This is a genomic window from Stutzerimonas sp. R40042, from assembly GCF_026642215.1.
Lineage (GTDB): Bacteria > Pseudomonadota > Gammaproteobacteria > Pseudomonadales > Pseudomonadaceae > Stutzerimonas > Stutzerimonas frequens.
This window is the reverse complement of sequence record NZ_CP113258.1, coordinates 3,655,001-3,770,343: the sequence shown is the minus strand read 5'-3', so window position 1 is coordinate 3,770,343 and position 115,343 is coordinate 3,655,001. Positions and strand designations below refer to the sequence as shown.

The following is a 115,343-nucleotide window of genomic DNA, read 5'->3' as shown; positions in this document are numbered from 1 at the left end:
GACAACCTGGGGCTGCAGTTCGGTCGCTACCTGACCCAGGCGCTGGACCGCCAGCTGGACGCCGGCTGTCCGCTGGCAGTGGCGCTGGCCGAGCAGGGCCGGGTGTCACTGGATGCGTTGTTCACTCAGCTGCTGGCCGAGCTGCCGGACGAGCATGAGGCCATCCTGATCGTGCTCGACGAGTTCGAGGTGCTGCACGACGCCGAGTTGATCGCCGGCCTGCGCTTCTTCCTGCGCCATATGCCGAGCTGGATGACCCTGCTGGTGTGCAGTCGTCGCCTGCCCGAACTGGGTGTCGCCGAGCTGCGGGTCAAGCATCAGCTGCTGCTGCTCGACGCGCGCCAGCTGGCCTTCGAGGATGACGAGGTACAGGCGCTGCTGGAGCTGGGCGTGCCGGTCAGCATCAATCGCGAGCAGGTCGAGCGTCTCAACCGCCGCATCGGTGGCTGGCCCTGCGCGCTGCAGCTGGCCTTGCAGGAAGTGCAGACCAGCCGTGGCATGGACCTGTTCCTGGAGAACCTGCAGCTCGGCCACCCGGACATCCGCGACTACATGCGCGAACAGGTGATCGAGGGGCTGCCCGAGGACCTGCGCGGTTTTCTCGAGGCGACCTGCCTGCTCGACCGCTTCGACGCCGCCCTGGCCGATCGCCTGACCGAAGCCTGTCACGGCCGCGAGATGCTCGAACGGCTCGAGCGTGGTGGCCTGTTCATCCAGCCGCTGGACAGCCTGCGCCGCTGGTACAGCTATCACCCGTTGTTCGCCGTGTTCCTCCAGGGCGAGCTGCGCACCCACCAGCCGCAGCGGGTCAACCAGTTGCACCTGCGTGCGGCCTCCGCGCTGCTGGCCGAGAACATGCCCGAGGAAGCGGCGCGCCATGCCGTGCAGGCCGGCGACCCGCAGCAGGTCGACGAGATACTGCAGCGCCACGGCCGGGCGTTCTATCGCCAGGGTCGTCTCGGGTTGCTGCAACAGTGCCTGGAAACCCTGCCGGAAGCGGTGATCGCCGGCTCGCCACTGCTCACCCTGCTGCAGGCGTGGGTGTCACAGAACTCCTATCAGTTCGATCACGTCGAGCGCTGGTTCAAGGCCGGCGAGCTGGCGCTGCAGCGCAGCTGCTCCGAGCAGGACTGGGCGCGCATCGTCTGCGAGTTCAATGCAGTCCGCGCCCAGGTCGCGATGAACCAGGGCGACGAGCAGCGCGCCGTCGCCCTGGCCCAGGAGGCGCTGACCCGCGAGCCGCTGATCATGCGCACCTCACGGGTAGCGGCGATGTCGGGCCTGGCCGAGGCGCATTTCGTCCAGGGCGAACTGCCGCAGGCGCAGAAGCAGTACGAGGAAGCCGAGCGCCGCGCGCGGGAGATCAACGCCTCGCACCTGGTGGTCTGGAGCCTCGGCCAGCTGTCGGAAATCGCCATCGCCCAAGGGCATCTGCAGAAGGCCTATACCCTGCAGGAGCGCGCCATCCAGTACATCGAGCAGCAGAACCTGCAAGCCACGCCCATCGTCGAGTTCATCTACCGGGTGCGCGGCCAGGTGCTGCTGGAATGGCACCAGCTGGACGCCGCCGAGCAGTGCGCGCTGCAGGGTATCCAGATACTCGACGAACTGGACGACCCACGCTGGCGCCTGCAGAGCTACGCGCTGCTGGCCGGCGTCGCCTACGCCCGCGGCCAGCAACACGCCTGCGCCGACTACATCGCTCAGCTGCAGACGATGCTCGCCGACGACCGCTACCACATCGACTGGCTGGCCAATGCCCACGCGATCATGCTCGCCTACTGGGACTCCAGCCAGGATCGCGAGGCGATCCGCCAGTGGCTGCTCAGTGCCCCGCCGGTGGGCGGCGGCGCCAACCACTTCGCCCAGCTCAATGCGCGCAACCACGCCCGTGCCCACCTGGCGCTGGGGCAGCTGGAGCGTGCCCTGCCGATCCTGCGCCAGCTGCTGACCGACGCCGAGCGCCACGGTCTGGAGATGGATCGCAACCGCAACCACATCCTCCTGGCGCAGCTGCACTGGTTGCGCGAGGAGCGCCAGCAGGCGCTGGATCACCTGCAGCGGGCCATGACCCTGGCCAGCGGCAGCGGCGCCATCGGCAGCTTCCTGCGCGTCGGCAAGCCGATCATCGGCATGCTCAAGTGCCTGCTGCACGAGCGCACCCTCGATGAAGCCGAGGCCCAGCGCGCCGCGCGCTTGATCCAGCTGGCGCAGCAGCAGCGCGATTTCAGCCGCGCCATTCGCATCACGCTGGACGAGGCGGTGATTCAGGACATCATTAACCGCCCCGATGTGCCCGAGCTGATCCGCCGTTCGCCGCTGACCCGGCGCGAATGGCAGGTGCTGAGCCTGATCCACGCCGGGCAGTCCAACGAGCAGATCGCCGATCACCTGAATGTCGCGCCGACCACCATCAAGACGCACATCCGCAGCCTCTACCAGAAGCTCAACATCACCCACCGCAGTGAGGCGGTACAGCTGGCGCGCGACCTGCTGAGCAAGATTCAGGGGGACTAGCGCTCAGCCCTTCCACTGCGTCTGAGCGAAGGCGGGCAGGGTGTTGGCGCGCTGAGACGCTGAGGCCAGGTGGGGGAATGCGCCGTCCGGCGCCAGCGTGTCGGGCAGGGTGAGGCGGGCGAAGTCATAGGCGACCACCGCGCTGATATCCACCTGGCTCATGCGTTCGCCCAGCAAGGGCCGCTCGCCGCGCTCGGCCTGGCGTGCGTCCAGCAAGGTCAGCGCGCCACGCGCCTGGTCTTCGCAGTGGCGGTACCAATCGTCCCACACCAGTCCTTCCGGCCGACGATCGCGTTCGTAGTACGCCGCCACGGTTTTCTCGCAGGCACCGACGGCGAAGGCCAGCAGGTTCATCGCCTCGCTGCGCTCGGCGCCGGACAGCGGCAGCAGCGCTCGCTTGGCGCCCGCCTGCTGATCGAAATGGTCGAGGATGGCGTTGCTGTCGATCAGCACCCGGCCATCGTCCAGCACCAAGGCGGGCACTTGACCCAGCGGCGAGTATTCGCGGATCTTCAGACTATCCGTCAGAACGCTGAGGGGCTCGTTGGTGAACGGTATGTCCAACAGGTGCAGGCTGACGCCGACGCGGCGGACGAAAGGCGACATGTAGCGACCGATCAGTTTCACAGGCAGTGCTCCGGACGGGGGAGAGGTGCAACAACCCTAGTCGAGCCGGTCGGTTAATGCGAAGGCGCGGCCGCCGATCGTCTCGTCCGCTCGCGGCCGTCAGGGAGGAGGAAGGTGCGGCGGGCGCTATGGCACCCTCGGGCTTTCAGCGAAGGAGGCGTTGCCATGGCGATGAGCGAGAAACAAAAGATGCTGGCCGGCGAGCTGTACCACCCTGCCGACCCGGAAATCCTCGCCGACCAGGCCGCGGCCAAGGCCTGGATGGTGCGCTACAACGCGGCGCTGGCAGCCTCGCCGGACGAGCGCCGGGCGCTGCTGGACGAGCGGCTGGCCTCGGTCGGTGCTGGCGCGGTGATCCGTCCGCCGTTCCACTGCGACTACGGCTACAACATCCACCTGGGCGAAGGCGCCTTTCTCAATTTCAACTGCGTGATTCTCGATGTGGTCGAGGTGCACATCGGTGCCGGTGCGCAGATCGGGCCGGCGGTGCAGCTCTATACCGCCGACCATCCGCGTGACCCCGAGGCGCGTCGTTCGGGCGTGGAGTTCGGTCGGCCGATCCATATCGGTCGCAACGTATGGGTCGGTGGCGGGGCGATCATCCTCCCGGGTGTGGCGGTGGGCGACGATGCGGTGATCGGTGCCGGCAGCGTGGTCACCCGCGACGTGCCGGCCGGCGCCACGGTGCTAGGCAACCCGGCGCGGGTGCGCTGACCGGCTCGCTGGGCCGCTCTACGCCCTCGCTCGGCAGGCCAGCTACGCCCGCCTGTTACGCCTGCGCGCGCCCGCCGCCGGAGGATGTTGCGACCGCTTGCCGCACCTAGAGTGGCCCCGTCTTCACGCTCACTCAAGGTACGTGGTATGTCCGAGCAACTTCAGAACTGGTGGCGCGGCGGGGTGATCTATCAGGTCTACCCGCGCAGCTTCTTCGACAGCAACGGCGATGGCGTGGGCGACCTGCCCGGCGTGCTGCACAAGCTGGACTACATCGCCAGCCTCAACGTCGACGCCATCTGGCTGTCGCCCTTCTTCACCTCGCCGATGAAGGATTTCGGCTACGACGTGGCCGACTACCGCGGCGTCGACCCGCTGTTCGGCACCCTGGACGACTTCGTCCGCCTGGTCGGGGCCTGCCACGAGCGCGGCATGCGCGTGCTGATCGACCAGGTGCTCAACCATTCCTCGGACCAGCACCCCTGGTTCACGGAGAGCCGCTCCAGCCGCGACAACGACAAGGCCGACTGGTACGTCTGGGCCGATCCCAAGCCCGACGGCAGCGTACCGAACAACTGGCTCTCGGTATTCGGTGGCCCGGCCTGGAGCTGGGACAGCCGGCGTCGGCAGTACTACCTGCACAACTTCCTATCCAGCCAGCCGGACCTGAATTTCCATTGCCCGGCCGTACAGGAACAGCTGCTCGACGACATGGAGTTCTGGCTCAAACTCGGGGTGGACGGTTTCCGCCTGGACGCGGCGAACTTCTACTTCCACGACGCCGAACTGCGCGACAACCCGCCGAACACGGAGATCCGCGAGGGCAGCATCGGCGTACGCATCGACAACCCCTACGCCTACCAGCGGCATATCTACGACAAGACGCGGCCGGAAAATCTGGAATTCCTCCGCCGTCTGCGTGCCTTGCTGCAGCGCTATCCCGGTGCCTCCTCGGTGGCCGAGATCGGCTGCGACGAATCGCTGCGCACCATGGCCGCCTACACCAGCGGCGGTGACACCCTGCACATGGCCTATTCGTTCGACCTGCTTACCGAGCAGTGCAGCCCGGCCTACATCCGCCGCACGGTGGAGGGCATCGAGCGCGAGCTGGCCGATGGCTGGTCCTGCTGGTCCATGGGCAACCACGACGTGGTGCGGGTGATGACTCGCTGGGCGCTCGACGGCCGTCCCGATCCGGAGCGCGGCCGCCTGCTGATGGCGCTGCTGCTGTCCCTGCGTGGCAGCGTCTGCCTCTACCAGGGCGAGGAGCTGGGTCTGCCAGAGGCGGAACTGCGCTATGAAGATCTGGTCGATCCGTACGGCATCACCTTCTGGCCGGAGTTCAAGGGCCGCGACGGCTGCCGCACGCCGATGCCCTGGGAGAGCGAGGCGCATCACGCCGGCTTTACCGGCAGCCAGCCGTGGTTGCCGGTGGATGATTCGCACCGCTCGCTGTCGGTGGCCGCGCAGGATGCCGACCCGCATTCGATGCTCAACTGCTACCGGCGCTTCCTCGGCTGGCGACGCGAACAGCCCCTGCTGATCGAGGGCGACATCCGCATGGTCTACCATGACGACGCCCTGCTGGTGTTCGAGCGCCGGCTGGGCGGGGAAGCCTGGCTCTGCCTGTTCAACCTCGGCGACCTGCCGCGCAGCTACGAGTTGCCGGCGCAGGCGGTGCCGCTGGTGGACGTGCCGGCGAGCTTCGCCGAGTACGACGGTCATTGGGCGCGGCTGCCGGCGCATGGCTTCGGCTATGTGCGGCTCGCGGATTGACGGCGTGCCGGCAGCGGTGGGCATGACCCGCCGCTGCCATCGAAACGAGTGCATCGCAGCAACGGAGAACAACAACGATGGCCAGTGTCACGCTGCGCGACATCTGCAAGAGTTATGACGGTACGCCGATCACCCGGCATATCGACCTGGATATCGAAGACGGTGAGTTCGTCGTCTTCGTCGGCCCGTCCGGCTGCGGCAAGTCCACGCTGCTGCGATTGATCGCCGGGCTGGAGGACATCACTTCGGGCGATCTGCTGATCGGCGACCAGCGCGTCAACGACCTGCCACCGAAGGATCGTTCGGTGGGCATGGTGTTCCAGTCCTATGCGCTCTACCCGCACATGACGGTGGCGGAGAACATGGCCTTCGGCCTCAAGCTCGCCAGCGTCGACAAGCGCGAGATCGCGCGCCGCGTCGAGGCGGCCGCGGCGATCCTGCAGCTGGACAAGCTGCTCGAACGCAAGCCCAAGGACCTCTCCGGTGGGCAGCGCCAGCGCGTCGCCATCGGCCGCACCATGGTCCGCGAGCCGAAGGTTTTCCTGTTCGACGAACCGTTGTCGAACCTCGATGCCTTCCTCCGCGTGCAGATGCGCATCGAGATCGCCCGCCTGCACCAGCGCATCCGCTCCACCATGATCTACGTGACCCACGACCAGGTCGAAGCGATGACCCTGGCCGACAAGATCGTCGTGCTCAACGCCGGCGAGATCGCCCAGGTCGGCCAGCCGCTGCTCCTTTATCACTACCCGAAGAACCGCTTCGTCGCCGGCTTCCTCGGCTCGCCGCAGATGAACTTCGTCGAGGTGCGCGCCATTTCCGCCAGTCCCGAGGCGGTCACCATCGAACTGCCCAGCGGCTACCCTCTGACCCTGCCGGTGGACGGCAGCGCCGTCAGCCCCGGCGACCCGCTCACCCTCGGCATCCGCCCCGAGCACTTCGTCATGCCGGAAGAAGCCGACTTCACCTTCCACGGCCAGATCGCCGTCGCCGAGCGGCTGGGCCAGTACAACCTGCTCTACCTCACCCTCGAGCGTCTGCAGGACGTCATCACCCTCTGCGTCGACGGCAACCTGCGCGTCACCGAGGGCGAGACCTTTGCCGCCGGCCTCAAGGCCGACAAGTGCCACCTGTTCCGCGAGAACGGCGAGGCGTGCACTCGGCACTATCGGGAGCCGGCGATCTACGGGTGAGTGCGTCCGAGTGATTCCGACGGTAAGCAAAGGAACCGTCGGGATCACAGCACCTTGGGCGGGCGCTTATGGCTCGGGCGTGTTCGAGTCGAGGATTTGCGCCAGCGTCTCGGCGAGGGCCTGGTGGCTGAACGGTTTCGCCAGCACGCGAAACGCTGACGCAGCCGCGAGCCGCGTGGTGTAGCCGGTCGCCAGCACGACTGGAATCGTTGGGTACAGCCGCTGCACTTCTTCGGCGAGGCCGATACCGTCCAGCCGGCCAGGCATGACCACGTCCGACAGCAGGATGTCGATGGCCGGCTGACGCCGGTCGGCCAGCCTCGCCAGCGCGTCATCCGCCGAGGGCGCTTCGTCGACCTGGTAGCCCAGCTCGTCGAGCATCGCGACCATCGCCTCGCGCACCTCGGCGTCATCATCGACCACCAGCACCCGCGCCGGGCGCCCGGCGCGCACGGATACTTGCTGATCCTCTAGCGCGGCGGCGGCGTCGTGTTCCCTGCGCGGCAGCAGCAGGGAGACACGGGTTCCCTTGCCGACCTCACTCTGGAGCGACACCGTCCCGCCGGACTGGCGGACGAAACCATAGACCTGGGCCAGACCCAGCCCCGTCCCTTCGCCGACCGGCTTGGTGGTGAAGAACGGTTCGAACACGTGTGCCTGGACGTCCGGGCTCATGCCGCAGCCGGAATCCTCCACATCCACGCACAGATAGGCCCCCGGCACCAGGCCGAACGGATTGTCCTGCACCAGGGTGAGCTTATGCAGGGCAATGACCAGCGGGCCACCTTCCGGCATCGCATCACGGGCGTTGATCGCAAGGTTGAGGATGGCCAGCTCGCATTGCACCGGATCGAGTACCGCCGGCCACGCCCCTTCTGGCAGCTCCAGCGTCAGCGTCACGCGATTGGGAAGGGCACCGGTGAGCAGCTCGTGCATGCCCAGGATCAACAGGCGCAGGTCGACCTGCTCGGCGTCGGCGGTGCGGCTTCTGCTGAAGGTCATCAGATGTCGTGTCAGCCGCGTAGCGCGGTTCGCGGAGCGCTGGCAGCCCTCGATGGCACGCTTGGCGCGCGGGTGCGAGGTCAGCATTTCGGCCAGCTGCAGGCCCATGGTCATGCTTTGCAGCAGGTTGTTGAACTCGTGGGAGATGCCCGCCGTCAGGTTGCCCAGTGCTTCGAGCTTCTGTCCCTGCAGCAGCGCCTGATGCGAGCGCTCGGCCTGTGCAACCGCATCCTTGACCCTGCGGGCCATCTCCTGGCTGGAGCGGTGGATCGTCACGCTGGCCTGGGCCATCACCTGCGCGGTTCGGTCGGTTTCATTCATTCCGGTGTTGGGCGGATCGAACACCTCGCCTCGCGCCAGGGCGCTGGCGGCGTCATCGAGCTGCGCCAGCGGTCGCGTGATGGTTCGACCGACGGCAATCGCCAGTATGATCGCCAACGCCAGAACGACCAGAATGCCCGGCACGACAGTGCCCAGCGGCGCGAGCGCGCTGGCCAGCAAATCATCGCGCGGAATGGCGATCAACGCCGTCCAACCGGACGCTGGTGCCTGGCTGAAGAAGGTCGTCACCGGCACGTCGTCGCGAGTGACGGACTGCACTTTCCCATCGACGCCTGACGAGGCGTGCAGCTGACTGACGAAATCGGCACTGGCATGCCGGCCTACGTGCTTGTCGGGTTCACGTGTGCGTGCCACGACGGTGTGGTCCTGATCCAGGATGACCCCGAGCCACTTCTCCGGCAGCGCTTGTTGCGCCAACAGCGCGCCGATGTTGGCGACCGGAAACTCCATGGCCAGGTAATACACCACCTCGCCGTCACGCATCACCGGGCGGCGGATCGCGATGCTCTGCACGCCTGTCACCGGGTCGCGGAACGACGGGCTGACCTCGACCTGAGCCGCGGACTTGCATCTGCGAAAATCAGGCAGGCGCGGCAACGGTGTGCCAAAAGCATAGTCCGTATCAGCCAGGGGCGTGCCTTGCGGATCGAAGATCGTCACGCTGCTGCCCACCGCATGTTTGGTCTGCTGCAGGCGCTCGTGGAAGGTGCGCAGGTCGCCCCTGATGATGGTCGGGGACGCGGCGAGCGTCGAAACGATCGTGGCATACCGATTCAGCTCGCGATCGACGGCTAGCGCGACGGCACGCGAGACCTCTTTCATGCCCTGGTCGACCTGGGCCGATTGCGCACGATAGACCGCATAGGTGCCATACAGCGCAAACGCCAGTGCCGGGGCGATGACGGCAATGACCAGCCAAACCAGACGGGAGCGAATCGACACGACGCAAGGGTTCCTGATGGAAGCTCAGCGCTTGAGCGCCGGGCGTGCGGCAGCATAACTCAGGTCACGTGCAAGAAGCGTGGGCCGGCGTCATCGAGCTGTTGCCGTAGCCTTTGGGCTGTTTCTGCTCATCTGGCCTCGATCGCCTGGTCGTCTATCGGTCGGCCAACGCCAGATTGGCACCGAGGCCGGCAAAGGACGCGGCGAACCCACGACGCAGCCAGGCCTGGACCCGCTGCGACTCGATGACCGCCTTGCGAAAGGCATGCGCCAGCAGGCTGTAGATGGCGAAGATGACAAAGGTCAGCAGCATGAAGGTCGCGCTGAGCCCGAGCAGCTGCGCAAGCTCGTCACCGGCGCCCGGCCGGACGAACTGCGGCAGGAAGGCGAGGAAGAAGATGGTCAGCTTCGGGTTCAGCAGGTTGACCAGCAGCGCCTTGGCAACCAGCGATCGAATGTCGAGTGTCGCGCCACCGCCGCCCACCGCCAGCGCGGAACGATCGCGCCAAGTCGCGTAAGCGAGATAGAGCAGGTACGCAGCACCGGCGTAGCGCAGCGTCTCGAAAACCAGCGCACTGGAATGCAGGATCGCGGCGACACCGAGAATAGTCGCCAACAGATGCGGCAGAATCCCGAGCGTACAGGCCAGCGCGGCCAGGATACCGGCGCGACGCCCATGCACCAGCGCCGTCGATACCGTGTAGATCACTCCCGCGCCAGGTATCAGCACGACGACCAGGCAGGTAATCAGGTATTCGAGGCTGGGCATGGGGACTCCTTGCTACGGGGCGGCTGGAATGAACCAGCATAGAGCATTCATCGAAGCTGCCCAGGCCGGGCGTTGATTGAACTACATATGGACGGGGTGGAGAAGCATTGAAACAGCATTCCCCGAGAGGCTGGCTGCTGTGGCGGTCGCCCTATCGTGCAGCCCGATGCCGGCCTGCATCGCCCTCACCTTGTGACGCCCGTCGGGGTAAAGTAACGGCTTTTGCCGATCCCCCTTGGAGCTGTTGCGTGAACACGGAAAACCATTCCCAGACGGCCGCTTTTCTCTGGTCGATTGCCGACCTGCTGCGCGGTGACTTCAAGCAGTCCCAGTACGGCCGCATCATCCTGCCGTTCACTCTGCTGCGGCGCATGGAGTGCGTGCTGGAGCCGACCAAGGAAGCGGTGATTCGTGAATCTTACGCCCAGGAAGGTCGGCCTGATCTGGTGCGCGAGCGGCTGTTGCTGCGCGCCGCCGGGCAGCAGTTCTTCAATGCTTCCAAGTTGACCCTGGGCACGCTGTCCGACACCCAGACCGCTGCCGACCTGATGAGCTACGTGCAGGCCTTCAGCAAGGATGCCCGCGAGATCTTCGAGCACTTCCACTTCGAGGATTTCGTTCAGCAGCTGGCCAGCGCCAACCTGCTGTACCAGGTGGTGCAGCGCTTCGCCGCCACCGACCTCAGCCCCGAGCGCATCAGCAACTTCGGCATGGGCATTATCTTCGAAGAGCTGATCCGTAAGTTCGCCGAAAGCTCCAACGAAACCGCCGGGGAACACTTCACCCCGCGCGACATCGTGCACCTGACCACCTCGCTGGTGATCACCGGGCAGGACGGCAAGCTCGCGCCCAACAGCATCGTCACCATCTATGACCCGACTGCCGGCACCGGCGGCTTTCTCTCCGAGGGCGACGAGTACATTCAGTCCATCAGCGAGAAGGTCACCGTGTCGCTGCACGGCCAGGAGCTCAACCCCGAGTCCTACGCCATCTGCAAGGCGGATATGCTGATCAAGGGTCAGGATGTCGCCAGCATCAAGCTCGGCAACACCCTGTCCAATGACCAACTCGCCGACAAACGCTTTGACTTCATGCTCAGCAATCCGCCGTTCGGCGTGGAGTGGAAGAAGGTGCAGAAGCAGATCACCGACGAGCACAGCGACAAGGGCTTCAACGGCCGCTTCGGCCCTGGCCTGCCGCGCGTGTCCGACGGCTCGCTGCTGTTCCTCCTGCACTTGGTCAGCAAGATGCGTGACCCGCGTGAAGGTGGCTCGCGCATCGGCATCATCCTCAACGGCTCGCCACTGTTCACCGGCGGCGCCGGTTCCGGCGAGTCGGAGATTCGCCGCTACCTGCTGCAGAACGATCTGGTCGAAGCCATCATCGCCCTGCCCACCGACATGTTCTACAACACCGGCATCGCCACCTATGTGTGGGTGCTGAGCAACCACAAGGCCGCCGTGCGCCAGGGCAAGGTGCAGTTGATCGACGGCAGCCAGCACTTTGCCAAGATGCGCAAATCCCTCGGCAGCAAGCGCCAGTACCTCACCGAAGAGCAGATCGACGAACTGGTGCGCCTGTATGGCCGCTTCGAGGAAACCGCGCAGAGCAAGATCTTCCCCGTCGAGGCTTTCGGCTACCGGCGCATCACCGTCGAGCGCCCGCTGCGCCTGAACTTCCAGGCCAACCCAGAGCGCATCGCCAAGGTGCTGGAAGAAAAAGCCATCGAGAAGCTGGAAGCCCCGGCCCGCCAGCGCCTGATCGAAGCCCTGCAGGCCATGGACGCCAGCGTGCTGCATCGCAACCGCGAGCAGTTCAGCAAGCTGCTGAAGAAGGCGCTCAGCGCTCACGATGTATCGCCCAGCACACCCGAGCTGAAGGCCATCCTCAACGCCCTGAGCGAGCGCGACCCCGAAGCGGATATTTGCATGGTCAAAGGCCAGCCGGAAGCCGATGCCGGGCTGCGCGACCACGAGAACGTGCCGCTGGGTGAGTCGGTGTACGACTACTTCGAGCGCGAAGTGAAACCCCATGTGCCGGATGCCTGGATCGACGAAAGCAAGACGGATGCGCAGGACGGCGAAGTCGGTGTGGTCGGCTTCGAGATCCCCTTTAACCGCCACTTCTACGTGTTCCAGCCACCGCGTCCGCTGGCCGAGATCGACCGCGACCTGAAAGCCTGCACCGACCGTATCAAGCAGATGATTGAGGGGCTGTCGGCATGAGCTTTCCGACATATCCGGCATACAAGGATTCTGGGGTCGAGTGGCTGGGAGCAGTGCCCAAAGATTGGGAGCCAATACCATTTAAATATGTGGCTGAGTTCATAAATGGAATGGCATTTAAACCCGAGCAATGGAGCGAATCAGGCATCCCCATCATACGAATCGAGAATCTGAACAACGGAGAGAGCTTCAACTACTTTGAAGGACCTGTTGAGGGAAGGTATCACGTCAAAACTGGCGATCTTTTGTTTGGCTGGTCTGGGAATCGTGGTACATCTTTCGGTCCTTTCCTATGGCATGGAATAGGTCTTCATTATCTCAATCAGCATATTTTCCGAATGTCAGGTTTGCGGTGCGATAAAAAATGGCTGTATTGGACACTAAAGGCTGTTACTAAAACGATTGAGGATCAGGCTCACGGCATTATTGGAATGGTGCATGTGACAAAAGGAAAGCTAGGCGGGATCAAAATTCCACTGATTTCCCCTCCTGAGCAATTCCAAATTGCTCGCTTTCTCGACCACGAAACCGCCCGCATCGACGATCTGATCGAAGAGCAGCAGCGCCTGATCGAACTGCTCAAGGAAAAGCGCCAGGCGGTGATCTCCCACGCCGTCACCAAAGGCCTCGATCCGACGGTGCCGATGAAAGACTCCGGCGTGGAGTGGCTGGGCGAGGTGCCGGCACATTGGGCGCTCGTCCCATTTGGACTTGCTTTTGAGTATCAGGAAGGGCCCGGCATCATGGCGGTAGATTTCAGGGATGAGGGCGTGCCTCTTGTCAGAATCTCAGGTGTCCAAGGGCGATGGGTGACCCTAGAAGGCTGCAACTATTTAGAACCATCGAAAGTAAAGGAAAAGTGGGCTCACTTCCGCTTGGATAAAGGTGATCTAATCATCAGTGGAAGTGCCAGCATGGGGTTGGTTAGCGAAGTGGGAGAGGATGCCGCCGGGGCTGTAGCCTATACGGGGCTAATAAGGCTCAAGCCCAGAGCGAATGTATCGATCCGAGACTTCATTCGCTCGGTTGTCGGCTCGTATCAATTCCATGCTCAAATCGATTTGTTAAAGGCAGGGTCAACAATCCAGCACTTTGGCCCGACACACCTCAGCCAAATGAAGGTTGTGTTGCCGCCAGTTAATGAGCAGGCTCAGATCGCAGCTTACGTGGATACCATAAGTGTTCAGTTCGATGAGCTGCTAGGCGAGGCTGAGAATACTAACGCTCTGCTTCAAGAACGCCGCTCCGCCCTAATCTCCGCCGCCGTCACCGGCAAAATCGACGTGCGCGACTGGCAGCCAACGGCCAGCACCCAAGCCCCCGAATTAGCAGTAGCAGAGGCCGTATAAATGGCGGACAGCAAGGAAGCCCAGTTCCAGCAGGACATCATCACCGCCATGGTCGCCCAGGGTTGGCTCACTGGCCCTGCCAGCGGCTATGACCGGCGCACGGCGCTGTATACCGAGGACTTTCTCGGTTACTTCAAGGAGGCCTGGCCGGAGCGTTGGGACAAGTTCGCCAAGGCCAACCCGAACAACCCGGACGAGGTGCTAGTACAGAAGCTGGTGCGCGAGCTGGAGCAGAGCGGCACGCTGGACGTGCTGCGCCACGGCTTCAAGCTGCCGGCGGTGAAGGTCGAGCTGTGCAGCTTCAAGCCCGACCACGGCATGAACCCGGACACCCTCAAGCGCTACGGGTGCAACCGCCTGCGCGTGGTGCCGGAGGTGTCCTACTCGCCGCATTACCGTGAAGGTGAGTACAACCCACGGCTGGACCTGGTGCTGTTCGTCAACGGCATTCCTACCGCCACGCTGGAGCTGAAAAGCGAGTTCAAGCAGTCGGTGGAAAACGCCAAGCGCCAGTATCGCTACGACCGCCCGGTGAAAGATCCGCTGACACGCAAGCCCGAGCCGCTGCTGTCCTTCAAACGCGGCGCGCTGGTGCATTTCGCGGTCGGCCAGAACGAGGTGGCGATGACCACCAAACTGGACGGCAAGGACACCTTCTTCCTGCCGTTCAACCTCGGCAGCCTAGACGGCGGCGCCGGCAACCCGCCTGCGCCGGATGACAGCCAGTACGCCACCGGCTATCTGTGGCAGCAATTGTTCCAGCCGGATGCCTGGCTCAAGGTGCTCGGGCGCTTCCTGCATCTGGACAAAAAGACCAGCGAGGGCTTCGACGGCACGTTGACCACCAGGGAAACGATGATCTTCCCGCGCTACCACCAATGGGATGTTGTCAACCAGCTGATCCAGACCACTCACGCTGAAGGGCCGGGCAAGCGTTACCTGATCCAGCACAGCGCTGGCTCGGGCAAGTCCAACTCCATCGCCTGGACTGCCCACCAGCTCGCCTCGATGTACAGCGACGACGGCCAGCGGCTGTTCAGCTCGGTGATCGTGGTCACCGACCGCACGGTGCTGGATAGCCAGCTGCAGAACACCATCTACCAGTTCGAGCACGCTCAAGGCGTGGTGCGGCCGGTCACCCGCGACGTGGGCAACCAGAGCAAGTCCGAGCAACTGGCCGAGGCGCTGGCCGAGCAGACGCGCATCATCATCGTCACCATCCAGACCTTCCCAGCGCTGTTCGACGCGCTGGAGAAATACCCCAAGCTCGCCTCGGGGCGCTATGCGGTGATTGCTGACGAAGCGCATTCCTCGCAGACCGGCTCCTCGGCCAGCAAGCTGAAACAGATTCTCGGCAGCGATGCGCTCGGCTCCAATGGACAAGAGCCAGAAGAGATCAGCGCCGAAGATCTGCTGGACGCCGCCGTGCAGGCGCGTCAACCGAACGAGCGCATCAGCTATTACGCCTTCACCGCCACGCCCAAGGCCAAGACCCTGGAACTGTTCGGCCGCGTGCCCGACCCGACCCAGCCACCAAGCGCCAGCAACAAGCCCGAGGCGTTCCATCTGTATTCCATGCGCCAGGCCATCGAGGAAGGCTTCATCCTCGATGTGCTGCAGAACTACACCACGTACAGCACCGCCTGGAAGATCGCCCACCCGGATGGCGACGACGACGAGGTGGACTCGAAGAAGGCGCGCATGAAGCTGGCGCGCTGGGTGCGGCTGCATCCGTACAACATCGACAAGAAGGTCGAGATCATCGTCGAGCACTTCCGCGCCAACATCCGCCACCTGCTCGGTGGCCAGGCCAAGGCGATGGTGGTGACCAGCAGCCGTCAGGAGGCGGTGCGTTACCAGTTGGCGGTCAAGGCCTATGTGCAGCAGATGGGCTACGCCGACGTGCATCCGCTGGTGGCGTTTTCCGGCAGCGTGTTGCCGGATGAGGTGATCCCCGAGGAAGTGACGGAAAGCAGCAGCCTGCTCAACGCCGGCCTGAACGGGCGTGATCTGGCCGAGGCGTTCGACACCCAGGACTTCAATGTGATGATCGCCGCCAATAAGTACCAGACCGGCTTCGACCAGCCCAAGCTGTGCGCCATGTACGTCGACAAGAAGCTGCAGGGCGTGGACTGTGTGCAGACGCTGTCGCGCCTGAACCGCACCTTCCCGGCCAAGCAGACGTTCATCCTCGACTTCTTCAATGAGCCGCAGGATATCCTTGATGCCTTCCTGCCTTATTACACCAAGGCAGAGCTGAGCGACGTCACCGACCCGCAGATCATCTACGACTTGCAGAAAAAGCTCGATGCCGAAGGGATCTATCACTGGCAGGAGGTCGAGGCGTTCGCCCTGGCCTTCTTCGACCCGAAAGCGGCGGCCAGCAAGCTCAGCTACTACTGCCAGCCGGCCAAGGAACGCTTCGCCAAGCGTTACGCCTTCAGCGTCGAATCGCGCCAGCAGGCGCTGGATTACAAGCGCACCGCCGAAGCCAACGGCGACAGTGCGGGGCTGAAGAAAGCCGAGCACGCGCTGAAGGAGGCCGGAGAGCAGGTTGATCAGCTCGACCTGTTCCGCAAGAACCTGCAGAGCTTTGTGCGCCTGTATGAATTCCTTTCGCAGATCGTGCCTTATGAGGATCGCGAGCTGGAACAGCTCTGCGTGTTCGCCAAGCACCTGCACCCGTTGCTGCGGGTCGACCGCCTGCAACAGGACGACGTGGATGTCGGCGAGCTGCAGCTGACCCATTACCGTCTCAGCAAGCGCGCCGAGCACCAATTGCGTCTAAGCGAGGAGGGCGGCGAGTACACCCTCAAGCCTGGCAGTGACGTGGGCAGTGGAAAGCCACACGATCCGGAGAAGAAGCGGCTGTCGGAAATCATCGATGCGCTGAACGATATCTTCGGTGCCGAAGTCAGCGATGAAGATCAGCTGCACTTTCTCACCGGCATCGCCGAGCGCATCAGCCGCCAGGAAGATGTGATGGCGCAGGTGAACAACCACTCGGTAGATCAAGTGATGCACGGGCTGCTGCCAAAACGGGTAATCGATACCGTGCTGGACGCCATGACTGATCACGAGAAGCTCTCGCTCGAAGTGTTGGATAACGAGACCAAGAGTCGGGCGTTCGCGCTGGTGATCTACAAAATGCTGAAGGCGCTGGCTGGCGGGGATCGTCCGTCGGCCGGTTTGTGAGTTCCTTTCAACTGCACTGCGCTTAGGAGAAATGCACAGGATGGCAATTCCGGATTTTCAAAGTGTCATGCGACCGGTGCTACAGGCGGTTGGCGACGGCGTTCCGTTGCCGCTTAGCGCCCTGCGCGTGCGCATCGCCGATGTATTCCAGCTGACGGAAGAAGAACGCAAGGAACGGCTGCCTTCGGGGAATCAGACCGTGATCAACAACCGGGTGGGCTGGGCTAGAACGTACCTGAACAAGGCTGGCCTGCTGAAGATACCGAACAAAGGAATGGTGCAGATAACCGACCGGGGGCGGGAGGTGCTTGCAACTGGACCGGAGCGAATCACCGTGAGCTGGCTGAAGCAGTTTCCGGAATTCGCCGACTTCCATACGGCTAAACCTCAGGTGACAGATGCCGCTGCCGTTGTCGACGGTGATCTAGCCGAAACCACACCGGATGAGCAGTTGGCCGAAGCCTATCAGGCGTTGCAGCAATCCCTGGCCGACGAACTGCTGGCGCAGGTGCGGGCTGCTACGCCGAGCTTCTTCGAGCAGGTAGTCGTCGATCTGATGATCGCCATGGGCTACGGTGGTTCGCGAAAGGAGGCCGGCAAAGCGACTCAGCTCACCAACGACGACGGTATCGACGGCATCATCAAGGAAGACAAGCTCGGGCTGGATGTGATCTACCTGCAAGCCAAGCGCTGGGCCAACACCGTGCACCGCCCGGAGATCGACAAGTTCATCGGCGCACTGACGCGAAAGCGAGCGCGCAAGGGCGTATTCATCACTACCTCGGACTTTTCTACTGGCGCGAAGGATGCGGCGCGCGGTCTGGATATCAAGGTCGTATTGATCGACGGCATCGAGCTCGCCCGCCTGATGGTCGAACACAACCTCGGCGTGAGCGTCAAGCAGGTGTATGAGGTCAAGCAGATCGACAGCGACTACTTTTCCGAGGAGTGACCACGCCTGCGCTGTGAGGGCCGGCGCGAACGTGGTTACTGTCACCCAGCCTACCCGCAAGATTGCCGGTGGAGATTCAGGCGCGTGTCGAGGCGCAGGGCTGCTTGCTGAGACCTTCGACCATCTTTCGACACCGCAAAGAAAAGCCCCGAGAATCGCAAGATTCTCGGGGCTTCGTGTTTGGTGGAGCCGGGGGGATTTGAACCCCCGTCCGCCAGCTCTCCGCTATTGGTTCTACATGCTTAGCCAGATCTACTGAGTTAACTCCGCGCCGCCCGATTGGCAGGGTGCTTGGAGCGAGCTGTATGAGATTTAGCCGTTACGTCTACAGCGAACTTGGCGGCGATCCTGTTCTATCTGACGGTCATTTCGGGTTTACAGGCATCCCCTAGTGACCGCTGGAGCCGAAGCTACCAGATGAAGGTTAGGCGGCTAGCGCGTACCCTTCGTAGTTGTCGTCGTTGGCAACTATAAGTTTGCAACAGTTTATTTACGAGTTCTGTTACCAACTCGGCATGCCCCTCAAGTTTCGTTACCGGCGTCGAATCCTAATCGGCCCCTGGTGCAGCTTGTGGTGCTGGGCGCGAGTGTACGGCGATCTTTACGATGTGTCGATCACTTTTTAATCATGCTGATCAGGAAATGATCAGCCGCGGCGGCGGGCTCGCGGGATACGATCCCGCCGCCATGGCTCAGTTGCCGGCGCCCGAACCGGAGCCAGCGGTGCCGCCGCTGCCGGAGCTGCCTGGGCCCTTGAGCTCTTGCAGGGCCTTGGTGGAATGGGCGATGCAGGCTTCGGTGTCGCCGGACTGCTGAGCCTGGCGGGCCTGCTTGACGTACTCCTCGACCTTGCTCTTGGCTGGCTCACCCAGGGTGGCGGTGTTGGTGGCCATGTTGTCGTCGATTTCCTGCAGATTGGTCTGGCACAGGTTGTTCTGGGCGAAGACGGCGGGGCTGGCGAGCAGTACCGCGGACGCGAGCAGTGCATGAACTTTCATTGTGGGTCCTCCAGTCTTGTGGACTTCCCGGGCCTGCCTGAGAACTGCTGAAACGGCGGCGCCGAGTCGAATCGAACCCGTCAGGGGCTCTAAAAATCCGACTGCGATTGCGCAAGAGCGTTCATCGAAGCGACACAAACGAAACGGCCCCGCTCCGCTGAGAGGGGCCGCAACGCTAGTGCTAGAGCGGCTGGCTGGCAGTTTTACGGCGCGTTACGCGGTCAACCAGGTAGACCAGTCCGTGGTAGTCGATCTCGCCATGGCGCGACAGGCCGATCTCGCAAGTGCGGCTGGTGGAGATGCCTTCGTCGCAGATTTGCACGGCATTCTTCAGGCTGCGCAGGGCATGCTCGTTCAGCTCCGGCGTGGTGAAACCCTTGTCGCCGGCGAAGCCGCAGCAGTGGATGCCTTCGGGCACCACGACTTCCTTGGCGCAGTGGCGGGCGATGTCGATCAGCGCCTGCGCCTCGCCCAGGTGCTGGGTGCTGCAGGTGACGTGCACGGCGATCGGCTTGTCCTGCGGGACGAAGTCCAGCTTGTCGAGCAGATGCGTGCGGATGAAGCGCACCGGGTCGTACATGTCGAGGCGCTTATCGGTCAGGCCCTGGACCAGGCGCAGGGTGCAGGGGCTGGTGTCGCAGTAGATCGGGTCGAGCCCGCCGCGACTGGCCTTAAGCAGCGCGTCGAGCATTTCCTGGCGCTTGCGTTCGCCCTGTTCGGCATAGCCCTTGGAGGCGAACGGTTGGCCACAGCACAGGTCGTTCAGCTGGTCGGGGAAGATCACCTGGTAGCCGGCCTTTTCCAGCAGGCTGCGGGTCTTGTCGAGTAGCGGCTCCTGTTCCTGATCGCGCGCGGCCGGGCCCATGGCGCGGGAGACGCAGGCGGCCAGATAGACCACGCGCGGGCGCTCGTCGGTGGGCGGCGCCTTGGGCAGGTTCAAACGTTGCAGTGGCTGCGGTGTAGCCGGCGTCCACTGGGGCACGCGGCCCTTGCTTGCGCGGGTCATGGTCGACGACAGCTTGGCCAGGTTGCGCGTGCCCATGATCAGGTGTGCGCCATTGGCCACGTGCAGCATGAAGCGGGTGCCTTGCACGGCGGTGGCGAAATGCTCGGCCAGCCAGTTGGCGGTACCGGTTTTGTTCGCCTCACGGCCGCGCAGCTTGCGCACCAAGTCGCCGGTGTTGATGCCGACCGGGCAGCGCTGGGCGCAGAGGCCGGTGGCCGCGCAGGTGTCGACGCCGTGGTAGTGGTAGAGCCGCTCGATTTCCGTGGTGTCGACGCCGGCGCGCTTGCGCGCCTGGATGTCGCGCCAGATGACGATGCGCTGGCGTGGCGTCAGGGTCAGCCCGTTGGACGGGCAGACCGGCTCGCAGAAGCCGCACTCGATGCACTTGTCGACGATCTCGTCGGCGGCCGGCAGCGGCTTGAGGTTCTTCAGGTGGATGTCCGGGTCTTCGGAGAGCACCACGTCCGGATTGAGGATGCCGGTGGGGTCGAGCAGTCGCTTGATCTTCCACATCAGCGCGTAGGCCTCGCTGCCCCATTCCAGCTCGACGAAGGGCGCCATGTTGCGCCCGGTGCCGTGTTCGGCCTTGAGCGCGCCGCCGAACTCGACGGCCACCAGCTGCGCCACTTCGCCCATGAAGGCTTCGTAGCGGGCGACCTGCGCCGGATCATCGAAGCCCTGGGTGAAGACGAAGTGCAGGTTGCCTTCCAGCGCGTGGCCGAAGAGGATCGCCTCGTCGTAGCGGTGCTTGTCGAGCAACTCGATCAGCCGATTGACGCCGTCGGCCAGGCGCTCGACGGGGAAGGTGACGTCCTCGATGATTACCGTGGTACCGGTCTGGCGCACCGCGCCGACTGCCGGGAAGGTGTCCTTGCGGATCTTCCACAGCTGGTTGTAAACGACCGGGTCCTCGCTGAAATCGACCTGCTTTTCCACCGGGAAGTGCGCGATGGAGGCCATGATCTGGTTGATCTGCTCGTGCAGCAGGGTCTGGGTTGCGGCGCGCGACTCGATCAGGAGCGCGCAGGCGGTCGGCGACAGTTCCTTCACCCACTCGGGCATGCCGGCCTTGTGCTCGACCGAGCGCAGGCTGCGCCGGTCGAGCAGCTCAACCGCCGATACCGGCTGCTGCTTGAGCACCGGCACGGCCAGGCAGCAGTTCTCCACATCGGGGAACACCACCAGCGCGCTGGCCTTGTGCGGATGGTCCGGCACGGTGTCGTAGGTCACCGCGCTGATGAAGCCTAGGGTGCCTTCGGAGCCGACCATCAGGTGGTTGAGGATATCCAGCGGCTCGTCATAGTCGACCAGCGCATTGAGCGAGAAGCCGGTGGTGTTCTTCAGCCGGTACTTGTGGCGGATCTTTGCTGCCAGTTCGGCGTTGGCGCGGGTTTCGCGGCCCAGCTCGGCCAGTTGCTCGAGCAATGCGGCATGGCTCTGGCGGAACGCGGCGACGCTGGCGGCATCCTCGCTGTCCACCACGGTGCCGTCGGCCAGCACCACGCGCAGGCCGGCGAGGGTTTTGTAGGTGTTCTGCGCGGTGCCGCAGCACATGCCGCTGGAGTTGTTGGCGACGATGCCGCCGATCTTCGCGGCATTGATCGAGGCCGGATCAGGGCCGATCTTGCGCTGAAAGGGTGCGAGCACGGCGTTGGCGTTGGCGCCGATGACGCCGGGCTGCAGGCGGATCTGCTCGCCGCCGTTGCGAATCTCGCGGCCGTTCCAGTTGTCGCCGAGCACGATCAGTACCGAGTCGCTGATCGCCTGGCCGGACAGGCTGGTACCGGCGGCGCGGAAGGTCACCGGCACGTTCTCGGCATGCGCCAGCTTGAGCAGCCTGACCACTTCGGCTTCGGTTTCGACGCGTACCACCAGCTTGGGCACCAGCCGGTAGAAGCTGGCGTCGGTGCCGAAGGCGAGGGTGGAAAGCGGGTCGTCGAAGCGCCGCTCGACCGGGATCAGGCGCTCGACTTCACGGAGAAACGCCGCCGGCAAGGGCGCACGTTCGAGCTGGGCGGCCGCGTTCATGCGTCCTCCAGGATCAGCAGGACCAGATCCTTCGGCCCGTGGGCGCCATACGCCAGCACCTGTTCGATGTCGGCGGTTTTCGATGGGCCGGAGACCAGCAGGGCATTGGTCGGCATGCCGGCGGCCCACTGGAACTTCTGCTGGATCTCGTAGAAGTTGTCGTGGATTTCGCTGGCCTTGAGGATGGCGAAGTGCACCGGCGGCACCAGGCTCATCAGGCGTGGTTCCTCACGGGTGGGCCACATGATCAGGCTGCCGGTGGAGGCGATGGCGCCGAGGGTGCCGGTGAGGCTCGCCGGGGTGTCGTTGAACAGCTCGTCCTTCCAGTCCTCGACCGGGCGGTCGTAGGCCTTCAACGTCGGCAGGCCTTCACGGCCGGCGCAATGCGCAGTGAAGCGCTGGCCGTACGGTGTGGTCGGGGCGATCAGCAGGCTCGGCAGCTGGCGGTCGTGCAGCAGCTGTTCGAGCAGCGCGGGCCAACCTGCGTCCGTGGTCAGGTGGATTTCGGTGTGCACCGCTTCCATCAGCTGGCGCAGGCGGGCGATGCGCTGCTCCGGCGCGTAGCTCCAGGGCTGGGTCACCAGCGACTCGTCGTAGTCATCGACGATCGGCGTGGTGCCCTCCAGGCTTTTCTTCAGCTTGGCGAGAATGTTGGCCTTGGCGCTCATCGCTTGCCCTCCAGGTGTTCCTTGGCCAGCTCGTGCAGCGAGCGGGCAGCCGGTTTCGGTGCGCTGTGGTTCTGCGTCCAGGGGCCGATGTTCGATGGCGTCAGGGCGCGCAGGCGTGTGGCGAAGAAGCCGAACAGGCGGTACAGCGTCGGGCTGGTGTTGAGCAGGCGCCAGCCGGCCCAGACCAGCCGTTCCTGCCTGGAGTACTTGCTGCCCTGGCCGCGCATGACCTTGTGCGGATCGTCCGGCGCCTTGACGTTTTCCTCGCGCAGGCGGCGCAGGAGCGTCGGAATCGGGATCTTCACCGGGCAGACTTCGCCGCAGGCGCCGCACAGCGACGAGGCGCTGGGGTGATCCGGCACCTTGTCCAGGCCGACCATGTGCGGGGTGATGATCTTGCCGATCGGCCCGGGATAGACCTCGCCGTAGGTGTGGCCGCCGACGCGGGTGTACACCGGGCAGTGGTTCATGCAGGCGCCGCAGCGGATGCAGTTCAGCGTTTGGCGCAGCTCGCTGTCGGCGAAGGCCTGGCTGCGGCCGTTGTCCAGCAGGATCAGGTGCACTTCCTGCGGGCCGTCGAGCTCGTGCGCCTTGCGCGGGCCGGAGATCATGTTGACGTAGGTGGTGATCGGCTGGCCCAGCGCCGAGCGGGTCAGCAGCGAGAGCAGCGGGACCACGTCACGCAGGTTCTCCACCACCTTTTCGATGCCGGTGACGGCGATATGTACCGGCGGCACGGTGGTGCTCATGCGGCCGTTGCCTTCGTTCTCCACCAGCAGCAGGGTGCCGGTCTCGGCCACCGCGAAGTTCACCCCGGAGACGCCGATATCGGCCTCGAAGAACTTCTGCCGCAGCGTGCGCCGACCGATCTGAATGAGTTGGTCGACGTCCTTGGTGTACTCCACGCCGAGCTTGTCGTGGAACAGGGACGCGACCTGGCCGGCGTTCTTGTGGATTGCCGGCATGATGATATGAGAAGGCTTCTCGTGGTCGAGCTGGACGATGTACTCGCCCATGTCCGATTCCAGGCATTCGATGCCATGCCCGTCGAGGAAATGGTTCATCTCCATCTCTTCGCTGACCATCGATTTGCCCTTGATCACTTGTCGCGCCTCGTGAGCGCGGGCGATCTCGAGGACGATGTTGTTCGCCTCGTCTACCGTCTCCGCCCAGTGCACCTTCACACCGTTGCGGGTCAGGTTGGCTTCCAGCCGCTCGAGCAGTTCGGGCAGTTTGGACAGTGCGCGGGCGCGGATATGGTTGCCCATCTCGCGCAGCCGCTCGCGTTCGTCGGCATCGCTGAACGCCGCGGCGCGCTTGGTCATCAGCGAGTCCATGGCGGTGCGGAAGTTGCGCCGCAGCTGCTCATCCTTCAGTGACTTGCGGGCACGGGCGCGGAAATCCGGATCGCCGGCGTTCTCGATCTGAATCGCGGGAATACGCTGTTCGGCGTTCATCGGGCACCTCCGGTGCGTTGCCAGAGGAAGCTCGCCAGGTGCTGGCCGCGCAGGGCTTCACGCTGCTTTTCCAGCGAGCCGTTGATGTTCATCAGGCAGCCGCAGTCGGCGCTGACCACCTGATGCGCGCCGGACTCCTTCAGCGCACGGGTCTTGTCCAGCACCATGGCGCCGGAGATATCGGGCATGCGCACGCTGAAGGTTCCGCCGAAGCCGCAGCATTCGCTCTCGTGGTCATGCTCGACGCGCTCGACCTGGCCCAGCTGGGCGAGCAGGGCGCGGCCGTGCAGATGGGTATTCATCTCGCGGCGGGCCGAGCAGGAGGTGTGCAGGGCAACCTTGGTCGGCGTGCCGGCATCCTTGAACTCGACCTTGCAGACGTTGAGCAGAAACTCGGCCAGCTCGAAGGTGCGCTCGGCCAGCGCCTGGGCCTTCTTCAGCGTCGCCGGCTCGTCCTTGAACAGGTCCAGATAGTGGTGGCGCAGCATGCCGGCGCAGGAACCGGAAGGTACGACCACCGGCCAGTCGTTGGCGAACAGTTCCAGCTGCGCACGGGCGACCTTGCGCGCCTCGTCGGTATAGCCGGTGGTGTAGGCCGGCTGGCCGCAGCAGGTCTGGCCCTGCGGGTAGTGCACGGTCAATCCTTCGCGTTCGAGCAGACGGATGGCATCCAGGCCAGCCTCGGGATAGAACAGATCCACCACGCAGGTACCGAACAGGTAGACCTGAGTCGGCTTGGCCGGGTACTCGCGTGGCTTGGGCAGCGGCGGCGCGACGCGGGTGGCGTTCGGCGCGGCGTTGTAGAAGAGTTCGCTCATCGGCTTGGTCTCCGGGTGGGCCCGGTTATCCGCAAACTGCGGGAGGTTGAAGCGCTCTTGCCCCGCATGAGCGGGGCAAGGTTTCACGGTTGTCTTACTTACCGACCAGCGGGTCGGTCACGCCCATCACGTAGATCGCGATCAGGCCGATCGCCCCCGTGAACAGTACGTAGTACAGCGTAGGCCAAACGGTCTTGCGCAGCGTGGAGCCTTCGCGGCCGAGCAGGCCAACGGTAGCGGATGCGGCGACCACGTTGTGGATCGCAACCATGTTGCCCGCGGCCGCACCGACGGCCTGGGTGGCGACGACCATTGCACCGGAGATGCCCAGCGACTGTGCGACACCAAACTGGAACTGGCTGAACATCATGTTGCTGACGGTGTTGGAGCCAGCCAGGAACGCGCCGAGTGCGCCTACGGCGGGAGCGAGCAGCGGGTAGATGCTGCCGACGCTATCGGCGACGTAGCGCGCCATGACGATCGGCATGCTGGCCAGCTCGGCGCCGTTGACGCCGGAGTTGATCAGGATGCGCACCATCGGCACGGTGAACAGCAGGACGAAGCCGGCGCTGAGCAGCACGCCGCTGGATTCCTTTACGGCAGCCTTCAGCTCGGAAACGCGCATGCCGTGCAGGAAGAAGGTGATCAGCACCACCATGACGAGGATGCCGCCCGGGAGGTACAGCGGCTCGATGCCTGCACTGACCCCGGTCTCGCCGAGGATGTTGGCAAAGGCGATGGAGACGGACTTCAGCGTGGCAGTGACCTGCGGAAATACGCGGCTGACGACCAGGATCGCACCGACCAGCACATAGGGCAGCCAGGCGCGGAAGGCGCTCATCGGGCGCGCCGCGATGTCGTCCAGCTTCATCTCGATGGTACCCAGCCATTCGGTCGGCCACTCTTTGGCGTCGGCGAAATCCCAGGTGCGCTTCGGGGTCAGGAAGTTGAAGCGTGCCGCGGTGGTGACGATAGCGAGACCGACCAGGCCGCCGAGCAGCGACGGGAATTCCGGGCCGAGGAAGATACCGGTGGCGGCGTAGGGCAGGGTGAACGCCAGACCAGCGAAGATCGCGAACGGCAGCACTTCGAAGCCGGCTTTCCAGCTCTTCTCCTTGCCGAAGAAGCGGGTCAGCATCAGCACCATGACCAGCGGCATCACGGTGCCGACGATGGCATGGGTGATCGCCACACTGCTAGTGATCTGCTGCAGGAAGGCTTGCCAGCTGGAACCCTGGGCTGCCAGCTGCGCACCGATGGTGGCGGTATCCAGACCGCTATTGATGCCCACGACGATCGGCGTACCGACCGCGCCGAAAGACACCGGCGTGCTTTGTACCAGCATGCCGAGCAGGACCGCAGCCATCGCCGGGAAGCCAACCGCGACCAGCAGCGGCGCGGCGATGGCGGCAGGGGTGCCGAAGCCGGAGGCGCCTTCGATGAAGCAGCCGAACAGCCAGGCGATGATGATGGCCTGGATGCGGCGGTCAGGGCTGATGGTGGTGAAGCCGGCGCGAATGGCAGTGATGCCGCCAGAATGCTTCAGCGTGTTCAGCAGCAGGATCGCACCGAAGATGATCCACAGCAGGCCGAGGGTAATCACCAGGCCCTGCAGCGTGGAGGCGATGATGCGGGTGAAGCTCATGTCCCAGATGAACAGGCCGATTGCCGCGGTGAACAGGTAGACCAGCGGCATGGCGCGGCTGGCGGGCCAGCGCAGGCCGATCAGCATCACGGCCGCGAGCAGAATGGGAGTGAAGGCGAATAGTGCGAGCAGTCCGTTGGACATGTCAGGCCTCCCCTACGGTTCGATTCATATGGGGCCCTGAGTGGACCGTGGAATGGTAGTCGTGCACAGATCTCATGCTGAGTCCTCTTATTGTTAGTCGCCTCTGTAAATTGGTAATACCAATTACCAAAAGCGAATGGCCAGCGTAAGAGCTGCGCCTGGGAGCGTCAATCAGGTGGACATAGACTTTGGTCGGAGCCGCTGACCTTGTATGGCCGTGAGCCGACGGCTAGCATTCTTCGACTGGTAAGACCATTTCGAGGTGGGTATGGACGTGGGCATGGTGCGTCAGCGGCGGCTGGCCGACGATATCGTCGCGCAGTTGGAAACCATGATTCTGGAAGGCACCCTCAAGGCCGGTGAACGGCTGCCGGCCGAGCGGGTGCTGGCCGAGCGCTTCGGGGTGTCGCGGCCCTCCCTGCGCGAGGCGATCCAGAAGCTCGCGGCCAAGGGCCTGCTGATCAGTCGGCACGGTGGCGGCACCTTCGTCGCCGAGTCGCTGGGCTCCACCTTCAGCGACCCGTTGCTGCACCTGCTGGAAAACAACAGCGATGCCCAGCGCGACCTGCTGGAGTTCCGGCATACCCTGGAGGGCAGCTGTGCGTACTATGCGGCGCTGCGTGCGACCGAGGTGGATCAGAAGCGCCTCACGGAGGCCTTCTCGGCATTGCAGGATTGCTACACCCGTGAGGGCAAGGTGACTCGCGCGGAAGAGGGCGCGGCCGACGCGCAGTTCCACCTGGCGATTGCCGAGGCCAGCCACAATGCGGTGCTGCTGCACACCATTCGCGGCCTATTCGATCTGCTCAAGCGCAACGTGGTGACCAATATCGGCGGCATGTACGCCCTGCGCGACGAGACCCGCGACATGCTGATGAGCCAGCATCGCGAGCTGTACGAGGCGATCATGGCGCGGCGTGCGGTGGAGGCGCGCGACGTCATCCATCGGCACATCAACTATGTGCAGGAAGTGCTTGCCGAAGGTCAGCAGGAAGCCCAGCGGCTGGCGCGCGCGCAGCGTCGGCAGGAGCGGGTAGGGGCATCGCAGAAGGCCGGCTGAGACGTGAGCGAGGCAAGGCTGGCGGGCGAAGCGGTGCTGCCTCGCCCGGGACCGATCAGTCGTCCTTGCCCTTGGTACGCATGGCGCGCTGGATTTCCCGATCGGAATCGCGCTCCTTCTCGGTGTGGCGCTTGTCGAATTCCTTCTTGCCCTTGGCCAGGGCGATCTCGCACTTGATCATGTGCTTCTTCCAGTACAGCGACAGCGCTACGCAGGCGTAGCCCTTCTGCTGCACGGCACCGAACAGCTTGCCCAGCTCACGCTTGTTGAGCAGTAGCTTGCGAGTGCGGGTCGGGTCGGCGATGACGTGAGTGCTGGCGCTGGTCAGCGGCGTGATGTGCGCGCCCATCAGCCAGGCTTCGCCATCTTTGAGCAGCACATAGCTGTCGACCAGCTGCGCCTTGCCGGCGCGCATGCTCTTCACTTCCCAGCCGGCGAGGACGAGACCGGCCTCGAACTTCTGCTCGATGAAGTAATCGTGTAGCGCTTTCTTGTTCAGCGCGATGGTCCCGGGGGACTGTTTCTTCTGTTTAGCCATAGGGGCGGCATTATAGGGAGTCCCGTTGCGGCTGGCGACAGCCTGCAACAGCGCCGGCGGCAGAAACTTGAGGGGCAGCCGCTAATCCCCGACAATGTGCCCGCTTCGCGCTGAGCGGCTTCGGCAAATGGTTGAGCCGCGGGTGCGGGCTGGCTGCGCCGACGTCTGGATGGCGCGCAATGAAACGACGACGTAGAAGGTCCGCATGACGACGCACATTCAACGTTCCGCGCTGCTGCCTTATCCCGCACACGCGCTGTTCGACATGGTCAACGACGTAGCCAGCTATCCGCAGTTCCTGCCCTGGTGCTCTGCGACCGAGGTGCTCTCCAGTAGCGAGACCGAAATGCATGCCAGCATGACCGTGGCCAAGGCTGGGCTCAGTCAGCGCTTCATGACGCGCAACGCGCTGGAGCTTGGCAAGCGCATCGAGATGAAGCTGGAAGAGGGGCCGTTCAGTCACCTGCATGGCATCTGGGAATTCAAGGCGCTGGGTGAGAAGGCCTGCAAGATCAGTCTCGATCTGACCTTCGATTACGCCGGGCCGCTGGTCAAGGCGACGCTTGGTCCGCTGTTCAATCAGGCCGCCAATACCCTGGTGGACGCCTTTTGCGAGCGAGCGAAACAGCTTTATGGATAAGTCATCGATTGCCGTCGAAGTGGTGTATGCGCTGGCCGACAAGCAGAAGCTGCTGCAGATGACCGTGCCTGCCGGCACCACCGTCCGCGAGGCCGCGCTGCGTTCAGGGCTGGATGCACATTTTCCTGGTCTCGACCTCGCCAGCGCGCCGCTGGGAATATTCGGCAAGGCGGTGCCCAAGCCAGAAGAGCGGGTGCTGGCAGAGGGCGAGCGCGTCGAGATCTACCGGCCGCTGATAGCCGATCCGAAGGAGGTCCGTAAGCAGCGTGCGGCTAAGGCGGCGAAGAACAAGGCTGAGGATGCGTAAGTAAAAGCTGGATACAAAAACGCCCGGGCAAGCCGGGCGTTGTCTTATTCGGTTTCCAGTGGCTCGGGAATCGGTACCGGAACGGCTTCCGCTTCGTCCACTTCGCGCTGGATCTGCTCCAGCAGCGATCCGGGCGCGGGGCGCTCTTCCGGCTGGCGGGGCGTGGCTGCGGGCGTGCTCGGGGCCTGAGGCTGGCGGCCGAGAATCTGTTCGTCACGGCTGACACCCGGCATGAAGTCTCCGGCCAGGCCCGCGAGCTGATCGTTGGCATTGAACACCAGGCTCACGCGCTCCTGCTGGCGCTGACTGCCGCCGGGCTGAATGCTGTAGAGGTAATCCCAGCGATTGGGGTGGAAGGTGTCGGTGATCAGCGGGTTGCCCATGATAAACCGCACCTGCTGGCGGGTCATTCCAGGTCGCAACTGGTCTATCATGTCCTGCGTGACGACATTGCCCTGTTGAATGTCGACCTTGTAAACCCCGGGAAATGAACAACCGGCGAGTGCGAACAGACCCACGAAGGTGAGGCTGGCCAGCATGAGCTTGGTGTTTTGCATCGGTGGGTGACTTCCACTATCTTGGCTGGGCAAAGAACCCGGATCATACCCGTATTGAAGGAGGCTGCGAAACAGCAGCAGCGAGAAAGCCAACCATGGTTGAAAATAGCGAACTACGTAAAGCAGGTCTCAAGGTAACGCTGCCGCGGGTCAAGATCCTGCAGATGCTGGATACGACCGATCGCCGTCACATGAGTGCCGAGGACGTCTACAAGGCATTGATGGAAGCGGGCGAAGATGTCGGTCTGGCGACCGTCTACCGTGTGTTGACTCAGTTCGAGGCGGCCGGCCTGGTAGTTCGGCACAACTTCGATGGTGGTCATGCCGTCTTCGAGCTGGCCGATAGCGGGCATCACGACCACATGGTCTGCGTCGATACGGGCGATGTCATCGAGTTCTTCGACCAGGAAATCGAAAAACTGCAGAAAGAAATCGTCAAGCGTCACGGCTACGAGCTGGTGGATCACAACCTGGTGCTCTACGTGCGCAAGAAGGACTGAGCCTCAATAGATGTTGAAAAGGCGGCCATGGGCCGCCTTTTTTATGCCGCTCTGCCGGGCGTCAGGCCTGTGCGGAGGTGACCATCTGCCGGGCATGAGCCAAGGATTGTTCGGTCAGGTCGACGCCGCCGAGCATCCGTGCGATCTCCTCGACGCGTCCGGCCTGGTCCAGCTCGGCCACGGCCGTGCGGGTTTCATCGCTGCCGCGGGCCTTGTGCACGAACAGGTGGTGGTGTCCTTGCGCAGCCACCTGCGGCAGGTGCGTGACGGTCAAGACCTGGCCACGCTCGCCGAGGCGGCGCAGCAGCTGGCCGACGATTTCCGCGGTAGGGCCGCCGATGCCGACATCGACTTCGTCGAACACCAGCGTCGGCACGCGCGACGTTTGTGCCGTGATCACCTGGATCGCCAGGCTGATCCGTGACAGCTCGCCGCCCGACGCGACCTTGGCCAGCGGTCGCAGTGGCTGGCCAGGGTTGGCGCTGACCAGGAACTCCACCTGTTCCAGGCCGTAGGGTGTGTACTCGCCTTCGGCTGCCGGCTTGAGCTGTACGCTGAAGCGCCCGCCGGGCATGCCCAGGCGCTGGATTTCTGTCTCGACCGCGCTCGCCAGCTCTTCGGCGGCTGCCTGGCGGTTGCGGCTCAGTTCGCCGGCTTTCTCCTCGTAGTGGCGAGCGTAGGCCGCCAGCTCTTCGCCGAGGCGCTCGACCGCTTCGTCATCGGCATTCAGCCCTTCCAGTTCTTCCAGCAGCTGCTGGTGCAGGTTGGGCAGTTCGCTCGGCTGTACGCGGTGCTTGCGCGCCAGGGTGTAGATGGTGTCCAGGCGCTCCTCCAGCATCTGCTGGCGTTCCGGATCGGCGTCGAAATGGTCGACGAAGCGATTGAGCTCACCGATCGCCTCTTCGACCTGGATCTGCGCGCTGGCCAGCAGGTTGACCGCTTCGCTCAGCGCCTGCGGCTGATTCTGGAAGGCGGTCAGTCGCTGCAGGCTGCTGGTCAGGGCAGAGAGCACGTTGCCGGCATCGCTTTCGCTGCACAATTCCATGACCTGGCGGCAGGCGCCGAGCAGCTGTTCGGCGTTGGCCAGGTTCTTGTGTTCCTGTTCGAGCTGTTCCAGTTCGTTCTCGCCCAGCGCGAGATTCTCCAGCTCTTCCAGTTGATAGCTGAGCAGCTGGTGACGTGCGCGCTGCTCGTCGCTGCTGTTGCTCAGCCGCTCCAGGGTCTGGCGCGTCTGCCGCCAACGCTGCGCGGCCAATTGCACCTGGCGCGCCAGTTCCTGGCTGCCGCTGTATTCGTCGAGCAGGCGCCGGTGGGTGTCGGCCTTGAGCAGCGACTGGTGCTCGTGCTGGCTGTGGATATCGATCAGCAGTTCGCCCAGCGCCTTGAGGTCACCCTGCGGGCAGGGCGTGCCATTGATGTAGCCGCGCGAGCGGCCCTCGGCGGTGATCACCCGGCGCAGGATGCAAGGACCTTCGCTGTCCATGTCGCGTTCGGCCAGCCAGGCGCGGGCGTCGGGGATGTCGACCAGGTCGAAGCTGGCGAGGATGTCGGCCTTGTCCGCACCGATGCGCACCACGCTGCTGTCGGCCCGGTCGCCGAGGGTCAGGCCGAGGGCATCGAGCATGATCGACTTGCCCGCGCCGGTTTCACCGCTGATCACGCTCATGCCGCGTTTCAGCTCGAGGTCCAGATGTTCGACGATGGCGTAGTTGTGAACCGACAGATGAACCAGCATGGCAAGGCTCCCGATTTGCGTGGCTGGCTATTTATACAGTGGTTTTCCTGCCGCCCACAAGCGCGGGCGGATGAAAGTGCCGTTGCTCGTCATTTCGCCCGCTGCACATCGTCTCATGCCCTTGAAGCCGGTTTTCGCGCCCCCATATAGCGGCACAAGCGCGGGCTTGCTGCCCGCTGATCGTACTGAGAGGAGGACCCATGGCCGACGAGCAGAATCAGGATAACCAGAACCCGGAAACGCCAGAGCAATCGCAAGCGGACGTAGCCGAGGATCTGGCGGCCCGCGTGCAGTCGCTGGAGGAGCAGCTGGCGGCTGCGCAGGATCAGTCGCTGCGCGTGGCGGCAGAGCTGCAGAACATCCGCCGACGTGCCGAACAGGATGTGGAGAAGGCGCACAAGTTCGCGCTGGAAAAGTTCGCCGGTGACCTGCTGGCGGTTGCCGACAGCCTGGAGCGCGGCCTGGAGCTGTCGAATCCGGACGACGAGGCGGTCAAGCCGATGCGCGAAGGCGTCGAGCTGACCCTCAAGCTGCTGCTCGACACCTTGGCGCGCCATCAGCTGGAGCAGCTGGACCCGCATGGCGAGCCGTTCAACCCCGAGCATCACCAAGCCATGGCGATGGAGGAAAGCACCCACGTCGAGCCGGGCAGTGTGCTCAAGGTGTTCCAGAAAGGTTATCTGCTCAACGGCCGCCTGCTGCGTCCGGCGATGGTCGTGGTCAGCAAGGCGCCTGCCGACGCGCCGCCTTCGATCGATGAGAAGGCTTGAAATCGGCGTACCCAACCCCATCTGGTAGCCAAGCGTTTTTGTGTTACCCGCAGCCGGTAGACAGGCGCGGATCAATCGAAATTTGGAGAGCGAATTAAATGGGCAAGATCATCGGTATCGACCTGGGGACCACCAACTCCTGTGTCTCCATCATGGAAAACGGCAACGTCAAAGTCATCGAGAACGCCGAAGGCGGACGCACCACGCCGTCCATCATCGCCTACACCAACGATGGCGAGACGCTGGTCGGCCAGTCGGCCAAGCGCCAGGCAGTCACCAACCCGCAGAACACCCTGTACGCAGTCAAGCGTCTGATCGGTCGTCGCTTCGAAGAGGACGTCGTGCAGAAGGACATCAAGATGGTGCCCTACAGCATCGTCAAGGCCGATAACGGTGATGCCTGGGTGGAAGTGAAGGGTCAGAAGATGGCCCCTCCGCAGATTTCCGCTGAAGTGCTGAAAAAGATGAAGAAAACCGCCGAGGATTACCTGGGCGAGTCGGTCACCGAAGCGGTCATCACTGTGCCGGCCTACTTCAACGACAGCCAGCGTCAGGCCACCAAGGATGCCGGTCGCATCGCCGGTCTGGACGTCAAGCGCATCATCAACGAGCCGACCGCGGCTGCGCTGGCCTATGGCATGGACAAGGCCAAGGGCGACCACACCGTGATCGTCTATGACCTGGGTGGCGGTACCTTCGACGTGTCGGTGATCGAGATCGCCGAAGTCGACGGCGAGCACCAGTTCGAAGTGCTTGCCACCAATGGTGACACCTTCCTCGGTGGTGAAGACTTCGACATTCGCCTGATCGATTACCTCGTCGACGAGTTCAAGAAAGAAACCGGCATGAACCTCAAGGGTGACCCGCTGGCCATGCAGCGCCTGAAGGAAGCTGCCGAGAAGGCCAAGATCGAGCTGTCCTCGAGCCAGCAGACCGATGTCAACCTGCCGTACATCACCGCTGACGCGTCCGGTCCGAAGCACCTGAACGTGAAGATCTCCCGCGCCAAGCTGGAGTCGCTGGTCGAGGATCTGGTCGAGCGCACCATCGAGCCGTGCCGCATCGCGCTGAAGGATGCCGGCATCGATGTGTCGAAGATCAACGACGTGATCCTGGTCGGTGGTCAGACCCGCATGCCGCTGGTGCAGCAGAAAGTCGCCGAGTTCTTCGGCAAGGAAGCGCGCAAGGACGTCAACCCGGACGAAGCCGTCGCCATGGGTGCCGCCATTCAGGGTGCGGTACTGGCTGGTGACGTCAAGGACGTGCTGCTGCTCGACGTTTCCCCGCTGACCCTGGGCATCGAGACGCTGGGCGGCGTGATGACTCCGCTGATCGAGAAGAACACCACCATCCCGACCAAGAAGTCGCAGGTGTTCTCCACTGCCGACGACAACCAGAGCGCCGTGACCATTCACGTGCTGCAGGGTGAGCGCAAGCAGGCCGCGCAGAACAAGTCGCTGGGTCGCTTCGATCTGGCCGAGATTCCGCCGGCTCCGCGCGGCATGCCGCAGATCGAGGTCACCTTCGACATCGACGCCAACGGCATCCTGCACGTGTCCGCCAAGGACAAGGCCACCGGCAAGCAGCAGTCCATCGTGATCAAGGCCAACTCGGGTCTGTCGGAGGAGGAAATCGAGCAGATGGTGCGTGACGCCGAGGCGAATGCCGAGGAAGACCGCAAGTTCGAGGAGCTGGCCACCGCACGTAACCAGGGCGACCAGCTGGTACATGCCACCCGCAAGATGCTCACCGAAGCCGGCGACAAGGCCAGTGACGATGACAAGGCGGCGATCGAGAAGGCGCTTGGCGAGCTGGAAGTTGCCATCAAGGGCGACGACAAGGCCGAGATCGAAGCGAAGATCGCCGCGGTGTCCCAGGCCTCCACTCCGGTGGCGCAGAAGATGTATGCCGAGCAGGGCCAGGCTGGCGAGGGTCAGCCTGCCGGTGAGCAGGCGAAGCCGGGCGACGACGTGGTCGATGCCGAGTTCGAAGAGGTCAAGGACAACAAGTAAGCCCCGGCTTGCTTCCGCTCCAGCCCGCCCCGACGCCAATGGGGTGGGCAAGACCGCCGCGCGGGGGCTTGCTCCCGCGTCGGCGTGTCTGGAAGGCATGAAATTGAGGGTTCAGGATAGTTATGGCCAAACGCGATTTTTACGAGGTGCTGGGCGTCGAGCGCGGCGCCAGCGAGGCGGAGCTGAAAAAGGCTTACCGTCGCCTCGCCATGAAGCATCACCCCGACCGCAACCCGGGCGACAAGGCGGCTGAGGATGCCTTCAAGGAGGCCAATGAGGCCTATGAGGTGCTGTCCGATCCGAGCAAACGCGCTGCCTACGATCAGTACGGACACGCCGGCGTCGATCCGCAGATGGGGGCGGGTGGAGCCGGTTATGGCGGCGCCAACTTCTCCGACATCTTCGGCGACGTGTTCAGCGATTTCTTCAGTGGTGGCCGTGGCGGCTCCCGCGGCGGCGCTCAGCGCGGCAGCGATCTGCGCTACACCCTGGAGCTCGATCTGGAAGAGGCTGTACGCGGCACCACCGTGACCATTCGCGTGCCGACTCTGGTCGAGTGCAAGACCTGCGATGGCTCCGGGGCGAAGAAGGGTACCAGTCCGGTGACCTGTACCACCTGTGGCGGCATCGGCCAGGTGCGCATGCAGCAGGGCTTCTTCTCCGTACAGCAGACCTGCCCGCGCTGTCATGGCAGCGGCAAGATGATTTCCGACCCTTGCGGCAGCTGCCACGGCCAGGGTCGCGTCGAAGAGCAGAAGACGCTCTCGGTCAAGGTGCCGCCGGGCGTCGATACCGGCGACCGCATTCGCCTGTCTGGTGAGGGTGAGGCGGGTACTCAGGGCGGTCCGGCTGGTGATCTGTATGTAGTGGTCAACGTGCGCGAGCACGCGATCTTCCAGCGTGACGGCAAGCACCTGTACTGCGAGGTGCCGATCAGCTTCGCCGATGCGGCGCTGGGTGGCGAGCTCGAGGTGCCGACGCTGGATGGCCGGGTCAAGCTGAAGATCCCGGAAGGCACCCAGACCGGCAAGCAGTTCCGCCTGCGCGGTAAGGGTGTGGCGCCGGTGCGCGGTGGCGCAGCGGGCGATCTGATGTGTCGCGTCGTGGTCGAAACGCCGGTCAACCTGAGCAAGCGCCAGCGCGAGATGCTCGAGGAGTTCCGCGGCACGCTACAGGGCGACACCTCCCATTCACCCAAGGCCAGCGGCTGGTTCGAGGGTGTGAAGCGCTTTTTCGGTGATGTTTGAGTCGAGCTGAGGGCTTGAGGTCCGGTGCCTGGTGCATCGGCCTCGCCGTCGGTTTCCGGCTTGCAGCTTGGAGCTGATGTTATGCGACGTATTGCAGTGACGGGCGCCGCCGGGCGCATGGGCAAGACACTGATCGAGGCGGTGCAGCAGACAGGCGGCGCCGCCGGCCTGACCGCGGCCATCGATCGGCCGGATAGCACCCTGGTCGGCGCCGATGCAGGCGAGCTGGCAGCCATCGGGCGGCTGGGCGTGCCGCTGACCGGTGAGGTCGCCAGGGCGGTCGACGAGTTCGACGTGCTGATCGACTTCACCCACCCTTCCGTGACGCTGAAGAATCTGGACGTCTGCCGGCGCGCCGGCAAGGCCATGGTGATCGGCACCACCGGCTTTTCGCCGGAAGAAAAGGAGCGCCTCGCGGCGGCGGCCAGGGAGATTCCGATCGTCTTCGCGGCCAACTTCAGTGTTGGCGTCAATCTCTGCCTCAAGCTGCTGGATACGGCGGCGCGGGTGCTGGGTGACGATGTGGACATCGAGATCATCGAGGCCCATCACCGGCACAAGGTGGATGCGCCGTCGGGTACCGCTCTGCGCATGGGCGAAGTCGTCGCCGAAGCTTTGGGGCGTGACCTGCAGAAGGTTGCGGTGTACGGGCGCGAGGGGCAGACGGGGGCGCGGCCGCGCGAGACCATCGGCTTCGCCACAGTGCGTGCCGGGGACGTCGTGGGCGACCATACCGTGCTGTTCGCCGCCGATGGCGAGCGCGTCGAGATCACCCACAAGGCCTCCAGTCGCATGACCTTCGCCAAGGGGGCGGTGCGCGCCGCGCTGTGGTTGGACGAGAAGCCGGCAGGGCTCTATGACATGCAGGACGTGCTCGGGCTGAAATGATTCGTTGCGCGCAATGGCTGTGCGGTGCCCCGTTCGGGTGCGCTGGACGGCGATTTCGGCTGGACCGGAAAGGCGGTTTTGTGTAAGCTTCCCGCTTTAGTGTGTCCACTAAAAGTTGCGCAGAAATGAATCAAACAAAAAGCGGGATGACCTTCACACGTCATCCCGCTTTTTTACAATCTGCGTTTGCTCCAGCCTTGATCTACGGGAGGTCTCTTGACTAAGCCAGCCCTTACGCCAGCCATTCTGGCTCTTGCCGATGGCAGCATCTTTCGCGGCGAATCCATCGGCGCCGATGGGCAAACCATTGGTGAGGTGGTGTTCAACACCGCCATGACCGGCTATCAGGAAATCCTCACCGATCCTTCCTACGCCAAGCAGATCGTTACCCTTACCTATCCCCACGTCGGCAATACCGGCACCACGCCCGAGGATGCCGAGTCCTGGAAGGTCTGGGCCGCGGGCCTGGTGATTCGCGACCTGCCGCTGATTTCCAGCAACTGGCGCGACAAGCAGTCGCTGCCCGATTACCTCAAGGCTAACGGCACCGTTGCCATCGCCGGCATCGATACCCGTCGTCTGACCCGTATCCTGCGCGAGAAGGGTGCGCAGAACGGCTGCATCCTGGCTGGAGCTGACGCGACAGAAGAGAAAGCGCTGGAGCTGGCGCGCAGCTTCCCCGGCCTCAAAGGCATGGACCTGGCCAAGGAAGTCAGCGTCAAGGAACGTTACGAGTGGCGTTCCACTGTCTGGTGCCTGAAGGACGACGCGCATGCCGAGATCCCGGCCAGCGAGCTGCCCTACCATGTCGTCGCCTTCGACTACGGCGTTAAGTACAACATCCTGCGCATGCTGGTCGCCCGCGGTTGCCGCGTCACCGTGCTGCCGGCGCAGACGCCTGCCAGCGAAGCCCTGGCGCTGAATCCGGACGGCATCTTCCTGGCCAACGGCCCGGGTGACCCCGAGCCGTGCGACTACGCAATCAAGGCGATTCAGGAAGTCCTCGAAACCGACATTCCGGTATTCGGCATCTGTCTCGGCCACCAGCTGCTGGCGCTGGCCTCCGGCGCCAAGACCGTGAAGATGCCCAACGGTCACCACGGTGCGAACCACCCGGTGCAGGATCTGAAGACTGGCGTGGTGATGATCACCAGTCAGAACCACGGTTTCGCCGTGGACGAAGCCAGCCTGCCGGCCAATGTGCGTGCGACGCACAAGTCGCTGTTCGACGGCACCCTGCAGGGCATCGAGCGTACCGACAAATCGGCCTTCAGCTTCCAGGGCCATCCCGAGGCGAGCCCCGGCCCGCACGACGTCGCGCCGCTGTTCGACCGTTTCATCGAAGCCATGGCCAAGCGACAGTAAACGAGTCGCCTTGAGAGTGTAGCGAGCGCGGTCTGGGCAAGGCGCCCGGAACGCAACGACGAGACAGTACAGGTAGTACGGCGAGGAAGTGAGTACCGCGCAACGCAGCCCAGGCGGCGCGCAGTAACTCTCAAGATGACTCGCCGACTGACCCAAGGATTCGAGTAACGAATATGCCAAAACGTACAGATATCAAAAGCATCCTCATCCTCGGCGCTGGCCCCATCGTCATCGGCCAGGCCTGCGAGTTCGACTATTCCGGTGCCCAGGCGTGCAAGGCGCTAAAGGAAGAAGGCTTCCGCGTCATCCTGGTGAACTCCAACCCGGCCACCATCATGACCGACCCGGCCATGGCCGACGCCACCTACATCGAGCCCATCAAGTGGGCGACCGTGGCCAAGATCATCGAGAAGGAGCGCCCCGACGCGCTGCTGCCGACCATGGGCGGCCAGACTGCGCTGAACTGCGCGCTGGACCTGGAAAAGCACGGTGTGCTGGAGAAGTTCGGGGTCGAGATGATCGGTGCCAACGCCGACACCATCGACAAGGCTGAAGACCGTTCGCGCTTCGACAAGGCGATGAAGAACATCGGCCTGGCCTGCCCGGAATCCGGCATTGCGCACAACATGGAAGAGGCCTACGCGGTTCTCGACAAGGTCGGCTTCCCCTGCATCATCCGTCCGTCGTTTACCATGGGCGGTACCGGTGGCGGCATCGCCTACAACCGTGAAGAGTTTGAAGAGATCTGCGCCCGTGGTCTGGATCTGTCGCCGACCAGCGAGCTGCTGATCGACGAGTCGCTGATCGGCTGGAAGGAATACGAGATGGAGGTAGTCCGCGACAAGAAGGACAACTGCATCATCGTCTGCTCCATCGAGAACTTCGATCCGATGGGCGTCCACACCGGCGACTCGATCACCGTTGCCCCGGCGCAGACCCTGACCGACAAGGAATATCAGATCATGCGCAACGCCTCGCTGGCGGTGCTGCGTGAGATCGGCGTGGAAACCGGCGGCTCCAACGTGCAGTTCGGTATCTGCCCGAACACCGGCCGCATGGTCGTGATCGAGATGAACCCGCGCGTGTCGCGTTCCTCGGCGCTGGCCTCCAAGGCCACCGGCTTCCCGATCGCCAAGATCGCCGCCAAGCTGGCTGTCGGTTACACCCTCGACGAACTGCAGAACGACATCACTGGCGGTCGCACGCCTGCCTCGTTCGAGCCGGCGATCGACTACGTCGTGACTAAGGTGCCGCGCTTCGCCTTCGAGAAATTCCCCAAGGCCGACGCCCGTCTGACCACTCAGATGAAGTCGGTCGGTGAGGTCATGGCCATCGGTCGCACCTTCCAGGAGTCCATGCAGAAAGCCCTGCGCGGTCTGGAAGTCGGCGCCACCGGTTTCGACCCGAAGCTGAACCTGGCCGACGCCGAGGCCGAGAGCACCCTCAAGCGCGAGCTGACCGTGCCGGGCGCCGACCGCATCTGGTTCGTGGCCGACGCGTTCCGCGCCGGCAAGAGCGTCGAAGACGTGTTCGCCCTGACCAAGATCGATCCGTGGTTTCTGGTGCAGATCGAGGACCTGGTCAAGGACGAGGAGCAGGTCAAGACGCTCGGCCTGTCCAGCATCGACCGTGACCTGATGTACAAGCTCAAGCGCAAGGGTTTCTCCGACGCCCGTCTGGCCAAGCTGCTCGGCGTCACCGAAAAGAACCTGCGTAGCCATCGCCACAAGCTCAAGGTGCTGCCGGTGTACAAGCGCGTCGACACCTGCGCCGCCGAGTTCGCCACCGACACCGCCTACATGTACTCGACCTATGAGGAAGAGTGCGAGGCCAACCCGAGTGGCCGCGAGAAGATCATGATTCTTGGCGGCGGTCCCAACCGCATCGGCCAGGGCATCGAATTCGACTACTGCTGCGTGCATGCCGCGCTGGCGATGCGTGAAGACGGCTACGAGACCATCATGGTCAACTGCAACCCGGAGACCGTTTCTACCGATTACGACACTTCCGACCGTCTGTATTTCGAGCCGGTGACCCTGGAAGATGTGCTGGAAATTGTCCGCGTCGAGCAGCCCAAGGGTGTGATCGTGCAGTACGGTGGTCAGACGCCGCTGAAGATCTGTCGCGCCCTGGAAGAAGCCGGCGTGCCGATCATCGGCACCAGCCCGGATGCCATCGACCGTGCCGAAGACCGCGAGCGTTTCCAGCAGATGGTGCAGCGCCTGAACCTGCGCCAGCCGCAGAACGCCACGGCGCGCAGCGAAGAAGAGGCGATCGCGGCTTCCAAGGCCATCGGTTATCCGCTGGTGGTGCGCCCGTCCTACGTACTGGGCGGTCGCGCGATGGAAATCGTCTACGAGGAAGAAGAGCTCAAGCGCTACATGCGCGAAGCGGTGCAGGTGTCCAATGACAGCCCGGTTCTGCTCGACCACTTCCTCAACTGCGCCATCGAAGTGGACGTCGACGCCGTCTGCGACGGCGAGACGGTAGTGATTGGCGGCATCATGCAGCACATCGAACAGGCCGGCGTGCACTCGGGTGACTCGGCCTGCTCGCTGCCAGCCTACTCGCTGCCGCAGCACATTCAGGACGAGATCCGCGAGCAGGTGCGCAAGATGGCCCTGGAGCTCGACGTGGTCGGCCTGATGAACGTGCAGATGGCGGTGCAGGGCGAGGACATCTACGTGCTCGAAGTCAACCCGCGCGCCTCGCGTACGGTGCCGTTCGTATCCAAGTGCATCGGCGAGTCGCTGGCCAAGGTCGCCGCTCGCGTGATGGCTGGTAAGACGCTCGAGGAAGTCGGCTTTACTCGCGAGATCATCCCGACCTATTTCAGCGTCAAGGAAGCGGTGTTCCCGTTCGCCAAGTTCCCGGGTGTCGATACCATTCTCGGCCCGGAAATGAAGTCCACCGGCGAGGTGATGGGTGTCGGCGATAGCTTCGCCGAAGCCTTCGCCAAGGCCCAGCTGGGTGCCAGCGAAATCCTGCCGACGTCTGGCTGCGCCTTCCTCAGCGTGCGCGAAGACGACAAGCCCTACGTCGAACAGGTCGCTCGTGATCTGGTCGGGCTCGGTTTCGAGGTGGTCGCAACGGCCGGTACTGCTCGCATCATTGAGGCGGCCGGCTTGCCGGTACGTCGCGTGAACAAGGTGACCGAAGGCCGTCCGCACGTGGTCGACATGATCAAGAATGACGAAGTCACGCTGGTCATCAACACTACCGAAGGGCGCCAGTCCATCGCCGATTCGTACTCCATTCGTCGCAACGCCCTGCAACACAAGATCTGCATCACCACCACCATTGCCGGTGGTCAGGCGATCTGTGAGGCGCTCAAGTTCGGTCCCGAGAAGACCGTGCGCCGCTTGCAGGATCTCCATGCAGGAATCAACGCATGACAAAATTCCCCATGACCATCCAGGGCGCTCGCGCCCTGGAAGAAGAACTCAAGCATTTGAAAACCGTGCTGCGTCCGCAGATCACCCAGGCCATCGCCGAGGCGCGTGAGCTGGGTGACCTCAAGGAAAACGCCGAGTACCACGCGGCGCGTGAGCAGCAGGGCATGGTCGAGGCGCGCATTCGTGACATCGAGGGTCGTCTGCAGAATGCCCAGGTTATCGACATCGCCAGCATCCCGCCGACCGGCAAGGTGATCTTCGGTACCACCGTGGACATCGCCAACGTCGAGACGGACGAGCAGGTGACCTACCAGATCGTCGGTGACGACGAGGCCGATATCAAACAGGGCAAGCTGTCGGTTAGTTCACCGATCGCGCGGGCGCTGATCGGCAAGGAAGAGGGCGATGTGGTGGCGGTCAAAACACCCAGCGGACTGATCGAGTACGAGATTGTCGAAGTCCGCCATATCTGATCGGCAGCCTGCGCGCGCCGGTTTCATCACCTGGCAGCTGACCCAGACCTTCTGGGTCGGCGGTCTGTGGTTGCTGCAGTTCCTGGTGCTGCCTGCGCTCGGCCGGATCGGCCTGGCGCCAATGCTGGTGGAGGAGATTGCCGGAAGCCTGCGCCCTCTGATGGTCGGCTTCGCCGCATTCTGTGCCGCGCTGCAGGCGCTAGTGCTGGTCCAGGCAGTCGGCCTTAGCGGTTTGTGGCGTGACGTGCGTGGGCAGGTGCTGTTGGCAGTGATGGCCCTGGCCGGCACTCATCTTTTGATGAATGCTGGCTGGTTCGAGTCCATTTACTGGGGCAGTTTCAGCGTTCTGGCGATGGCCCTGGGCGGCCTGATGCTGGTATTGCAGCCTACGCCAGGGCGAGCGCAATGAATTGCCGCGGCAGGTTGCTGCCGCAGCGGTTTCACGCCTGGAAGCGATGGATGTTCGACAGCTGCTTGTTCGGCTTCGGATTTTTGCGATAGACCAGTGCCATCTTGCCGATGGTTTGTACCAGCTCGCACTTTCCGATCGCGCACAGTTCTTCCATCAAGGCACGACGATCTTCGCGCTCGGTAAGACGAAACTGGATCTTGATAAGCTCATGATCGTTCAGGGCTCGCTCCAGTTCGGCCTGAACGCCTTCGGTCAGCCCGTTTTCGGCTACGATCAGAACCGGTTTCAGATGGTGGCCGATAGACTTGTACTGTTTCTTCTGCTCGTTGGTGAGCGGCATATTTCGACCCTTGCGTCAGAACCCTTGAAAAACGGCGGCTAGTGTACCCGAGAGGTGCAGGGCCGCACAGATGAGGTATCAGCTTGGCACGCTCCAAGACCAGCCCTCGGTGGCTGAAAGAACATTTCGACGATCCTTACGTGAAAATGGCCCAACGCGACGGCTACCGTTCGCGCGCCAGCTACAAGCTGCTGGAAATCCAGGAGAAGGATCGCATCCTGCGCCCTGGCATGACGGTGGTCGACCTCGGTGCGGCGCCGGGTGGCTGGTCTCAGGTCACCAGTCGGGTCATCGGCGACAAGGGTCGGCTGATCGCATCTGACATTCTGCCGATGGACAGCATCGCCGACGTAACCTTCATTCAAGGCGATTTCACAGAAGACGAGGTCTTCGCTCAGATCCTCGAGGCCATCGGGGATAATCCCGTCGACCTTGTGATTTCGGATATGGCCCCCAATATGAGTGGGGTGAGGGCGGCGGATCAGCCGCGCGCGATGTTCCTCTGCGAGCTGGCGCTCGATCTGGCGAGCCGCGTGCTGCGTCCGGGTGGTGATTTCTTGATCAAGATATTTCAGGGCGAGGGCTTCGATGCCTACCTGAAAGAGGTTCGGCAGAACTTCGAGAAAGTGCAAATGCGCAAGCCGCTATCGTCGCGCGATCGGTCTCGCGAGCAATATCTGCTCGCTCGTGGCTTTCGGGGTGGGCAAGACGACTAGCATGTGCGCTGGCGTCAGAGATCAAGGCGACCGTTTCCAGCGGTTGCGAGTCCAATGGACGGGTATATGAGGCTAGGGCTAGGCTGTTTCATAGGGTTACAGACCGGCTGCCTGTTTCATTGAGTTGTGTAGTAAGTTAGGCCAAGCAACCTATCGGCCGTCATGCGGGCCCGCAGACAACGGGTTTGCTCCAGAGGGTAGTGAATTGAACGACATGGCAAAAAACCTGATTCTGTGGCTGATCATCGCCGCCGTCCTGGTCACGGTGATGAACAACTTCTCCAGCCCGACCGAGCCGCAGACGCTGAACTACTCGGATTTCCTCGAGCAAGTCAAGGAAGGGCGCGTCGAGCGCGTGACCGTCGATGGCTTCGTCATCATCGGCAAGCGGAGCGACGGCGATACCTTCAAGACCATTCGCCCTGCGATCCAGGACAACGGCCTGATCGGTGACCTGCTCGACAACAATGTGCTGATCGAGGGCAAGCAGCCTGAGCAGCAGAGCATCTGGACCCAGCTGCTGGTGGCCAGCTTCCCGATCCTGGTGATCATCGCTGTGTTCATGTTCTTCATGCGGCAGATGCAGGGCGGTGCCGGCGGCAAGGGCGGGCCGATGAGCTTCGGCAAGAGCAAGGCTCGGTTGCTCTCCGAGGATCAGGTCAAAACCACCTTCGCTGACGTCGCGGGTTGCGACGAGGCCAAGGAAGAGGTGCACGAACTGGTCGAATTCCTTCGTGACCCAGGCAAGTTCCAGCGTCTCGGTGGCCGTATTCCGCGCGGTGTGTTGATGGTTGGTCCGCCCGGTACCGGTAAGACGCTGCTGGCCAAGGCAATCGCCGGCGAAGCCAAGGTGCCGTTCTTCACCATTTCGGGTTCGGACTTCGTCGAGATGTTCGTCGGTGTCGGCGCCAGCCGTGTCCGTGACATGTTCGAGCAGGCCAAGAAGCATGCGCCGTGCATCATCTTCATCGACGAAATCGATGCAGTCGGCCGCCATCGTGGTGCCGGCCTTGGCGGCGGGCATGACGAGCGCGAGCAGACCCTTAACCAGTTGCTGGTGGAGATGGACGGTTTCGAGATGAACGACGGCATTATCGTCATCGCGGCTACCAACCGCCCAGACGTGCTCGATCCGGCGCTGCTGCGTCCGGGTCGTTTCGACCGCCAGGTCGTTGTTGGCTTGCCGGACATCCGCGGTCGCGAGCAGATCCTCAAGGTGCATATGCGCAAGGTGCCGGTCAGCGAGAACGTCGAGCCGGCGGTCATCGCCCGCGGTACACCGGGGTTTTCGGGCGCGGACCTGGCCAATCTGGTCAACGAGGCGTCGCTGTTCGCCGCGCGGGCGAACAAGCGCATTGTCGAGATGCGCGAGTTCGAGTTGGCCAAGGACAAGATCATGATGGGCGCCGAGCGCAAGTCCATGGTTATGTCCGAGAAGGAGAAACTCAACACGGCCTATCACGAGGCGGGACATGCCATCGTGGGGCGCGTAGTGCCGGAGCACGATCCGGTGTACAAGGTTTCGATCATCCCGCGTGGGCGGGCGTTGGGCGTCACCATGTTCCTCCCGGAAGAGGATCGCTACAGCCTGTCGAAGCGCGCGCTGATCAGCCAGATCTGCTCGCTATTTGGCGGCCGGATTGCGGAGGAGATGACCCTGGGGTTCGAAGGTGTCACGACTGGCGCCTCCAACGACATCATGCGCGCCACGCAACTGGCGCGGAACATGGTGACCAAGTGGGGGTTGTCCGAAAAGCTTGGTCCGCTGATGTATGCCGAAGAGGAAGGCGAAGTCTTTCTCGGTCGTAGTGCCGGTAGTCAGCATGCCAACGTGTCCGGCGAGACCGCCAAGCTGATCGATGAAGAAGTGCGCAGCATCATCGATCATTGCTACGGCACGGCCAAGCAGATCCTGACGGACAATCGCGACAAGCTGGACATGATGGCTGAGGCCCTCATGAAGTACGAAACGATCGATGCGCCGCAGATCGACGACATCATGGCCGGACGCCCACCGCGTGAGCCGCGCGACTGGGAGGGTGGTTCTGGAACATCCGGGACGCCAGCGGTACCGGATGACAGCCGGCCGCAGACGCCGATCGGCGGTCCGGCCGGCGAGCACTGAGGGTAGCGCGCCGAACGCGTGTCATGAGCTGAATCCAGAAGGGGCGCATAGGCGCCCCTTCTGGTGTAAATTGTTCTCCCCGCTGTGCCATGGTGGTGCAGCTGGCGTGGATCGCCTGCCCAGGCGTCCCAACGTTCAAGGCTCGTGAATGAATAACTCGTCTTCACCTGCTCGGCTGGTCTGCGGCAGTCGGGTTCTCGATCTATCCCGTCCCCATGTCATGGGGATTCTCAATGTCACCCCTGATTCCTTCTCCGACGGTGGCCGCTTCGCCGAGCGCGACGCCGCCTTGCGCCACGCGCAGGCGATGGTCACGGCTGGCGCCACGCTGATCGATGTCGGGGGTGAATCGACGCGTCCGGGCGCGCGCTCGGTATCGCCTACTGAGGAACTGGAGCGAGTCGCTCCGATCGTCGAGGCTATCGCCCGCGAGCTGGACGTCGTCATCTCGGTCGACACTTCGACGCCGGCCGTGATCCGTGAGTGTGCGCGTCTCGGGGCTGGGCTGATCAACGACGTGCGCTCGTTGCGGCGCGATGGCGCGCTGGATGCTGCGGCCGACAGCGGTCTGCCGGTCTGTCTCATGCATATGTGCGGCGAGCCGGGTGATATGCAGGATGATCCGCGTTACGACGATATCACTGAGGAAGTAGCGTCGTTCCTCGGTGACCGAATGGTTGCCTGCGCGGCGGCAGGCATTCCGACCGAGCGCATCGTGCTCGACCCAGGGTTCGGGTTTGCCAAGACGCTGGATCACAATCTCGTGCTGTTCAAGCATCTGGAGGCACTTCACCAATTGGGTCGCCCCCTGCTGGTAGGTGTGTCACGCAAGAGCATGATCGGTGGCGTGCTCGGGCGCCCGGTGGCTGAGCGGTTGTATGGCAGCCTGGCGCTAGCGGCTCTTGCCGTCAGCAAGGGGGCGCAGATCGTGCGGGTGCATGATGTTGCCGAAACGGTTGATGTAGTTCGAATGATTGCCGCAGTGCAGGCGGCAGAGTAGGGAAAGCACCATGACTAGAAAGTACTTCGGCACCGACGGCATTCGTGGCCACGTAGGGCAGGCGCCCATTACCCCTGACTTCATGCTCAAGTTGGGGTGGGCGGCGGGCATGGCCTTTCGCAAGCAGGGTAAGTGCCGAATCCTGATCGGCAAGGACACCCGTATCTCGGGCTACATGTTCGAGTCGGCACTGCAGGCGGGGCTCTCCGCTGCTGGAGCCGATGTGTTGCTGCTAGGGCCGATGCCGACTCCGGCGGTTGCCTACCTGACACGTACCTTTCATGCCGAGGCCGGGATCGTTATCAGTGCCTCGCACAATCCCCATCACGACAACGGCATCAAGTTCTTTTCCGGTCGCGGCACCAAGCTCCCCGACGAGGTAGAACTGATGATCGAGGAGCTGATCGACACGCCGATGACGGTCGTCGAGTCGGCCCAGTTGGGCAAGGCGTCGCGGATCAACGATGCGGCCGGGCGCTATATCGAGTTCTGCAAGAGCAGCGTGCCAACCAGTACTGATTTCTCCGGGCTCAAGTTGGTAATCGATTGCGCTCACGGAGCTACCTACAAGGTCGCGCCCAGCGTGTTCCGCGAGCTTGGGGCAGAGGTCGTGGTGATCGGTGCACAGCCGGATGGGCTGAACATCAATGCCGATGTTGGTTCAACCCACGTGGGGCAATTGCAGAAAGCGGTCGTTGAGCATGGCGCGGACCTCGGCATCGCCTTTGACGGTGACGGCGACCGTGTGATGATGGTTGACCATACCGGTGCGGTCGTCGATGGCGATGAGCTGCTTTACATCATTGCGACCGATCTGCAGGAGCGCGAGCGTCTGGCCGGTGGCGTGGTGGGCACGCTGATGAGCAACCTCGGGCTAGAGCTTGCGTTGAAGGCGCGTGAGATTCCATTCACACGTGCCAAGGTCGGCGATCGTTATGTGATCGCGGAGATGCTGGATCGTGGCTGGGTTCTCGGTGGCGAGAATTCCGGGCATATCGTCTGCGCTCAGCACACCACGACGGGTGATGCGATCATCGCGGCCTTGCAGGTGGTACTGGCTCTTCGTCGCCGTGAACAGACCCTCGCCCAGGAGCGTCTGGCATGGCATAAGTGTCCGCAAGTACTGATCAATGTGCGCTTCTCAGGTGATCGTGATCCGATTGCTCATCCCAGTGTCAAGGCCGCGTGCGATAGCGTCACCGAGCGTATGGGTGGGCGTGGGCGCGTCCTGCTGCGCAAGTCTGGTACCGAGCCGCTGGTGCGGGTAATGGTCGAGGGCGATGACGAGACTCAGGTGCGGTGCATGGCGGAAGAGTTGGCCAAGGTCGTAACCGAAGTTTGTGCGTGAAGCTGCTTGCCAGGGGCGCAGTCGTTGAGTAACATCTGCGCCCACTTTGACCGATGAGGTAAAGCATGCGTCGCCCCATGGTAGCTGGTAACTGGAAAATGAACGGTACCCGCGCTAGCGTCGCAGAGCTGATCGAGTCTTTTCAGCGGCAGGTATTGCCTGCGGCAGTCGAGATTGCGGTATTTCCCTCCTTTGTGCATGTCAGTCAGGTCTTGAGCTCGCTCGGCGGGGCAGAAGTGTCCGTCGGTGCTCAGGATTGTGCGTTGCAGTCGGGGTTTGGTGCTTTGACTGGTGAGGTCTCGGCCGAACAGCTTGTCGATGCGGGTTGCAAGTGGGTATTGGTTGGGCATTCCGAACGCCGCCTGTTGCTGGGTGAGACGGACGAAGTGGTCAGCCAGAAGTTTGCGGCAGCCCAGTCGAGTGGTTTGATGCCTGTGCTGTGCGTCGGCGAGACGCTCGAGGAGCGCGAAGCCGGTAGGACGCTCGAGGTAGTGGCGCGGCAGCTGGGTCGGGTTCTCGATGATCAGGGAATCGAGGCGTTTCAGTCTGCGGTGGTCGCTTACGAGCCTGTCTGGGCTATCGGCTCGGGCTTAACGGCGACGCCAGGGCAAGCGCAGGAAGTACATGCTGCCATTCGTGAGCAGCTGGCCCGTAGCGATCGCCGCATCGCTGAGGGTGTAAGGCTGCTGTATGGTGGTAGCGTCAAGGCGGAGAATGCAGCCGAGCTGTTCGCCATGGCGGATATTGATGGGGGGTTGGTTGGTGGAGCCTCTCTGAAAGCGGATGAATTCGGTGCGATCTGTCGCGCCGCGGGGAACTGAACAGATGTTGCAGACTGTTGTGATCGTGGTGCATCTGCTGGTTGCTCTTGGTGTGGTTGCGCTGGTGCTGCTGCAGCAGGGCAAGGGTGCGGATGCTGGTGCGTCTTTCGGTTCCGGTGCTTCGGCAACTGTTTTCGGAAGCCAAGGTTCTGCTACCTTTTTGAGTCGACTTACTGCTATACTTGCTGGCGTTTTTTTTCTGACCAGTCTTGGGTTGGCGTTCTTCGCCAAGCAGCAGGCTGATCAATTGGCTCAGGCAGGGCTGCCTGATCCGGCTGTTCTGGAAGTGCCGGTAAGCAAGCCCGCGGTAGAAGATGTGCCGGTGCTCGAAGAGCAAAAGGCGACGGAGGCTACTGACGACGTGCCTGAGGTGGGAGAGGGGCAATAAGGTTTTTGCCGAGGTGGTGGAATTGGTAGACACGCTACCTTGAGGTGGTAGTGGCCATAGGCTGTAGGGGTTCGAGTCCCCTCCTCGGTACCAAACAAGCAGGCCCGCCTAGTGCGGGCTTTCTTGTGTTTGAGGGTTTCGGTTGACCTGTGTTGGGTGTGGGTCGTATAATTCGTGCCCAGTTTGACGCGGGGTGGAGCAGTCTGGTAGCTCGTCGGGCTCATAACCCGAAGGTCGTTGGTTCAAATCCAGCCCCCGCAACCAGTCAATAAAGAGCCCCTGTACAGGGGCTTTTTATTAGCTTGAAGCCAGGTCGCCGGCATTTACAGGCGGTCAGAAGGGATGGGCGTTTCGCCCATTTTTCATTTGTACAGCATGCGCGAGGGGCTTCGATGTCGAGCAAGCTAGAACAGTTGCAGGCCTTGTTGGCCCCGGTGGTTGAGGCGCTTGGTTATCAATGCTGGGGGATCGAGTTCATTTCCCAGGGGCGTCATTCGCTGTTGCGTGTCTATATCGATCATGCCAACGGCATTCTCATTGATGACTGCGAGAAGGTCAGCCGGCAACTGAGCGGTGTCCTCGATGTGGAGGACCCGATCAGCGTGGACTACACCCTTGAGGTGTCCTCTCCGGGAATGGACCGGCCGCTGTTCACGATCGAGCAATACAGCGCCCATGTCGGTGAACAAGTAAAAATAAAGCTGCGCTCGCCCTTCGAGGGCAGGCGCAATTTCCAGGGTCTTCTCCGTGGGGTGGAAGAGCAGGACATTGTTGTGCTGGTTGATGACCATGAGTATCTGCTGCCGATCGACATGATCGATAAGGCCAACATAGTTCCCCGTTTTGACTGAGCGGATCCCGCGGACCCAATGGATTGCGAAAGGCGAGGCGTACGATGAGCAAAGAAGTACTGCTGGTTGTGGAGTCGGTGTCCAATGAAAAGGGCGTACCGGCAAGTGTGATTTTCGAGGCGTTGGAGCTGGCTTTGGCTACAGCGACCAAGAAACGCTACGAAGACGACGTTGATCTGCGTGTGGAAATCAATCGCCACAACGGCAGTTACGAGACTTTCCGTCGCTGGACCGTGGTCGACGACGAGCATTTCGAGGATCCGGCCCACCAATTGGCCCTGGATCAGGCCCAGGAGCGCAATCCGGACGCCAAGCTCGGTGATGTGTTCGAGGAGAAGATCGAGTCCATCGAGTTCGGTCGCATTGCGGCGCAGACTGCCAAGCAGGTCATCGTGCAGAAAGTACGCGAGGCCGAGCGTGCGCAGGTAGTCGAGGCCTATCGCGATCGTCTGGGTGAAATCATCTCCGGAACGGTCAAGAAAGTGACCCGCGACAGCGTCATTGTCGATCTGGGCAACAACGCCGAAGCGCTGCTGGCCCGGGAAGACATCATCGCGCGTGAAACCTTCCGCGTTGGCGCCCGTGTTCGCGCCTTGCTCAAGGAAATTCGCACCGAGAACCGCGGCCCGCAGCTGATCCTGTCGCGCACTGCGCCGCAGATGCTGATCGAGCTGTTTCGCATCGAGGTGCCTGAGATCGCCGAGGGCTTGATCGAGGTGATGGGGGCGTCGCGTGACCCGGGTTCGCGGGCCAAGATCGCTGTTCGTTCCAAGGACAAGCGCATCGATCCCCAGGGCGCCTGTATCGGTATGCGTGGATCGCGGGTTCAGGCAGTGTCCGGCGAAATCGGTGGTGAGCGGGTCGACATCGTGCTGTGGGACGAGAACCCGGCGCAGTTCGTCATCAATGCCATGGCGCCTGCCGAAGTCGCAGCGATCATCGTCGACGAAGACGCACATGCCATGGATATCGCCGTCGCCGAGGACAACCTGGCCCAGGCCATCGGACGCGGCGGTCAGAACGTACGTCTTGCCAGCCAGCTGACCGGCTGGACGCTGAACGTCATGACCGAAGCGGACATCCAGGCCAAGCAGCAGGAAGAGACCGGCGACATTCTGCGCAGCTTCATCGAAGAGCTGGATGTAGATGAGGAGCTCGCGCAGGTACTGGTAGAAGAGGGCTTCACTTCCCTGGAAGAAGTCGCCTATGTCCCGATGGAGGAGATGCTCGGCATCGAAGGCTTCGACGAGGATATCGTCAACGAGCTGCGTACACGGGCCAAGGATCGCCTGCTGACCAAGGCCATCGCCAACGAGGAAAAGCTTGCAGACGCTCAGCCGGCTGACGATCTGCTGGCGCTTGAAGGCATGGACAAAGAACTGGCGGTCGAGTTGGCCGTGCGGGGCGTCATCACCCGCGAAGACCTGGCCGAGCAGTCTATTGACGACCTGCTCGACATAGACGGCATCGATGAAGAGCGTGCCGGCAAGCTGATCATGGCCGCCCGAGCCCATTGGTTCGAGTAAGTAATTAGCGGCCTGAGGAGAGAAATGCATGACGCAAGTCACGGTGAAAGAACTGGCCCAGGTGGTCGACACACCGGTCGAGCGACTGCTTCAGCAGATGCGTGAGGCAGGACTGTCGCACACCAGCGCCGAGCAAGTAGTGACCGATAACGAAAAGCAGGCCTTGCTTGCCCATCTCAAGAGCAGCCATGGGGCCAAGGTGGATGAACCGCGCAAGATTACCTTGCAGCGCAAAACCACTACCAAGTTGAAGGTGGGTGGCAGCAAGACCATCAGTGTAGAGGTCCGTAAGAAGAAGACCTTCGTCAAGCGCAGCGCTGAAGAGATCGAAGCGGAAAAGCGTCGCGAACTGGAAGAACAGCGTGCTGCCGAAGAAGCCGCGCGTGCCAAGGCCGAACAGGAAGCCCGCGAGCGCGCCGAAGAGGAGGCGCGTCGCCAGGCCGAGGCAGCCAAGGCCGTGGCCGAGGCGCCTGCCCAGCCTGTCGAGGCCGCGAGCGGAGAGCCCGTGCCGGTAGCGGTCGAGCCTGCTGCTCCCGCTCCAGAGCGCAAGAAGGAAGAGCCTCGCCGTGTCGAGAAGCCGCGCAGCGATGACGACGAGCGTCGTGATCGCAAGCATGCGCAGCATCGGCCGTCGCTCAAGACCAAGGCACCGCTGGCGCGCACCGTGCGTAGCGGTGAGGACGAAGCCGATGGCTTCCGTCGCGGTGGTCGCGGTGGCAAGAGCAAGCTCAAGAAGCGTAACCAGCATGGGTTCCAGAGCCCAACAGGACCAGTCGTGCGCGAAGTGTCGATCGGCGAGACCATCACTGTGGCCGAACTGGCCCAGCAGATGTCGGTGAAAGCGGCCGAAGTCATCAAGTTCATGTTCAAGATGGGGTCTCCGGTCACCATCAACCAAGTGCTGGATCAGGAGACCGCGCAGCTGGTCGCGGAGGAACTGGGCCACAAGGTCAAGCTGGTCAGCGACAATGCGCTGGAAGAACAGCTGGCCGAGCTGCTGAAGTTCGAAGGTGAGTCGGTCGCCCGTGCGCCGGTTGTGACCGTCATGGGTCACGTCGACCACGGTAAGACTTCGCTGCTCGACTACATCCGCCGTGCCAAGGTAGCTGTTGGCGAAGCTGGCGGTATCACCCAGCACATCGGTGCCTATCATGTCGAAACCGAGCGTGGCATGGTCACCTTCCTCGATACCCCGGGCCACGCGGCGTTTACCGCCATGCGTGCTCGCGGTGCCAAGGCCACGGACATCGTGATCCTGGTCGTGGCGGCCGATGACGGCGTCATGCCGCAGACCCAGGAAGCGGTACAGCATGCCAAGGCGGCTGGTGTTCCGATCGTGGTCGCGGTGAACAAGATCGATAAGCCGGACGCCAACCCGGACAACATCAAGAACGGCCTGGCCGCGCTCGATGTGATTCCGGAAGAGTGGGGCGGCGATACTCCGTTCATCCCGGTATCCGCCAAGATGGGTACTGGTGTCGACGAGCTGCTCGAAGCTGTACTGCTGCAGGCCGAGCTCCTTGAGCTGAAAGCGACGCCGTCGGCCCCGGGTCGTGGCGTGGTGGTCGAATCGCGTCTGGACAAGGGTCGTGGCCCGGTCGCTACCGTGCTGGTTCAGGACGGCACGCTGCGCCAGGGCGACATGGTTCTCTGCGGCGTCAACTTCGGTCGTGTTCGCGCCATGCTCGACGAGAACGGCAAGCCGGTGAAAGAAGCCGGTCCAGCGATTCCGGTCGAGATTCTCGGTCTGGATGGTACCCCGGAAGCCGGTGACGACCTGACCGTGGTTGCCGACGAGAAGAAGGCCCGCGAGGTTGCGCTGTTCCGTCAGGGCAAGTTCCGCGAAGTGAAGTTGGCTCGTGCGCATGCCGGCAAGCTGGAAAATATCTTCGAAACCATGGGTCAGGACGAGAAGAAGACGCTGAACATCGTCCTCAAGGCCGACGTACGCGGTTCCCTCGAGGCCCTGCAGGGATCGCTCAATGGGCTGGGCAACGACGAGGTGCAGGTGCGCGTGGTCGGTGGCGGCGTCGGTGGTATCACCGAGTCCGATGCCAACCTGGCGCTGGCATCCAACGCAGTGCTGTTCGGCTTCAACGTCCGTGCCGATGCAGGTGCGCGCAAGATCGTCGAGGCCGAGGGCCTGGACATGCGCTACTACAACGTCATCTACGACATCATCGAGGACGTCAAGAAGGCGCTCACCGGTATGCTCGGCAGCGATGTGCGCGAGAATATCCTCGGCATTGCCGAAGTGCGTGACGTCTTCCGTTCGCCGAAGTTCGGCGCGGTTGCCGGCTGTATGGTCACCGAGGGCATGGTCTACCGCAATCGTCCGATCCGCGTACTGCGCGACGACGTGGTGATCTTCGAAGGCGAGCTGGAATCGCTGCGTCGTTTCAAGGACGACGTCGCCGAGGTCCGCGCCGGCATGGAGTGCGGTATCGGCGTGAAGAGCTACAACGACGTCAAGGTCGGCGACAAGATCGAAGTGTTCGAGAAGGTCGAAGTGGCGCGTTCGCTGTAAGCAAGCGCCAGTCCGAGAGCTGGAAGCCAGGAGTCGTCGCCGCGGTTGCGGTGGCTGCTCCGAGCTTCCAGCTTTTGGCTTTTGAACGGGTGGAAAAAATATGGCCAAAGAATTCAGTCGTACCCAGCGTATCGGTGATCAGATGCAGCGTGAACTGGCGCTGCTCATTCAGCGCGAGATCAAGGATCCGCGCCTGGGGCTGATCACGATCACCGGGGTAGACGTCAGCCGCGATCTGTCCCATGCGAAGATCTTCATCACCATCATGGGGCAGGATGACGACGAGGAAGCGGTCAAAGGCAACCTGCGCATCCTCAATGAGGCTGCCGGCTTCCTGCGCATGCAGCTCGGCAAGAGCATGAAGCTGCGTACTGTTCCGCAACTGCACTTCAACTACGACGCCAGCATTCGTCGCGGTGTCGAGCTGAGTTCGCTGATCGAGCGCGCCGTGGCCGAAGATCGCAAGCACAGCGACGAGCGCGGAGAGTAAGCGTGGCACAGGTCAAGCGTGTACGACGCAATGTCAGTGGCATCATCCTGCTGGACAAGCCGCGCGGGTTCACCTCCAACGCGGCGCTGCAGAAGGTTCGCTGGCTGCTCAATGCGGAGAAGGCCGGGCATACCGGCAGCCTCGATCCACTGGCGACCGGGGTGTTGCCGCTGTGTTTCGGAGAAGCCACCAAGTTTTCGCAGTACCTTCTGGATGCGGACAAGGCCTACGAGACGGTGATGCAGCTCGGCGTGACCACCACCACCGCGGATGCCGAGGGCGAGGTGCTGGAGCGTAAGCCGGTGATGGTTACCCCTGAGCAGCTGGAGGCACTGCTGCCGCAGTTTCGCGGCGATATCCTGCAGGTGCCGCCGATGTACTCGGCGCTCAAGCGCGACGGCCAGCCGCTATACAAGCTGGCGCGTGCCGGTGAAGTGGTGGAGCGCGAGCCGCGTTCTGTTAATATTGCGCGCTTGGAGTTGCTCGCGCTCGAAGGCGACAAGGCGCGACTGGCTGTGACCTGCAGCAAGGGCACCTATATCCGGACCTTGGTGGAAGACATCGGCCAATTGCTCGGCTGCGGCGCGCATGTCGCCGAGCTGCGGCGCACCCAGGCCGGTCCGTTCGATCTTTCGCAGACGGTGACGCTCGAAACACTGGAGCGGGCGCATGCTGACGGCGGCTCCGAGGCTCTGGATGGATTCCTGCAACCGGTGGACAGCGGGTTGGAGCATTGGCCGTTGTTGCAGTTGTCGGAGCACAGCGCTTACTACTGGCTGCACGGACAGCCGGTGCGGGCACCGGAGGCGCCGCAGTACGGCATGGTTCGCGTACAGGATAATAATGGTCGCTTCATCGGTATCGGTGAAGTGAGCGAAGACGGGCGCATTGCGCCACGTCGGTTGATTCGGTCGGAATGACCGTTACGCAGCGCGTTCGCGCGTTGCGTCAGAGGGTGGCTGTCAGCAGGCACGGTCATTTCTCTTTATTAAACACGGGATGATTCCCGGCCTGTTCACTCAAGGAGCCCTATCATGGCACTGAGCGTTGAAGAAAAAGCCCAGATCGTTAACGAGTACAAGCAAGCTGAAGGCGACACCGGTTCCCCGGAAGTGCAGGTAGCCCTGCTGACCGCCAACATCAACAAGCTGCAGGACCACTTCAAGGCCAACGGCAAAGATCACCACTCGCGTCGTGGTCTGATCCGCATGGTTAACCAGCGCCGCAAGCTGCTGGATTACCTGAAGGGTAAGGACACCACTCGTTACAGCACCCTGATCGGTCGTCTGGGTCTGCGTCGCTAAGACGCGCCCGCGCTGGAAGCCGGAAGCTGGAAGCCTGAAGTTGAAAGTGGGACATCCCTGCAATCAGCTTCGGTCTTCCAGCTTTTGGCTTTATTGCAGGTCGTTTCGGGCCGACTCCCGAGCGTTCTGCCAATTTCCCCAAGGCAACAAAGAGAAGGAAAAACCGTGAATCCGGTAATCAAGAAGTTCCAATTCGGTCAGTCGACCGTAACCCTGGAAACGGGTCGTATCGCCCGCCAGGCCTCCGGCGCAGTGCTGGTCACCGTTGATGACGATGTCACCGTGCTGGTGACCGTGGTCGGTGCCAAGACCGCCGATCCGAGCAAGGGGTTCTTCCCGCTCTCCGTGCATTACCAGGAGAAGACCTATGCAGCCGGCAAGATCCCCGGTGGTTTCTTCAAGCGTGAGGCGCGTCCTTCCGAGAAGGAAACCCTGACCTCGCGTCTGATCGATCGCCCGATCCGTCCGCTGTTCCCGGAAGGTTTCCAGAATGAAGTGCAGGTCATCTGCACCGTTGTTTCCACCAGCAAGAAGACCGATCCGGACATCGCTGCGATGATCGGTACTTCGGCCGCCCTGGCTGTTTCCGGCATTCCGTTCGACGGCCCGATCGGCGCCGCACGCGTGGCTTTCCACCCGGAAACCGGCTACCTGCTGAACCCGAACTACGAGCAGCTCAAGGCTTCCAGCCTGGACATGGTCGTGGCCGGCACCAAGGACGCCGTACTGATGGTCGAGTCGGAAGCCAAAGAGCTGACCGAAGACCAGATGCTGGGCGCCGTGCTGTTCGCCCATGACGAGTTCCAGGCCGTGATCAAGGCTGTCGAAGAGCTCGCCGCCGAAGCCGGCAAGCCGCGCTGGGACTGGACTGCCCCGCAGGCCAACACTGCGCTTTTGGACGCCATCCGTGCCGAGTTCGGTGAAGCCATCTCCCAGGCCTACACCATCACCATCAAGCAGGACCGCTACGCGCGCCTGGGCGAGCTGAAGGATCAGGTCGTTGCCAAGTTCTCCGGTGAGGAAGGCCAGCCGTCTGCCGGCGAAGTGAAGGACGCCTTCGGTGAGATCGAATACCGCACCGTGCGCGAGAACATCGTCAACGGCAAGCCGCGCATCGACGGTCGCGACACCCGCACCGTTCGCGGGCTGAACATCGAAGTCGGCGTGCTCGACAAGACCCACGGTTCGGCGCTGTTCACCCGTGGTGAAACCCAGGCCCTGGTCGTTGCCACCCTCGGCACCGCCCGGGACGCGCAGCTGCTCGACACCCTGGAAGGCGAGAAGAAAGACCCCTTCATGCTGCACTACAACTTCCCGCCGTACTCGGTCGGTGAGTGTGGTCGCATGGGTGCTACCGGTCGCCGCGAAATCGGCCACGGTCGCCTGGCCCGTCGTGGCGTTGCTGCCATGCTGCCGAGCGCCGACGAATTCCCGTACACCATCCGTGTGGTTTCCGAGATCACCGAATCCAACGGTTCCAGCTCCATGGCCTCGGTCTGTGGTGCCTCGCTGGCACTGATGGACGCTGGCGTGCCGATGAAGGCGCCGGTAGCCGGTATCGCCATGGGCCTGGTCAAGGAAGGCGAGAAGTTCGCCGTTCTGACCGACATTCTCGGTGACGAGGACCACCTCGGCGACATGGACTTCAAGGTTGCTGGTACTGCCAAGGGCGTAACCGCGCTGCAGATGGACATCAAGATCCAGGGCATCACCGAAGAGATCATGGAGATCGCTCTGGGCCAAGCCCTGGAAGCGCGCCTGAACATCCTCGGCCAGATGAACCAGGTCATTGCCCAGTCGCGTAGCGAGCTGTCGGCCAACGCACCGACCATGCTGGCGATGAAGATCGACCAGGACAAGATCCGCGACGTGATCGGCAAGGGCGGCGCCACCATCCGTGCGATCTGCGAAGAGACCAAAGCCTCGATCGACATCGAAGACGATGGCTCGATCAAGATCTTCGGCGAGACCAAGGACGCCGCCGAGGCAGCCAAGCAGCGCGTGCTGTCGATCACGGCTGAAGCCGAGATCGGCAAGATCTATGTGGGTAAGGTCGAGCGGATCGTCGACTTCGGTGCCTTCGTCAACATTCTGCCGGGCAAGGACGGTCTGGTGCACATCTCGCAGATCAGCGATCAGCGCATCGAGAAGGTGACCGACGTACTGAAGGAAGGTCAGGAAGTGAAGGTGTTGGTGCTGGACGTGGACAACCGCGGTCGTATCAAGCTTTCGATCAAGGACGTCGCGGCCGCCGAAGCTTCCGGCGTCTGATTCATGCTGTAGTGGATGAAAGGGCCCTTCGGGGCCCTTTCTCGTTTCTGGGGTCACGAGATTGCAAGATGCACGCGCGCACAGCCATGAACTTGCAATGTGCAACTGAGAGAAGGATGTACCGTTTAATTAACTTGTTGATTTTTATAGTAAAAAATATTTTCAAAAGTTGGCATGCAGCTTGCGCCTGTTATTCACGAGTCTGCGGTTCGGAGTCATACCGCAGAAACCACGAGAACAGGAGTGACATCTATGAAGACTATTCAGACACTGACTGCCACCGCCATTGCCGCTGCCCTCAGCCTGCCACTCGCTGGTGCTGCTCTGGCAGATAACACGCCTGCCATCGACGACACCAGCACTGTGATGCTGGCTGCCAACACCGTGGACAATGCGACCGATGCAGCATCCGATACTTGGATCACTACCAAGGTGAAGTCCACCCTGCTGGCCGAAGATGCGACTCCGGGTATGGACATCGAAGTGGAAACCAAGGACGGCGTCGTTTCGCTGTCCGGTACAGTGGCAACCGAGGCGGAAAAAGAAGCAGCCATCGCCAAGGCGCGTGGCATCGAAGGCGTGAAGGACGTCTCAGCTGATGGCTTGAAAGCTGTCGACTGATTCTGTTTCAGCGCAGACATAAAGAAACCCCGCCAAATGGCGGGGTTTTGCATTGGGGCTAGTTTCCTCGCTGGCTCTCGATCTGTCGGAGCCTGTTACCTTCGAAGCGCAGGAAGTGAAGCATGCCGTGGTTGGGCCCATAGACCCACTCTTCGACCGGCACCTCCTGAGCGTAGCCATAGTCGTCGATAACCTGCTTATAGCCGATCAGCGAACTGCTGGTCGGCTCGCCGCACTTACTGCGAACCTCTGCCGTGCTGGCATCCAGGCTCACCAGCCGGCTGTTGCAGCGATAGGTCGATGAGGCTTCGGCGAGGAAACTGGCCGAAAGCAGGGCGAGTAGGGCGGCGGGCAAGTAACGGACCATTGGTTGGCTCCAGACTCAGTTGGCTCGACGGGTTTCGATGCGTACCAGGCGGTTGCCTTCGAAAGTCAGAATGCTGAGCATTCCGTTACGCGGTCCATAGACCCATTCTTCCAGCATAAGCTCATGACGGTCATGCCGGCCCAGGCGATAGCCGACAACGTCGCGGTGTTGCGGCGCACCGCATTTGCGCTCGACTTCGAAGGTGCGGTCGCCGGTAGTGACCAGCTGATTGCCGCAGCGTAGCGTGTCGGCCGTGGCGCTCGCGCTGATCAGCAGGGCGGCGAGCAAGTATCCTTTCTTCATTCTTCGCTTCCCAAATTCAGGGTTGTAGCAATCCGGCCGTCGTTGCCGGCCTCGGTAGTACCGGTATCCAGCAGGTAGAGGCGCTCTGGTGTCAGCCCGGCCTGGACGAGATAGCTCTTGATCGAGGCGGCGCGCTCACGACTCAGACGGCGTAGCAAGGCAGGACTCTGTGCCCAGGAATCGATGATCGCTTGGCGAAGCTGCTGGGCTCGGGTTTCGCTCTCCAGATCGTCCCATTCCGCTGGAGGTTGTTGCTTCAGCCGGCTGCGATAGATGCCCTCCAGAAGCGGCGCCTGATCCTGCTCGTCCACAGTAAGCTGAGCGGGATCGGACGGTACCTTGTCGCCTCGGCGCTGCAGGATACGGTACTGAATCTGGCGATACTCGTCCTGTAGACGTTCTTCGGCGAGGAGCGGGCCGTCCGTTGCCGTGGCGCTCATGCCTTCGATCTCAAGACGTAGCCCGGGTCGCTGTTTCAGCCCGGCGGCCAGGGTATCCAGGGTCTGGCGCGCCGCTGGGTCCAGTTCGCTGCTGCCCGGAGCAAAATCGATGTGGCTCAGGTCGCTCTGGTCGCCGCCAGCCAGCCCGGCGATGAACTTGAACGGGGCTTTGGCCGCACGCACCACCAGGTTGCGCAACGTTTGCCAGATGATCGGCATGACGCTGAACTGCGGATTGTTCAGGTCGCCCTGCACGGGCAGCTCGATGGAGATCGTGCCGTTGCTGTCCTTCAGTAATGCGACCGCCAAGCGTACGGGCAGATCCACCGCGTCGGGACTGTCCACCTGTTCGCCGAGTTGCAACTGCTCCAGGACCACCTTGTTGTCGGCGTTCAGCTGGCCGTTCTGGATGCGGTAGTGCAGGTCCAGGTTGAGGCGTCCCTTGCGGATCCGATAGCCAGCAAACTTGCCCGCATAAGGCGTCAGGGTGGTCAGCTCGACCTGGCGGAAACTGGTGGCGATATCCAGGCTCTGCAGCGGGTCGAAGGGCGTCAGGCTGCCCTTGATGCTCACGGGTGCGTATTGATCGACCTTGCCGGCAATGTTCACTGAGGCTGGCTTCTGCTCGCGATTGTCCAGCGTGCCAATGTCGCCATTGAGCGACTGGATGGCGGTGACGAAGGGCGGGCGCAGGCTGAAGTCGGCGAAGTTGGCCGATCCGTCGGCGATGGCGATGCCGCCGATGCGGATGGCCAATGGTTCCGATGCCTGCTCCTCGGAAGCCTCTTGCGCGGTGGATTCGCTGCGCTCGACCAGCAGGTCGTTGATGTTGGTGCTCAGATCTGGGTTGATGATGAAGCGGGCGTAGGGCTGGCTCAGATCGATCCGTTCGATTTCCAGGCTCCGTGGGTGCTGGTAATCGAGACCATCGAGCTGCAGCCGCTGCCATTTGATGAAGTCGCGATTGTTGATGGTATCGAGAGTGTGCAGCTGCGTGGCGTCGACACTACCGCGAACGTTGAAGGCCAATGGCTCGATGCCCTGCAGGTTGACCTGCAGTTCGCTGCTGAGCATGCCGCTGCGTAGCTCCAGGCTCACCAGTGGGCTGAGGTAGGCCTGAGCGATGCGCAGGTCTATGTCGCGGGTGGTTACTGCCAGCTCACCGCTGACCGGGCTGAGCTGCAGCTGTCCCTGGGCCTGGAGCGTCCCCTGCTTGCCGACCCCTGTGTCCAGCTTCAGCGAGAAGGGGCGGGTAGCGAGGCTGTCGAAATCGCTGATGTCCAGGTTCAGCGGGCCGAGCTCCAGCTCGACCTCGTCAACCGGGACGCGATCGACCAGGTGCACCCGGTAATCACGCAGCTGACCATCGTGCAGCAATACCTGCCATGGTTCGCCAGATGTCCGGGCTTCGCTGTCCGGAGTCTGGTCGTCGGCAGTCGACGGGGACGCACTTGTGGCGAACAGTTTCTGCCAATCCAGCTCGCCATCGGCTTCACGGGCGGCCCAGGTTTTCAGGTTGCGGCTGCGCAGCTTGCCGATACTGACCTGCCGCCTGGCCAGGTCCAGCGTCGTTTCGCTCAGCTCCAGGCGCTCCAGGCGCACCAGCTTGCGCCCGTCCGGGCTGTCGAGGGCCAGCGGCGCCAGGGTGGCCTGGGCGTTATCCAGCGTCAGGGCCAGGCCGTCGCTGAGATCGAGGCGGTAGCCGGTACTCAGGTCGATGCTGCCATCCTGCAGAACCAGTGGCGCTGCGTCGCGCACGTAGGGCCAGAAGGCCTCGAGCGGTAGCTTGCTGATCTGCAGCTGGCCGCGGGAGGCTAGCGGCTGCAAGCTGAGGTCGCCTTGCCAAACGATGCGTCCGCCACTCGCGCCGCTGGCGGTGAGGCGTGCGTCGGCGCTGTCGTCGCTGCGGGTGGCAAGGTTGTGCAGCTCGAGGTCCAGGGAGTCGTAGACCAGCTCGATGGGCTCGCTCGGGCGACGATCCTCGAAAGCGACGTGGCCGCGTACCAGCCGCAACTGGTCGATGCGCAGCGCGAGCAGGTCGCGTTCGCCGTCGTCGGAAGGCTCTGCTGGAGGAATATCGAAGAGTTGACTGAGGTTCAGGGTGCCGTCATTGGCAACACGGACTTCGGTATGCGGTGCCACCAACTCGACGGTAGCCAGGTGCAGCGTACGTTGCCAGAGGCTCGCCCATTGCAGATCGAGGTAGAGCTGCTCGAAGGCCAGCGGGCGATCATTTTCGTCACCGATGCGCAGGTCGAACAGGGAGAGCTCAAGGCTGAAGGGATTGAACTCGACACGTTGCAGACTGGCCGGCACCGTCGCGTAGGCCGCAAGCTGCTGATTAGCGATGCGCTGGGCAATGCCTGGCAGGATCAGGAAGCCAAGCAGGCTGTAGCAGATCAGCACGAGCGCCACGCCGCTGAACGCTCGCTTCATTCCATTGGGCATGACCGGAAGTATTCCTGGCGGATGGTTGCCTTGGAGTATGGCATGGGTGCGCGGTTCCCGAATCGGCCCGATATGGGCATTGGGCAGCGCGCCGCAGATTGGCGATGGCGGACGCGGCATGCACCTCAGCCGCGTGGCGGCAAGCCCATGCGTCGGCGTGCCCGATGCACCGAGGCATTGCGCACTGCCCAGCGTAGCGCTGGCGCGGTACTGCGTACGCCGCTGCGGAGTAACTGACGGCGCGCGTCGCTCAGCGATATGCCGAACATGGCTGCGGCCCATTCCGGCAGCAACTCAACACCAGCGTGCAACATTAGCGTGCCGAACGGCCGTAGCAGCGGGCTTGGTGCCGGAGCGGTGCGCAGTATGCGCAGGATCTCCAGGGTGCGTTCGTCGATCCGCAGCTGCGGGCGGAGCCGTTCGAGGTACGCCTCGACTTCGGCGCGCGAGCGTGGAACCTCACCGGCGCCGAGCCGTTCGGCAATCAGTGCGACTTCGGCGTAGTAGCGATCCTGGTCGGCTGCGCAGAGACCGGGGTCGCGGTAGCGCAGGTGCGATTTGAGAAAGCTGCTGACTTCGGCGACATGCACCCAGGTCAGCAGGTCGGGATCGGAGGCGGCGTAGGGTCGACCATCCGGTGCCGTCCCGGCCACGTCCAGGTGGATGCGTCGGACCCGCTCGATCAGGCGTTCGGCATCGGCGTGGCTGCCGAACGTCGTGGCGGCGATGAACTGCCCGGTACGCCGCAGACGGCCGAGCAGATCCTCGCGAAAGTTCGAGTGATCCCATACGCCCGACAGCGCCAACGGGTGCAGCGCTTGCAATAGCAGTGCAGAGATCCCGCCGACCATCATCGAGGTGAAGTCGCCATGCACGCGCCAGCACACTGACTCAGGCCCGAACAGGCCGGGATCGCCTGGAGGGTTTTCGTAGTCGACACCGCCAATCGCCAGACCGGTAAGGCTGAGCACGCGGGTTTCGATATGACGGCGGAGGAATTCCATGGCGACAGCGCTGCTGACTTGGCAAGCGGCGATGGTACCTGAAGAGGCGCAGAGGGCTCGCCAGTTGTCGGGGTAAAAGAGGGCAAGATAGACCGGACAGCAGCTGCGCGCTGTCCGGTCGAGAGGACTTATCAGCCGCGGTGGCGACCGCGGAAGAAGTCGATCAGGCCCTGGGTCGAAGCGTCTTCGGCCGGTGCGGCATCGAAGCGGGTCATCTGATTGTAGACCGCCTTGCCAAGATCCTTGCCGAGCTCGACGCCCCACTGGTCGAAGGAGTTGATACCCCAGATCACGCCCTGGACGAATACCTTGTGCTCGTATAGCGCAATCAGCGCACCGAGGCGGCCGGGGCTGATGGTCTCCATCACCACGGTGTTGCTCGGTCGATTGCCCGGAATCACCTTGTGCGGCGCCAGGCGCTGAACCTCGTCTTCGTTAAGGCCTTTGGCACGCAGTTCGGCCTCGGCTTCCTCACGGGTCTTGCCGCGCATCAGCGCCTGGCTCTGCGACAGGCAGTTGGCGTAGAGCCATTCATGGTGATCGGCCACTGGATTGTGGCTGACCACCGGCACGATGAAGTCGGCCGGAATCAGCGGTGTGCCCTGGTGCAGCAGTTGGTGGTAGGCGTGCTGGCCATTGCAGCCGACGCCGCCCCAGATCACCGGGCCGGTGCTGTAAGTCACCGGCGTGCCATCCTGGCGCACGCTCTTGCCGTTGGATTCCATGTCCATCTGCTGCAGGTGTTTGACGAAGTTGCGCAGGTAGTGGTCGTAGGGCAGGAAGGCGTAGCTCTGCGCGCCCCAGAAGTTGTGGTACCAGATGCCGAGCATCGCCAGTAGCACCGGCATGTTGCTTTCGAACGGCTCGCTAAGGAAATGCTGGTCCATGCTGTAGGCGCCGGAAAGCAGGTCCTTGAAGTTGGACATGCCGATCGCCAGGGCGATGGGCAGGCCGATCGCCGACCACAGCGAGTAGCGCCCGCCGACCCAGTCCCACATCGGGAAGATGTTCTTTTCGCGAATGCCGAAGTCGATGGCCGCCTGCTTGTTGCTGGTGACGGCGATGAAGTGGCGGTAGAGCTTCTCCTCGGTACCGCCCTTGCCCAGATACCAGGTGCGTGCAGCCTGGGCATTCTTCAGCGTCTCGAGGGTACCGAAGGTCTTGCTGGAAATGATGAACAGCGTGGTCTCGACATTCAGCTTGGCGGTCACTTCGCGGAATTCGCTGCCGTCGATGTTGGCCAGGTAGTGCGTACGCACGCCGTGCTGGGTGAAGGGCAGCAGCGCCTCGGAGACCAGTTGCGGGCCGAGGAACGAGCCGCCGATGCCGATGTTCACCACGTCGGTGATGGTCTTGTCGCTGAAGCCGCGCCACAGGTTGTTGTGGATGCGAGTAACGATGTCGGTCATCTGCGCCAGGGCGGTATGCACGTCACGCATGATGTTCTTGCCGTCGACCATCACCGAGTCGCCCATGGGGCGGCGCAGGGCCGTGTGCAGCACCGGACGGTTTTCCGACGCGTTGATGCGTTCGCCTTCGAACATGGCGTGCGCGGCTTGCTCAACCCCGGCCTCGCGGGCCAGGTTGACCAGCAGGGTGCGGGTTTCGGGGGTGATCAGGTTCTTCGAATAATCGAGAAACAGCCCGCTGCAGGAAACCGACAGGTCAGCGAAGCGCGTCGGGTCGGCCTTGAAGGCCTCGCGCATGCTGAAGTTCTGCATAGCCAGGCGGTGTTCTTCCAGGGCCTTCCAGGACGGCAGGCCGGTGACGTCGAGCGGATGCTGGTAGTAGCTCATGGTGATGCGGCTTCCTTTGCTTTGACAGGCCGCTGAACCCCCGTGAATCCGCGCAGCGAGCGCGCATGTTGCCTCGGGGATTCAGTGATGTGTATGACCGTGCGGGCACGCCGGCACTCGTTCCTGAATGCTGCGGATGCTGGCCGAACCCGGCTTTCACCGAGCCGGTGAGGCACATCCTATGCCATCAGAGACAGCTCAGACAGAGAAAACCCCTGCTGCGTTCCGGGCTTTCGCCTTCTATTCGATTCGCGCCGGCCTGCTGTCTGGGCGCCGATGCTGCACACAACGAAAAAGCCCGAAGTGCGGAACACTTCGGGCTTCTATTCGACAGCGCCTGAATGGGGACTCAGGCGACCTGTACCGGGATGGCGTTGCTGGTATGGCTCAGCTCGCCGTCTGCGCCCATGTAGAGCACATGCGGCTTGAAGTTGGCCAGCTCGGCTTCGCTGTAGTGCGCGTAGGCGCAGATGATCAGGCGATGACCGACACCTGCCTTGTGGGCGGCGGCACCGTTGACCGAAATGATCTTCGAACCTTCCTCGCCGCGGATGGCGTAGGTGGTGAAGCGCTCGCCGTTGTCGACGTTATAGATCTGGATCTGCTCGTATTCGCGGATACCGGCCAGGTCCAGCCACTCGCCGTCGATGGCGCAGGAGCCTTCGTAGTCGAGCACCGAGTGAGTTACCTGGGCGCGGTGCAGTTTGGCCTTGAGCATGATGGCGTGCATGGCAGGGTCCTCCGGGGGCGCAAGCGGCGCAGAGTGTGCCCGAAGCCTCGAACGTGATCAAGGCTGCAGGCAATTGGCATGGATCAGGCCGATGTGTGGATATCGACCATCAGGTTGTCGATCAGCCGCGTCTTGCCCAGGAAGGCTGCGGCGAGGATTACCAGCTCGGCAGACGCGTCGCTTACCGGCTGCAGGTCGATCGCATTGCGAATTTCCAGATAGTCCGGCCGTAGTCCCGCAGCGCGCAGGCTTTCCAGACCTTCGGCGACGAGTGTCGAGTAGTCGCGTCGGCCGTTCTGGATCGCATCTTTCAGCTGGGTCAGCGTTCGGTACAGCAGCGGTGCCGTGGCACGCTCGTCGGCGCTCAGATAGCCGTTTCGCGAGGACAGCGCCAGGCCATCCACGTCGCGCACGGTGGGCTCGGAGATGATCTGCACCGGCATGTTCAGGTCGCGCACCATGGTGCGGATCACCGCCAGCTGCTGGAAATCCTTCTGGCCGAACACGGCGAGGTCCGGCAGAACCATGTTGAACAGCTTGCTGACCACCGTGGAGACGCCGTCGAAATGACCGGGGCGACTGCCTCCGCAGAGGCCTTCGGATACGCCGGGTACGCGAACGATGGTCTGGTTGGCCTGGCCGTGGGGGTACATCTCCTCCACGCTGGGCGCGAAGAGCAGGTGGCAGCCGGCGTCGAACAGCTTGTCCTGATCTGCGGCGAGGGTGCGCGGATAGTTGTCCAGGTCTTCGTTGGGGCCGAACTGCAGCGGGTTGACGAAGATGCTCGCGACGACGAAATCGGCACGCTGACCGGCTTTCTTCACCAACGCGATGTGGCCGGCGTGCAGGTTGCCCATGGTTGGCACGAAGCCGATGCGCTTGCCCTCGCCGCGCGCGCGGGCAACCGCGGCGCGCAGGTCGGCGATGGTCTTGACGACGTTCATGCGGAGAACCCGTGTTCGGCTGCAGGGAATTCGGCGGCTTTGACCGCCTTGACATAGCCGGCGATGGCCGAGGGGATGTCGCCATGCTCACGCATGAAGTTCTTCACGAACTTCGGTACGCGGCCACTGAGCGACAGGCCGAGCATATCGTGCAGCACCAGCACCTGGCCGTCGGTGTCGCTGCCGGCGCCGATGCCGATTACCGGAATCTGCACGGCACGGGTGATGCGTGCGGCCAGTTCGCTGGGTACGCATTCGAGCAGCAACATGGCGGCGCCGGAGGCTTCAAGCGACTTGGCATCCTCCAGCATCTGCTGCGCCTGCGCTTCTTCACGGCCCTGTACCTTGTAGCCACCGAACAGGTTGACCGCTTGCGGCGTCAGCCCCATGTGCGCACACACCGGAATGCCGCGGTCGGCCAGCAGGCGGATCGACTCGGCCAGCCAGGCGGTGCCTTCCAGCTTGATCATGTGGGCTCCGGCCTGCATCAGCGCTGCGGAGTTGTTCAGGGTCTGCTCGGTGGTGGCGTTGGCCATGAACGGCAGGTCGGCGACGATCATCGCGCCACGGTTGCCGCGCTTGACGCTGGCGGTGTGGTAGGCCATGTCGGCGACGGTGACCGGCAGGGTGCTGTCCTGACCTTGCAGGACCATGCCGAGTGAATCGCCGATCAGCAGCATCTCGACGCCTGCGTCGCAGGCGGTCTTGGCGAAGGTGGCGTCATAGCAGGTGAGCATGACGATCTTCTCGCCCTTCTGCTTGAGCCCTTGCAGCGTGGTCAGGGTGACGTCTGGCATGAATGCCGTCCTCTTCGAGCCTCGGAGGTCAGGGTTGCCATGCGGTGCACCTATGGTGTGCCAAGACCGCGGATGGCTGAGGGCGCTTATAGTCCCGGCGGCGGCAGCCTAAGTCAATCGCGAGTGTTACCTACGCGTTACGTTCGTTACCGCGGCGGTGACACCCGCATCGGCGAGCCGCTCCAGCCCGCTGAATGGGCAGGCCGCGAGCAGGTCGGCCAGGCGGCGACCATCGGCCAGCGCCAGCTCCCCGGGGGCGATCTCGGCCAATGGATAGAGCACGAACGGGCGGGCCTGCATGTGGTAGTGCGGAACCTTGAGTCGCGGCTCGTCGATCAGTCGCTCGCCGAACAGCAGGATGTCCAGATCTAGGGTGCGCGGACCCCAGCGTTCGGCCTTGCGCTCGCGCCCCTGGGCCTGCTCGATACGTTGCAGGGCATCGAGCAGGTCCAGAGGCTGGAGATCGGTATCCAGTGCCGCGACGGCATTGACATAGCGTGGCTGGTCGGCAGGTCCGAGCGGATCGCTGGCATAAAGGGATGAGACCGCGACCAGCCTGGTCTGCGGCAGCTCGGCCAGTGCCTGCAGAGCGCCACGCAGCTGTCGCTGGGGATCGGCCAGGTTGCTGCCCAGGCCGATATAGGCGCGCTCCATCTCAGTCGGCCGAACCGGCAGGAGTGTCGCCCGGGCCGCGCCGCCGGCGACCGCCGCGACGACGTTTCTTGGCGCCGCCGTCATCCTTGCCGCTGAGGCCGCGAATCATGTTGCGGCGCTCGCTGTCGCTGGCTTCCTGATAGTCGGTCCACCAGTCGCCGAGGCCGCCGGTTTTCTCCCCGGCGCTTTCGCGCAGCAGCAGGAAGTCGTAGCCGGCACGGAAGCGTGGGTTCTCCAGCAACTGGTCGGCACGTCGCCCCTGCCGGCGTGGCAGACGCTCCTGCATGTCCCAGATCTCGCGCATGGGGATGGTAAAACGCTTCGGAATGGCGGTGCGCTGGCACTGCTCCCAGATGATGTCGTGGGCGGCTTCCTGCATCGCCGGAATCGGCGGCATGCCGCGGTCCTGCAGCTCCAGCACGCGGGCCGGCAGGGCTGGCCAGAGCAGTGCGGCGAAGAGGAACGCCGGTGTTACCGGCTTGCCCTGCTGGATGCGCAGGTCGGTATTGGCCAGCGCATTGCGAATCAGCGTACCGGCGTACTCGGGGTTGCGCTCCAGCGCGGCGGCGGCGGCCGGGAACAGCGGGGCGAACAGATCGTATTCGAGCAGCAGTTCGAAGGTGCGCTCGGCCTTGCCGCCGAGGAACAGCTTGAGCGTTTCGTCGAACAGGCGGGCCGAGGGAATGCCGTCGAGCAGGTCGGCCAGGTCGACGATGGGCTCGGCGCTGTGGCGCTCGATTTCGAAATCGAGCTTGGCGGCGAAACGCACCGCGCGCAGCATGCGCACCGGGTCTTCCTGATAGCGCTGTTCGGGGTCGCCAATCAGGCGAACCAGGCGGTTGCGGATGTCATGCACGCCGTGGGTGTGATCGAGGATGCGCTCGGTGGTCGGGTCGTAATACAGCGCATTGATGGTGAAGTCGCGGCGTTGTGCGTCATCTTCGAGCGTGCCGTAGACATTGTCGCGCAGGATGCGGCCGCTCTCGTTGCGTGAGGCCAGCTGGCTGGCGTCCTCGTCGTCTTCTTCCGGGTGGTTGGCGCGGAAGGTGGCGACCTCGATGATCTCGCGTCCGAAATGCACATGGACGAGCTTGAAGCGGCGTCCGATCACCCGCGCATTGCGAAACTCGGCTCGAACCTGCTCGGGCGTTGCGCTGGTGGCGACGTCGTAATCCTTGGGATTGAGCTGCAGCAACAGATCGCGCACGCAGCCGCCCACGACATAGGCCTCGTACCCGGCCTGCTGCAAGCGTTCGACCACGCTCACCGCATGCCGACTGATCGCGCTGCGCTGCAGGGAATGCTGCCGGCTGGACAGAATTTCAGGTGAGCGTCGGGCGTGCGGGATACGGCGCAGAGGAAGACGAAAAGACTGGAACAGCTTTTTCAGCATGGGGGGCAACTGTGTGACGGAATGACGGGCCGGTGTCGCGAATAGCCGCGAAACCTGCGCGGATTCTAGCACCGAGAGGCTCGGATGGTGAACGAAGCGCGGAGAGGTGTCAAAAAGCACGTCGCCGATTGCGATGCAGGCACGACTGGTGACTGTTTGGCTGGCGTTATGTGAGGTAGCAGATAGCACTGAGGGGAGCCGAAGCTCCCCTCTGAATGATGTCGCGTGCTTATTTATTGTTATTGGTCATGCAGGCGTGCTGTTCTTGTTGTTCGCCTGTTCCGTCCGGCCGTAGCCATCAGGAGCGCTCCTACACTGGGAGCTAATAGCAAACGGATTTCTTTGGTCGCTGACTTTGCCTCGATCTACGATCCAACCAGTTCAGGCGCTGCTTGAGCAGTTTTTGTTGTTCTCGGCCTGGTCGTGGGGTTAGCCCCGTGGCAAGTCCTCTCCAAAAGAATCAGTTAGCTGCGCCTCCGCCTTCTTGTCGTTGTTTTGCTGGAGCCGTTACGTCTTGTTCTTATTGTGGGATCTGCTTGTTATTGTTGTTGTGCCATTAAGTAAGCAGTTGCCGTGCCACTTTTTTAAAGTCCTTTTATTTCAAGCATTTGCGTATTTTCAGCGGTGCGAGTTGCAAGAAAAAAACCGGGGCACCGTTACCGATGCTCCCGGTTTGTGTTACGAGCGATGCGAGGGCGGTAACAGGTTACCCGGTGACGCTACCCGACTTGCGGCGCGGAATGCCCAGGCGCTGGCGTCGCTCCCACAGGCATTTGCGACTGATTCCCAGCTTGCGCGCCAGTTCGGTTTCGGTCATGTGATCCTGGTGCTCGAGCACGAAATGCTGGAAGTAGTCTTCCAGCGAAAGGTCTTCGGTCGGCTCGTTGCCGCCGACCACGCCACGCATGGCGCCAAGCGGCTCATCGAAGTCATCGTCCAGCTCATCTAGCTCGATATCGATGCCCAGTAATTCGGCGTCGATCTCCGGGCTCTCGCTGAGGATGGCGGCACGCTCGATGGCATTTTCCAGTTCGCGGACATTGCCCGGCCAGGAATAGTGGCGGATCGCTTGTTCGGCGTCGCGAGAGAAACGCAGGTCATCACTGTTTAGGCGTTCAGCCTGACGGGCGAGGAAAGCCTTGGCGATTTCCAGCACGTCATTACCACGTTCACGCAGCGGCGGAAGCTTGAGGGCGATGACATGCAGGCGGTAGTAGAGGTCTTCACGGAACTGGCCGGTCTTGGCCAGCGTTTTCAGGTCGCGGTGGGTGGCGGCGATCAGGCGCACATCGACTTTCTGCGACTGCACCGAGCCGACGCGGCGGATCTCGCCTTCCTGCAGCACTCTGAGCAGGCGCGCCTGGGCTTCGAGCGGAAGCTCACCGATCTCATCGAGGAACAGCGTGCCCCCATCGGCCGCTTCCACAAGCCCGGCGCGCCCCGCGCTGGCGCCGGTGAAGGCGCCTTTCTCATGGCCGAACAGTTCCGACTCGATCAAGGTTTCCGGAATCGCCGCGCAATTCACCGAGATCATCGGTGCCTTGGCCCGGCGTGAGAGGTTGTGCAGGGCCCGCGCCACCAGTTCTTTGCCGGTCCCGGACTCACCCTGGATAAGGACATTCGAGTCAGTCGGCGCAACCTTGCGGATCTTGCTGAACAGTTCCTGCATCGGCGTGCAATGGCCGATGATACCGATGTCGTCGCGCGAGGCTGCGCCCGGCGCTGCGCCTGCATTGCGAGTAGCTTGGGGTTGTGTGGTGGCGGCCTGCTGATGATCGCTGAGGATACGCGCCACAGCCTGCAGCATCTCGTCGTGATCGAACGGTTTGGCGATGTAATCCACCGCTCCCATTTTCATCGAATCCACCGCCGAGCGCAGGCTGGCGTAGCTGGTCATGATCAGCACCGGTGTGCCTTCGGCGAGCTTGATCAATTCGGTGCCCGGTGCGCCGGGCAGCCTAAGGTCGCTGATGATGAGATCGAAACCCGGGATGCTGTAGCGCTCCTGCGCCTCCTGTACCGAGCCGGCTTCGCTGACCTCGTACTGGTTGCGTTCGAGGAGGCGCCGCAGGGCGGAGCGGATGATGGTTTCGTCTTCGACGATCAGAATATGTGACATCAGTACTCTCTCGACGGTCTGGAGGCAGAGCCGGCGCAGGGCCGGTACGGCAGTCGCCTCTTCAACTTACGGCATGTGACGCTTCGACATGCCGCGGCAGGGTGATGCGAAAACGGGTGCCGCGTTGTGTTTCCGGGTCGGCCGGGCTGTCGATATCGATCTGGCCATAATGCTCTTCAATGATCGAATAGACCAGTGCGAGGCCCAGGCCGGTGCCTTCGCCCGGATCCTTGGTGGTGAAGAATGGCTCGAACAGGCGGTCCTGAATTTCCTTGGGAATGCCGCTGCCTTCGTCTTCCACCACCAGGTACACGGTCTGCTCGGCGACCTCGCTGCTGATGCGGATCAAGCCGCCCGGCGGCGATGCGTCGCGGGCATTGGAAAGCAGGTTGATCAGCACCTGGGCCAGTCGCTGCGGGTCGCCTTCGGCCAGGTGCTCCGGCGCGCAGGCGTTGACGAAGCGCACCTCGGTGCGATTGCGGTTGAGTGATAGCAGGCCGATGGCATCCTGCGTGACCTGCGCCAGGCTCACCGGATACAGCCGCTGCTGGCGCTCGCCGGCATGGGCGAAGCTCATCAGCGACTGCACGATGCGCGATACGCGCTTGGTCTGTTCGATGATCTGGCCGCTGATTTCGACGATTTCCTCGTCGGCTTCGCGTTCATCGCGCAGATTCTGCGCCAGGCAGGCGATACCGGTGATCGGATTGCCGATTTCGTGCGCCACGCCGGCTGCCAGCCGGCCGATGCTGGCCAGGCGCTCGGAGTGCACCAGGCGATCCTCCAGCTCCTGCGTTTCGGTCAGGTCTTCCATCAGCAGAACCAGGCCGCTGTTGCTCGGGGCCAGCGGCTCGGCGATCGCCGCCTTGTGCAGGTTGAGGCAGCGGCGATGACCGTTGTGCGCCAGGCGCTGCTTGTGCAGGTGCTCATCGGGTTGTTCGATGAAGTCGATCAGCAGGCTCCGCCAAGGTTCGGCGATGGTCGAGAGGCGCGAGCCGACCACCTGCAGCGCCGCGATCCCGGTGAGCTCCTCGAGCGCGCGGTTCCACATGAGGATTTCCTGATCCTTGGCCAGCGAGCAGACGCCCATGGGCAGCTCCTGCAGGGTCTGCCGGTGGTAGCGACGCAGCGCATCGAGTTCGGCGGCCAGGCCGGTCAGGCGTGAGTGATAGTCCTCCAGGCGGCTCTCGATGAAGTGGATGTCCTCGGTGATGTAGCCCTCGGCGCCGTTCTTGTAGGGCAGGAAGTTCTCGACGATGTCTTGGGCGACACTGGGCCCCATGAGTCCGGACAGGTTGGCCTCGATGCGGTCGCGCAGACGGCGCAGCGCGTAAGGGCGGTGCTCGTCGAACGGCAACTGCAGGTCACGCAGGGCCTGTTCCACCTCGCGTTGGGCGGTCTTGGCGCCCAGCGGCTTGGCCAGTTGGGTGGCGAATTCCTGCGGTGAGGCAGCCAGCAACTCGCGTCGTTGCGGGCGGCGGACGTTCTCCACGGCGCAGGCCTCGGCGGCGCTCTGCTCCTCCGGGCTGGTTTCGCTGAAGATCGAGAACAGCGAGAAGGCCAGCACGTTGACCGCCAGCGAAGCGATTGCCGCCAGGTGCCAGCTGGTGTCGTCGAGTACGTAGACCACGTTGAACAGCGGAATGTAGAAGCCATCCAGGTTGCCCACCAGCGGCAGCAGCATGGTCACCACCCAGACGCCGATGCCGGCCAGCAGGCCGGCGATGTAGCCGCGCCGATTGGCAGTCGGCCAGTACAGCACCGAGAGCACGCCGGGTAGGAACTGCAGGGTGGCGACGAAGGCGACGATGCCGAGATTGGACAGGTCCTGCTCGGCACCGAGCAGCAGGTAGAAGCCGTAACCGGCCATGATGATGGCGAAGATCAGGCTGCGCCGCGTCCATTTCAGCCAACGGTAGATGTTGCCCTCGCTCGACGGCTGGTAGAGCGGCAGGACCAGATGGTTGAGCGCCATGCCGGACAGCGCCAGGGTGCTGACGATGATCAGCCCACTGGAGGCCGACAGCCCGCCGACGAAAGCCAGCAGTGCCAGCATCTCGCTCTGCGCGGCGATCCCCAGGCCGAGCGTGAAATACTCCGGGTTGGTGCTTACGCCCAGCTTCAGCCCGGCCCAGAGAATCAGCGGCACGGCCAGGCTCATCAATAGCAGATACAGCGGCAGGCCCCAGCTGGCGCTGACCAAGCCACGCGGGTTGAGGTTTTCGGTGAAGGTCATGTGGTACATGTGCGGCATCACGATGGCCGAAGCGAAGAACACCAGCAGCAGGGTGCGCCACGGGCCTTCCTGCAGCGGCGTATGCAACGCCTGCAGCGCCGATTGGTTCTGCAGCAGCCAGATCTCCAGCTGGTGCGGACCGCCGAACACCACGTACAGCGCGTACAGACCGATGGCGCCGAAGGTCGCCAGCTTGACGATCGATTCGAAGGCGATGGCGAACACCAGCCCTTCGTGCTTCTCCCGCGTGGCGATGTGGCGGGCCCCGAAGAGGATCGTGAACAGCATGATCATCAGGCAGTAGCCCAGCGCGACGCGTTCCTGCAGCGGCTCGAGGGTGAGGATGCCGATCGCGTCGGCGACCGCCTGGATCTGCAGGGCCAGCAGCGGCAGCATGCCGATCAGCATGACGATGGTGGTCAGCGCGCCGCTCCAGGTGCTGCGGAAGCGGAAGGCCACCAGATCGGCCAGGGACGACAGTTGGTAGGTGCGGGTGATGCGCAGGATCGGGTAGAGCAGCACCGGTGCCAGCAGGAACGCGCCACAGACGCCGAGGTAGGTAGCGAGAAACCCGTAGCCGTATTGATAGGCCAGGCCCACGGTGCCGTAGAAAGCCCAGGCACTGGCGTAGACCCCGAGCGAGAGGGTGTAGGTCAGCGGGTGGCGGATGATCCAGCGCGGAATCAGTCCGCGCTCGCTGACCCAGGCGACACCGAACAGCATGAACAGGTAGGCGGCGCTGATCAGGATCAGGTGGCTCAGGCTAAAGCTCGTCTGCATCACGCTGGCTCTGGAGAATGAAGGTCACCACGATCAGGATCAGCCACAGCAGGTAGGGCCGATACCAGGCACCGTTGGGGTCGATCCACCAGTCCATGATGGCCGGGGAGAACAGATAGATCCCCACCACCAGGAGCAGCACCAGTCGGTAGATATACATGCCGGGTCTCGTGTCGAAAGTGAGGGCGATGGTAGAGCAGCGGCACGCTGCTAGCCACCGGTGACGGGCAAATGCTGCTCAGCGCAGCTGAGCCTCGGCCAGGGTTCGGGTCCGCGGAATGCGCCCGGCGTCCCAATTGCCAATCGCCCAGCCGAGGATCTCCGCCGGCAGGGCACCGTCCAGTTCGGTCGGTGGTTGCTGGCCAAGGGCGCGCAGTGCGCGCAGCAGCAGTGGGCTGGCTTCCTCGGCTTGCAGCGGTGGTGATCGATAGCGCTTGCCGAGCTTGTGGCCGTCCGGCTGAATGATCAGCGGCAGATGCAGGTAGCGCGGCTGCGGCAAGCCGAGGATTTCCTGCAGGTAGAGCTGACGCGGCGTCGAATCGAGCAGGTCGGCGCCGCGCACCACATCGGTGACGCCTTGCCAGGCGTCGTCCAGCACCACGGCCAGCTGATAGGCGATCAGGCCATCGCGGCGGCGGATGACGAAGTCGCCGACCTCGCGTCCCAGGTGCTGGCGGAACTCGCCCTGTACACGGTCGACGAAGCCGTACTCGCGATCGGGCACGCGCAGGCGGATGGCGGCATCCTCGAGGCCGTGTCCGGCGTTGCGGCAGAAGCCGGGGTAGGGGCCCGGGTAGTCTTCGAGCTGCTTGCGCGAGCAGGTGCAGGCATACGCCAACCCTTTCTCCAGCAAGTGTTCGACCGTATCCCGGTAGACGGCGTGGCGCTGACTCTGGCGCAGCATTTCGCCGTCCCATTCGAAGCCGTAGCTCTGCAGTGTCTCGACGATCGCTTGCTGCGCACCGGGCATCTCTCGTGGCGGGTCGATGTCTTCCATGCGCAGCAGCCATCGACCGCCCACCGAGCGGGCATCCAGATAGGAGGCAAGGGCGGCGAGCAGTGAGCCGAAATGCAGATAGCCGCTCGGCGTCGGGGCGAAACGACCAACATAGCGGGCAGGTTGGGGTGAGCTGGACAAGGGCATGGTGGGGCCGGCGCGATCAGGGATGGCGGGGCGGGTGAGGCGGTTGCCGGGCCTGGAAATGAAGCGGGGCGCCGAAGCGCCCCGTTCGGGATCAGGAACCGATCTGCTTTTCCTTGATCTCCGCCAGCGTCTTGCAGTCGATGCAGAGCGTGGCGGTAGGCCGCGCTTCCAGGCGACGGATGCCGATCTCGACACCGCAGGAATCGCACCAGCCGTATTCGTTGTCTTCGATCAGTTGCAGCGTCTCGTCGATCTTCTTGATCAGCTTGCGCTCGCGGTCGCGGGCACGCAGTTCCAGGCTGAACTCTTCTTCCTGGCTGGCGCGGTCGGCCGGGTCCGGGAAGTTGGCTGCCTCGTCCTGCATGTGATGGACGGTGCGATCGACTTCTTCCATCAGCTCCTGCTTCCACTTGTTCAGGATGCCGGTGAAATGGGCGCGCATCTTCTCGCTCATGTACTCCTCGCCCTTGCTTTCCTTATAGGGCTCGAAGGCGCGAATCAGTTGCTTGCTCGACGGTGTTTCTTTGGTAATGGGCATGGATGAACGCCTCTCGCTATGTCCATTGCGCAGGATGATTTGTCCCTTGCCGGCCCGTGCCGGCCCTGCGGCTGCAAGCGGGCGAACTTACCAGATCGGATCGGGGTGCGCTACTCCCCAATCCGACAGTGGCTGCGGCGGCCTTGGGACCTTGGGTAGAATTCACGTTTTATCGTCAACAGGAAGGTCAGATGACCTCGTCGTACAGCGCACGCAGTCGCGCAATCGAACCTTTCCACGTCATGGCGCTGTTGGAGCGGGCCAACCAGCTGCAAGTTCAAGGCCGCGACGTCATTCACCTGGAAATCGGCGAACCGGACTTCACCACCGCGCAGCCCATCGTCGCCGCCGGGCAGGCCGCACTGGCGGCCGGTCATACGCGCTACACCGCCGCGCGCGGCCTGCCGCAGCTGCGCGAGGCGATTGCCGGCTTCTATGCCCAGCGCTATCACTTGAGCATTGACCCCGAACGCATCCTGATTACTCCCGGTGGCTCCGGTGCGCTGCTGCTGGCCTCCAGCCTGCTGGTCGACCCTGGCAAGCACTGGCTGCTGGCCGATCCGGGCTATCCATGCAACCGGCACTTCCTGCGTCTGGTGGAGGGCGCTGCGCAGCTGGTGCCGGTCGGCCCGGAGATGCGCTATCAGCTGACCCCCGAGCTGGTCGAGCGCTACTGGGATCGCGACAGCGTCGGTGCGCTGGTGGCCTCGCCGGCCAATCCCACCGGAACGCTGCTCGAGCGCGCCGAACTAGCCGCCCTTTCGGCGGCGCTGAAGGAGCGCAGCGGCCATCTGGTGGTCGACGAGATCTATCATGGGCTGACCTACGGCACGGACGCGGCCAGCGTGCTGGAGGTCGATGACGACGCCTTCGTGCTCAACAGCTTTTCCAAATACTTCGGCATGACCGGTTGGCGCCTGGGTTGGCTGGTGGCGCCGCCCGCGGCTGTGCCGGAGTTGGAGAAGCTGGCGCAGAACCTCTACATCAGCGCGCCGAGCATGGCTCAGCACGCAGCCCTGGCCTGTTTCGAACCGGCGACCCTGGAAATTCTCGAGGCGCGGCGCGCTGAGTTCGCCCGTCGCCGTGACTTCCTCCTGCCAGCCCTGCGCGAGCTGGGCTTCGGCATCGCGGTTGAACCGCAGGGCGCCTTCTATCTGTACGCCGACATCAGTGCATTTGGTGGCGATGCCTATGCGTTCTGTCAGCACATGCTGGAAACCGAGTTCGTCGCCATCACGCCGGGGCTGGACTTCGGCCGTCACCAGGCCGGCCATCATGTGCGCTTCGCCTACACCCAGGACCTGCCGCGCCTGGAGCAGGCCGTCGAGCGTATTGCCCACGGCCTGCGCAGCTGGCAATCCTGATGCGTTTCGCGCAACCGCTGGAGCAGGGGCGGCTGGTCAGGCGCTACAAACGTTTTCTCGCCGATATCGTCACTGACGAAGGCGAGGCGCTGTGCATTCACTGTCCCAACACCGGCTCGATGCTCAACTGCATGAGCGAGGGCGCGCGGGTGTGGTTCCAGCGCAGCAGCGATCCGCGACGCAAATTGCCGGGTACCTGGGAGCTGGTGGAGACGCCGCAGGGGCGGCTGGCCTGCGTGAATACCGCGCGAGCCAATCCACTGGTCGAGGAAGCGCTGCTGAACGGGCAGATCGCCGAGTTGGCAGGTTTCTCGTCGCTCAAGCGCGAGGTGGCCTATGGCGTGGAAAACAGTCGGGTGGATTTCCGTCTCGACTATGCCGGCCTGCCGGCCTATGTCGAGGTCAAGAGCGTTACGCTGGGGTTCGACGACACCGCCGTGGCCGCCTTTCCCGATGCGGTGACAACACGCGGCAGTCGTCATCTGCGAGAGCTGGCTGCGCTCGCGCGCAGCGGGGTGCGTGCCGTGCAGCTGTACTGCGTCAATCTCAGCGGCATCGAGGCGGTACGCCCGGCAGTGGAAATCGACCCGGCCTATGCGGCGGCGCTGCATGAGGCGATTGCGGCGGGAGTGGAGGTACTGGCGTATGGCGTCGAGCTGTCCCCGCACGAGCTGCGCTTGAGTCGGCCGCTGCCCGTGCTGCCGTGAGCACGCTCGGCTCGGTGAATGAAAATTTTTATCCGGGCTGGGGAACAAAGCGCTTTCTGTCTGGCCTCAACGAAGCTGGAAAATGCATCCCTTCATGCTCGCAGAGGCTCTGCTCCGCCGCGCAGCGCGGTGTCGACGCGGCCTCGCCCGCATCGGCGGCATATCTGGCGGTGCCATTCGATGCGCCGAAAGGTGCCGTTGGCAAAGATTATTTCGGACGTTCGCCCTGGCGCGAGCGTCGTCGATGAGGCTAAAGAGAATGCGAATCCTCGTTTGCGGTGCCGGTGGTCAGGTTGGGCGCGAGCTGGCCGAGCGTGCGGCGAGTTTCGGCCTGGATGTGCTGGCTCCGAATCGCACCGAGCTGGATATCGTCCGGCCAGAACAAATTGCGGCGGCCATGGCGCAGCGCCCCGGTCTGATCATCAATGCGGCTGCCTACACCCATGTGGACAACGCCGAGTCTCACAGCGAGCAGGCCTATGCCGTCAACCGCGATGGTGTGCGCAATCTTGCCGAGGCTGCCGGGCGTGCGGGTGTGCCGCTGTTCCACATCTCCACCGACTATGTGTTCTCCGGCGAAGCCGATAGACCCTATACCGAGGACGATGCAACCGCTCCGACGGGTGTCTATGGAGCGAGCAAGCTGGCCGGCGAGCAGATCATTCGTGACTGCCTGCCCGCGCACCTGATCCTGCGTACCAGTTGGGTGTACGGCGTCCATGGGCACAATTTCGTCAAGACCATGTTGCGGCTGGCGCGTCAGCGCGATGCGCTTGGCGTGGTGAGCGACCAGCTGGGATGTCCGACCCAGGCCGGCAGTATCGCCGCCGTGCTGCTGGAACTGGCGCGCCGCTATGCCGACGGTGACAAGCTGGCCTGGGGCGTTTATCACTACAGCGGTACACCGGCCTGCTCGTGGTACGACTTCGCCGTAGAGATCTTCCGTCAAGGTGAAGCGGCCGGACTGCTAGCCAGGCAGCCCGAGGTGTCGCCGATCACGACTGCACAATACCCGACACCGGCACGCCGTCCGGCCTGGTCGGTGCTCGATTGCCGTCGCTTCGAGTCGACTTTTGGCCTGGCGCCTCGACCATGGAAGCTCGAGCTCGCCGAGGTGCTCGACGTGTTGCAGCAAGCGGAGCCGGCTGTCGTCATCAGGCAGCGCAGCTTTCGCGCCTGATTCGCCCGCCCGACGGAGGCCTGGCTTCCGTGCGGGCGTCCGCTCGCCAGTGTATTCTTGCGCCCCCGCGCCTCGACGCGGCCTGAAGTTTCGGCTCTGGAGGGGCGACATGGTAGTGGTGCTGGCGATCCTGCCGATCTTCGGTCTGATCTCGCTCGGTTATCTGTTTGGCTGGCGCCAGTGGTTGAGTAACGAAGGTGCCGCCGGGCTGGCCAGCGTGACCTTCAAGCTGTTCATGCCTGCGGTGCTGTTCAATGGCATCGCTCGCGCCGAGCTGGGCGAGGGCATGTCGCCGATGTTGCTGCTGGCATACTTCGCCCCGGTGCTGCTGATTTTTCTGCTGGTGAACGTCGTTGCGCATCGCCTGAAGGGGCGAGCGAGCCCTCTGGGACTGACCGCAGCCTACTCGAACAACGTGCTGGTCGGCATTCCCCTGGTGACCACGCTGCTCGGGGCCGAGAGTCTGGTCTACGTGTTCGCCATTCTGGTGTTCCACAGCCTGGTGCTGTTCTCTTTGCAGAGTTTCTACGCCGCGCTCGGTGATGGCGACAGGGTCAGCGTGCCGTCGCTGCTGAAGAATCTGGCCAACCCCTTGATCGTCGGCCTGCTGCTCGGAGCCTTGTTGAACCTGAGCGGCCTGTCACTGCCCGAGCCGTTGTGGCGAGTGATTGGCTGGCTCGCGCAGGCGGCCCTGCCCTGCGCGTTGATGGTGCTGGGTATCAGTCTGTCGCGTTATCGCTTGCGGCCGAGCGCGTCGGTCGTCGTGCTCACATTGGCCAAGCTGGTCCTGTTCCCGACGCTGGTGTGGTGGCTGAGCGGTTGCTTGCCCGGGCTGAATCAAGACGCGCGCAGTGTGCTGGTGCTGCTGGCAGCCTGTCCGAGTGGCGTAAATGTGCTGGCCTTCGTCAAGCATGCCGACGACAGCCGCGCGGTCAGCTCCACCGTATTTCTGTCGACGCTGGCGGCTGCCGTCAGCCTGCCGCTATGGATGCTGCTGACGACCAGCTGACTGCCGAGCATCCCGGCGTCTGGCGCTGAACGTCCTTCCGAACCGGACTGTCACAAGAGCACAGTCCAGAAAATACGGAGAGTACGGCATGCTGAAATTCATCGGCGGTACCGCGGGCGTCATCTTCATCATTGGCCTGATCGTGGTGATCGGCATCTTCAAACTGCTGTTCTGACGGCTTGGCGCCTGGCTGCCGGATGCTTCCGGCGGCTTCATTTGCCGTCGCGTTGCTCGTGGACGGCCATGATGTCCTCCAGGCGCAAGCCGGTCAGGCCATGGATGGTCCGCCAGAGATAGAAGAAGATCGCCATCATCATCAGCATGCTGGGTATGGCGATCATCGGGTAGCTGAGCAGGGTCATGCGTCCCAGCTCGGCGTTGAACGCTTCGCTGCCGGCCGGACTGTGCACGATCCATTTGGCCAGTACGTAGTTCATGAAGGACGAGAAGAAGAAGGTGCCGCTGAGCAGGTAGGTCGCCCGTAGCAGGCGGGTTTCGAAATGAGCGACCTGACCGTTGCGTTCCAGCTGCTCGTGGACCTTGTCCACATTGAGCACCTTCGGGTTGTACAGAAGGGTACGAATCAACGGGTAGCGCGTGCGGGTGGAGGCCAGTACGCCGATGCCGATGATTCCCGGTACGGCCGCTTCCTTGATCGCCAACCATTGGGTGTCGAGCTGCAACAGACCGATGCCGCCGGTGAGCAGCACGCTGATCAGGCCGAGCAGGGCGATCCAGTTGAACTTGCGGTAGCGGACCAGCTCCCACAGGCCCCAGCCCAGCGGGAAGGCCAGGGCCAGCAGCAGCGCGCCATCGGCACCCAGGCGGTCCTCGCCACTGAGTTTCATCAGGATCAGTGAAGGAATCAGGATGCTTACGGCCAGGTCGACCAATGGGCGCGGTTTGTGTTCGGCGTGGGAATGGGCGGTTTCGGTCATGACGTCGGGTTAGGTTGGAAAGGGCAGCATGATGGCCTCTGTGGCCGTTTCGCGCCAGACCATCTTCGTCGGGATGAGAGGTGTGGAGGGCTGCGCGCGGATCAACGACCTACCGCGTCGGTTCGTCGAGCGCGCCACTGACCGTGTTCGAACAGCAGCACGACCACCATGGCAATGGCGAACGGCAGCAGCAGGTAGAAGACACGAAACACGATGAGTGCAGCCAGCACGTCGACGGTCGCGAGTTCCGGCAGTGCGGCGACGAAGGTCAGTTCCAGCACCCCGAGCCCGCCTGGGGCATGGGAGAGCAGGGCCAGCGAGAAGGACGCGAGGAACACGCCGAGGACGGTCAGGTAGCCTGGGTTGTTCGCCGCCGGCAGGGCAAAGTAAATGATCGCCGCCGCGCATAGCAGCTCCAGTGGACCGGCCAGCAACTGGCGCGCGACGATCGGCAGCCGCGGATACTCGATGTGCCATTTGCCCAGCCGCCACGCCGGCAACTGCCGCCATGCGCCGAACACATACAACGCGATCAGCAGCAACAGCCCACACCCGACCGCGGTCGATAGCCAACTCGCGCTATCCATCAGGCGGTCCAGCAACTGCGGTTCGAGGATCAACACCGTGCCACCTGCCAGGACGGTACCGAGGACAAACGTCAAGGAACAGAAGACGATCAGGATGCCGATTTCCTGGGGCGTCAGGCCGCGGCTGCGGTAGGCGCGATAACGCACCAGCGCGCCGGAAAAAACCGAGGCGCCAATGTTGTGGGCCAGCGCATAGGTGGTGAACGAGCAAAGCGTGATGAACCACCAGGAGATCTTCCGGCCCAGATGGGCCATGGCGATGCGGTCGTACCAGGCCAGCGCCAGGTAGGCGCCAAGCGTCGACAGCGCCGCCAGCAACCAGCGATGGGCACCGATCGCATGCAGGCTGTTGGCGAGTTCGCTCAGCGAGATGTTGCGGACCTCGTGATACAGCAGATAGCCGGACAGCAGCACGGCCGAAACCCCGATCAGGGTCCAGGCGACATCGCTCCTCTTCATCATCGAGTGGCTCCTCGGGGCAGGTCTGCGGCCACGCCGCGTTCTGCGACGTGATGGACACGGCATGCCGAGACCTGCACCGTTTCGTGAGTCGTTCAGTAATCGGCAGCGCTCGGCCGGTTTTGTTCAGTTATCCGACCTTCGGGTCGTTCGCGCGATAACACTCCGAGCGCACGAAGGTCGATTGCAGGACTGGTTGATTGGAGAGCGGCATGACCGAAATACCCCATGATGATCATCTGGAAAGCTCACTGGCGCTGCTGGGCGAAGGTTATCCATTTATCCGTGATCGCTGTGCTCGTTTGCACAGCAACGTATTCCAGACGCGTCTGCTACTGCAGAACACCATCTGTCTCAGCGGCGAAGACGCCGCGCGCCTGTTCTACGACGAACGCTATCTGCAGCGCGCCCATGCCATGCCGCGCATGCTGATAAAGACGCTGGTCGGGCAAGGAGGTGTGCAGGGACTGGACGGTGAGGCGCACCGGCATCGAAAGCGAATGTTCCTGCAGTTGCTCGACGGTGCTGCGGTCGAGAAACTGGTCAGCCTGGCCGAGCAGGCCTGGCGCCAGGCGATCGGTGAGTGGCAGGCGCGCCCGGAGGTCCGGTTGATGACGGAAGTGCAGCTGATTCTGACCGAAGCAGTGTGTCGCTGGGCCGGCGTGCCGCTGGCACCCGCCGAGCGGGAGATCCGGGCCGAGCAGCTGGCGACGATGGTTGACGGTGCGGGTGGCATCGGGGCACGTCACTGGGAGGCGCGCAAGGCGCGGCGCGACGCCGAAGCCTGGGCGCGGCAGCTGATCGAGCAGGTCCGCGCCGGCCGGCTGCCAGCCGAGCCGACCACGGCGCTCATGGTAGTCGCGCATCACCGCGACCTCGACGGCACACCGCTTGAGGAGCAGGTCGCCGCTGTCGAGTTGCTCAATCTGTTGCGGCCGACAGTGGCGGTTTCCTACTTCATCACCTATGCCGCGCTGGAACTGCTGGCGCAGCCGCAATGGGCCGCGCGCCTGCGTACGGACGATGAACTGCTCGAGCCTTTCGCGCAGGAGGTTCGCAGGTTGCACGCGTTCTTTCCGTTCACGGCTGCCCGCGTACGAGAGGACTTCGACTGGCAGGGCCAGCATTTTCCGGCGGGCACCCGGGTGATGCTGGATCTGTGGGGGACCAACCGCGAAGCGAGCCGTTGGGATCAGCCCGAAGCGTTCCAGCCCGAGCGCTTCCTGAACTGGCCGGGCAATGCCTTCAGCTTCGTCACCCAGGGCGGCGGTGACGCGGCCGAAGGGCATCGTTGTCCAGGCGAGCAACTGGCAATCGAGTTGCTGAAGATGGCGCTGCGCATGCTGACGCGCGAAATGGCTTACGCGGTGCCAGCGCAGGATCTGCGTATCGATCTGACGCGTATGCCGGCCAGGCCCGAGAGTGGGATGCTGATCCGAGACGTGAAGTGCGGCGTCTGCTGAGACCGGTACCGAGCGCTGCTCAGTCGACCTGCTCGGCCTGCTTGACGCGCACCCAGTGGTCGATCAGCTCGCGCAGGTGCGAGAGCTCGACGGGTTTGGCCATATGCCCGTCCATTCCCGCTTCACGGGCACGTTCACGGTGCTCGCTGAGGATGTGTGCAGTCAGGGCGACCACCGGCGTGCGCCGCCGACCGCTGTTGGCCTCCCATTCGCGCAATTGGCGGGTGGCCTGGAAACCATCGAGCACCGGCATTTCACAGTCCATCAGCACCAGGTCGTAAGGGGTGGTCTTGATGGCCTCGAGCGCCTCCTCACCGTTGCAGGCGGTATCGGGCTGCAGGTTGAGCTTGTTCAGCATGCCGCGGATGACCTTGGTGGAGATGCTGTTGTCTTCGGCGACCAGGATGCGGAAATCGCCCGGAACCTCGAGTGGCGTTGACGCCTGGGGGGCTGTCGTGGAGCGCTGCTGGTGGCCCTGCTGACGCTGCGCGAGTTCGTCGGCGAGCGTGGTCTTGAGGGTGTAGCCGGCCACCGGTTTGGCCAGGATGCGCTTGATGCCGGCGTTGCGCGCGATGATCTTGCTCGGGGCGCTGCTCATGCCGGTGAGCATGATCAGCAGGATATCGTGGTTGAGGCTGGAGTCTTCCTTGATCTTGCTCGCCAATTGCATACCGGTCATGCCGGGCATGTCCTGGTCGAGCAGTACCACATCGAAGTATTCCTTCAGGTGCGCTTTGGTGCGCAGCAGCGCCAGCGCCTCTTTGCCCGACGCCACCGCACTGACCTCCAGCCCCCAGCTGCTGCACTGCTGGACCAGTACCTTGCGGCAGGTATCGTTGTCGTCGACGATCAGCAGGCGCGTGCCTCGTAACGGTCCGTCCAGGTCGGCGTTGCTCTGGGCCAGGCCTTCGCCGGCCAGCGGCAGGCTGATCCAAAGCGTATTGCCCTGATTGCTACCGGTCTGGATGCCGAAATCGCCACCCATCAGCTGGACCAGCTGACGAGCGATGATCAGGCCGAGCCGTCCGCCATGACGGGTCGCGGCGAGGAAGTCCTGGCTGTCTACCGCCGCATTGAGCAGGGCATCGCGCTCGTATGCCTCCAACGGCCGACCGCTGTCCTGCACGGTGATGCGCAGTCGCGGCGCATCCATCGGTCCGTCGATCGCGGCGATCAGCAGCACCTCGCCTTCCTCGGTTTGCTTGAACGCGTTCTCCAGTAGATTGAGCAACGTCTGGCGCAGGCGGGTCGGATCGCCGGCCACGACCTGTGGCAGTTGCGGCTGGATGAAGCTGATCAGCTCGATCTTCTGCTGCTCGGCCTTGGCGCGGAAGATGCTCAGACAATCTTCGATGAGCGCGTTGAAGTCGAACTGAACGTCGTCCAGTTCGATCTGGCCCGACTCCAGCTTGGATATGTCGAGAATCTCGTTGATCAGATTGAGCAGCTCGTTGCCGGAGCTGTGAATCGTCTGCACGTAATCGCGCTGTTTCGCCGAGAGCGAGGTGCCCAGCAGCAGCTCGCTCATGCCGAGCACTCCGTTCATCGGCGTGCGCAGCTCATGACTGATTTTGGACAGGAAGTCAGCCTTGGTCTTGAGCTCCGCACTGCTGACTGCAGCTGCGGTGAATTGAGTGCGGCTGTCGCTCTGACGCTGGCGCTGCCGTTCGAGCAGGGCGAAGCTGAGCAGCAGGCCGGCGATCGTGGCAAGGCTGAACAGCCCGCCGGTCAGCCAGCCCGGGTCGAGCTGGTCGAAGCCGAGCAGCATGGGCATGAAGAACACCATGCCGCTGTTGAAGAGCGTCGCGCCGGCGACTACCAGCCGTGCCGGCTGATAGCCCTGACGCCAGTGGTACAGAGCGACCACCAGAGCGCTGCACGAGGCGACCAGCGCCAGCGAGTAGATCAGCCAGCTGTGCCACAGCCACTGGCCAAGCAGGATGCTGGCGGCGATGGCCAGCACCACGTTGAGTTCGATGCCCAGCAGCCATGTAATCCAGGTGCGCCGGCGCTGGTTGAAAAAGCCCAGCGTGTAACCGAGCAGGGCGCAGCTCGCGGCGAGCGCCGACAGGTCGGCGATCAACGGTTGGCTATAGGTCAATCCCGGCAACCAGACCGCCAGGACGCCCAGGTTCGCCATGGCGCAAGCGAGCAGCGCGCCATGCAGCAGGCTGAGCCAGATATGCGTGTAACTGACCGTGTAGGCGAAGCGCAGCAGGTTGTACACCATCAGCAGTGCCAGGGCGCCAAACAGGGCGCCGAACAGGTAGGCGGGCCTGGACTGGCTGACCAGGCCGCTGTCGTCGATGACCTTGAACCAGGTCATCACCGGATGGCTGGACTGCAGGCGAACGTAGGCTTCCCTCGCCTGACCATCATTGGGCAGGCTGAACAGGTAGGCCCGATTCGGCAGCGGGCGCGCGCTGACTGGTCGCAGCTCGCCGGTGGCGATGTGCTGCTCAAGCTGGCCTTCGCGCAGCAGGTAGAAATCCAGGTACTGCACGCGCGGCGCGAACAGCGAAAGCCATTTCGGCTTGGTCAGAGGGGGCAGGCTGACTTGCAGCCAGACCGCCCGATCACTGGCCGGAGCGCTGTAGGACAGCTTTTCCAGCCGCAGGAACAGGGCGCGCTGGGCGACCACTTCCTCCAGTGTGAGCTTGCCGGACTGATCGACCAGAATGCGCCAGTTCTGCGGCAGTGAATTCGGCGTTGCGGCCAGCGGCGTAGAGGACGGCGGGGCAACGGACGCCTGAGCCGACAGCGGGATCAGATTGATCAGCAGCAGGCCGAAGATGAGAGCGATGGCGATCCGGAGCCGACCCACTGGAGAAGTCCGTTCATGAGTGTGACGGCGGATTATAGCCATGCCGTTGTCAGCCTGTAATGCGCGCGGTGTCGATAAAATCTGGCGCCGCGCGCATTCCTGGTGACTGGCGGGGTTCAGCTTTCGCCCTGTTCGCGGGCGATGGCGCGGTAGCCGATGTCCTTGCGGTAGAAGCAGCCATTCCAGCGGATCTTTTCCGCCAGGCGGTAGGCCTGCTGCTGTGCCTCGGACACGCTGCGACCGATGGCGGTGGCGCACAGTACGCGGCCGCCGGCGGTGATGATCTGGCCTTGCGCATTCAGCGCGGTCCCGGCATGGAAGACCTTGCCGTCCAGGGAGGCGGCTTCGCTAAGTCCCTCGATCACGTCGCCCTTGGCATAGTCGCCCGGGTAGCCGCCTGCGGCCAGCACCACGCCGACTGTCGGGCGTGGATCCCAGGTCGCTTCGACCTTGTCCAGCGCTTTGGCCAGGGCGGCCTCGACCAGCAACACGAGCGAGGACTCCAGGCGCACCATGATCGGCTGGGTTTCGGGGTCGCCGAAGCGGCAGTTGAACTCGATGACCTTGGGTGCACCGCTCTGGTCGATCATCAGGCCGGCGTAGAGGAAGCCGGTGTAGACGTTGCCTTCGGCCGCCATGCCGCGCACGGTCGGATAAATCACCTCGTCCATCACCCGCTGATGCACGTCGGGGGTGACCACCGGGGCGGGAGAGTAGGCACCCATGCCGCCGGTGTTCGGGCCGGTGTCGCCATCGCCTACGCGCTTGTGATCCTGGCTGGTGGCCATCGGCAGTACATGCTCGCCATCGACCATGACGATGAAAGACGCTTCCTCGCCGTCGAGGAACTCCTCGATCACCACGCGCGCGCCTGCGTCACCGAAAGCATTGCCGGAGAGCATGTCACGCACGGCTTCCTCGGCTTCCTCGAGGGTCATGGCAACGATCACGCCCTTGCCGGCGGCCAGGCCGTCGGCCTTGATCACGATCGGGGCACCCTTCTCGCGCAGGTAGGCCAGCGCCGGTTCGACTTCGGTGAAGTTCTGATAGTCGGCGGTCGGGATGGCGTGACGCGCCAGGAAGTCCTTGGTGAACGCCTTGGAGCCTTCCAGCTGCGCGGCGGCGGCGGTGGGGCCGAAGATGTCCAGGCCGCGCGAGCGGAACAGGTCGACCACGCCTTTGACCAACGGTGCCTCGGGGCCGACGATGGTCAGCTGCACATTGGCAGCGGCGAAATCGGCCAGCTGCTCGATGGCCAGCACGTCGATGGCGACGTTCTCGCACTTGGCTTCGGTGGCGGTGCCGGCGTTGCCCGGGGCGACGAACACCTTGGCAACGCGCGGATCCTGCGCGACCTTCCAGGCCAGGGCATGCTCGCGGCCGCCGCTGCCGATGATCAGTACGTTCATTTCTCTCTCCCAATGGAGGCGGGCCGGTAGCCCGTCTGGTGGATAAGCGAAGCGTTATCCACCCTTATGAATTCCGAGATCGCAATCGGGCTGGTAGATGCAAGGCGCCCGATTCTTCCCCCAGCGGAGTTGCCTTCTGGCAATGAGCATGGGGAAGAGTCGGGCAACGCCGCAGATACCTGTCCGAGTACGCCGATATTAGTGGCGGAAGTGGCGCATGCCGGTGAACACCATGGCGATGTTTGCTTCGTCGGCCGCGGCGATCACCTCGTTGTCGCGCATCGAACCACCTGGTTGGATCACCGCGGTGATGCCGGCCTTGGCGGCGTTGTCGATGCCGTCGCGGAAGGGGAAGAAAGCATCCGAGGCCATTACCGCGCCGGGTACCGGCAGGCCGGCATGCTCAGCCTTGATCGCGGCAATGCGCGCGGAGTTGACGCGGCTCATCTGGCCGGCGCCGACGCCGACGGTCTGGCGGTTCTTGGCGTAGACGATGGCGTTGGATTTGACGAACTTGGCCACTTTCCAGGCGAAGATCAGGTCGTGGATCTCCTGCTCGGTTGGTGCACGCTGAGTGACGATCTTCAGATCGGCCTCGGTGATCATGCCGATGTCGCGGCTCTGGATCAGCAGGCCGCCGTTGACGCGCTTGTAGTCCCAGCCCGGCGCACGTTCGGCCGGCCACTGGCCGCATTCGAGCAGGCGCACATTGGCCTTGGCGGCAACCACTTCACGAGCCTCGGCGGATACGCTCGGCGCAATGATCACCTCGACGAACTGGCGCTCGACAATGGCGCGTGCGGTCTCGCCGTCCAGCTCGCGGTTGAAGGCGATGATGCCGCCGAAAGCCGATTCGCTGTCGGTAGCGTAGGCCAGATCATAGGCCTTGCGAATGCCGCCTTCGTTCTCCGGCACCACGGCCACGCCGCAGGGGTTGGCGTGCTTGACGATCACGCAGGCCGGCTTGGTGAAGCTCTTCACGCATTCCAGCGCGGCATCGGTGTCGGCCACGTTGTTGAAAGACAGTTCCTTGCCCTGCAGTTGCTTGGCGGTGGCGACGCTGGCCTCATCCGGCTTCTCGACATAGAAGGCGGCCTGTTGGTGCGGGTTCTCGCCGTAGCGCATGTCCTGCGCCTTGACGAACTGCATGTTGTAGGTGCGTGGGAAGAGGCTGCGGCCTTCGGTGGTGAGGGTCTCGGCGCTCTGGTCGATGCCGCCCAGGTAGTTGGCGATCATGCCGTCGTAGGCGGAGGTGTGCTCGAAGGCCTTGAGGGCCAGGTCGAAGCGCTGAGCGTAGGTCAGGCCGCCGTGCTTCAGGTTGTCGATTACCGCCGCATAATCTTCGGCGTTGACCACGATGGCCACGTCCTTGTGATTCTTCGCGGCGCTGCGGACCATGGTCGGGCCGCCGATATCGATGTTCTCGATGGCATCGGGCAGGGTGCAGTCGGGCTTGGCCACGGTCGCGGCGAACGGGTAGAGGTTGACCGCCACTAGATCGATTGGGTTGATGCCATGCTCGGCCATGACCGCGCCGTCCAGATCGCGGCGACCGAGAATGCCGCCGTGGATCTTCGGATGCAGGGTCTTCACCCGGCCGTCCATCATCTCCGGGAAGCCCGTGTAATCAGCTACTTCGACGGCGGCGATGCCGTTTTCGCGCAGCAGCTTGAAGGTGCCGCCGGTGGACAGGATCTCGACGCCGAGGGCGGCGAGCTCGCGGGCGAAATCGACGACGCCGGTCTTGTCGGACACACTGATCAGCGCGCGGCGCACGGGAAGGCGGGTGGTTTGGTCGGTCATTGACGTTTCCTAGAGGCTACAGGCTTGAGGCCGCGAAGCCGGCAGGCGCGCCTGCCGGCGGTCGCTTCAGAGCAGGTCGTACTGTTTGAGTTTCTTGCGCAGGGTGCCGCGGTTCAGACCCAGCAGCTCGGAGGCCTTGGTCTGGTTGCCCTTGACGTAGTGCATCACGGTTTCCAGCAGCGGTGCTTCCACCTCGGAGAGCACGAGGTTGTAAACGTCCGTGACGTCGGCGCCTTCGAGGCGTGCGAAATAGTTGTGCAGCGCCTTCTCGACGCTACCACGCAGCGTCTGTCCCGCTTCGCTCGGCGTGTTCAGGTGCTGCTTGAGGTTCAGGTTGTCACTCACGGATGTTGTTCCACTTACCAATGTTTCATTCAACAGCGTCATGCGGCCACCTCTGTTCCATCCACCGAGCCAGGCCCTGAGCGTTGTTCGGCAAAGAACTGCCGAATGCTGAAGCCCTGTGCATCCCTGTCTTCCAGATGATTGAAACGGGCGCGGAAGTCCCGCGCGCCCGGCAGTGTTGCGAGATACCAGCCCACGTGTTTGCGGGCGATACGGACTCCCATCACCTCGCCGTAGAATTCATGCAACGCCTGCACATGCTCCAGCAGGGTGCTTTCGATCTCGTCCAGCGTTGGCGCCGCCAGCAATTGGCCGGTGCGCAGATAATGCTCCACCTCGCGGAATATCCACGGGCGACCCTGTGCCGCACGTCCGATCAGCAGGCCGTCGACACCGGTCGAGTGCAGGACCTGCGCGGCTTTTTGCGGCGAGTCGATGTCGCCATTGGCGAAAACCGGGATCGACACCGCCTGCTTGATCGCGGCGATGGTGTCGTACTCGGCCTCGCCGGTATACAGGTCGGCACGGGTACGCCCATGCACCGCCAATGCGGCGATGCCGGACTGCTCGGCGATGCCGGCGATGGTTGCGCCATTCTTGTTCTGGCGGTCCCAGCCGGTGCGGATCTTCAGCGTCACCGGCACATCCACCGCCGCGACCACGGCCTTGAGGATGTCTGCGACCAGTCGCTCATCGCGCATCAGCGCGGAGCCTGCGGCCTTGTTGCAGACCTTCTTCGCCGGGCAACCCATGTTGATATCGATGATCTGTGCGCCCAGTTCGACGTTGCGCTGTGCGGCTTCGGCGAGCATATGCGGGTCACCGCCGGCGATCTGCACCGAGCGTGGCTCGGGCTCGTCGGCGTGGGGCATGCGCAACCGCGACTTGCGGCTGTTCCACAGGCGCACGTCACTGGTGAGCATTTCCGAAACCACCAGGGCCGCGCCGAAGCGGCGACACAGCTGGCGGAACGGTTGATCGGTCACGCCCGCCATGGGCGCGAGAATCAACCGGTTGGATAAGGTGTAGGGGCCGATGCGCACCGCTGACATGAAGATTCCCTGCTTGGGGCCTGCTTGTTAGGTCGATCGGGACTGCAAAAAAGGGTGGGCATAATACCCGCTCCGCATGACGGGTTAAAGGCTGTTTTGAACAAATTCTGAACAGCGGCCGCCTTATCGCCAGTGGTTTGCTGGAGGGCATGGATATGCCATCAGCGCGATGGCTGACCCATCGCATCGGCAAGTCGTATCAATCGGGGGAGTGGAAACCCAGGCTGTAGTTCACCGCCTGCGCGCCTGGGTCGAGGATGTCCAGTGCGATGTGAATCGGCACCTGCGGGGGCATCTGGGCTTGCCCGGCAAGCTCGCCCGAGAGGTATTCGCTGGGCTTGAAGCTGCGGCTCGCCAGCAGCTTGCCGTTGATGTCGGCGAAGCGGATTTCCAGGAGCGGGAAGGGCTGCGCGAAGGCGGCACGGTTGTAGAGGATGGCGTCGACCACCAGCGCTCCGGTGAAGTCGGGGTGGCTGCGCACGACCAGGTTGCTGCTCTTGATCTGGGATATGTCGACGAGTGCAGGTAGCTCGCAGCCCAGCTTCGGGCAGACCCGTTCGAACCAGGGGCGGTAAGCCGCCTGCCGTGACAGCTCGTCGTAGTTGTACACCACGTACTGGGCGCCCAGGGCCAGCAGCGCGAGCAGATTCAGGGCGCCCCAGCCGAGCCGGCGTGGCCAGGGGTTCTTGCGTTCCTGCCAATCCAGCTGCAGCGGTTCGTCATCGAGTTCGAAGAGCGGCTCGTCACGCAGATCCGGTTCGCGTCGTGGGGGTGCGATCGCTTCGACCGCCTGCATCGGCTGCTCGGGTGGCTCCAGCTCCGGTTCGACCCGCTCGTTGCGTGCCTGCTGGGCCCTCGCTGTAGACAGCGCGCTGGTACTCGGTGCCAGGGGGGCGGGTTGGCGGGGCGTTTCCGCCGAGACCGGGGTGAAACTGATCGGGTCATCCGGCTCATCGGTGCGACGTGCGCTAACGCTCTGCTCGGCATTGAGCAGAAGCTCGGCCCAGCTTTCATCCTGCGGGGCTGCCTCGTCCGCCGGTGCTTCGTGAGGGAGCGATGTGCCGGGGCTGTCGTGCCTCAGGGCATTCAGATCGGCAGACAGCTCGCGCTCCTGGCGCTCCAGCTTGGCCAGCTCAGCGTCCAGGTCAAGGCTGTCGAGGTCCAGATCGTCGTGGATCCAGAGAGTCTCGTCACTGCTGCGCGGGCTGGGCGAGGCAGCAGTCGCGATCGCACCTGGTTCCGGTTCCGCCTGCTCTGCGGCCAACGGCGGCGGCGTCAGCGGGCGAGTCGGATCGATGTCGTCGCGCAGCAGATGGTGTGCGGCGTTGAATACCTCCATGCAGGCACCACAGCGTGCCGCTCCTCGCGCTGCACGGAGCTGGCTGCGGCCGATGCGAAAGCGGGTACGGCAGTGGGGACACTGGGTGACGAAGCCGGTCATGCGAGGTTCCGCGCAAATGTGCCGGCTAGTCTAGCGCATGCCGATCGGCAAGCGGCAGTGGCCCGCCGCCATGGGCGTGCAGCTTGTGGCTGCGGTCGCAGGATCAGCCACGCCGCGTCCCGCTGATGCGCACCCAGCCATCCTTCTCGGCGGTCGGGTCGAGTTCGAAGGCGTCGGCATAAGCCGCACGCACCTCTTCAGCCTGCTCGGCGAGGATTCCGGACAGCGCCAGCCGCCCGGCCGGTTTGACCAGTGCGGTGATCTGCGGTGCCAGGGAGACGAGCGGCCCGGCGAGGATGTTGGCGACTACCACGTCGGCCGGTTCCTGCGGCAATTGCTCGGGCAGATAAAGGGCGAAACGCTTCTCGGCGATGCCGTTACGCTGGGCGTTGTCACGCGAGGCTTCAAGCGCCTGGGTGTCGATGTCGGTGCCGACGGCATGCGCAGCGCCCAGCAGAAGGCCGGCGATGGCGAGAATGCCCGAGCCGCAGCCGAAATCCAGCAGGCTCTGGCCGTTCAGTGACTGGGCATCCAGCCACTCGAGACAGAGTGCGGTAGTGGGGTGAGTGCCGGTACCGAACGCCAGGCCGGGATCCAGCAACAGGTTGACCGCGTCGGGCTCGGGTGCCACGTGCCAGCTGGGGACGATCCACAGGCGGCGGCCGAAGCGCATCGGCTGGAAGTTATCCATCCAGCTGCGTTCCCAGTCCTGCTCTTCGATCACCTCGACCTGGTGCTCGGGCAGCTCGCCTCCACGTAGCAGCTGCAGATGGGCGAGCAGGGCGTCCGCGTCGGTATCGGCTTCGAACAATGCCAGCAGATGAGTGTGCGACCACAGCGGGGTGGTGCCGAGGTCCGGCTCGAAGATCGGCTGATCTTCGGCGTCCATGAAGGTCACGGAGACCGCACCCAGATCCAGCAGCTGGTCTTCCAGCGCTTCGGCCTGATCGGGGGTGATGGCGAGTCGAATCTGCAGCCAGGACATGGAGGCCTCTCGAATGGGGTCGCGGTAAAAGCCGGCAAGCTTACTGGAGGGGGCGTTGTGCGGCCAGCCTGGGCTCGACGAACACCAGGTAGAAACGACAGAGGCCGCCCGAAGGCAGCCTCTGCAGTACAGCGCCGAGCGTGGCTCAGTGCTTATCCATACCCAGCTTCTTCTCCAGGTAGTGGATGTTCACGCCGCCCTTGCAGAAGCCGGGGTCGCGCACCAAGTCGCGGTGCAGCGGGGCGTTGGTCTTGATGCCGTCGACGATCAGCTCGTCCAGTGCGTTGCGCATGCGGCCCATGGCTTCATCGCGGTTCGCCCCGAAGGTGATCAGCTTGCCGATCAGCGAGTCGTAGTGCGGCGGAACCGAGTAGCCGTCGTACAGGTGGGAGTCAACGCGTACGCCGTTGCCGCCCGGAGCATGGAAATGCTTGACCTTGCCTGGGCTCGGCATGAAGTTGCGCGGGTCTTCGGCGTTGATGCGGCATTCGACGGCATGGCCGCGGATGACCACGTCTTCCTGCTTGATCGACAGCTTCTGGCCGCCACCGATCAGCAGCATTTCCTTGACGATATCGATACCGGTGACCATCTCGGTAACCGGGTGCTCCACCTGCACGCGGGTGTTCATCTCGATGAAGTAGAAGTTGCCGTCTTCATAGAGGAACTCGAAGGTGCCGGCGCCGCGGTAGCCGATATCGATGCACGCCTGGACGCAGCGAGCCTGGACCTTGCGGCGGGCTTCTTCGTCGATCAGCGGGGCAGGGGCTTCCTCGATCACCTTCTGGTGGCGGCGCTGCAGCGAGCAGTCGCGATCGCCCAGGTGAATTGCATTGCCCTGGCCGTCGGCCAGCACCTGGATTTCCACGTGGCGTGGATTGGTCAGGAACTTCTCGAGGTAGACCATCGGGTTGCCGAAGGCGGCGCCGGCTTCGTTGCGGGTCAGCTTGGCCGAGGCGATCAGGTCCTCTTCCTTGTGCACCACACGCATGCCGCGACCACCACCACCACCGGCGGCCTTGATGATCACCGGGTAGCCTACTTCGCGAGCGATTCGCAGCGCTTCCTGCTCGTCTTCCGGCAGCGGGCCGTCGGAGCCGGGAACGGTGGGGACGCCGGCCTGCTTCATGGCGTCCTTGGCCGACACCTTGTCGCCCATCAGGCGGATCACATCGGCGGTCGGGCCGATGAAGGTGAAGCCGGATTTCTCCACCTGTTCGGCGAAATCGGCGTTCTCGGCGAGGAAACCATAACCGGGGTGAATGCCATCGGCGCCGGTTACCTCGGCAGCGGCGATGATGGCTGGAATGCTCAGGTAGGACTGGGCGGAGGAGGCCGGGCCGATGCACACGGACTCGTCGGCCAGCGACACGTGCATCAGGTCACGGTCGGCAGTGGAGTGCACCGCCACGGTCTTGATGCCCAGTTCCTTGCAGGCGCGCAGGACACGAAGGGCGATCTCGCCGCGGTTGGCGATCAGTACTTTTTCCAACATCGCTGGCTCTCCGCGGTTCAAACGATGGTGAACAGCGGCTGGTCGTATTCGACCGGCTGACCATTCTCCACCAGGATCGATTCGATGGTGCCGCTGGTTTCGGCCTCGATGTGGTTCATCATCTTCATGGCTTCGACGATGCAGAGGATATCGCCCTTCTTGACAGTCTGGCCCACGTCGACGAACGGCTTGGCTTCCGGCGAGGAGGCGCGGTAGAAGGTGCCGACCATCGGCGAACGGACTACGGTGCCGTTCAGCTTGGGTGCGGCCGGAGCGGCGTCGGCAGCCGGAGCGGCAGCAGCGGCGGGAGCGGGTGCCGGGGCGGCTTGTGCCTGATGGGCGTAGATCGGTTGCTGCATCGCTACCTGCTTGCTGTGGCGGCTGATGCGAACCGACTCCTCACCTTCGTGAATTTCCAGCTCGTCGATACCGGACTCTTCCAGCAGTTCGATCAGTTTCTTGACTTTGCGAATATCCATGAAGCGTTGACTCCCAGGTAAGTTCAAAGGGCATTGCTGCTCGCTTCTTCAAGCCACATCAGTGTCCGTCAGGAAGCAGCGAGTTGTTCCAGGGCGGCCTCCAGGGCCAGTCGGTAACCGCTGGCGCCAAGGCCGCAGATCACCCCTACCGCTACGTCGGAGAAATAGGAGTGATGGCGGAAAGGTTCGCGTTTGTGCACGTTGGACAGGTGCACTTCGATGAATGGGATGCTCACGGCCAGCAATGCGTCACGTAATGCGACGCTGGTATGAGTGAAGGCTGCAGGGTTGATCAGGATGAAATCGACGCCTTCGCTGCGCGCGGCATGGATGCGCTCGATCAGTTCGTACTCGGCGTTCGATTGCAGGTGCAGCAGATGATGCCCCGCTTCGCGGGCACGCTGCTCCAGATCCTGGTTGATCTGCGCCAGCGTGACAGCGCCATAGACGCCGGGCTCGCGAGTGCCGAGCAGATTGAGATTCGGGCCATGGAGGACCAGAAACGTGGCCATGCAGGTTCCTTGTTTTTCTTGGTGCGCCGATCCGGCAAGTACCGGCCGGGTCGCGAGAGGTGAAAAACTATGCCCCAGGCAAGGGCTGACTGTCCAGTCATGTCGCGATCGAAGGAAATGCCTGCATTATGCCTGAAGTTTCCCGCAATCATTCGTCGAGCCAAGGCATGCTTCGAGTGCTTGCAACGAAGCACGGAAAATCATCGCGGCGCCTGGAGCGAAGCCGCCGCTCGATCCAGTCGATCGACAAAGCCGGAGGCGTCTATTTCGCCGACTACGCGCACCTCGTTCAGTTCTTTTCCGTTGCCATCGAAGAACAGGATGGCGGGCGGGCCGAACAGCTGGTAGCGATCCAGCAGGCTACGTTGGGCAGCATTGCTCTCGGTGATGTCGAAGCGGATTAGACGATAGTCGGCCAGGCGCGGAGCCACCTGTGGATTGGCGAAGACTTCACGCTCGATAACCTTGCAGCTGATGCACCAATCGGCATACCAGTCCAGCATCAATGGTTGTCCGGCGGCGCGGGCGGCGGCCAGTTGCGCGTCCAGTTCCGCCGGCGTGGAAATGGTGTGCCAGCCTTCGCCAACCTGGCTGCCCGGTGCAGAGCTGCTGGCGATCGGCAGCGGGCGCAGCGGGTCGGAGCCGCCTTGCAGTGCGCCGACCCAGGCGGCCAGGGCGTAGACCAGCAGAGCCAGGCCGAGCAGTTGGGCGAGCTTCTGGCGTGGCGTCTTGCTGGTGAGCTCGAGGGTGCCGAGGAACAGCGCGCTGCCCGCCGCCAGCAATCCCCAGAGCGCCAGGGCGACGGGGCCGGGCAGTACGCGCTCGAGCATCCATATCGCGACCGCCAGCAGCAGCACGCCGAAGAGGTTGCGCACGCCAACCATCCAGGGCCCGCTCTTGGGCAGCAGGGCGCCACCACCCGTGGCGAACAGCACCAGCGGTGCGCCCATGCCCAGCCCCAGGGCGAACAGCTTCAGCCCTCCGCCCAGGGCGTCGCCGCTGGCGCTGATGTACAGCAGCGCGCCGGCCAGCGGTGCGGAAACGCACGGCGAGACCAGCAGGCTGGACACCGCACCGAGCAGCGCCGCTCCGGTGAACGAACCGCCGCGGGCGCTGCCGGCCAGCCGGTCGAGGCGGCCGCTCAGGGCTCGCGGCAGGCGCAGTTCGAACAGACCGAACATGGCCAGGGCGAATATCACGAAGAACAGGGCGAAGGGCACCAGAATCCACGCCGATTGCAGGCGTGCCTGCAGATTCAGTTCTGCACCGAACACGCCCATCAGCGCGCCGAGCAGGGCGAAGCCGCCAGCCATTGGCAACACATAGGTCACCGAAAGCAGGAAGCTGCGCATGCCGCCGGGCTGGCCGCGCAGTACCACGCCGGTAAGGATCGGCAGCATTGGCAACACGCAGGGGGTGAAGGTCAGGCCGAGGCCGGCGAGGAAGAACAGCGCGACCGAGCGCCAGGAGAGGTCGCGTTCGCTGGCCTGTCGGCTGTCGGCCGCTCCGGCGGATACACCGGCGCCATCGCCGATGGGAAGCGACTCGGTTTCCGGTGGATAGCACAGGCCTTTGTCGGCACAACCCTGGTAGGAGACCTGCAGGATGAAGGGGCGATTGTCCGGGTTGGTCAGCGGAAGTTCGACATCGACAATGCCGTAGTAGGCTTCGATCTCGCCGAAATAGTCATCGACCTTGGGCACGCCAGCGGGCAGCTTAGGCTCGCCGATGGCGACCGTCGGCTCGTCGGTCTTGAAGGCGAATCGATGCCGATAGAGGTAGTAGCCTTCGGCAGCGACGAAGCGCAGGGTGATTCGCTCGGGCGTCGCTTCGACAAGGCTCAGCCTGAATGCCTCGCGTACCGGCAGGAAGTCGCTGCTATTGTTCAGGGCGCTGCCGAAGCCCGCGCTGGGTTTGTTGTCGAACAGGCCGGCGTGGGCGGATAGTACGCAGAAGAGGAGCAGCAGACTCAGCAGGCGAAGCATGGTGATCTCACGGCAAAGCTTTGGCGGCATGATAACCAAGCCTCGAGCTTGGTGCCCGTGCTCAACTGTCGCCCTGTCGATCAGTTTGCAACCAGATGCTGTCGTCCCGCTCGATCACATCCAACTGCCGCAGCGATTGACCGGCGCAGGGGCCGGCGACGCATTCGCCAGACTCGATAAGGAACAGTGCTCCATGCGTGGCGCATTGCAGTAGGCTGCCGCTTTCGTCGAGAAAGCGGTCGGGCAGCCATTCCAATGGTACGCCCCGGTGCGGACAGCGGTTCTCGTACAGGTAGGGCCGACCATCCCGGCGAACCGCGATGACTTTCAGCTCGCCCGAGCTGAAGCCGCGGCTCTGCCCCTCGGGCAGTTCGGATGTTGCGCACAAGCGGATCATAGAGCCTCCGGCGTAAGCCGCGATTATTCCGCAGAGTTGGTTTGGTTGCAGCCGAATTATCCCTCCATGGACTGGCGATGGTCGCAGGGGAATCTTATTCTTCGCCGCTCATTCCGCTTGGCGTAGCCACCGATGGGCCCTGCGATACCCGTGCGAATTGTCTTTGTGCTGCTCGGCCTGCTGTTGCTGCTGGCTGTCTGGCTGTCACTGGCGCTGGGGGCGCTCAACCTGCCGCTGGACGATACGCTGGCAGCTGCGCTTCGTCTGCTCGGCCTGCCGGTCGAGCGAGACGGAATCGAGCAGGCAGAGCTGATCCTCGCGCAGATTCGCCTGCCGCGTACGTTGCTGGGTTGTACGGCTGGGGCGGTGCTGGCGCTTTGCGGGGTGGCGATGCAGGGATTGTTTCGCAATCCGCTTGCCGATCCGGGGCTGGTCGGTGTCTCCAGCGGGGCAGCACTTGGAGCTGCAAGCGCAATCGTCGGCAGCGCGTTATTCCCGGTACTGCCGCAGGCATGGGACCCCTATGTGCTGTCGGTGAGCGCCTTTCTCGGTGGGCTTGGGGTGACTTTGCTGGTGTATCGACTCGGCCGGCGCGAGGGACAGACGCACGTCGCCACGATGCTGCTGTCCGGTATCGCATTGACGGCGCTGGCTGGTGCCATCGTCGGGCTGTTCAGTTATCTGGCCGATGACCGCACCTTGCGCTCGCTGACCTTCTGGAACCTCGGCAGTCTGAACGGCGCCAGTTATGGCAGGCTCTGGCCCTTGCTGCTGATTGCGGTCGTCGTGATCTGCTGGCTCCCACGGCGTGCCAATGCGCTGAACGCTTTGCTGCTGGGGGAATCGGAAGCGCGTCACCTGGGCTTTGCCGTCGAACGAATCAAGCTGGAACTGGTGGTCTGCACAGCGTTAGGCGTGGGGGCGGCGGTCGCGGCTACCGGTCTGATCGGTTTCGTCGGTCTGGTGGTTCCGCATCTGATGCGGCTGCTGCTTGGGCCCGATCACCGGTTGCTGTTACCCGCCGCGGCGCTGGCTGGCGCCGCTCTGCTGTTACTGGCGGACGTGGTTGCGCGCCTGCTGATCGTTCCGGCCGAGCTGCCGATCGGTATCGTCACCGCGTTACTCGGTGCGCCGTTCTTTCTCTACCTGCTGATGCGGGAGCGTGGCTGATGTTGGTGGGCAGCGACCTGTCGGTGCGGCGCGGAGCGATCACGGCGTTGCACGGCGTTTCCCTCGAACTGCGACCGGGGCAGGTGTTCGGTGTGCTCGGCCCGAACGGTGCTGGCAAAAGCACGCTGTTGGCGACACTCTGCGGCGAACTCGAACCGGCGACCGGGCAGGTCTTGCTGAACGGTCGTAGGCTGAACGAATGGCCTGACCGGGATCGGGCCTGTCGCCTGGCGGTGCTGCCGCAGAGTTCGACGCTCAGTTTTGCATTCCGGGTAGCGGATGTGGTGGCGATGGGGCGCTTACCCCATCGCAGCGGGTGTGCGGCCGATGCCGGCATCGTTACGGCGGCCCTGCGTGCCGCGGACGTGCTGCATCTGGCCGAGCGCAGTTATCTGCAGCTGTCTGGCGGTGAGCGGCAGCGCGTGCATCTGGCCCGTGTGCTGGCGCAGCTCTGGCCCGGTGGGGCTGGCCACGTGCTGTTGCTCGACGAGCCAACCGCAATGCTCGATCCTGCCCATCAGCACAGCGTTCTCCTGGCGGTGCGGCAGTTCGCCGAGCAGGGCGGCGCCGTGCTGGTGATTCTGCATGATCTGAATTTGGCCGCGCGCTACTGTGATCATCTGCTGCTGCTCAAGAAAGGCTATCCGCAGGTGGCGGGCAAGCCTGTCGACGTGCTCCGCGAGGAGCCGCTGCGAGCCGTGTTCGATCTGGATGTCTTGATTCAGAGCCATCCCGAGCGCGGACATCCGTTGATCATCGCCCGTTGAGGAGCCGATTGTGCGCATCGTTCTATTACTCGTGCTGGGGTTGTTGGCAGGCTGTCAGTCGCTTGCGCCGTTGCCGCGATGGCAGAGTCCGGAAGGGCGCGACCATCCGGATCTTGGGCTGATCGTGGATCTGCGCAGCGGAACGTCACTGACGCCCGCGCAGCTGACGGCTCGCCTGGCCGGCTACGAGGTCGTGCTCGTCGGAGAGCGCCACGACAATCCGGACCATCACGCACTGCAGTTGTGGTTGTTGCGTGCGCTGACGCAAGCGCGCCCGCAGGGCAGTCTGCTGCTGGAAATGCTCGAACCCGAACAGCAGGCGCGAGTGGACAGGGTGCGCCGCGGGCTGCGTGAAGGGCAGTCACCCAGCGATCTGCAGGCTGCGCTGAATTGGCAGGAGGGCTGGGACTGGAAGCTCTACGGTCCGCTGGTCAGCGCTGCGCTCGCGCAGCCCTATCCGCTACTGCATGCCAACCTTGGTCGCGACGAGATCATGGCGATCTACCGTGAACTGCCCGCATTGTCGGGAGCGGCCTCCACGAGCGATGTTGTGCGTGCGGCCCTGCTGGCGCAGATCGAGGCCTCTCATTGCGGTCTGCTGCCCGCCTCGCAGCTGCCGGCGATGCTGGCTGTGCAACAGCAGCGCGACCGGCGCATGGCCGAACGCCTGCTTGCCGCGCCGGAACCCGCGCTGTTGCTGGCAGGTGCCTTTCATGTCCGACGTGATCTGGGTGTGCCGCTGCATGTCGAGGATCTGTCCGAACGGAGGCTCGCGGTGTTGATGCTTGCCGAAGTCGGTCACAAGGTATCGGCAGCAGAGGCTGATTTCGTCTGGTATACGGCGGCGCAGCCTGAGCAGGATCACTGCGAACAGCTGCGTCAGCGCAGCAAGTGATGATGTTGTCGCGCACTTTTCCTACGGACAAAAAAAGACCCGGCAGAGCCGGGTCAAAACCGTGATTAGCCTGATGAGGAGATAACCTGAAGGTTCGACTGCCTGAGCCTTCAGCTATCGGCTGACCTCGCGATCAGTTGCGATAATAATAACAATTCTCATTTCTGCGTCAACAGGCTTTCTCAAAAAATTTACTGCCCGCGATTCCGGCTTCGCTAGACGGCGATGTTGACCCGCAGGTGGGTGACCTCCTTGTTCAGCAAGTCGATGCGGCGCGCCATGCTCTCGATGAGGCTGTGGGCGATGCGCGGATTGCTCTGCGTCAGGCCGAGAAACTGTTCCTTGGGGATCACCATGACCGTGCACGGCTCGCTGGCGACCACCGTTGCGCTGCGGCGCTCGCGAGTGAACACCGCCATGGCGCCGAAGATCTCGTCCTTCTGGACGTCGCCGACCTTCTGTCCATCAACGATCGCCTCCGCGTGGCCTTCGATGATGATGAATACGTTGTCCGCTTCGTCGCCCTGGCGAATGAGCTCCTCGCCTACCGCGAAATGCTTGAACCCGGTTGCCGGGCGAATCTCCGGTTGCTTCAGGCGTGCCAGCGCGTCGCCGAGCAGGGCGGTATGACCGATCAGGTATTGCGTGAAGAGTTCCTGCCGATGCGTGTCGCCATGAACGTGCTGAAACACCGCGTTGCGCGAGTAGGGCACCAGTGTGACGGGCTCGTCGCTGCTGTAGCGGCATTCGGGCAAGTCGGCGGCCTGGCGCAGGCCGATCAAGTCGCCTTCCTGCAGATAGAACAGTGGTTTGCCGTCGATCACCGCATGCAGCAGGCCGGTCTCGATCACGAACAGCTGCTGGGGCGGCAGCTCCGCGCAAAGGTCGTCGGTGTGTTTGATGTCGAGATTGGGGCCTGATGGTTGCAGGCCCTCCAGCAGCTGGCTGGGGATGGCTTGCAGGCGGCTGATCAGGCGATCGGCATACGCCGGTTGTTCCCCGAGTAGATACATGTCGGTAATCCTTGAACGAGCGGCAGACGATTGGCAGGGTCACGTTGACGCACAATAGGCCCGGTCGCGCGAGCGAGTAAATCGTGCCGAGCGGAGGTTGTGAGCTAGCTCTAGTTGTCGGGCTCGTTGCTCAGGTTCCGATTCAGCTCGTCCTTCAGCGGGGACGGTAGTTGCTGCCAGGGCACGTCACGCAGTGCGCCTTCAATGGCATACAGCAGAACCTTGGACGCAGCAAAGCCGCGCGCCTTGACTGCTCGATAGGAGCTGACCGAGCCGAGCCGCCGCAGGTCATCCCTTGTGTGAATGCCCGAAGCGTGCAGCCACTGGACCGAGGTCTTGCCGAGATTGCGGAGCGATAGCAGTTCGTCGTGCATGGCGGCGTCCTTGCATTGCTAGCGGTTGGGGAAGCCTGTAAGGAAGTGTAGCGGCCAGCGGACTGGGCGCCGCTGATCGGGTGGGCCCCAGGCCGAGAGAATTTGAGGTTCGTGCAGCTCGATGGGGTCGCGGCCGTGCTGCCGTTGCCATTGCTTGACGGCTGACCAGGTACGCAAGTAGCCCAACAGCTCGCCGAGATTCCACTGTGCCTCAAGGGCGAAGGGCGGCGTGTCGATGCATGTGAACGGTGGTCGGATATCTCGATAGCCGGCGTCGACGCTGGCGCGACCGGCAGGCCAGTAGCCAGCAAGCGTTTCGTGGTAGAGGTGATTAATGACGGCGTCCACATCCGGGGATACTTCCAGCAGGCTGTAGCACCAGGCGCAGAACAGTCCGTTGGGCTTCAGCGCTTGTCGCGCCTGGGCAAAGAATGCCGGAGTGGCGAACCAATGCAGTGCCTGCGCGACGACGATCAGGTCGAGCAGGCCGTTTCGCAGAGGCAGGTGCTCTGCCTCTGCGACGAAACGCTGCACGTGCGCCCAACCATCGCCCGCGGCAAGCTGCTCGGCACTGGCATCGCAGGCTAGCACCTGACGGAAGTGGCGCGTCAGCGGAAGGCTGGCCTGACCGTTGCCAGCGGCCAGGTCCAGGGCGCTGTCGGTAGCGGCGCATTGGCTGGCAAGCCAGGCGAAGAGCGCCTCCGGGTAGGTCGGACGGTAACGGGCGTAGTTATCGGAGCGGCTGGAGAACAGCTGAACGCTGTCACCGGCTCCGGAGAGGCGGGGTTCGCTGGCAGGCATGGGCATTTCCACGGTTGTTATACCGGGAGTATAGAGGCACCGCCGCGGCCTGCCGGCGACGGTGCCTAACGGTCAGAGCCCCGGCAGGCGCTGGCGGATGTTGGCGACTAGCTCGTCGAGGCTGCCGGCATCTTGCGTCTGGACCCGGCAGCTGTGCAGGCGCTCGCTGTCGCTCAGCGGCTCGCGGCTGGCCTGCTGCGCGCGGACCACCTCCATCGTCGCGTCGGACGGATCAAGGCCTTCGGCCTGACGCTGGGCGAGCCATTGTGCGATCACCGCTTCCGGAGCCTCGCAGTCGAGGATGAGGAACGGCACGCCGGTCGCTTCGGCTGCCTGCCACGCCGCCTGGCGTTGCGACTGCTTCAGGTATGCCGCGTCGATGACCACGGCGAAGCCGGCTTGCAGTGCGCCGGTCGCCAGCTGGTGCAGGCGCTGGTAGGTCGCTTCGCTGGCTTGCGGGCTATAGATGCCGCTATCGAGTTGGCCTGCCTGCGCCTCAGGCTGCTCGCCGTGCAGACGCTTGCGCTCGACATCCGAGCGCAGACGCACCGCGCCCAGCGCTTCGACCAGGCGCAGTGCCACGTGGCTCTTGCCAACGGCCGATACGCCGTGGGTGATGGCGAGGAAGCGGGACGGAATCGCGCTGTAGCTTTCGGCAAGGTTGGCGTAGCCGCGATACTGGCGCAGGACTACCTTGCGCTGCACGGCGTCCTGCTCCTGATACAGACGGAACAGGCTGACCTTGCCGCGAACCAGTGCACGATAGGCTTTGTACAGGTTGAGCAGGGCCAGTGCTGCGTAGTCGCCGGTGTGCTCCAGCCAGCCATTGATAAAGCGCCGGGCCTGGCATTTCAGCCCGCGATCCTCAAGGTCCATGGCCAGGAATGCAGCATCCGAGGCGACATCGATCAGGCGGAACGGCTCATTGAACTCGATGCAATCGAACAGCACGACCTTGCCATCGATCAGCGTCGCATTGCCCAGGTGAAGGTCGCCATGGCATTCGCGAACGAGGCCTTGCTGGCAGCGCTGTTCGAGGAGCGGGCGCAGGCGCGTGATACTGGTTTCGGTCCAGTCTTCGAGCGCGTCCAGCTGGCGCAGGTCTTCCGGCTCGCTGAGCAGCGGGCGGATCTGTTCGAAGTTCTGCCGCATCGGTGCGACGATTGCGTCGGCGCTGTTCAGCGCATGGTCCGCTTGTACCTGCGGTGTACTGACGTGGAAGCTGGCGATCTGCTCGGCCAAGGCGTCGATATGCGCATCGGTCAGCTCGCCGCGGGCCTGGACCTCGGCCAGCAGCTGGGATTGCGGGAACTCGCGCATCTTCAGCGCGTACTCGAAGGGCTGGCCGTCGCCACCGATCACCGGGGCATCAGGCGAGCCGCTGATGGGCAGCACTTCCAGGTAGAGATCGGGCGCCATGCGCTGGTTGAGGCGCAGCTCCTCTTCGCAGAAGTGCTTGCGCGCGGACACATCGGTGAAGTCGAGGAAGCCGAAGTCCACCGGCTTCTTGATCTTGTAGGCGTACTGGCCGGTGAGGATGACCCAGGAGATATGGGTTTCGATGACCCGAAAGCCTTCGGTGGGGTGCGGATACAGGGCAGGATTCTGCAGGGCGGCGATCAGTGCTTGGCTCACGGTCATTCCTTGTCGAAGTTCTTGAACGGGGCGTGCGAGTCCACTGCGAAGCAGTCCACACAGTCGTAAAGTCGCCGGCATTATGGCCGCTGAGCGTTGCGCTGCAAACCGCTGAGAGGCCGTCAATCCGCGGCGGCAAAGTGCGTATAATGCGCCGCCATGACTAAACCTCGCTCCCCTCGTAATCGCTCCAAGCGCCGCTCCAGTGGTGCTCGCCCTTGGTTGGGCTGGGCGGTCAAGCTCTCCATTGTCGGCCTGGTGATCCTGGCCGGTTTCGCCATCTACCTCGATGCTGTCGTGCAGGAGAAATTCTCCGGCAAGCGCTGGACGATTCCGGCAAAGGTCTATGCGCGACCGCTGGAACTGTTCGTCGGTCAGAAGCTGGACAAGAACGACTTCCTTGCTGAGCTGGACGCGCTCGGCTATCGGCGCGAGCGCTCGGTCAGTGGCCCGGGCGGCGCTTCGGTTGCCGGCAATGACATCGAACTGCACACCCGCGGCTTCCAGTTCTACGAAGGTGCCGAGCAGTCGCAGCGGCTGCGGGTGCGCTTCTCCGGCGATTTCGTTGCCGGCCTCAGCAGCGCAAACGGTAGCGCCCTGCCTGTGGCGCGGCTGGAGCCGGTGCTGATCGGTGGACTGTATCCGGCGCACAACGAAGATCGCATCCTGATCAAGCTGGACCAGGTACCACCTTATCTGGTGGAAACGCTGGTCGCAGTGGAGGACCGGGAGTTCTTCAATCACTTCGGCGTGTCGCCCAAATCCATTGCCCGCGCCGTCTGGGTCAACCTGACTGCCGGCCAGGTTCGCCAGGGTGGCAGTACCCTGACCCAGCAGCTGGTCAAGAACTTCTACCTGACCAACGAACGCAGCCTCAGCCGCAAGGCAACCGAGGCGATGATGGCTGTGTTGCTGGAGCTGCATTACGACAAGCAGGAAATCCTCGAGGCCTACCTGAACGAGGTCTTCCTCGGCCAGGATGGCCGTCGCGCCGTGCATGGTTTCGGACTGGCCAGCCAGTACTTCTTCGGTCAGCCGCTGGCCGAGCTGAAGCTGCCGCAAGTGGCGCTGCTGGTCGGTATGGTCAAGGGGCCGACCTACTACAACCCGCGGCGCAACCCCGAGCGTGCGCTGGAAAGGCGCAATCTGGTGCTCGATCTCTTGGCCGAGCAGCAGGTCATCAGTGTCGATGAGGCGGCCAAGGCCAAGCAGGCGCCACTGGGGGTAACCCAGCGCGGCAGCATGGCGGACAGTTCCTATCCGGCCTTCCTCGACCTGGTCAAGCGCCAGCTGCGCGAGGACTATCGGGACGAGGACCTCACCGAAGAGGGCCTGCGCGTCTTCACCAGCTTCGATCCGGTGCTCCAGCTGAAGGCCGAGCAGGCCATGAGCGAAACCCTCAAGCGACTCGGCAAGGCCACCGAGGGCGTCGAGGGCGCGATGATCGTCACTAATCCCGAAACCGGTGAAATCCAGGCCATGCTGGGTAGCCGCCAGCCAGGTTTCGCCGGCTTCAATCGGGCGCTGGACGCGTCGCGTCCGATCGGCTCGCTGATCAAGCCGGCCATCTACCTGGCCGCGCTGGAGAAGCCCAGCCAGTACACGCTGACCAGTCTGCTCGAGGACGAGGCTTTCTCCGTGAAGGGCGCCGATGGGCAGGTATGGAAGCCTCAGAACTATGGTCGTCAGGCGCATGGGACGGTGTACCTGTACCAGGCGCTAGCCAATTCCTACAACCTGTCGACAGCACGGCTCGGGCTCGATCTGGGCGTGCCGAATGTGCTCAAGACACTGGAGCGGTTGGGTGCCTCGCCGAAGTGGCCAGCCTACCCGTCGATGTTGCTCGGGGCGGGTGGCTTGAAACCTATCGAGGTAGCCGGCATGTATCAGACCCTTGCGAATGGCGGTTTCAATACCCCGCTGCGAGGCATTCGCAGTGTGTTGACTGCCGATGGCGAGCCCCTCAAGCGTTATCCGTTCCAGATCCAGCAGCGTTTTGACCCGGGCGCTATTTATCTCACCCAGTACGCCATGCAGCGCGCCATGCGCGAGGGCACTGGGCGCTCGGCCTACAATCGGCTGCCGCAGTCGCTCAATCTGGCTGGCAAGACCGGCACTACCAATGATTCGCGTGACAGCTGGTTCGCTGGCTTCAGCCAGGACGTGCTGGCGGTGGTCTGGTTGGGGCGTGACGACAATGGCAAGACGTCGCTGACCGGCGCCACCGGTGCGCTGCAGGTCTGGACCGACTTCATGCGCAGGGCCGATCCGCTGCCGTTGCAGATGCCGGTGCCGGACAATGTGGCCTACGCCTGGGTCGATGCCCGTAGCGGGCTTGGCACAGACGAGCGCTGCCCGGATGCCGTGCAGATGCCCTATATTCGTGGCAGCGAACCGGCCCCCGGACCTGGCTGCGGCATTCAGGCGCCGGCGGAGTCGGTCATGGATTGGGTACGCGGCTGGTTGGAGTAACTGCCGCGGAGGTCGCGTGCTTCTTGGTTCTACGTTGAGAGGTCTGAATTGGTGAACAAGCAGTGGATGGCCGTTGTTGCAGCGGTGACGCTGGTGCAGGGGTGCGCGACAGTGGATCGTGGTTCGATCCCCGTGGTGGACTCAGGCGCTCCCGTTTCCGAGGAGGTGGCGGCTCGCCAGGGATACCGCGCGCCAGCCGCGGTCGCGACGCCAAGGCAGCAGCAGGAGGATTCTGGGGTGGTGGTGATGGTGCCGCAGGGTACTTCCGCACCACTTGAAACCTTCGCCGCACCGGATGTGCCGTTTTCGTCGTCCAGTGGTGCATCCGACGACGCTACGCAGCCAACCTGGCAGCCCGCACCGTCGATTTCCGCACCGCCCAGTACGCCGCAGCCAAGCATGCCCAGCGGGATTCCTTCATCCAACAGCGGGCTGGCAGCGGACGAGCAGCTCGACGGTCCAGTTCTTGCGTTGCTGACGACAGCACAGCAACAGCAGGGTGGCGGCGACCTCAACGGAGCCGCCTCCAGTCTCGAGAGAGCACAGCGTATCGCTCCGCGCGAGCCGCAGGTGCTCTACCGTTTGGCTCAGGTCCGCCTGGCCCAGGGCGATGCGACTCAGGCCGAGCAGCTGTCGCGCCGGGCGTTGAGCTATGCCAGCGGGCGGCCAGCGCTCCAGGCCAGCCTCTGGGAGCTGATCGCCCAGGCGCGCGAACGGCAGGGCGACAGCGCCGGTGCCGCTCAGGCGCGTGAGCGCGCCAAGGTCAGTCTGTGATGGATAGTCGGCTTCCGGCGATCGCGCAGCAGTTGCTGCTGATCGAGCGTGAGCTGCGGCTGCTGGGGTTGTGGAGTGTGGATTCGCCGGCTCCAGAAGCCCTGGCTAGTGTGGAGCCGTTCTGCGTCGACACGCTGCGTTTCGAACAATGGCTACAGTGGATCTTCCTGCCGCGAATGAAGGTGATCGTTGAGGCGGATCAGCCGTTGCCCGCTGCGTCCGGTATCTGCGCAATGGCCGAAGTGGTCTATCGTGAGTCCCAAGTGGCGACGCTGCTGGAGGCCTTGCGCGGCTTCGACGCCCTGATCGAAGCGTCGTCCTAACGCCGCGCTTGGCGGCGCCGGTCGATCGGATGATGGATCAGTTGCAGTTTTCCGCGATCTTGTCGCGGGTTTCCGTTATCCGCGCCTGACGTTCCTCTTCGGTGATTCGCCGCGTTTCACCATTCTCTTCGACTCGCACGCGTGGGTTGTTCTGCAGCTGGGCCAGGTTCGTGCGCATGGTTTCGCAGTAACGCTTGCGCTCGGCCTCCTGCTCGGCGACCTGCTGTTTCACCTTGCGGTCGATGCTTTGCTGATCGGGCTCGCTTTTTTCCTGCGAGGCCGGTGCCGGCGCTGTTACGGATTTGCCTGGCGCAACCACGGTATTAACAGTTTCCACCTGCTGCCCCTGCGGCGGCTGGGCGCCAAAGTGCGTCACGCCCTGGGCATCCACCCATTTGTACACCTGCGCGGCCATGGCATTGCCGCAAAGCGCCAGCGCCAGGCCGCTCGCAAGAACCGTCAATCGCATGCTGTTACCTTCATCAGGATCGGAAAACGGCCTCCACTATACCCAAAAGCCGAGGGCGTACTTCTGCGCGCCGTCACAGCTCGAGGTTGGCTGAAACGTAACGGCAGGCTTGACTTGCGGGTGCCGAATCCGAACAATCCGAGGCTTGCTGTCCTGAGTCGCCTCGCCGCAAGCGATACCGGCTCAGTCTAGACAGACATGAGGTGCTACCCGCGCCGACCTGCATCACCCGCAACGCGTTACCTCGCGCTGGGTGGAGAGCCCGCGACACCAGGGACTCTTCCGATACTGGCTCAATCAGTGGCTGACGTAGTCGGCGACCACCGTCGCTCATGCCCTGTTGGCAGTAAACCTATTTCTGGCGGCTCCGGCTTGGACCGCTATCTGGCGTTCAGAGGTGAACAACGTGGAACTCTTATCCGGCGCTGAAATGGTCGTCCGCTCCCTGCGTGACGAAGGCGTTAAGTACATCTACGGGTACCCGGGCGGTGCCGTTCTGCATATCTACGATGCGCTTTTCAAGGAAAAGGCCATCGAGCACATCCTGGTTCGTCACGAGCAGGCCGCCACGCACATGGCCGATGGCTATGCGCGCGCGACCGGCAAGGCCGGCGTGGTGCTGGTGACCTCCGGTCCCGGGGCGACCAATGCCATCACCGGTATAGCCACCGCCTTCATGGACTCGATCCCGATGGTGGTCATCTCCGGTCAGGTGCCCAGCACCATGGTCGGCACCGATGCCTTCCAGGAAACCGACATGATCGGCATCTCCCGTCCGATCGTTAAGCACAGTTTCATGATCAAGCATCCTTCGGAAATCCCCGAAGTGATGAAGAAGGCGTTCTATCTCGCCGAGTCCGGGCGTCCAGGGCCGGTTGTCATCGATATCCCGAAGGATATGACCAACCCGGCCGAGAAGTTCGAGTACGTCTACCCGAAGAAGGCCAAGTTGCGTTCGTACAGCCCGGCCGTGCGTGGGCATTCCGGTCAGATTCGCAAGGCAGCGGAGCTACTGCTGGGCGCCAAGCGGCCAATCATCTACGCCGGTGGCGGTGTGGTCCTTGGCAAGGCCTCGGCGCAATTGACCGAGCTGGCGAAGATGCTCAACCTGCCGGTGACTAACACCCTGATGGGCCTGGGGTGCTTTCCGGGCAGCGACCGCCAGTTCGTCGGCATGCTCGGCATGCATGGTAGCTACACCGCCAACCTGGCGATGCATCACTCCGATGTGATCCTCGCGGTCGGCGCGCGTTTCGATGACCGCGTGATCAACGGCGCGACCAAGTTCTGCCCGAACGCCAAGATCATCCACATCGATATCGACCCGGCATCCATCTCCAAGACCATCAAGGCGGACATCCCGATTGTCGGTCCGGTGGACAGCGTGCTGACCGAGATGGTCGCCATCGTCAAGGAGATCGGCCAGGCGCCGAATGCCGAGACCGTGGCCAGCTGGTGGAAGCAGATCGACGAGTGGCGCGGCAATGGCCGGCTGTTCCCCTACAACGAGGGCGATGGTTCGATCATCAAGCCGCAGGCCGCCATCGAGGTGCTCTGCGAAGTGACCAAGGGCGAGGCTTATATCGCCTCGGACGTTGGTCAGCATCAGATGTTCGCCTGCCAGTACTACAAGTTCGACAAGCCCAACCGCTGGCTCAACTCGGGTGGCCTCGGCACCATGGGCTTTGGTCTGCCGGCAGCCATGGGCGTGAAGCTGAACTTCCCCGAAGCCGATGTCGCGGTGGTGACGGGCGAGGGCAGCATCCAGATGAACATCCAGGAGCTGTCCACCTGCCTGCAGTACGACCTGCCGGTGAAGATCATCAACCTCAATAACGGTGCGCTGGGCATGGTCCGCCAGTGGCAGGACATGGTGTACAACAGTCGCTACTCGCACTCCTACATGGAATCGCTGCCCGACTTCGTCAAGTTGGCCGAGGCCTACGGGCACGTCGGCATGCGCATCACCGATCTCAAAGATCTCAAGCCGATGATGGAAGAGGCGTTCGCCATGAAGGACCGCCTGGTCTTCCTGGATATCGCCGTCGACACCGCCGAGCATGTCTATCCAATGCAGATCAAGGATGGCGCGATGCGTGACATGTGGCTGAGCAAGACGGAGCGGACCTGATCATGAGACATATCATTTCCCTGCTGATGGAAAACGAACCGGGTGCGCTGTCTCGTGTGGTCGGCCTGTTTTCGCAACGCAACTACAACATCGAAAGCCTCACCGTGGCACCGACCGAAGACCCGACCCTGTCGCGTCTCACGTTGACCACGGTAGGGCACGAGGAAGTGATCGAGCAGATCACCAAGAACCTCAACAAGCTGGTGGAAGTGGTCAAGCTGGTCGACCTGTCGGAGAGCGCCCATATCGAGCGCGAACTGATGCTGATCAAGGTCAAGGCCACCGGCGCTCAGCGCGCCGAGGTCAAGCGCACCACCGACATCTTCCGTGGGCAGATCGTCGACGTGACCACCAGCGTCTATACCATTCAGCTGGCCGGAACCAGTGACAAATTGGACAGCTTCATCCAGGCCATTGGTACCGCCTCGATCCTCGAGGTTGTGCGCAGCGGTGTCACCGGAATCTCTCGCGGCGACAAAGTGCTGAGTATCTAACGACTGCCGGACACGTCGTCTCGTCAGTCAGCAACGTTTTATCGAATGGCCCACGAGGCCGGCAACAGGGGTAATTCATGAAGGTTTCTTACGATAAAGACTGCGACCTCTCCATCATCCAGGGCAAGAAGGTCGCCATCATCGGTTACGGTTCCCAGGGTCACGCGCACGCGTGCAACCTTAAGGATTCCGGCGTCGACGTCACCGTCGGTCTGCGTCCGGGTTCGTCTTCCATTGCCAAGGCCGAGGCCCATGGCCTGAAGGTCAGTGACGTTCCAGCCGCCGTTGCCGCTGCCGATCTGGTAATGATCCTGACCCCGGACGAGTTTCAGGGCCGCCTGTACAAGGACGAGATCGAACCGAACCTGAAGCAGGGCGCGACCCTGGCCTTCGCTCACGGCTTCTCCATTCACTACAACCAGGTCGTGCCGCGTGCCGATCTGGATGTGATCATGATCGCTCCGAAAGCGCCAGGTCACACCGTGCGTTCCGAGTTCGTCAAGGGCGGCGGCATTCCCGACCTGATCGCGATCTATCAGGACGCTTCCGGCAATGCCCGTAACGTCGCACTGTCCTACGCCTGCGGCGTCGGCGGTGGCCGTACCGGTATCATCGAAACCACCTTCAAGGACGAAACCGAAACCGACCTGTTCGGCGAGCAGGCCGTTCTCTGTGGCGGTTGCGTCGAGCTGGTCAAGGCCGGCTTCGAAACCCTGGTCGAAGCTGGCTACGCGCCGGAAATGGCCTACTTCGAGTGCCTGCATGAGCTGAAGTTGATCGTCGATCTGATGTTCGAAGGCGGCATCGCCAACATGAACTACTCGATCTCCAACAACGCCGAGTACGGCGAGTACGTGACCGGTCCTGAAGTGATCAACGCCGAGTCCCGCGCTGCCATGCGTAATGCCCTGAAGCGCATTCAGGACGGCGAGTACGCCAAGATGTTCATCACTGAAGGCGCCGCCAACTATCCGTCCATGACGGCCTACCGTCGCAACAATGCGGCCCATGGCATCGAAGTGGTCGGCGAGAAGCTGCGCGCGATGATGCCTTGGATCGCTGCGAACAAGATCGTGGATAAGAGCAAGAACTGATCGGTTTTTCTGCTCAAGAAACGCGGCTACGGCCGCGTTTTTTCATTCTGTTCCCCGGCTTCTGGTATAAATCGCGGCTTTGGCCAGGCTGAACCGCGAGTGTGTCGATCTGGTCGAAATCTATCCGTACCTGTTGTAGAAGGTGAATGCGCATGAGTGGACAATCCGAAGAGCCGAACAAGCCAGTCGAACCAGAAAGCATTCTGCCGATCGACGAGCATGTGGAGGAAACCCAGGAGGCTGACGGCCGCAAGGTACGCCACCGGGGCATCTACCTGCTGCCGAACCTGTTCACCACTGCCAACCTCTTCGCTGGGTTCTTCTCGATCATCACGGCGATCAACGGCAATTTCTATGTGGCCGCGGCGACCGTCTTCGTCGCGATGGTGCTCGATAGTCTGGACGGACGCGTTGCGCGCCTGACCAATACGCAGAGTGCTTTCGGCGCTGAATACGACTCGCTGTCAGACATGGTGGCTTTCGGTCTGGCGCCTGCGGTGCTCGCATACGAGTGGGCGCTTTCGGAGCTCGGGAACGTTGGGCTCACCGTCGCCTTCATCTACGTTGCCTGCGCGGCGCTGCGTCTGGCACGTTTCAATACGCAGATCGGCAAGGTGGACAAACGCTGGTTCATCGGATTGGCGAGTCCGGCCGCGGCGGGCGTGGTGGCTGGTTGGGTCTGGGCCGTTTGGGCGCTCGATGATGCCGGTATTCGTGGCGTCGATCTGCCGCTGGTGCTGGTCATGCTCTTTGCGCTGATGGTCGCGGCTGCCGGGCTGCTGATGGTCAGCAATATCAAGTACTACAGCTTCAAGGATCTGGACCTGAAAGGGCGGGTTCCCTTCGTTGCGATTTTGGTCGTGGTCTTGGTGTTTGCGGTGGTATTCAGCGACCCGCCTCGTATCCTCCTGCTGATCTTCCTCGCATATGCGGTTTCCGGCCCGGTTCAGTACCTGATGCAGCTGCGTCGGCGTAAGCGCGTCGAGGGTTGATTTTCGATCTGGCTGCGCGTATTGCTCGTTCAGAGCCGATACGCGGAGCTACTCATGCTGATCAGAATCCCCCCTTCCGGTACGTGCCGTGAATCTGAGGTTACGACGGAGACGGTCTATCGAAGTCGGCGTCGCTTCATTCAGAGGGCAGCAATTGCCGGGGCGGCTTTGGGGTTGCCCTCTCTGGTCCCGGCATCCGAGCAGTACCCCGGCGTCCCCGATGCGCCAGCCTCTCCTTGGTTTGTTGGCAAACTGAGCGATACCCGTTGGCGCGCTGTCGTCCCGGAAGGCGAAGCCGTCACTCCGTATGCGGACGCCACCCAGTACAACAACTTCTATGAGTTCGGCCCCAACAAGGGCGACCCGGCGCGCTACGCCGGCGAGTTGAAAGTCGAGCCGTGGACGGTGCTGATTGATGGTGCAGTCGAAAAGCCAGGACGCTATTCGCTCGAGGATCTTTTTGCGGAAGGGCAGCTCGAGGAGCGGATCTATCGTCTGCGCTGTGTGGAGGCCTGGTCGATGGTGATTCCCTGGCTAGGTTTTCCGTTGGGCGACCTGATTCGGAGGGTTCGCCCCCTTTCGGCAGCAAAGTTTGTACGCTTCGAAACGGCTTACCGGCCCGACGAGATGCGTGGCACGCGTTCCAGCTTTGCATTGATCGATTGGCCGTATGTCGAAGGGTTGCGCATGGATGAGGCGATGCATCCGCTCAGCCTGCTCGCCGTTGGCATGTATGGTCGGGTATTGCCGAATCAGAATGGGGCGCCATTACGGCTAGTCGTGCCGTGGAAGTACGGCTTCAAGAGCATCAAATCGATCGTGCGAATCAGCTTCGTAAGTGAGCAGCCGACCACCACCTGGCAGTCGATGGCTCCTGAGGAGTATGGGTTCTACGCCAACGTCAACCCACAGGTCTCCCATCCGCGTTGGTCTCAGGCTCGTGAGAGGCGGCTTCCTGGGAGCCTGTTCAGCCCCAGCGTCCGGGAGACCCAGCTGTTCAACGGCTATGCCGATCAGGTGGCAGGCTTGTACGCTTCGATGGATCTCACCAAGGACTACTGATGCGTTACCCTTTGTGGCGGCTCGGTGTGTTCCTATGCGCCGCTAGCGTACCTCTGTACTGGCTATATCTCGCCTGGACGTTTGCGTTGGGACCTGACCTTGGAAAGGTTTTGGTGGATAACCTGGGGCAGGGCGCTCTGGTCCTCTTGCTTCTAA

At 63.1% G+C, this 115,343-nt stretch carries 99 protein-coding genes, 2 tRNA genes, 1 other RNA gene and 1 pseudogene (2 of these 103 running past the window's edge); 55 read left to right on the top strand and 48 right to left on the bottom strand.

The features are described from left to right. Positions 1–2,517 carry the 3' portion of an HTH-type transcriptional regulator MalT gene (gene malT / locus OUY36_RS17800; protein WP_267935341.1) on the top strand. Its footprint begins 231 nt before the window's first position, so the window shows 2,517 of its 2,748 coding nt (coding positions 232–2,748); its start codon lies beyond the left edge, outside the window; the stop codon is at positions 2,515–2,517. 3 nt (positions 2,518–2,520) lie between these two features. On the opposite strand, the gene OUY36_RS17795 is transcribed toward malT, so the two are convergent. Further along, complete coding sequence (locus OUY36_RS17795; protein ID WP_267935339.1) at positions 2,521–3,144, bottom strand: glutathione S-transferase family protein; 624 nt, start codon at positions 3,142–3,144, stop codon at positions 2,521–2,523. A 165-nt stretch (positions 3,145–3,309) separates the two neighbouring features. On the opposite strand from OUY36_RS17795, the gene OUY36_RS17790 reads away from it, so the two are divergent. The 3 genes from OUY36_RS17790 to malK all read left to right on the top strand — a co-directional run bounded on the left by OUY36_RS17790 (position 3,310) and on the right by malK (position 6,827). After that, the gene (locus OUY36_RS17790; RefSeq protein ID WP_267935337.1) at positions 3,310–3,858 is read left to right on the top strand and encodes a sugar O-acetyltransferase; all 549 of its coding nucleotides are present in this window, start codon (positions 3,310–3,312) and stop codon (positions 3,856–3,858) included. 147 nt (positions 3,859–4,005) lie between these two features. After that, a complete protein-coding gene (locus OUY36_RS17785) occupies positions 4,006–5,634 on the top strand; it encodes an alpha-glucosidase (protein WP_267935335.1) in 1,629 nt (542 codons plus the stop codon). Between the two features lie 77 nt (positions 5,635–5,711). Then, on the top strand, positions 5,712–6,827 hold the full coding sequence (malK, locus tag OUY36_RS17780) for a maltose/maltodextrin ABC transporter ATP-binding protein MalK (protein WP_267935333.1): 1,116 nt from the start codon (positions 5,712–5,714) through the stop codon (positions 6,825–6,827). 66 nt (positions 6,828–6,893) lie between these two features. Here malK and OUY36_RS17775 read toward each other — a convergent pair whose 3' ends face one another. Together OUY36_RS17775 and OUY36_RS17770 are read right to left on the bottom strand one after the other, a co-directional pair. After that, a complete protein-coding gene (locus OUY36_RS17775) occupies positions 6,894–9,113 on the bottom strand; it encodes a hybrid sensor histidine kinase/response regulator (protein WP_267935331.1) in 2,220 nt (739 codons plus the stop codon). Positions 9,114–9,267: 154 nt separating this feature from the next. Continuing rightward, complete coding sequence (locus tag OUY36_RS17770; RefSeq protein ID WP_267935329.1) at positions 9,268–9,882, bottom strand: LysE family translocator; 615 nt, start codon at positions 9,880–9,882, stop codon at positions 9,268–9,270. A gap of 248 nt (positions 9,883–10,130) precedes the next feature. On the opposite strand from OUY36_RS17770, the gene OUY36_RS17765 reads away from it, so the two are divergent. From OUY36_RS17765 to OUY36_RS17750, 4 genes are all read left to right on the top strand, one after another. Beyond that, entirely contained in the window at positions 10,131–12,107 is a 1,977-nt protein-coding gene (locus OUY36_RS17765; protein ID WP_267935327.1) for a type I restriction-modification system subunit M, read from the top strand. Next, positions 12,104–13,456: a restriction endonuclease subunit S gene (locus OUY36_RS17760; RefSeq protein ID WP_267935325.1), complete on the top strand. Its 1,353-nt coding sequence runs from the start codon at positions 12,104–12,106 to the stop codon at positions 13,454–13,456. Before OUY36_RS17765 ends, OUY36_RS17760 begins: the two co-directional genes overlap by 4 nt. Continuing rightward, positions 13,457–16,651: a type I restriction endonuclease subunit R gene (locus OUY36_RS17755; RefSeq protein ID WP_267935323.1), complete on the top strand. Its 3,195-nt coding sequence runs from the start codon at positions 13,457–13,459 to the stop codon at positions 16,649–16,651. 67 nt (positions 16,652–16,718) lie between these two features. After that, on the top strand, positions 16,719–17,603 hold the full coding sequence (locus OUY36_RS17750; RefSeq protein WP_234292998.1) for a restriction endonuclease: 885 nt from the start codon (positions 16,719–16,721) through the stop codon (positions 17,601–17,603). Positions 17,604–17,784: 181 nt separating this feature from the next. Here the strand turns inward: OUY36_RS17750 and ssrA are convergent. From ssrA to OUY36_RS17715, 7 genes are all read right to left on the bottom strand, one after another. Next, positions 17,785–18,163, bottom strand: a transfer-messenger RNA (tmRNA) gene (gene ssrA, locus OUY36_RS17745). A gap of 132 nt (positions 18,164–18,295) precedes the next feature. Then, positions 18,296–18,601: a hypothetical protein gene (locus OUY36_RS17740; RefSeq protein ID WP_110776008.1), complete on the bottom strand. Its 306-nt coding sequence runs from the start codon at positions 18,599–18,601 to the stop codon at positions 18,296–18,298. A 181-nt stretch (positions 18,602–18,782) separates the two neighbouring features. Next, entirely contained in the window at positions 18,783–21,635 is a 2,853-nt protein-coding gene (locus OUY36_RS17735) for an FAD-binding and (Fe-S)-binding domain-containing protein (protein ID WP_267935319.1), read from the bottom strand. Then, the gene (locus OUY36_RS17730; protein WP_043221765.1) at positions 21,632–22,303 is read right to left on the bottom strand and encodes a LutC/YkgG family protein; all 672 of its coding nucleotides are present in this window, start codon (positions 22,301–22,303) and stop codon (positions 21,632–21,634) included. Before OUY36_RS17730 ends, OUY36_RS17735 begins: the two co-directional genes overlap by 4 nt. Continuing rightward, the gene (locus OUY36_RS17725; RefSeq protein WP_267935317.1) at positions 22,300–23,760 is read right to left on the bottom strand and encodes a LutB/LldF family L-lactate oxidation iron-sulfur protein; all 1,461 of its coding nucleotides are present in this window, start codon (positions 23,758–23,760) and stop codon (positions 22,300–22,302) included. The genes OUY36_RS17730 and OUY36_RS17725 overlap by 4 nt, the downstream gene beginning before the upstream one ends. Further along, positions 23,757–24,578 carry a (Fe-S)-binding protein gene (locus OUY36_RS17720; protein WP_267935316.1) on the bottom strand — a complete coding sequence of 274 codons (822 nt, stop codon included), beginning with the start codon at positions 24,576–24,578 and terminating at the stop codon, positions 23,757–23,759. Before OUY36_RS17720 ends, OUY36_RS17725 begins: the two co-directional genes overlap by 4 nt. A 94-nt stretch (positions 24,579–24,672) precedes the next feature. Next, entirely contained in the window at positions 24,673–26,367 is a 1,695-nt protein-coding gene (locus OUY36_RS17715; RefSeq protein ID WP_267935314.1) for an L-lactate permease, read from the bottom strand. A 268-nt stretch (positions 26,368–26,635) separates the two neighbouring features. Between OUY36_RS17715 and OUY36_RS17710 the strand changes: the two genes are divergently transcribed. Continuing rightward, positions 26,636–27,427 carry a GntR family transcriptional regulator gene (locus OUY36_RS17710; protein WP_110776014.1) on the top strand — a complete coding sequence of 264 codons (792 nt, stop codon included), beginning with the start codon at positions 26,636–26,638 and terminating at the stop codon, positions 27,425–27,427. 55 nt (positions 27,428–27,482) lie between these two features. Here the strand turns inward: OUY36_RS17710 and smpB are convergent, their stop codons facing one another. Beyond that, positions 27,483–27,965 carry an SsrA-binding protein SmpB gene (smpB, locus tag OUY36_RS17705; protein ID WP_003293251.1) on the bottom strand — a complete coding sequence of 161 codons (483 nt, stop codon included), beginning with the start codon at positions 27,963–27,965 and terminating at the stop codon, positions 27,483–27,485. A gap of 205 nt (positions 27,966–28,170) precedes the next feature. On the opposite strand from smpB, the gene OUY36_RS17700 reads away from it, so the two are divergent. Both OUY36_RS17700 and OUY36_RS17695 read left to right on the top strand, forming a co-directional pair. Continuing rightward, positions 28,171–28,605, top strand: coding sequence for a type II toxin-antitoxin system RatA family toxin (locus tag OUY36_RS17700; RefSeq protein ID WP_063541267.1), 435 nt, complete (start codon positions 28,171–28,173; stop codon positions 28,603–28,605). After that, the gene (locus tag OUY36_RS17695; RefSeq protein ID WP_267935311.1) at positions 28,598–28,912 is read left to right on the top strand and encodes an RnfH family protein; all 315 of its coding nucleotides are present in this window, start codon (positions 28,598–28,600) and stop codon (positions 28,910–28,912) included. Before OUY36_RS17700 ends, OUY36_RS17695 begins: the two co-directional genes overlap by 8 nt. Before the next feature lie 44 nt (positions 28,913–28,956). On the opposite strand, the gene OUY36_RS17690 is transcribed toward OUY36_RS17695, so the two are convergent. Continuing rightward, positions 28,957–29,469 carry an outer membrane protein assembly factor BamE gene (locus tag OUY36_RS17690; RefSeq protein ID WP_063541269.1) on the bottom strand — a complete coding sequence of 171 codons (513 nt, stop codon included), beginning with the start codon at positions 29,467–29,469 and terminating at the stop codon, positions 28,957–28,959. Between the two features lie 95 nt (positions 29,470–29,564). Here OUY36_RS17690 and fur point away from each other — a divergent pair, with 95 nt between their 5' ends. Next, on the top strand, positions 29,565–29,969 hold the full coding sequence (fur, locus tag OUY36_RS17685) for a ferric iron uptake transcriptional regulator (RefSeq protein ID WP_011914390.1): 405 nt from the start codon (positions 29,565–29,567) through the stop codon (positions 29,967–29,969). A gap of 61 nt (positions 29,970–30,030) precedes the next feature. On the opposite strand, the gene recN is transcribed toward fur, so the two are convergent. Beyond that, positions 30,031–31,704: a DNA repair protein RecN gene (gene recN, locus OUY36_RS17680; RefSeq protein WP_267935309.1), complete on the bottom strand. Its 1,674-nt coding sequence runs from the start codon at positions 31,702–31,704 to the stop codon at positions 30,031–30,033. A 200-nt stretch (positions 31,705–31,904) separates the two neighbouring features. On the opposite strand from recN, the gene grpE reads away from it, so the two are divergent. From grpE to OUY36_RS17640, 8 genes are all read left to right on the top strand, one after another. Beyond that, on the top strand, positions 31,905–32,474 hold the full coding sequence (gene grpE / locus OUY36_RS17675) for a nucleotide exchange factor GrpE (RefSeq protein WP_102838554.1): 570 nt from the start codon (positions 31,905–31,907) through the stop codon (positions 32,472–32,474). A gap of 98 nt (positions 32,475–32,572) precedes the next feature. Then, positions 32,573–34,486, top strand: a complete 1,914-nt coding sequence (gene dnaK, locus OUY36_RS17670; RefSeq protein ID WP_102838553.1) for a molecular chaperone DnaK — start codon at positions 32,573–32,575, stop codon at positions 34,484–34,486. 122 nt (positions 34,487–34,608) lie between these two features. After that, positions 34,609–35,733 (top strand): molecular chaperone DnaJ, encoded by a 1,125-nt coding sequence (dnaJ, locus tag OUY36_RS17665; RefSeq protein WP_063541273.1) that lies wholly within the window; start codon positions 34,609–34,611, stop codon positions 35,731–35,733. An 81-nt stretch (positions 35,734–35,814) separates the two neighbouring features. After that, entirely contained in the window at positions 35,815–36,621 is an 807-nt protein-coding gene (gene dapB, locus OUY36_RS17660) for a 4-hydroxy-tetrahydrodipicolinate reductase (protein WP_267935306.1), read from the top strand. A 216-nt stretch (positions 36,622–36,837) separates the two neighbouring features. After that, the gene (gene carA / locus OUY36_RS17655; protein ID WP_267935304.1) at positions 36,838–37,986 is read left to right on the top strand and encodes a glutamine-hydrolyzing carbamoyl-phosphate synthase small subunit; all 1,149 of its coding nucleotides are present in this window, start codon (positions 36,838–36,840) and stop codon (positions 37,984–37,986) included. 173 nt (positions 37,987–38,159) lie between these two features. Further along, positions 38,160–41,381 (top strand): carbamoyl-phosphate synthase large subunit, encoded by a 3,222-nt coding sequence (gene carB / locus OUY36_RS17650; RefSeq protein WP_156245291.1) that lies wholly within the window; start codon positions 38,160–38,162, stop codon positions 41,379–41,381. Next, positions 41,378–41,854: a transcription elongation factor GreA gene (gene greA / locus OUY36_RS17645; RefSeq protein ID WP_063541277.1), complete on the top strand. Its 477-nt coding sequence runs from the start codon at positions 41,378–41,380 to the stop codon at positions 41,852–41,854. The genes carB and greA overlap by 4 nt, the downstream gene beginning before the upstream one ends. Then, complete coding sequence (locus tag OUY36_RS17640; RefSeq protein ID WP_063541278.1) at positions 41,832–42,263, top strand: hypothetical protein; 432 nt, start codon at positions 41,832–41,834, stop codon at positions 42,261–42,263. The genes greA and OUY36_RS17640 overlap by 23 nt, the downstream gene beginning before the upstream one ends. Positions 42,264–42,294: 31 nt before the next feature. Here the strand turns inward: OUY36_RS17640 and OUY36_RS17635 are convergent, their stop codons facing one another. Next, positions 42,295–42,606: a YhbY family RNA-binding protein gene (locus OUY36_RS17635; protein WP_063541279.1), complete on the bottom strand. Its 312-nt coding sequence runs from the start codon at positions 42,604–42,606 to the stop codon at positions 42,295–42,297. A gap of 83 nt (positions 42,607–42,689) precedes the next feature. Here OUY36_RS17635 and rlmE point away from each other — a divergent pair, with 83 nt between their 5' ends. From rlmE to OUY36_RS17555, 16 genes are all read left to right on the top strand, one after another. Beyond that, positions 42,690–43,322 (top strand): 23S rRNA (uridine(2552)-2'-O)-methyltransferase RlmE, encoded by a 633-nt coding sequence (gene rlmE, locus OUY36_RS17630; RefSeq protein WP_063541280.1) that lies wholly within the window; start codon positions 42,690–42,692, stop codon positions 43,320–43,322. 205 nt (positions 43,323–43,527) lie between these two features. Further along, entirely contained in the window at positions 43,528–45,447 is a 1,920-nt protein-coding gene (ftsH, locus tag OUY36_RS17625; RefSeq protein WP_256359734.1) for an ATP-dependent zinc metalloprotease FtsH, read from the top strand. Positions 45,448–45,595: 148 nt separating this feature from the next. After that, entirely contained in the window at positions 45,596–46,447 is an 852-nt protein-coding gene (gene folP, locus OUY36_RS17620; protein WP_267935300.1) for a dihydropteroate synthase, read from the top strand. A gap of 10 nt (positions 46,448–46,457) precedes the next feature. Then, complete coding sequence (gene glmM, locus OUY36_RS17615; protein WP_110776025.1) at positions 46,458–47,795, top strand: phosphoglucosamine mutase; 1,338 nt, start codon at positions 46,458–46,460, stop codon at positions 47,793–47,795. A 65-nt stretch (positions 47,796–47,860) separates the two neighbouring features. Then, complete coding sequence (gene tpiA / locus OUY36_RS17610) at positions 47,861–48,616, top strand: triose-phosphate isomerase (protein ID WP_110776026.1); 756 nt, start codon at positions 47,861–47,863, stop codon at positions 48,614–48,616. Positions 48,617–48,620: 4 nt separating this feature from the next. Further along, positions 48,621–49,004, top strand: a complete 384-nt coding sequence (gene secG / locus OUY36_RS17605) for a preprotein translocase subunit SecG (protein WP_267935298.1) — start codon at positions 48,621–48,623, stop codon at positions 49,002–49,004. Between the two features lie 7 nt (positions 49,005–49,011). Next, positions 49,012–49,097 (top strand) — tRNA-Leu (locus tag OUY36_RS17600). Between the two features lie 94 nt (positions 49,098–49,191). Further along, positions 49,192–49,268 (top strand) — tRNA-Met (locus OUY36_RS17595). A gap of 128 nt (positions 49,269–49,396) precedes the next feature. Further along, positions 49,397–49,855, top strand: a complete 459-nt coding sequence (rimP, locus tag OUY36_RS17590) for a ribosome maturation factor RimP (protein ID WP_102838541.1) — start codon at positions 49,397–49,399, stop codon at positions 49,853–49,855. Between the two features lie 44 nt (positions 49,856–49,899). After that, positions 49,900–51,381, top strand: coding sequence for a transcription termination factor NusA (gene nusA, locus OUY36_RS17585; protein WP_063541286.1), 1,482 nt, complete (start codon positions 49,900–49,902; stop codon positions 51,379–51,381). A 28-nt stretch (positions 51,382–51,409) separates the two neighbouring features. Then, complete coding sequence (gene infB, locus OUY36_RS17580) at positions 51,410–53,908, top strand: translation initiation factor IF-2 (RefSeq protein WP_063541287.1); 2,499 nt, start codon at positions 51,410–51,412, stop codon at positions 53,906–53,908. A gap of 100 nt (positions 53,909–54,008) precedes the next feature. Then, a complete protein-coding gene (gene rbfA, locus OUY36_RS17575) occupies positions 54,009–54,398 on the top strand; it encodes a 30S ribosome-binding factor RbfA (RefSeq protein ID WP_102838538.1) in 390 nt (129 codons plus the stop codon). 2 nt (positions 54,399–54,400) lie between these two features. Continuing rightward, positions 54,401–55,318, top strand: coding sequence for a tRNA pseudouridine(55) synthase TruB (gene truB, locus OUY36_RS17570; RefSeq protein ID WP_125866911.1), 918 nt, complete (start codon positions 54,401–54,403; stop codon positions 55,316–55,318). Positions 55,319–55,432: 114 nt separating this feature from the next. Then, entirely contained in the window at positions 55,433–55,702 is a 270-nt protein-coding gene (gene rpsO, locus OUY36_RS17565; RefSeq protein ID WP_003293213.1) for a 30S ribosomal protein S15, read from the top strand. A 165-nt stretch (positions 55,703–55,867) separates the two neighbouring features. Further along, positions 55,868–57,973 (top strand): polyribonucleotide nucleotidyltransferase, encoded by a 2,106-nt coding sequence (gene pnp, locus OUY36_RS17560; protein WP_102838536.1) that lies wholly within the window; start codon positions 55,868–55,870, stop codon positions 57,971–57,973. Positions 57,974–58,225: 252 nt separating this feature from the next. Beyond that, complete coding sequence (locus tag OUY36_RS17555; RefSeq protein ID WP_110776032.1) at positions 58,226–58,594, top strand: BON domain-containing protein; 369 nt, start codon at positions 58,226–58,228, stop codon at positions 58,592–58,594. Between the two features lie 58 nt (positions 58,595–58,652). Here the strand turns inward: OUY36_RS17555 and OUY36_RS17550 are convergent, their stop codons facing one another. The 15 genes from OUY36_RS17550 to dksA form a co-directional block, all read right to left on the bottom strand. Next, entirely contained in the window at positions 58,653–58,961 is a 309-nt protein-coding gene (locus OUY36_RS17550) for a DUF2845 domain-containing protein (protein ID WP_110776033.1), read from the bottom strand. Positions 58,962–58,976: 15 nt separating this feature from the next. Then, complete coding sequence (locus tag OUY36_RS17545; protein ID WP_063541293.1) at positions 58,977–59,264, bottom strand: DUF2845 domain-containing protein; 288 nt, start codon at positions 59,262–59,264, stop codon at positions 58,977–58,979. Further along, a complete protein-coding gene (locus OUY36_RS17540; RefSeq protein ID WP_267935292.1) occupies positions 59,261–62,152 on the bottom strand; it encodes a DUF748 domain-containing protein in 2,892 nt (963 codons plus the stop codon). Before OUY36_RS17540 ends, OUY36_RS17545 begins: the two co-directional genes overlap by 4 nt. A 125-nt stretch (positions 62,153–62,277) precedes the next feature. Next, positions 62,278–63,156, bottom strand: a complete 879-nt coding sequence (locus OUY36_RS17535) for an oxygenase MpaB family protein (protein ID WP_156245295.1) — start codon at positions 63,154–63,156, stop codon at positions 62,278–62,280. A 131-nt stretch (positions 63,157–63,287) separates the two neighbouring features. After that, positions 63,288–64,952, bottom strand: coding sequence for a glucose-6-phosphate isomerase (gene pgi / locus OUY36_RS17530; protein WP_063541296.1), 1,665 nt, complete (start codon positions 64,950–64,952; stop codon positions 63,288–63,290). A gap of 349 nt (positions 64,953–65,301) precedes the next feature. Next, positions 65,302–65,682, bottom strand: coding sequence for an aspartate 1-decarboxylase (gene panD / locus OUY36_RS17525; RefSeq protein ID WP_014597581.1), 381 nt, complete (start codon positions 65,680–65,682; stop codon positions 65,302–65,304). A gap of 83 nt (positions 65,683–65,765) precedes the next feature. Beyond that, entirely contained in the window at positions 65,766–66,626 is an 861-nt protein-coding gene (panC, locus tag OUY36_RS17520) for a pantoate--beta-alanine ligase (protein ID WP_133455727.1), read from the bottom strand. Continuing rightward, a complete protein-coding gene (gene panB, locus OUY36_RS17515) occupies positions 66,623–67,423 on the bottom strand; it encodes a 3-methyl-2-oxobutanoate hydroxymethyltransferase (protein ID WP_267935288.1) in 801 nt (266 codons plus the stop codon). The genes panC and panB overlap by 4 nt, the downstream gene beginning before the upstream one ends. A 126-nt stretch (positions 67,424–67,549) precedes the next feature. Continuing rightward, positions 67,550–68,077 (bottom strand): 2-amino-4-hydroxy-6-hydroxymethyldihydropteridine diphosphokinase, encoded by a 528-nt coding sequence (gene folK, locus OUY36_RS17510; RefSeq protein ID WP_200630076.1) that lies wholly within the window; start codon positions 68,075–68,077, stop codon positions 67,550–67,552. A 1-nt stretch (position 68,078) separates the two neighbouring features. Then, positions 68,079–69,470, bottom strand: coding sequence for a polynucleotide adenylyltransferase PcnB (locus tag OUY36_RS17505; RefSeq protein WP_102838528.1), 1,392 nt, complete (start codon positions 69,468–69,470; stop codon positions 68,079–68,081). 706 nt (positions 69,471–70,176) lie between these two features. Continuing rightward, positions 70,177–71,589, bottom strand: coding sequence for a sigma-54-dependent transcriptional regulator (locus OUY36_RS17500; protein ID WP_156245297.1), 1,413 nt, complete (start codon positions 71,587–71,589; stop codon positions 70,177–70,179). A gap of 61 nt (positions 71,590–71,650) precedes the next feature. After that, positions 71,651–74,605, bottom strand: coding sequence for a sensor histidine kinase (locus OUY36_RS17495; protein ID WP_102838526.1), 2,955 nt, complete (start codon positions 74,603–74,605; stop codon positions 71,651–71,653). Further along, entirely contained in the window at positions 74,589–74,765 is a 177-nt protein-coding gene (locus tag OUY36_RS17490) for a hypothetical protein (RefSeq protein ID WP_003095129.1), read from the bottom strand. The genes OUY36_RS17495 and OUY36_RS17490 overlap by 17 nt, the downstream gene beginning before the upstream one ends. 78 nt (positions 74,766–74,843) lie before the next feature. Continuing rightward, positions 74,844–75,749, bottom strand: a complete 906-nt coding sequence (gluQRS, locus tag OUY36_RS17485) for a tRNA glutamyl-Q(34) synthetase GluQRS (RefSeq protein ID WP_267935284.1) — start codon at positions 75,747–75,749, stop codon at positions 74,844–74,846. A gap of 91 nt (positions 75,750–75,840) precedes the next feature. Continuing rightward, positions 75,841–76,287, bottom strand: a complete 447-nt coding sequence (gene dksA / locus OUY36_RS17480; RefSeq protein WP_063540429.1) for an RNA polymerase-binding protein DksA — start codon at positions 76,285–76,287, stop codon at positions 75,841–75,843. A 191-nt stretch (positions 76,288–76,478) separates the two neighbouring features. On the opposite strand from dksA, the gene OUY36_RS17475 reads away from it, so the two are divergent. The 6 genes from OUY36_RS17475 to OUY36_RS22065 all read left to right on the top strand — a co-directional run bounded on the left by OUY36_RS17475 (position 76,479) and on the right by OUY36_RS22065 (position 80,722). Beyond that, positions 76,479–77,651: a pyridoxal phosphate-dependent aminotransferase gene (locus OUY36_RS17475; protein WP_267935283.1), complete on the top strand. Its 1,173-nt coding sequence runs from the start codon at positions 76,479–76,481 to the stop codon at positions 77,649–77,651. Beyond that, positions 77,651–78,358 (top strand): DNA/RNA nuclease SfsA, encoded by a 708-nt coding sequence (gene sfsA / locus OUY36_RS17470; protein WP_267935281.1) that lies wholly within the window; start codon positions 77,651–77,653, stop codon positions 78,356–78,358. The genes OUY36_RS17475 and sfsA overlap by 1 nt, the downstream gene beginning before the upstream one ends. Continuing rightward, positions 78,355–78,606, top strand: coding sequence for a hypothetical protein (locus OUY36_RS17465; protein WP_267935279.1), 252 nt, complete (start codon positions 78,355–78,357; stop codon positions 78,604–78,606). The genes sfsA and OUY36_RS17465 overlap by 4 nt, the downstream gene beginning before the upstream one ends. Before the next feature lie 11 nt (positions 78,607–78,617). After that, entirely contained in the window at positions 78,618–79,538 is a 921-nt protein-coding gene (rfbD, locus tag OUY36_RS17460; protein WP_267935277.1) for a dTDP-4-dehydrorhamnose reductase, read from the top strand. 109 nt (positions 79,539–79,647) lie between these two features. Then, complete coding sequence (locus OUY36_RS17455) at positions 79,648–80,547, top strand: AEC family transporter (protein WP_267935275.1); 900 nt, start codon at positions 79,648–79,650, stop codon at positions 80,545–80,547. Between the two features lie 88 nt (positions 80,548–80,635). After that, complete coding sequence (locus OUY36_RS22065; RefSeq protein WP_442807067.1) at positions 80,636–80,722, top strand: hypothetical protein; 87 nt, start codon at positions 80,636–80,638, stop codon at positions 80,720–80,722. A 37-nt stretch (positions 80,723–80,759) separates the two neighbouring features. Here OUY36_RS22065 and OUY36_RS17450 read toward each other — a convergent pair whose 3' ends face one another. Both OUY36_RS17450 and OUY36_RS17445 read right to left on the bottom strand, forming a co-directional pair. Then, on the bottom strand, positions 80,760–81,485 hold the full coding sequence (locus tag OUY36_RS17450; RefSeq protein ID WP_230724498.1) for a VC0807 family protein: 726 nt from the start codon (positions 81,483–81,485) through the stop codon (positions 80,760–80,762). Between the two features lie 101 nt (positions 81,486–81,586). Next, positions 81,587–82,534 (bottom strand): lysylphosphatidylglycerol synthase transmembrane domain-containing protein, encoded by a 948-nt coding sequence (locus tag OUY36_RS17445; RefSeq protein ID WP_156245300.1) that lies wholly within the window; start codon positions 82,532–82,534, stop codon positions 81,587–81,589. A gap of 209 nt (positions 82,535–82,743) precedes the next feature. Here OUY36_RS17445 and OUY36_RS17440 point away from each other — a divergent pair, with 209 nt between their 5' ends. Next, positions 82,744–83,994 (top strand): cytochrome P450, encoded by a 1,251-nt coding sequence (locus OUY36_RS17440; protein WP_267935272.1) that lies wholly within the window; start codon positions 82,744–82,746, stop codon positions 83,992–83,994. A gap of 19 nt (positions 83,995–84,013) precedes the next feature. On the opposite strand, the gene OUY36_RS17435 is transcribed toward OUY36_RS17440, so the two are convergent. The 12 genes from OUY36_RS17435 to OUY36_RS17380 all read right to left on the bottom strand — a co-directional run bounded on the left by OUY36_RS17435 (position 84,014) and on the right by OUY36_RS17380 (position 98,721). Then, positions 84,014–86,818: a hybrid sensor histidine kinase/response regulator gene (locus OUY36_RS17435; RefSeq protein ID WP_267935270.1), complete on the bottom strand. Its 2,805-nt coding sequence runs from the start codon at positions 86,816–86,818 to the stop codon at positions 84,014–84,016. Positions 86,819–86,934: 116 nt separating this feature from the next. After that, the gene (purD, locus tag OUY36_RS17430) at positions 86,935–88,227 is read right to left on the bottom strand and encodes a phosphoribosylamine--glycine ligase (protein WP_063540420.1); all 1,293 of its coding nucleotides are present in this window, start codon (positions 88,225–88,227) and stop codon (positions 86,935–86,937) included. A 198-nt stretch (positions 88,228–88,425) separates the two neighbouring features. Then, positions 88,426–90,030: a bifunctional phosphoribosylaminoimidazolecarboxamide formyltransferase/IMP cyclohydrolase gene (purH, locus tag OUY36_RS17425; RefSeq protein ID WP_110776050.1), complete on the bottom strand. Its 1,605-nt coding sequence runs from the start codon at positions 90,028–90,030 to the stop codon at positions 88,426–88,428. A 66-nt stretch (positions 90,031–90,096) separates the two neighbouring features. After that, on the bottom strand, positions 90,097–90,417 hold the full coding sequence (gene fis, locus OUY36_RS17420) for a DNA-binding transcriptional regulator Fis (RefSeq protein WP_003293170.1): 321 nt from the start codon (positions 90,415–90,417) through the stop codon (positions 90,097–90,099). Continuing rightward, positions 90,414–91,427, bottom strand: a complete 1,014-nt coding sequence (gene dusB / locus OUY36_RS17415; protein ID WP_267935267.1) for a tRNA dihydrouridine synthase DusB — start codon at positions 91,425–91,427, stop codon at positions 90,414–90,416. The genes fis and dusB overlap by 4 nt, the downstream gene beginning before the upstream one ends. Positions 91,428–91,626: 199 nt before the next feature. Then, positions 91,627–92,868, bottom strand: a complete 1,242-nt coding sequence (locus tag OUY36_RS17410) for a zinc-ribbon and DUF3426 domain-containing protein (protein WP_267935265.1) — start codon at positions 92,866–92,868, stop codon at positions 91,627–91,629. A 103-nt stretch (positions 92,869–92,971) separates the two neighbouring features. Then, positions 92,972–93,853: a 50S ribosomal protein L11 methyltransferase gene (gene prmA / locus OUY36_RS17405; RefSeq protein ID WP_267935263.1), complete on the bottom strand. Its 882-nt coding sequence runs from the start codon at positions 93,851–93,853 to the stop codon at positions 92,972–92,974. A gap of 145 nt (positions 93,854–93,998) precedes the next feature. Further along, positions 93,999–95,348, bottom strand: coding sequence for an acetyl-CoA carboxylase biotin carboxylase subunit (accC, locus tag OUY36_RS17400; RefSeq protein WP_102838512.1), 1,350 nt, complete (start codon positions 95,346–95,348; stop codon positions 93,999–94,001). Positions 95,349–95,365: 17 nt separating this feature from the next. Further along, the gene (accB, locus tag OUY36_RS17395; protein WP_267935260.1) at positions 95,366–95,827 is read right to left on the bottom strand and encodes an acetyl-CoA carboxylase biotin carboxyl carrier protein; all 462 of its coding nucleotides are present in this window, start codon (positions 95,825–95,827) and stop codon (positions 95,366–95,368) included. A gap of 68 nt (positions 95,828–95,895) precedes the next feature. Next, entirely contained in the window at positions 95,896–96,339 is a 444-nt protein-coding gene (gene aroQ / locus OUY36_RS17390) for a type II 3-dehydroquinate dehydratase (protein ID WP_063540412.1), read from the bottom strand. 200 nt (positions 96,340–96,539) lie between these two features. Next, positions 96,540–98,354, bottom strand: a complete 1,815-nt coding sequence (locus OUY36_RS17385) for a protein-disulfide reductase DsbD (protein WP_267935258.1) — start codon at positions 98,352–98,354, stop codon at positions 96,540–96,542. 31 nt (positions 98,355–98,385) lie between these two features. Then, positions 98,386–98,721, bottom strand: coding sequence for a Rieske (2Fe-2S) protein (locus tag OUY36_RS17380; protein WP_110776054.1), 336 nt, complete (start codon positions 98,719–98,721; stop codon positions 98,386–98,388). 132 nt (positions 98,722–98,853) lie between these two features. Between OUY36_RS17380 and OUY36_RS17375 the strand changes: the two genes are divergently transcribed. The 3 genes and pseudogenes from OUY36_RS17375 to OUY36_RS17365 all read left to right on the top strand — a co-directional run bounded on the left by OUY36_RS17375 (position 98,854) and on the right by OUY36_RS17365 (position 101,553). Beyond that, entirely contained in the window at positions 98,854–99,891 is a 1,038-nt protein-coding gene (locus OUY36_RS17375) for a FecCD family ABC transporter permease (protein ID WP_267935256.1), read from the top strand. A gap of 59 nt (positions 99,892–99,950) precedes the next feature. Beyond that, positions 99,951–100,658 (top strand): annotated as a pseudogene (locus OUY36_RS17370) (heme ABC transporter ATP-binding protein); the annotation flags it as partial. Between the two features lie 10 nt (positions 100,659–100,668). Then, positions 100,669–101,553 (top strand): ChaN family lipoprotein, encoded by an 885-nt coding sequence (locus tag OUY36_RS17365; RefSeq protein ID WP_267935252.1) that lies wholly within the window; start codon positions 100,669–100,671, stop codon positions 101,551–101,553. A gap of 215 nt (positions 101,554–101,768) precedes the next feature. Here the strand turns inward: OUY36_RS17365 and OUY36_RS17360 are convergent, their stop codons facing one another. The 4 genes from OUY36_RS17360 to OUY36_RS17345 form a co-directional block, all read right to left on the bottom strand. Further along, the gene (locus OUY36_RS17360) at positions 101,769–102,566 is read right to left on the bottom strand and encodes a Crp/Fnr family transcriptional regulator (protein ID WP_125866887.1); all 798 of its coding nucleotides are present in this window, start codon (positions 102,564–102,566) and stop codon (positions 101,769–101,771) included. A gap of 110 nt (positions 102,567–102,676) precedes the next feature. Beyond that, positions 102,677–102,940, bottom strand: a complete 264-nt coding sequence (locus OUY36_RS17355; RefSeq protein ID WP_063540405.1) for a TfoX/Sxy family protein — start codon at positions 102,938–102,940, stop codon at positions 102,677–102,679. Positions 102,941–102,958: 18 nt separating this feature from the next. Then, on the bottom strand, positions 102,959–103,741 hold the full coding sequence (locus OUY36_RS17350; protein ID WP_125866886.1) for a class I SAM-dependent methyltransferase: 783 nt from the start codon (positions 103,739–103,741) through the stop codon (positions 102,959–102,961). Positions 103,742–103,813: 72 nt separating this feature from the next. Next, entirely contained in the window at positions 103,814–105,376 is a 1,563-nt protein-coding gene (locus OUY36_RS17345) for a bifunctional aminoglycoside phosphotransferase/ATP-binding protein (protein ID WP_267935249.1), read from the bottom strand. A 159-nt stretch (positions 105,377–105,535) separates the two neighbouring features. Between OUY36_RS17345 and mrcB the strand changes: the two genes are divergently transcribed. From mrcB to OUY36_RS17330, 3 genes are all read left to right on the top strand, one after another. Beyond that, complete coding sequence (gene mrcB / locus OUY36_RS17340) at positions 105,536–107,848, top strand: penicillin-binding protein 1B (RefSeq protein ID WP_102838504.1); 2,313 nt, start codon at positions 105,536–105,538, stop codon at positions 107,846–107,848. A 66-nt stretch (positions 107,849–107,914) separates the two neighbouring features. After that, the gene (locus OUY36_RS17335; RefSeq protein ID WP_156245377.1) at positions 107,915–108,622 is read left to right on the top strand and encodes a tetratricopeptide repeat protein; all 708 of its coding nucleotides are present in this window, start codon (positions 107,915–107,917) and stop codon (positions 108,620–108,622) included. After that, complete coding sequence (locus OUY36_RS17330; RefSeq protein WP_063540402.1) at positions 108,622–108,945, top strand: YqcC family protein; 324 nt, start codon at positions 108,622–108,624, stop codon at positions 108,943–108,945. Before OUY36_RS17335 ends, OUY36_RS17330 begins: the two co-directional genes overlap by 1 nt. Positions 108,946–108,982: 37 nt before the next feature. Here the strand turns inward: OUY36_RS17330 and OUY36_RS17325 are convergent, their stop codons facing one another. Continuing rightward, entirely contained in the window at positions 108,983–109,414 is a 432-nt protein-coding gene (locus OUY36_RS17325) for a DUF4124 domain-containing protein (protein ID WP_063540401.1), read from the bottom strand. Between the two features lie 406 nt (positions 109,415–109,820). On the opposite strand from OUY36_RS17325, the gene OUY36_RS17320 reads away from it, so the two are divergent. The 6 genes from OUY36_RS17320 to msrQ form a co-directional block, all read left to right on the top strand. Next, entirely contained in the window at positions 109,821–111,545 is a 1,725-nt protein-coding gene (locus tag OUY36_RS17320) for an acetolactate synthase 3 large subunit (RefSeq protein ID WP_110778940.1), read from the top strand. Between the two features lie 2 nt (positions 111,546–111,547). After that, positions 111,548–112,039 carry an acetolactate synthase small subunit gene (ilvN, locus tag OUY36_RS17315; protein ID WP_013983830.1) on the top strand — a complete coding sequence of 164 codons (492 nt, stop codon included), beginning with the start codon at positions 111,548–111,550 and terminating at the stop codon, positions 112,037–112,039. 77 nt (positions 112,040–112,116) lie between these two features. Beyond that, a complete protein-coding gene (ilvC, locus tag OUY36_RS17310; RefSeq protein WP_003303406.1) occupies positions 112,117–113,133 on the top strand; it encodes a ketol-acid reductoisomerase in 1,017 nt (338 codons plus the stop codon). Between the two features lie 152 nt (positions 113,134–113,285). After that, positions 113,286–114,125, top strand: coding sequence for a CDP-diacylglycerol--serine O-phosphatidyltransferase (gene pssA, locus OUY36_RS17305; RefSeq protein WP_063540400.1), 840 nt, complete (start codon positions 113,286–113,288; stop codon positions 114,123–114,125). A gap of 54 nt (positions 114,126–114,179) precedes the next feature. Further along, positions 114,180–115,187, top strand: a complete 1,008-nt coding sequence (gene msrP, locus OUY36_RS17300) for a protein-methionine-sulfoxide reductase catalytic subunit MsrP (RefSeq protein WP_267935243.1) — start codon at positions 114,180–114,182, stop codon at positions 115,185–115,187. Then, positions 115,187–115,343: the 5' portion of a protein-methionine-sulfoxide reductase heme-binding subunit MsrQ gene (gene msrQ, locus OUY36_RS17295; RefSeq protein WP_267935241.1), read on the top strand. 467 nt of this gene lie beyond the right edge of the window; the window shows 157 of its 624 coding nt (coding positions 1–157); the start codon lies at positions 115,187–115,189; its stop codon lies off the right edge, out of view. Before msrP ends, msrQ begins: the two co-directional genes overlap by 1 nt.

Coding starts and splice junctions, on each gene's coding strand:
- OUY36_RS17790 (WP_267935337.1), top strand. CDS start 3,310: ATGGCGATGAGCGAGAAACAAAAGATGCTGGCCGGCGAGCTGTACCAC.
- OUY36_RS17785 (WP_267935335.1), top strand. CDS start 4,006: ATGTCCGAGCAACTTCAGAACTGGTGGCGCGGCGGGGTGATCTATCAG.
- malK (WP_267935333.1), top strand. CDS start 5,712: ATGGCCAGTGTCACGCTGCGCGACATCTGCAAGAGTTATGACGGTACG.
- OUY36_RS17770 (WP_267935329.1), bottom strand. CDS start 9,882: ATGCCCAGCCTCGAATACCTGATTACCTGCCTGGTCGTCGTGCTGATA.
- OUY36_RS17760 (WP_267935325.1), top strand. CDS start 12,104: ATGAGCTTTCCGACATATCCGGCATACAAGGATTCTGGGGTCGAGTGG.
- OUY36_RS17755 (WP_267935323.1), top strand. CDS start 13,457: ATGGCGGACAGCAAGGAAGCCCAGTTCCAGCAGGACATCATCACCGCC.
- OUY36_RS17750 (WP_234292998.1), top strand. CDS start 16,719: ATGCGACCGGTGCTACAGGCGGTTGGCGACGGCGTTCCGTTGCCGCTT.
- OUY36_RS17740 (WP_110776008.1), bottom strand. CDS start 18,601: ATGAAAGTTCATGCACTGCTCGCGTCCGCGGTACTGCTCGCCAGCCCC.
- OUY36_RS17735 (WP_267935319.1), bottom strand. CDS start 21,635: ATGAACGCGGCCGCCCAGCTCGAACGTGCGCCCTTGCCGGCGGCGTTT.
- OUY36_RS17730 (WP_043221765.1), bottom strand. CDS start 22,303: ATGAGCGCCAAGGCCAACATTCTCGCCAAGCTGAAGAAAAGCCTGGAG.
- OUY36_RS17725 (WP_267935317.1), bottom strand. CDS start 23,760: ATGAACGCCGAACAGCGTATTCCCGCGATTCAGATCGAGAACGCCGGC.
- OUY36_RS17720 (WP_267935316.1), bottom strand. CDS start 24,578: ATGAGCGAACTCTTCTACAACGCCGCGCCGAACGCCACCCGCGTCGCG.
- OUY36_RS17715 (WP_267935314.1), bottom strand. CDS start 26,367: ATGTCCAACGGACTGCTCGCACTATTCGCCTTCACTCCCATTCTGCTC.
- OUY36_RS17710 (WP_110776014.1), top strand. CDS start 26,636: ATGGACGTGGGCATGGTGCGTCAGCGGCGGCTGGCCGACGATATCGTC.
- smpB (WP_003293251.1), bottom strand. CDS start 27,965: ATGGCTAAACAGAAGAAACAGTCCCCCGGGACCATCGCGCTGAACAAG.
- OUY36_RS17700 (WP_063541267.1), top strand. CDS start 28,171: ATGACGACGCACATTCAACGTTCCGCGCTGCTGCCTTATCCCGCACAC.
- OUY36_RS17695 (WP_267935311.1), top strand. CDS start 28,598: ATGGATAAGTCATCGATTGCCGTCGAAGTGGTGTATGCGCTGGCCGAC.
- OUY36_RS17690 (WP_063541269.1), bottom strand. CDS start 29,469: ATGCAAAACACCAAGCTCATGCTGGCCAGCCTCACCTTCGTGGGTCTG.
- fur (WP_011914390.1), top strand. CDS start 29,565: ATGGTTGAAAATAGCGAACTACGTAAAGCAGGTCTCAAGGTAACGCTG.
- recN (WP_267935309.1), bottom strand. CDS start 31,704: ATGCTGGTTCATCTGTCGGTTCACAACTACGCCATCGTCGAACATCTG.
- grpE (WP_102838554.1), top strand. CDS start 31,905: ATGGCCGACGAGCAGAATCAGGATAACCAGAACCCGGAAACGCCAGAG.
- dnaK (WP_102838553.1), top strand. CDS start 32,573: ATGGGCAAGATCATCGGTATCGACCTGGGGACCACCAACTCCTGTGTC.
- dnaJ (WP_063541273.1), top strand. CDS start 34,609: ATGGCCAAACGCGATTTTTACGAGGTGCTGGGCGTCGAGCGCGGCGCC.
- dapB (WP_267935306.1), top strand. CDS start 35,815: ATGCGACGTATTGCAGTGACGGGCGCCGCCGGGCGCATGGGCAAGACA.
- carB (WP_156245291.1), top strand. CDS start 38,160: ATGCCAAAACGTACAGATATCAAAAGCATCCTCATCCTCGGCGCTGGC.
- greA (WP_063541277.1), top strand. CDS start 41,378: ATGACAAAATTCCCCATGACCATCCAGGGCGCTCGCGCCCTGGAAGAA.
- OUY36_RS17635 (WP_063541279.1), bottom strand. CDS start 42,606: ATGCCGCTCACCAACGAGCAGAAGAAACAGTACAAGTCTATCGGCCAC.
- folP (WP_267935300.1), top strand. CDS start 45,596: ATGAATAACTCGTCTTCACCTGCTCGGCTGGTCTGCGGCAGTCGGGTT.
- glmM (WP_110776025.1), top strand. CDS start 46,458: ATGACTAGAAAGTACTTCGGCACCGACGGCATTCGTGGCCACGTAGGG.
- tpiA (WP_110776026.1), top strand. CDS start 47,861: ATGCGTCGCCCCATGGTAGCTGGTAACTGGAAAATGAACGGTACCCGC.
- secG (WP_267935298.1), top strand. CDS start 48,621: ATGTTGCAGACTGTTGTGATCGTGGTGCATCTGCTGGTTGCTCTTGGT.
- rimP (WP_102838541.1), top strand. CDS start 49,397: ATGTCGAGCAAGCTAGAACAGTTGCAGGCCTTGTTGGCCCCGGTGGTT.
- nusA (WP_063541286.1), top strand. CDS start 49,900: ATGAGCAAAGAAGTACTGCTGGTTGTGGAGTCGGTGTCCAATGAAAAG.
- infB (WP_063541287.1), top strand. CDS start 51,410: ATGACGCAAGTCACGGTGAAAGAACTGGCCCAGGTGGTCGACACACCG.
- rbfA (WP_102838538.1), top strand. CDS start 54,009: ATGGCCAAAGAATTCAGTCGTACCCAGCGTATCGGTGATCAGATGCAG.
- rpsO (WP_003293213.1), top strand. CDS start 55,433: ATGGCACTGAGCGTTGAAGAAAAAGCCCAGATCGTTAACGAGTACAAG.
- OUY36_RS17555 (WP_110776032.1), top strand. CDS start 58,226: ATGAAGACTATTCAGACACTGACTGCCACCGCCATTGCCGCTGCCCTC.
- OUY36_RS17550 (WP_110776033.1), bottom strand. CDS start 58,961: ATGGTCCGTTACTTGCCCGCCGCCCTACTCGCCCTGCTTTCGGCCAGT.
- OUY36_RS17545 (WP_063541293.1), bottom strand. CDS start 59,264: ATGAAGAAAGGATACTTGCTCGCCGCCCTGCTGATCAGCGCGAGCGCC.
- OUY36_RS17540 (WP_267935292.1), bottom strand. CDS start 62,152: ATGCCCAATGGAATGAAGCGAGCGTTCAGCGGCGTGGCGCTCGTGCTG.
- OUY36_RS17535 (WP_156245295.1), bottom strand. CDS start 63,156: ATGGAATTCCTCCGCCGTCATATCGAAACCCGCGTGCTCAGCCTTACC.
- pgi (WP_063541296.1), bottom strand. CDS start 64,952: ATGAGCTACTACCAGCATCCGCTCGACGTCACCGGCCTGCCGTCCTGG.
- panD (WP_014597581.1), bottom strand. CDS start 65,682: ATGCACGCCATCATGCTCAAGGCCAAACTGCACCGCGCCCAGGTAACT.
- panC (WP_133455727.1), bottom strand. CDS start 66,626: ATGAACGTCGTCAAGACCATCGCCGACCTGCGCGCCGCGGTTGCCCGC.
- panB (WP_267935288.1), bottom strand. CDS start 67,423: ATGCCAGACGTCACCCTGACCACGCTGCAAGGGCTCAAGCAGAAGGGC.
- folK (WP_200630076.1), bottom strand. CDS start 68,077: ATGGAGCGCGCCTATATCGGCCTGGGCAGCAACCTGGCCGATCCCCAG.
- OUY36_RS17505 (WP_102838528.1), bottom strand. CDS start 69,470: ATGCTGAAAAAGCTGTTCCAGTCTTTTCGTCTTCCTCTGCGCCGTATC.
- OUY36_RS17500 (WP_156245297.1), bottom strand. CDS start 71,589: ATGTCACATATTCTGATCGTCGAAGACGAAACCATCATCCGCTCCGCC.
- OUY36_RS17495 (WP_102838526.1), bottom strand. CDS start 74,605: ATGCAGACGAGCTTTAGCCTGAGCCACCTGATCCTGATCAGCGCCGCC.
- OUY36_RS17490 (WP_003095129.1), bottom strand. CDS start 74,765: ATGTATATCTACCGACTGGTGCTGCTCCTGGTGGTGGGGATCTATCTG.
- gluQRS (WP_267935284.1), bottom strand. CDS start 75,749: ATGCCCTTGTCCAGCTCACCCCAACCTGCCCGCTATGTTGGTCGTTTC.
- dksA (WP_063540429.1), bottom strand. CDS start 76,287: ATGCCCATTACCAAAGAAACACCGTCGAGCAAGCAACTGATTCGCGCC.
- OUY36_RS17475 (WP_267935283.1), top strand. CDS start 76,479: ATGACCTCGTCGTACAGCGCACGCAGTCGCGCAATCGAACCTTTCCAC.
- sfsA (WP_267935281.1), top strand. CDS start 77,651: ATGCGTTTCGCGCAACCGCTGGAGCAGGGGCGGCTGGTCAGGCGCTAC.
- rfbD (WP_267935277.1), top strand. CDS start 78,618: ATGCGAATCCTCGTTTGCGGTGCCGGTGGTCAGGTTGGGCGCGAGCTG.
- OUY36_RS17455 (WP_267935275.1), top strand. CDS start 79,648: ATGGTAGTGGTGCTGGCGATCCTGCCGATCTTCGGTCTGATCTCGCTC.
- OUY36_RS22065 (WP_442807067.1), top strand. CDS start 80,636: ATGCTGAAATTCATCGGCGGTACCGCGGGCGTCATCTTCATCATTGGC.
- OUY36_RS17450 (WP_230724498.1), bottom strand. CDS start 81,485: ATGACCGAAACCGCCCATTCCCACGCCGAACACAAACCGCGCCCATTG.
- OUY36_RS17445 (WP_156245300.1), bottom strand. CDS start 82,534: ATGATGAAGAGGAGCGATGTCGCCTGGACCCTGATCGGGGTTTCGGCC.
- OUY36_RS17440 (WP_267935272.1), top strand. CDS start 82,744: ATGACCGAAATACCCCATGATGATCATCTGGAAAGCTCACTGGCGCTG.
- purD (WP_063540420.1), bottom strand. CDS start 88,227: ATGAACGTACTGATCATCGGCAGCGGCGGCCGCGAGCATGCCCTGGCC.
- purH (WP_110776050.1), bottom strand. CDS start 90,030: ATGACCGACCAAACCACCCGCCTTCCCGTGCGCCGCGCGCTGATCAGT.
- fis (WP_003293170.1), bottom strand. CDS start 90,417: ATGACGCTGTTGAATGAAACATTGGTAAGTGGAACAACATCCGTGAGT.
- dusB (WP_267935267.1), bottom strand. CDS start 91,427: ATGTCAGCGGTGCGCATCGGCCCCTACACCTTATCCAACCGGTTGATT.
- OUY36_RS17410 (WP_267935265.1), bottom strand. CDS start 92,868: ATGACCGGCTTCGTCACCCAGTGTCCCCACTGCCGTACCCGCTTTCGC.
- prmA (WP_267935263.1), bottom strand. CDS start 93,853: ATGTCCTGGCTGCAGATTCGACTCGCCATCACCCCCGATCAGGCCGAA.
- accC (WP_102838512.1), bottom strand. CDS start 95,348: ATGTTGGAAAAAGTACTGATCGCCAACCGCGGCGAGATCGCCCTTCGT.
- accB (WP_267935260.1), bottom strand. CDS start 95,827: ATGGATATTCGCAAAGTCAAGAAACTGATCGAACTGCTGGAAGAGTCC.
- aroQ (WP_063540412.1), bottom strand. CDS start 96,339: ATGGCCACGTTTCTGGTCCTCCATGGCCCGAATCTCAATCTGCTCGGC.
- OUY36_RS17385 (WP_267935258.1), bottom strand. CDS start 98,354: ATGCCGCCAAAGCTTTGCCGTGAGATCACCATGCTTCGCCTGCTGAGT.
- OUY36_RS17380 (WP_110776054.1), bottom strand. CDS start 98,721: ATGATCCGCTTGTGCGCAACATCCGAACTGCCCGAGGGGCAGAGCCGC.
- OUY36_RS17375 (WP_267935256.1), top strand. CDS start 98,854: ATGGGCCCTGCGATACCCGTGCGAATTGTCTTTGTGCTGCTCGGCCTG.
- OUY36_RS17360 (WP_125866887.1), bottom strand. CDS start 102,566: ATGTATCTACTCGGGGAACAACCGGCGTATGCCGATCGCCTGATCAGC.
- OUY36_RS17355 (WP_063540405.1), bottom strand. CDS start 102,940: ATGCACGACGAACTGCTATCGCTCCGCAATCTCGGCAAGACCTCGGTC.
- OUY36_RS17350 (WP_125866886.1), bottom strand. CDS start 103,741: ATGCCTGCCAGCGAACCCCGCCTCTCCGGAGCCGGTGACAGCGTTCAG.
- mrcB (WP_102838504.1), top strand. CDS start 105,536: ATGACTAAACCTCGCTCCCCTCGTAATCGCTCCAAGCGCCGCTCCAGT.
- OUY36_RS17335 (WP_156245377.1), top strand. CDS start 107,915: ATGGCCGTTGTTGCAGCGGTGACGCTGGTGCAGGGGTGCGCGACAGTG.
- OUY36_RS17330 (WP_063540402.1), top strand. CDS start 108,622: ATGGATAGTCGGCTTCCGGCGATCGCGCAGCAGTTGCTGCTGATCGAG.
- OUY36_RS17325 (WP_063540401.1), bottom strand. CDS start 109,414: ATGCGATTGACGGTTCTTGCGAGCGGCCTGGCGCTGGCGCTTTGCGGC.
- ilvN (WP_013983830.1), top strand. CDS start 111,548: ATGAGACATATCATTTCCCTGCTGATGGAAAACGAACCGGGTGCGCTG.
- ilvC (WP_003303406.1), top strand. CDS start 112,117: ATGAAGGTTTCTTACGATAAAGACTGCGACCTCTCCATCATCCAGGGC.
- pssA (WP_063540400.1), top strand. CDS start 113,286: ATGAGTGGACAATCCGAAGAGCCGAACAAGCCAGTCGAACCAGAAAGC.
- msrP (WP_267935243.1), top strand. CDS start 114,180: ATGCTGATCAGAATCCCCCCTTCCGGTACGTGCCGTGAATCTGAGGTT.